This window comes from Janibacter sp. UYMM211, from assembly GCF_040547045.1.
Lineage (GTDB): Bacteria > Actinomycetota > Actinomycetes > Actinomycetales > Dermatophilaceae > Marihabitans > Marihabitans melonis.
In genome coordinates this window covers 611,054-722,725 of record NZ_JBEPOY010000002.1, presented here as the reverse complement: position 1 = coordinate 722,725, position 111,672 = coordinate 611,054, and the positions used below count along the sequence as shown (strand labels likewise).

The 111,672-nt window shown below is 73.4% G+C and carries 106 protein-coding genes, 2 tRNA genes, 1 pseudogene and 1 riboswitch (2 of these 110 only partly in view); of the genes and pseudogenes, 50 read left to right on the top strand and 59 right to left on the bottom strand.

The features are described from left to right. The 5 genes in view from ABIB53_RS08570 to ABIB53_RS08550 are tightly spaced (at most 21 nt apart) and all read left to right on the top strand, a layout consistent with a single transcriptional unit that may run on beyond the window. A protein-coding gene (locus ABIB53_RS08570) for a hypothetical protein (RefSeq protein ID WP_354587859.1) crosses the window boundary here: on the top strand, positions 1-523 show its 3' portion. 218 nt of this gene lie to the left of the window's left edge; the window shows 523 of its 741 coding nt (coding positions 219-741); its start codon lies beyond the left edge, outside the window; it ends in the stop codon at positions 521-523. 21 nt (positions 524-544) lie between these two features. Further along, the gene (locus ABIB53_RS08565; protein WP_068273904.1) at positions 545-1,270 is read left to right on the top strand and encodes an enoyl-CoA hydratase-related protein; all 726 of its coding nucleotides are present in this window, start codon (positions 545-547) and stop codon (positions 1,268-1,270) included. Further along, positions 1,270-1,824 carry a GNAT family N-acetyltransferase gene (locus ABIB53_RS08560; protein ID WP_068273902.1) on the top strand — a complete coding sequence of 185 codons (555 nt, stop codon included), beginning with the start codon at positions 1,270-1,272 and terminating at the stop codon, positions 1,822-1,824. The genes ABIB53_RS08565 and ABIB53_RS08560 overlap by 1 nt, the downstream gene beginning before the upstream one ends. Beyond that, positions 1,821-2,546, top strand: a complete 726-nt coding sequence (locus ABIB53_RS08555) for an AzlC family ABC transporter permease (protein ID WP_354587858.1) — start codon at positions 1,821-1,823, stop codon at positions 2,544-2,546. The genes ABIB53_RS08560 and ABIB53_RS08555 overlap by 4 nt, the downstream gene beginning before the upstream one ends. Continuing rightward, entirely contained in the window at positions 2,543-2,857 is a 315-nt protein-coding gene (locus ABIB53_RS08550; protein WP_123090913.1) for an AzlD domain-containing protein, read from the top strand. The genes ABIB53_RS08555 and ABIB53_RS08550 overlap by 4 nt, the downstream gene beginning before the upstream one ends. On the opposite strand, the gene ABIB53_RS08545 is transcribed toward ABIB53_RS08550, so the two are convergent. The 5 genes from ABIB53_RS08545 to dapB form a co-directional block, all read right to left on the bottom strand. Continuing rightward, positions 2,854-3,471 (bottom strand): signal peptidase I, encoded by a 618-nt coding sequence (locus ABIB53_RS08545; protein ID WP_123090914.1) that lies wholly within the window; start codon positions 3,469-3,471, stop codon positions 2,854-2,856. The genes ABIB53_RS08550 and ABIB53_RS08545 overlap by 4 nt on opposite strands. Continuing rightward, the gene (locus ABIB53_RS08540) at positions 3,468-4,511 is read right to left on the bottom strand and encodes a hypothetical protein (protein ID WP_354587857.1); all 1,044 of its coding nucleotides are present in this window, start codon (positions 4,509-4,511) and stop codon (positions 3,468-3,470) included. The genes ABIB53_RS08545 and ABIB53_RS08540 overlap by 4 nt, the downstream gene beginning before the upstream one ends. A gap of 17 nt (positions 4,512-4,528) precedes the next feature. After that, the gene (locus ABIB53_RS08535) at positions 4,529-5,173 is read right to left on the bottom strand and encodes a hypothetical protein (protein WP_354587856.1); all 645 of its coding nucleotides are present in this window, start codon (positions 5,171-5,173) and stop codon (positions 4,529-4,531) included. Positions 5,174-5,210: 37 nt separating this feature from the next. Beyond that, positions 5,211-5,750: an alternate-type signal peptide domain-containing protein gene (locus tag ABIB53_RS08530; protein ID WP_191563257.1), complete on the bottom strand. Its 540-nt coding sequence runs from the start codon at positions 5,748-5,750 to the stop codon at positions 5,211-5,213. Positions 5,751-6,004: 254 nt separating this feature from the next. Then, positions 6,005-6,754 carry a 4-hydroxy-tetrahydrodipicolinate reductase gene (gene dapB / locus ABIB53_RS08525; protein WP_191563258.1) on the bottom strand — a complete coding sequence of 250 codons (750 nt, stop codon included), beginning with the start codon at positions 6,752-6,754 and terminating at the stop codon, positions 6,005-6,007. 148 nt (positions 6,755-6,902) lie between these two features. On the opposite strand from dapB, the gene ABIB53_RS08520 reads away from it, so the two are divergent. Further along, complete coding sequence (locus ABIB53_RS08520; protein ID WP_163562347.1) at positions 6,903-7,055, top strand: hypothetical protein; 153 nt, start codon at positions 6,903-6,905, stop codon at positions 7,053-7,055. A 98-nt stretch (positions 7,056-7,153) separates the two neighbouring features. On the opposite strand, the gene ABIB53_RS08515 is transcribed toward ABIB53_RS08520, so the two are convergent. Together ABIB53_RS08515 and rpsO are read right to left on the bottom strand one after the other, a co-directional pair. Next, positions 7,154-9,571 (bottom strand): polyribonucleotide nucleotidyltransferase, encoded by a 2,418-nt coding sequence (locus tag ABIB53_RS08515; protein WP_354587855.1) that lies wholly within the window; start codon positions 9,569-9,571, stop codon positions 7,154-7,156. Positions 9,572-9,745: 174 nt separating this feature from the next. Continuing rightward, positions 9,746-10,015 carry a 30S ribosomal protein S15 gene (gene rpsO, locus ABIB53_RS08510; protein WP_068273884.1) on the bottom strand — a complete coding sequence of 90 codons (270 nt, stop codon included), beginning with the start codon at positions 10,013-10,015 and terminating at the stop codon, positions 9,746-9,748. 196 nt (positions 10,016-10,211) lie between these two features. Here rpsO and ABIB53_RS08505 point away from each other — a divergent pair, with 196 nt between their 5' ends. After that, a complete protein-coding gene (locus tag ABIB53_RS08505; RefSeq protein ID WP_354587854.1) occupies positions 10,212-10,571 on the top strand; it encodes a hypothetical protein in 360 nt (119 codons plus the stop codon). Positions 10,572-10,595: 24 nt separating this feature from the next. On the opposite strand, the gene ABIB53_RS08500 is transcribed toward ABIB53_RS08505, so the two are convergent. Continuing rightward, positions 10,596-10,907, bottom strand: a complete 312-nt coding sequence (locus ABIB53_RS08500) for a DUF3072 domain-containing protein (protein ID WP_068273881.1) — start codon at positions 10,905-10,907, stop codon at positions 10,596-10,598. 131 nt (positions 10,908-11,038) lie between these two features. Between ABIB53_RS08500 and ABIB53_RS08495 the strand changes: the two genes are divergently transcribed. Further along, complete coding sequence (locus ABIB53_RS08495) at positions 11,039-11,737, top strand: B3/B4 domain-containing protein (RefSeq protein ID WP_123090921.1); 699 nt, start codon at positions 11,039-11,041, stop codon at positions 11,735-11,737. Here the strand turns inward: ABIB53_RS08495 and ABIB53_RS08490 are convergent. Both ABIB53_RS08490 and lpdA read right to left on the bottom strand, forming a co-directional pair. Continuing rightward, a complete protein-coding gene (locus tag ABIB53_RS08490; protein ID WP_354587853.1) occupies positions 11,734-12,621 on the bottom strand; it encodes a hypothetical protein in 888 nt (295 codons plus the stop codon). The genes ABIB53_RS08495 and ABIB53_RS08490 overlap by 4 nt on opposite strands. Positions 12,622-12,646: 25 nt before the next feature. Continuing rightward, entirely contained in the window at positions 12,647-14,044 is a 1,398-nt protein-coding gene (lpdA, locus tag ABIB53_RS08485) for a dihydrolipoyl dehydrogenase (protein WP_354587852.1), read from the bottom strand. Positions 14,045-14,148: 104 nt separating this feature from the next. Here lpdA and ABIB53_RS08480 point away from each other — a divergent pair, with 104 nt between their 5' ends. Both ABIB53_RS08480 and ABIB53_RS08475 read left to right on the top strand, forming a co-directional pair. Next, positions 14,149-16,422 (top strand): carbon starvation CstA family protein, encoded by a 2,274-nt coding sequence (locus ABIB53_RS08480; protein WP_354587851.1) that lies wholly within the window; start codon positions 14,149-14,151, stop codon positions 16,420-16,422. Next, positions 16,422-16,634, top strand: a complete 213-nt coding sequence (locus ABIB53_RS08475) for a YbdD/YjiX family protein (protein WP_068273871.1) — start codon at positions 16,422-16,424, stop codon at positions 16,632-16,634. The genes ABIB53_RS08480 and ABIB53_RS08475 overlap by 1 nt, the downstream gene beginning before the upstream one ends. A gap of 43 nt (positions 16,635-16,677) precedes the next feature. Here ABIB53_RS08475 and ABIB53_RS08470 read toward each other — a convergent pair whose 3' ends face one another. The 10 genes from ABIB53_RS08470 to ABIB53_RS08425 form a co-directional block, all read right to left on the bottom strand. Next, on the bottom strand, positions 16,678-18,705 hold the full coding sequence (locus ABIB53_RS08470; RefSeq protein WP_354587850.1) for a peptidoglycan D,D-transpeptidase FtsI family protein: 2,028 nt from the start codon (positions 18,703-18,705) through the stop codon (positions 16,678-16,680). A 26-nt stretch (positions 18,706-18,731) separates the two neighbouring features. Continuing rightward, positions 18,732-19,220 (bottom strand): rod shape-determining protein MreD, encoded by a 489-nt coding sequence (locus ABIB53_RS08465; protein WP_354587849.1) that lies wholly within the window; start codon positions 19,218-19,220, stop codon positions 18,732-18,734. After that, positions 19,217-19,981: a rod shape-determining protein MreC gene (gene mreC / locus ABIB53_RS08460; protein WP_354587848.1), complete on the bottom strand. Its 765-nt coding sequence runs from the start codon at positions 19,979-19,981 to the stop codon at positions 19,217-19,219. The genes ABIB53_RS08465 and mreC overlap by 4 nt, the downstream gene beginning before the upstream one ends. 4 nt (positions 19,982-19,985) lie before the next feature. Next, positions 19,986-21,014, bottom strand: coding sequence for a rod shape-determining protein (locus tag ABIB53_RS08455; RefSeq protein ID WP_123090926.1), 1,029 nt, complete (start codon positions 21,012-21,014; stop codon positions 19,986-19,988). A gap of 22 nt (positions 21,015-21,036) precedes the next feature. Next, positions 21,037-21,465: a nucleoside-diphosphate kinase gene (gene ndk, locus ABIB53_RS08450; protein ID WP_123090927.1), complete on the bottom strand. Its 429-nt coding sequence runs from the start codon at positions 21,463-21,465 to the stop codon at positions 21,037-21,039. A gap of 36 nt (positions 21,466-21,501) precedes the next feature. Further along, positions 21,502-21,900, bottom strand: a complete 399-nt coding sequence (locus tag ABIB53_RS08445; RefSeq protein ID WP_083968604.1) for a DUF4233 domain-containing protein — start codon at positions 21,898-21,900, stop codon at positions 21,502-21,504. Positions 21,901-21,925: 25 nt separating this feature from the next. Further along, the gene (locus tag ABIB53_RS08440; protein ID WP_354587847.1) at positions 21,926-23,584 is read right to left on the bottom strand and encodes a DHA2 family efflux MFS transporter permease subunit; all 1,659 of its coding nucleotides are present in this window, start codon (positions 23,582-23,584) and stop codon (positions 21,926-21,928) included. 198 nt (positions 23,585-23,782) lie between these two features. Further along, complete coding sequence (locus ABIB53_RS08435) at positions 23,783-25,279, bottom strand: bifunctional folylpolyglutamate synthase/dihydrofolate synthase (RefSeq protein WP_354587846.1); 1,497 nt, start codon at positions 25,277-25,279, stop codon at positions 23,783-23,785. A 183-nt stretch (positions 25,280-25,462) separates the two neighbouring features. Then, positions 25,463-26,668, bottom strand: coding sequence for a hypothetical protein (locus ABIB53_RS08430; RefSeq protein WP_354587845.1), 1,206 nt, complete (start codon positions 26,666-26,668; stop codon positions 25,463-25,465). A 74-nt stretch (positions 26,669-26,742) separates the two neighbouring features. Beyond that, positions 26,743-27,390: an ABC transporter ATP-binding protein gene (locus ABIB53_RS08425; protein ID WP_354587844.1), complete on the bottom strand. Its 648-nt coding sequence runs from the start codon at positions 27,388-27,390 to the stop codon at positions 26,743-26,745. A gap of 79 nt (positions 27,391-27,469) precedes the next feature. On the opposite strand from ABIB53_RS08425, the gene ABIB53_RS08420 reads away from it, so the two are divergent. Next, positions 27,470-27,802: an ArsR/SmtB family transcription factor gene (locus ABIB53_RS08420; protein ID WP_068273855.1), complete on the top strand. Its 333-nt coding sequence runs from the start codon at positions 27,470-27,472 to the stop codon at positions 27,800-27,802. Continuing rightward, entirely contained in the window at positions 27,799-28,305 is a 507-nt protein-coding gene (locus ABIB53_RS08415) for an SRPBCC domain-containing protein (RefSeq protein WP_068273853.1), read from the top strand. The genes ABIB53_RS08420 and ABIB53_RS08415 overlap by 4 nt, the downstream gene beginning before the upstream one ends. Positions 28,306-28,434: 129 nt before the next feature. Here the strand turns inward: ABIB53_RS08415 and ABIB53_RS08410 are convergent, their stop codons facing one another. The 4 genes from ABIB53_RS08410 to ileS all read right to left on the bottom strand — a co-directional run bounded on the left by ABIB53_RS08410 (position 28,435) and on the right by ileS (position 35,513). Next, a complete protein-coding gene (locus tag ABIB53_RS08410) occupies positions 28,435-29,277 on the bottom strand; it encodes an SMP-30/gluconolactonase/LRE family protein (protein WP_354587843.1) in 843 nt (280 codons plus the stop codon). A gap of 16 nt (positions 29,278-29,293) precedes the next feature. Continuing rightward, positions 29,294-30,517, bottom strand: coding sequence for an SDR family NAD(P)-dependent oxidoreductase (locus tag ABIB53_RS08405; RefSeq protein ID WP_354587842.1), 1,224 nt, complete (start codon positions 30,515-30,517; stop codon positions 29,294-29,296). Continuing rightward, positions 30,514-32,118: a phytoene desaturase family protein gene (locus ABIB53_RS08400; protein WP_354587841.1), complete on the bottom strand. Its 1,605-nt coding sequence runs from the start codon at positions 32,116-32,118 to the stop codon at positions 30,514-30,516. The genes ABIB53_RS08405 and ABIB53_RS08400 overlap by 4 nt, the downstream gene beginning before the upstream one ends. Before the next feature lie 101 nt (positions 32,119-32,219). Next, positions 32,220-35,513 carry an isoleucine--tRNA ligase gene (ileS, locus tag ABIB53_RS08395; RefSeq protein WP_354587840.1) on the bottom strand — a complete coding sequence of 1,098 codons (3,294 nt, stop codon included), beginning with the start codon at positions 35,511-35,513 and terminating at the stop codon, positions 32,220-32,222. 338 nt (positions 35,514-35,851) lie between these two features. After that, a riboswitch (cobalamin riboswitch) is annotated at positions 35,852-35,919 on the top strand. A 105-nt stretch (positions 35,920-36,024) separates the two neighbouring features. Here ileS and ABIB53_RS08390 point away from each other — a divergent pair. From ABIB53_RS08390 to ABIB53_RS08365, 6 genes are read left to right on the top strand one after another with little or no spacing between them, the layout of a single operon-like run. Then, positions 36,025-37,335: a prenyltransferase/squalene oxidase repeat-containing protein gene (locus ABIB53_RS08390; protein WP_354587839.1), complete on the top strand. Its 1,311-nt coding sequence runs from the start codon at positions 36,025-36,027 to the stop codon at positions 37,333-37,335. Positions 37,336-37,349: 14 nt separating this feature from the next. Continuing rightward, positions 37,350-38,360 (top strand): hypothetical protein, encoded by a 1,011-nt coding sequence (locus tag ABIB53_RS08385; protein WP_354587838.1) that lies wholly within the window; start codon positions 37,350-37,352, stop codon positions 38,358-38,360. Beyond that, positions 38,357-39,502 carry a CbiQ family ECF transporter T component gene (locus ABIB53_RS08380; RefSeq protein WP_354587837.1) on the top strand — a complete coding sequence of 382 codons (1,146 nt, stop codon included), beginning with the start codon at positions 38,357-38,359 and terminating at the stop codon, positions 39,500-39,502. The genes ABIB53_RS08385 and ABIB53_RS08380 overlap by 4 nt, the downstream gene beginning before the upstream one ends. Continuing rightward, positions 39,499-41,127 (top strand): ABC transporter ATP-binding protein, encoded by a 1,629-nt coding sequence (locus tag ABIB53_RS08375; protein WP_354587836.1) that lies wholly within the window; start codon positions 39,499-39,501, stop codon positions 41,125-41,127. The genes ABIB53_RS08380 and ABIB53_RS08375 overlap by 4 nt, the downstream gene beginning before the upstream one ends. Beyond that, positions 41,124-41,972, top strand: a complete 849-nt coding sequence (locus ABIB53_RS08370; protein ID WP_354587835.1) for an ECF transporter S component — start codon at positions 41,124-41,126, stop codon at positions 41,970-41,972. Before ABIB53_RS08375 ends, ABIB53_RS08370 begins: the two co-directional genes overlap by 4 nt. A gap of 43 nt (positions 41,973-42,015) precedes the next feature. Further along, positions 42,016-42,552, top strand: a complete 537-nt coding sequence (locus ABIB53_RS08365; protein WP_068273837.1) for an NUDIX hydrolase family protein — start codon at positions 42,016-42,018, stop codon at positions 42,550-42,552. A gap of 211 nt (positions 42,553-42,763) precedes the next feature. Here ABIB53_RS08365 and ABIB53_RS08360 read toward each other — a convergent pair whose 3' ends face one another. Next, positions 42,764-43,537 carry a lysophospholipid acyltransferase family protein gene (locus tag ABIB53_RS08360; RefSeq protein ID WP_354587834.1) on the bottom strand — a complete coding sequence of 258 codons (774 nt, stop codon included), beginning with the start codon at positions 43,535-43,537 and terminating at the stop codon, positions 42,764-42,766. An 80-nt stretch (positions 43,538-43,617) separates the two neighbouring features. Between ABIB53_RS08360 and valS the strand changes: the two genes are divergently transcribed. From valS to ABIB53_RS08345, 3 genes are read left to right on the top strand one after another with little or no spacing between them, the layout of a single operon-like run. Further along, positions 43,618-46,260, top strand: coding sequence for a valine--tRNA ligase (gene valS / locus ABIB53_RS08355; RefSeq protein ID WP_354587833.1), 2,643 nt, complete (start codon positions 43,618-43,620; stop codon positions 46,258-46,260). A gap of 31 nt (positions 46,261-46,291) precedes the next feature. Beyond that, positions 46,292-47,032: a type II CAAX endopeptidase family protein gene (locus tag ABIB53_RS08350; RefSeq protein ID WP_068273829.1), complete on the top strand. Its 741-nt coding sequence runs from the start codon at positions 46,292-46,294 to the stop codon at positions 47,030-47,032. Further along, complete coding sequence (locus tag ABIB53_RS08345) at positions 47,029-48,432, top strand: tryptophan-rich sensory protein (RefSeq protein WP_201466224.1); 1,404 nt, start codon at positions 47,029-47,031, stop codon at positions 48,430-48,432. The genes ABIB53_RS08350 and ABIB53_RS08345 overlap by 4 nt, the downstream gene beginning before the upstream one ends. A gap of 154 nt (positions 48,433-48,586) precedes the next feature. Here the strand turns inward: ABIB53_RS08345 and ABIB53_RS08340 are convergent, their stop codons facing one another. The 15 genes from ABIB53_RS08340 to tig all read right to left on the bottom strand — a co-directional run bounded on the left by ABIB53_RS08340 (position 48,587) and on the right by tig (position 63,224). Further along, entirely contained in the window at positions 48,587-49,324 is a 738-nt protein-coding gene (locus tag ABIB53_RS08340) for a hypothetical protein (RefSeq protein WP_354587832.1), read from the bottom strand. A gap of 78 nt (positions 49,325-49,402) precedes the next feature. Further along, positions 49,403-50,779, bottom strand: a complete 1,377-nt coding sequence (locus ABIB53_RS08335; RefSeq protein WP_123090946.1) for an FAD-binding oxidoreductase — start codon at positions 50,777-50,779, stop codon at positions 49,403-49,405. A 10-nt stretch (positions 50,780-50,789) separates the two neighbouring features. Beyond that, positions 50,790-52,079 (bottom strand): ATP-dependent Clp protease ATP-binding subunit ClpX, encoded by a 1,290-nt coding sequence (gene clpX / locus ABIB53_RS08330; protein ID WP_068273821.1) that lies wholly within the window; start codon positions 52,077-52,079, stop codon positions 50,790-50,792. 128 nt (positions 52,080-52,207) lie between these two features. After that, positions 52,208-52,648 carry a hypothetical protein gene (locus ABIB53_RS08325; RefSeq protein ID WP_354587830.1) on the bottom strand — a complete coding sequence of 147 codons (441 nt, stop codon included), beginning with the start codon at positions 52,646-52,648 and terminating at the stop codon, positions 52,208-52,210. 99 nt (positions 52,649-52,747) lie between these two features. Further along, entirely contained in the window at positions 52,748-53,422 is a 675-nt protein-coding gene (locus tag ABIB53_RS08320) for an ATP-dependent Clp protease proteolytic subunit (protein ID WP_068273819.1), read from the bottom strand. Between the two features lie 27 nt (positions 53,423-53,449). Continuing rightward, complete coding sequence (locus tag ABIB53_RS08315; protein ID WP_068273817.1) at positions 53,450-54,076, bottom strand: ATP-dependent Clp protease proteolytic subunit; 627 nt, start codon at positions 54,074-54,076, stop codon at positions 53,450-53,452. Between the two features lie 129 nt (positions 54,077-54,205). Then, positions 54,206-54,334, bottom strand: coding sequence for a hypothetical protein (locus ABIB53_RS08310; protein ID WP_263596795.1), 129 nt, complete (start codon positions 54,332-54,334; stop codon positions 54,206-54,208). 38 nt (positions 54,335-54,372) lie between these two features. Next, entirely contained in the window at positions 54,373-54,588 is a 216-nt protein-coding gene (locus tag ABIB53_RS08305) for a hypothetical protein (protein ID WP_191563938.1), read from the bottom strand. An 82-nt stretch (positions 54,589-54,670) separates the two neighbouring features. After that, positions 54,671-56,935 (bottom strand): maltose alpha-D-glucosyltransferase, encoded by a 2,265-nt coding sequence (gene treS / locus ABIB53_RS08300; protein ID WP_354587828.1) that lies wholly within the window; start codon positions 56,933-56,935, stop codon positions 54,671-54,673. Between the two features lie 50 nt (positions 56,936-56,985). Then, a complete protein-coding gene (locus tag ABIB53_RS08295; protein ID WP_068273811.1) occupies positions 56,986-57,594 on the bottom strand; it encodes a response regulator transcription factor in 609 nt (202 codons plus the stop codon). Next, a complete protein-coding gene (locus ABIB53_RS08290; protein ID WP_354587826.1) occupies positions 57,591-58,685 on the bottom strand; it encodes a sensor histidine kinase in 1,095 nt (364 codons plus the stop codon). Before ABIB53_RS08290 ends, ABIB53_RS08295 begins: the two co-directional genes overlap by 4 nt. A 33-nt stretch (positions 58,686-58,718) precedes the next feature. Beyond that, positions 58,719-59,489 (bottom strand): ABC transporter permease, encoded by a 771-nt coding sequence (locus ABIB53_RS08285; protein ID WP_318183123.1) that lies wholly within the window; start codon positions 59,487-59,489, stop codon positions 58,719-58,721. Next, positions 59,486-60,469, bottom strand: a complete 984-nt coding sequence (locus ABIB53_RS08280; protein ID WP_191563934.1) for an ABC transporter ATP-binding protein — start codon at positions 60,467-60,469, stop codon at positions 59,486-59,488. The genes ABIB53_RS08285 and ABIB53_RS08280 overlap by 4 nt, the downstream gene beginning before the upstream one ends. A 68-nt stretch (positions 60,470-60,537) precedes the next feature. Further along, positions 60,538-61,749, bottom strand: a complete 1,212-nt coding sequence (locus ABIB53_RS08275) for an MFS transporter (RefSeq protein ID WP_354587824.1) — start codon at positions 61,747-61,749, stop codon at positions 60,538-60,540. A gap of 89 nt (positions 61,750-61,838) precedes the next feature. Further along, the gene (tig, locus tag ABIB53_RS08270; protein ID WP_354587822.1) at positions 61,839-63,224 is read right to left on the bottom strand and encodes a trigger factor; all 1,386 of its coding nucleotides are present in this window, start codon (positions 63,222-63,224) and stop codon (positions 61,839-61,841) included. 179 nt (positions 63,225-63,403) lie between these two features. On the opposite strand from tig, the gene ABIB53_RS08265 reads away from it, so the two are divergent. Further along, the gene (locus ABIB53_RS08265) at positions 63,404-63,919 is read left to right on the top strand and encodes a hypothetical protein (protein WP_354587821.1); all 516 of its coding nucleotides are present in this window, start codon (positions 63,404-63,406) and stop codon (positions 63,917-63,919) included. A gap of 20 nt (positions 63,920-63,939) precedes the next feature. On the opposite strand, the gene ABIB53_RS08260 is transcribed toward ABIB53_RS08265, so the two are convergent. After that, positions 63,940-64,013 (bottom strand) — tRNA-Pro (locus tag ABIB53_RS08260). Between the two features lie 102 nt (positions 64,014-64,115). Here ABIB53_RS08260 and ABIB53_RS08255 point away from each other — a divergent pair. Next, a tRNA-Gly gene (locus ABIB53_RS08255) sits at positions 64,116-64,186 on the top strand. 72 nt (positions 64,187-64,258) lie between these two features. Here ABIB53_RS08255 and ABIB53_RS08250 read toward each other — a convergent pair. From ABIB53_RS08250 to ABIB53_RS08230, 5 genes are all read right to left on the bottom strand, one after another. After that, positions 64,259-64,807: an NYN domain-containing protein gene (locus ABIB53_RS08250; RefSeq protein WP_068273791.1), complete on the bottom strand. Its 549-nt coding sequence runs from the start codon at positions 64,805-64,807 to the stop codon at positions 64,259-64,261. 9 nt (positions 64,808-64,816) lie between these two features. Next, entirely contained in the window at positions 64,817-65,551 is a 735-nt protein-coding gene (trmB, locus tag ABIB53_RS08245) for a tRNA (guanosine(46)-N7)-methyltransferase TrmB (protein WP_354587819.1), read from the bottom strand. A 46-nt stretch (positions 65,552-65,597) separates the two neighbouring features. Beyond that, complete coding sequence (locus ABIB53_RS08240; RefSeq protein ID WP_354587818.1) at positions 65,598-66,695, bottom strand: PP2C family protein-serine/threonine phosphatase; 1,098 nt, start codon at positions 66,693-66,695, stop codon at positions 65,598-65,600. Between the two features lie 182 nt (positions 66,696-66,877). After that, positions 66,878-67,342 (bottom strand): ribose-5-phosphate isomerase, encoded by a 465-nt coding sequence (locus ABIB53_RS08235; RefSeq protein ID WP_123090955.1) that lies wholly within the window; start codon positions 67,340-67,342, stop codon positions 66,878-66,880. A 59-nt stretch (positions 67,343-67,401) separates the two neighbouring features. After that, positions 67,402-68,010 carry a mycothiol-dependent nitroreductase Rv2466c family protein gene (locus ABIB53_RS08230; RefSeq protein ID WP_354587817.1) on the bottom strand — a complete coding sequence of 203 codons (609 nt, stop codon included), beginning with the start codon at positions 68,008-68,010 and terminating at the stop codon, positions 67,402-67,404. A gap of 122 nt (positions 68,011-68,132) precedes the next feature. Here ABIB53_RS08230 and pepN point away from each other — a divergent pair, with 122 nt between their 5' ends. The 3 genes from pepN (at position 68,133) to ABIB53_RS08215 (ending at position 72,113) form a co-directional block, all read left to right on the top strand. Continuing rightward, on the top strand, positions 68,133-70,691 hold the full coding sequence (pepN, locus tag ABIB53_RS08225; RefSeq protein WP_354587815.1) for an aminopeptidase N: 2,559 nt from the start codon (positions 68,133-68,135) through the stop codon (positions 70,689-70,691). A 52-nt stretch (positions 70,692-70,743) separates the two neighbouring features. Next, positions 70,744-71,637, top strand: a complete 894-nt coding sequence (locus ABIB53_RS08220) for a mechanosensitive ion channel family protein (protein WP_068274329.1) — start codon at positions 70,744-70,746, stop codon at positions 71,635-71,637. Between the two features lie 71 nt (positions 71,638-71,708). Beyond that, entirely contained in the window at positions 71,709-72,113 is a 405-nt protein-coding gene (locus ABIB53_RS08215) for a globin (protein WP_068273781.1), read from the top strand. A gap of 76 nt (positions 72,114-72,189) precedes the next feature. On the opposite strand, the gene ABIB53_RS08210 is transcribed toward ABIB53_RS08215, so the two are convergent. Further along, the gene (locus ABIB53_RS08210; protein ID WP_354587939.1) at positions 72,190-73,125 is read right to left on the bottom strand and encodes an NADP-dependent oxidoreductase; all 936 of its coding nucleotides are present in this window, start codon (positions 73,123-73,125) and stop codon (positions 72,190-72,192) included. A 133-nt stretch (positions 73,126-73,258) separates the two neighbouring features. Between ABIB53_RS08210 and ABIB53_RS08205 the strand changes: the two genes are divergently transcribed. Together ABIB53_RS08205 and ABIB53_RS08200 are read left to right on the top strand one after the other, a co-directional pair. Then, positions 73,259-74,962: a glycoside hydrolase family 13 protein gene (locus tag ABIB53_RS08205; protein WP_354587814.1), complete on the top strand. Its 1,704-nt coding sequence runs from the start codon at positions 73,259-73,261 to the stop codon at positions 74,960-74,962. Next, on the top strand, positions 74,962-75,780 hold the full coding sequence (locus ABIB53_RS08200) for a glycerophosphodiester phosphodiesterase family protein (RefSeq protein ID WP_354587813.1): 819 nt from the start codon (positions 74,962-74,964) through the stop codon (positions 75,778-75,780). Before ABIB53_RS08205 ends, ABIB53_RS08200 begins: the two co-directional genes overlap by 1 nt. Positions 75,781-75,905: 125 nt before the next feature. Here ABIB53_RS08200 and ABIB53_RS08195 read toward each other — a convergent pair whose 3' ends face one another. From ABIB53_RS08195 to ABIB53_RS08185, 3 genes are read right to left on the bottom strand one after another with little or no spacing between them, the layout of a single operon-like run. Further along, complete coding sequence (locus ABIB53_RS08195) at positions 75,906-76,679, bottom strand: inositol monophosphatase family protein (RefSeq protein WP_354587938.1); 774 nt, start codon at positions 76,677-76,679, stop codon at positions 75,906-75,908. Positions 76,680-76,716: 37 nt separating this feature from the next. Next, positions 76,717-77,376, bottom strand: a complete 660-nt coding sequence (locus ABIB53_RS08190) for a DUF8185 domain-containing protein (protein ID WP_354587812.1) — start codon at positions 77,374-77,376, stop codon at positions 76,717-76,719. After that, a complete protein-coding gene (locus ABIB53_RS08185) occupies positions 77,373-77,816 on the bottom strand; it encodes an acyl-CoA thioesterase (protein WP_191682242.1) in 444 nt (147 codons plus the stop codon). Before ABIB53_RS08185 ends, ABIB53_RS08190 begins: the two co-directional genes overlap by 4 nt. A gap of 117 nt (positions 77,817-77,933) precedes the next feature. On the opposite strand from ABIB53_RS08185, the gene ABIB53_RS08180 reads away from it, so the two are divergent. Continuing rightward, complete coding sequence (locus tag ABIB53_RS08180; protein ID WP_354587811.1) at positions 77,934-80,096, top strand: RecQ family ATP-dependent DNA helicase; 2,163 nt, start codon at positions 77,934-77,936, stop codon at positions 80,094-80,096. 99 nt (positions 80,097-80,195) lie between these two features. On the opposite strand, the pseudogene yczE reads toward ABIB53_RS08180, so the two are convergent. After that, a pseudogene (gene yczE / locus ABIB53_RS16250) lies at positions 80,196-80,771 on the bottom strand (membrane protein YczE); the annotation flags it as partial. A gap of 95 nt (positions 80,772-80,866) precedes the next feature. Between yczE and yczR the strand changes: the two are divergent. Genes yczR through ABIB53_RS08165 form a run of 3 tightly spaced genes read left to right on the top strand, consistent with a single transcriptional unit; the run spans position 80,867 to position 83,970 of the window. Beyond that, positions 80,867-82,309, top strand: a complete 1,443-nt coding sequence (gene yczR / locus ABIB53_RS08175; protein WP_123090960.1) for a MocR-like transcription factor YczR — start codon at positions 80,867-80,869, stop codon at positions 82,307-82,309. A gap of 34 nt (positions 82,310-82,343) precedes the next feature. After that, a complete protein-coding gene (locus ABIB53_RS08170) occupies positions 82,344-83,297 on the top strand; it encodes an acyl-CoA thioesterase (RefSeq protein WP_354587810.1) in 954 nt (317 codons plus the stop codon). Then, a complete protein-coding gene (locus ABIB53_RS08165) occupies positions 83,290-83,970 on the top strand; it encodes a GNAT family N-acetyltransferase (protein ID WP_354587809.1) in 681 nt (226 codons plus the stop codon). The genes ABIB53_RS08170 and ABIB53_RS08165 overlap by 8 nt, the downstream gene beginning before the upstream one ends. A 92-nt stretch (positions 83,971-84,062) precedes the next feature. Here the strand turns inward: ABIB53_RS08165 and glgX are convergent, their stop codons facing one another. The 3 genes from glgX to ABIB53_RS08150 form a co-directional block, all read right to left on the bottom strand. Further along, positions 84,063-86,207, bottom strand: coding sequence for a glycogen debranching protein GlgX (gene glgX, locus ABIB53_RS08160; protein ID WP_251718484.1), 2,145 nt, complete (start codon positions 86,205-86,207; stop codon positions 84,063-84,065). 133 nt (positions 86,208-86,340) lie between these two features. Beyond that, positions 86,341-87,750 (bottom strand): MFS transporter, encoded by a 1,410-nt coding sequence (locus ABIB53_RS08155; RefSeq protein ID WP_354587807.1) that lies wholly within the window; start codon positions 87,748-87,750, stop codon positions 86,341-86,343. A 34-nt stretch (positions 87,751-87,784) separates the two neighbouring features. Continuing rightward, positions 87,785-89,152: an MFS transporter gene (locus tag ABIB53_RS08150; RefSeq protein WP_354587805.1), complete on the bottom strand. Its 1,368-nt coding sequence runs from the start codon at positions 89,150-89,152 to the stop codon at positions 87,785-87,787. A 244-nt stretch (positions 89,153-89,396) separates the two neighbouring features. Here ABIB53_RS08150 and ABIB53_RS08145 point away from each other — a divergent pair, with 244 nt between their 5' ends. Genes ABIB53_RS08145 through ABIB53_RS08100 form a run of 10 tightly spaced genes read left to right on the top strand, consistent with a single transcriptional unit; the run spans position 89,397 to position 101,183 of the window. Then, entirely contained in the window at positions 89,397-90,176 is a 780-nt protein-coding gene (locus ABIB53_RS08145) for a helix-turn-helix transcriptional regulator (protein ID WP_354587803.1), read from the top strand. Then, positions 90,173-93,916, top strand: a complete 3,744-nt coding sequence (locus ABIB53_RS08140; RefSeq protein ID WP_354587801.1) for a nitrate reductase subunit alpha — start codon at positions 90,173-90,175, stop codon at positions 93,914-93,916. Before ABIB53_RS08145 ends, ABIB53_RS08140 begins: the two co-directional genes overlap by 4 nt. Before the next feature lies 1 nt (position 93,917). Beyond that, positions 93,918-95,588: a nitrate reductase subunit beta gene (gene narH, locus ABIB53_RS08135; RefSeq protein WP_354587799.1), complete on the top strand. Its 1,671-nt coding sequence runs from the start codon at positions 93,918-93,920 to the stop codon at positions 95,586-95,588. After that, complete coding sequence (gene narJ, locus ABIB53_RS08130; RefSeq protein WP_354587798.1) at positions 95,588-96,367, top strand: nitrate reductase molybdenum cofactor assembly chaperone; 780 nt, start codon at positions 95,588-95,590, stop codon at positions 96,365-96,367. The genes narH and narJ overlap by 1 nt, the downstream gene beginning before the upstream one ends. Next, positions 96,364-97,113, top strand: coding sequence for a respiratory nitrate reductase subunit gamma (narI, locus tag ABIB53_RS08125; RefSeq protein WP_252974896.1), 750 nt, complete (start codon positions 96,364-96,366; stop codon positions 97,111-97,113). The genes narJ and narI overlap by 4 nt, the downstream gene beginning before the upstream one ends. Before the next feature lie 50 nt (positions 97,114-97,163). After that, positions 97,164-98,318 carry a ThiF family adenylyltransferase gene (locus ABIB53_RS08120; RefSeq protein WP_354587797.1) on the top strand — a complete coding sequence of 385 codons (1,155 nt, stop codon included), beginning with the start codon at positions 97,164-97,166 and terminating at the stop codon, positions 98,316-98,318. 12 nt (positions 98,319-98,330) lie between these two features. After that, the gene (locus ABIB53_RS08115) at positions 98,331-99,554 is read left to right on the top strand and encodes a molybdopterin molybdotransferase MoeA (protein WP_354587795.1); all 1,224 of its coding nucleotides are present in this window, start codon (positions 98,331-98,333) and stop codon (positions 99,552-99,554) included. Further along, positions 99,551-100,042: a cyclic pyranopterin monophosphate synthase MoaC gene (gene moaC, locus ABIB53_RS08110; protein WP_123090971.1), complete on the top strand. Its 492-nt coding sequence runs from the start codon at positions 99,551-99,553 to the stop codon at positions 100,040-100,042. Before ABIB53_RS08115 ends, moaC begins: the two co-directional genes overlap by 4 nt. Next, positions 100,039-100,944, top strand: coding sequence for an NTP transferase domain-containing protein (locus ABIB53_RS08105; RefSeq protein ID WP_123090972.1), 906 nt, complete (start codon positions 100,039-100,041; stop codon positions 100,942-100,944). Before moaC ends, ABIB53_RS08105 begins: the two co-directional genes overlap by 4 nt. Continuing rightward, positions 100,941-101,183, top strand: coding sequence for a MoaD/ThiS family protein (locus tag ABIB53_RS08100; RefSeq protein ID WP_068273741.1), 243 nt, complete (start codon positions 100,941-100,943; stop codon positions 101,181-101,183). Before ABIB53_RS08105 ends, ABIB53_RS08100 begins: the two co-directional genes overlap by 4 nt. Here the strand turns inward: ABIB53_RS08100 and moaA are convergent, their stop codons facing one another. From moaA to ABIB53_RS08085, 3 genes are read right to left on the bottom strand one after another with little or no spacing between them, the layout of a single operon-like run. After that, entirely contained in the window at positions 101,184-102,173 is a 990-nt protein-coding gene (moaA, locus tag ABIB53_RS08095) for a GTP 3',8-cyclase MoaA (RefSeq protein WP_229300799.1), read from the bottom strand. Next, a complete protein-coding gene (locus ABIB53_RS08090) occupies positions 102,167-102,601 on the bottom strand; it encodes a molybdenum cofactor biosynthesis protein MoaE (RefSeq protein WP_191564369.1) in 435 nt (144 codons plus the stop codon). The genes moaA and ABIB53_RS08090 overlap by 7 nt, the downstream gene beginning before the upstream one ends. After that, on the bottom strand, positions 102,598-103,116 hold the full coding sequence (locus ABIB53_RS08085; protein WP_123090973.1) for a MogA/MoaB family molybdenum cofactor biosynthesis protein: 519 nt from the start codon (positions 103,114-103,116) through the stop codon (positions 102,598-102,600). The genes ABIB53_RS08090 and ABIB53_RS08085 overlap by 4 nt, the downstream gene beginning before the upstream one ends. A 120-nt stretch (positions 103,117-103,236) precedes the next feature. Between ABIB53_RS08085 and ABIB53_RS08080 the strand changes: the two genes are divergently transcribed. The 3 genes from ABIB53_RS08080 to ABIB53_RS08070 all read left to right on the top strand — a co-directional run bounded on the left by ABIB53_RS08080 (position 103,237) and on the right by ABIB53_RS08070 (position 105,129). Then, positions 103,237-103,590 (top strand): ArsR/SmtB family transcription factor, encoded by a 354-nt coding sequence (locus ABIB53_RS08080; RefSeq protein WP_123090974.1) that lies wholly within the window; start codon positions 103,237-103,239, stop codon positions 103,588-103,590. Then, on the top strand, positions 103,587-104,087 hold the full coding sequence (locus tag ABIB53_RS08075; RefSeq protein ID WP_354587794.1) for an SRPBCC family protein: 501 nt from the start codon (positions 103,587-103,589) through the stop codon (positions 104,085-104,087). The genes ABIB53_RS08080 and ABIB53_RS08075 overlap by 4 nt, the downstream gene beginning before the upstream one ends. Positions 104,088-104,238: 151 nt before the next feature. Beyond that, entirely contained in the window at positions 104,239-105,129 is an 891-nt protein-coding gene (locus ABIB53_RS08070) for a homocysteine S-methyltransferase family protein (protein WP_354587793.1), read from the top strand. 164 nt (positions 105,130-105,293) lie between these two features. On the opposite strand, the gene ABIB53_RS08065 is transcribed toward ABIB53_RS08070, so the two are convergent. After that, complete coding sequence (locus ABIB53_RS08065) at positions 105,294-106,448, bottom strand: acyl-CoA dehydrogenase family protein (protein ID WP_123090977.1); 1,155 nt, start codon at positions 106,446-106,448, stop codon at positions 105,294-105,296. Between the two features lie 90 nt (positions 106,449-106,538). Here ABIB53_RS08065 and ABIB53_RS08060 point away from each other — a divergent pair, with 90 nt between their 5' ends. The 3 genes from ABIB53_RS08060 (at position 106,539) to ABIB53_RS08050 (ending at position 109,450) form a co-directional block, all read left to right on the top strand. After that, positions 106,539-107,153 carry a TetR/AcrR family transcriptional regulator gene (locus tag ABIB53_RS08060; protein WP_068273728.1) on the top strand — a complete coding sequence of 205 codons (615 nt, stop codon included), beginning with the start codon at positions 106,539-106,541 and terminating at the stop codon, positions 107,151-107,153. A gap of 46 nt (positions 107,154-107,199) precedes the next feature. After that, the gene (locus ABIB53_RS08055; protein ID WP_354587792.1) at positions 107,200-107,841 is read left to right on the top strand and encodes a hypothetical protein; all 642 of its coding nucleotides are present in this window, start codon (positions 107,200-107,202) and stop codon (positions 107,839-107,841) included. 166 nt (positions 107,842-108,007) lie between these two features. Next, positions 108,008-109,450, top strand: a complete 1,443-nt coding sequence (locus tag ABIB53_RS08050; protein ID WP_354587791.1) for a PepSY-associated TM helix domain-containing protein — start codon at positions 108,008-108,010, stop codon at positions 109,448-109,450. Positions 109,451-109,556: 106 nt separating this feature from the next. On the opposite strand, the gene ABIB53_RS08045 is transcribed toward ABIB53_RS08050, so the two are convergent. Beyond that, a complete protein-coding gene (locus ABIB53_RS08045; protein ID WP_354587790.1) occupies positions 109,557-109,988 on the bottom strand; it encodes a hypothetical protein in 432 nt (143 codons plus the stop codon). Positions 109,989-110,089: 101 nt separating this feature from the next. On the opposite strand from ABIB53_RS08045, the gene imuA' reads away from it, so the two are divergent. Both imuA' and ABIB53_RS08035 read left to right on the top strand, forming a co-directional pair. After that, positions 110,090-110,788 (top strand): DnaE2-dependent mutagenesis accessory factor ImuA', encoded by a 699-nt coding sequence (gene imuA', locus ABIB53_RS08040; protein ID WP_354587789.1) that lies wholly within the window; start codon positions 110,090-110,092, stop codon positions 110,786-110,788. Next, positions 110,788-111,672: the 5' portion of a DNA polymerase Y family protein gene (locus ABIB53_RS08035; protein ID WP_354587787.1), read on the top strand. The gene runs 687 nt beyond the window's last position; the window shows 885 of its 1,572 coding nt (coding positions 1-885); its start codon is at positions 110,788-110,790; the stop codon falls past the right edge of the window. Before imuA' ends, ABIB53_RS08035 begins: the two co-directional genes overlap by 1 nt.

Genomic DNA, 111,672 nt, shown 5'->3' with positions numbered 1-111,672 from the left:
GCGCACCCTGCGCACCGGGCGCGCCTACCTCCTGCCCCTCGCCGTCCTGCTCGTCAGCGGTCTCGTGCCGCTGCTGTGGGCCGGGGCGGCGCCGGAGGTCGGGGACCCCTTCGCCCGCTGGCTCGCCTGGGCCGAGCTGCCGTGGGCCGGCGACCCCGCGCACGCCCTGCTCGTGGCCGGTCTCGTCCTCGTCCAGCTGAGCACGGGCAACCTCGTCGTCCGACTCGTCCTCACGAGCACCGGCGCGATGCGCCCCGGGCACGACCGCGGCCAGGAAGAGCTGCGCGGCGGGCGTCTCCTCGGCCCGCTCGAGCGGCTCTTCGTCCTCGGTCTCGGGCTCGCCGGCGAGGTCACCGCCGCCGGCCTCGTCATCGCGGCGAAGGGCCTCATCCGCTGGCCGGAGCTGCGCTCGCACGCCGACGACGGGGGCCGGCACGACATCGACAAGGTCACCGAGTACTTCCTCGTCGGCTCCTTCGTCAGCTGGCTCGTCGCGCTGGGAGCCCTCGCCCTCGCCTCCTGAGTGGCCGCCTATCCTGGCCCCGTGCCCATCCGCAGCCACGTCCACGGCGACGTCCACGTCGTGACGGTCGAGCGCCCGGAGCGGCGCAACGCGATCGACCACGAGCACCTCGACGCGCTCGACGCGGCCGTCCGGGCCGCCGAGCAGGGCGGTGCCCGCGCCCTCGTCCTCACCGGGGCGCAGGGGCACTTCTGCGCCGGCGCCGATCTCACCGAGCTCGAGGACGTCGCCTTCACCGAGCGCCTCGCCGAGGTGCTCGGGCACCTCGCCTCGCTCCCGGTGACGACCGTGGCCGCGATCTCCGGGTCGTGCATGGGGCTCGGCATGCAGCTCGCCGTCGCGTGCGACGTGCGCGTCGCCACCGACGACGCCCGGTACGCCGTGCCCGTCGCCCGGCTCGGGCTCATGGTCGACCACTGGACCCTCGAGCGGGTGGCTCGCTGCTGGGGCGAGGGAGCGGCGCGCCACATGGTCCTCACCGCCGCCGTCCTCGACGCCGACGACGCCTGGCGCCTCGGCTTCGTCCAGCGTCGCGGTGACCTCGACGACGCCCTCGAGCTCGCGACCTCCGCCGCCCGGCTGGCCCCGCTGACCCAGGCCGGCTCGAAGACCGGGCTCGACGCCCGCACCCCCGACGACCTCGCGCGCTACCGCGACGCCTTCGCCACCGCCTGGGCGAGCGCGGACCTCCAGGAGGGCCGCGCCGCCTTCGCCGACCGACGACCCCCCACCTTCGAAGGACGCTGATGAGCACCCCCACCCCCGACGCCGGCGTCCGCACCGCCGGGCCCAACGACCTGCCCGCCCTCGGCGTCGTGCAGGCCCTCGTGTGGCAGGAGGCCTACGACGGCGTCGTCCCCCCGGAGGTCCACGCGCAGTTCGAGCCGCAGGCCTTCGCCGCCGCGTGGCGCCAGGCCCTCGCGACGCCGCCCGAAGGGGTGCACCGCCTCCTCGTCGCGACGGCCGGCGGCCAGGTCGTCGGCTTCGCCGCCCTCGGCCCGAGCCAGGACCCCGACACCGGTCAGGCGACCGGCGAGCTCACGGCGATCGGCGTGCACCCCCAGGCCCGGCGCACCGGGCACGGCTCGCGCCTGCTCAACGCCGTCGTCGACACGCTCAAGGGCGCGGGCGCGGACACCCTCGCCACGTGGGTGCTCGTCCCCCACGAGCAGACTCGCGCCTTCCTCGTCGGCGCCGGTCTCGCGCCCGACGGCGCCTTCCGCGACCGCGTGGTCTCCCCCGACGGGGCGACCGCCCGCGAGGTGCGCCTCGTCGCCTCGCTCGCCGACCCCGAGCCGTGAGCGCGGCCGTCGAGGACGCCGCCGTCGGGACGGCACGGCGTCAGGCCCTGTCCGTCGGCGTGGCGACGGGTGCGTACGGCGTGAGCTTCGGCGCGCTCGCGGTCGCCGCCGGCTTCGACGTGCTGCAGACCCAGGCCCTCTCGCTCCTGCTCTTCACCGGCGGCTCGCAGTTCGCCGTCGTCTCGGTGATGGGGGCCGGCGGCAGCCCGGCGACCGCCGTCGCGACCTCGACGATGCTCGGCATCCGCAACGGGCTGTACGCGCTGGAGACCTCGCGGGTGCTCGACGTGCGGGGGTGGCGCCGGCTCGCCGCCGCGCACGTGACGATCGACGAGTCGACCGCCGTGGGTCTCGCGCAGCCGACGACGCGCTCTCGTCGGGTCGGCTTCTGGTGGACCGGCCTGGCCGTCCTCGCCTTCTGGAACCTCGCGACGCTGGCCGGCTCGGCGCTCGGGAACGCGCTCGGCGACCCGCGCACGTGGGGGCTGGACGCGGCGGCGGCGGCAGCCTTCGTCGGGCTCATCTGGCCGCGGCTGCGCTCGGCCCCGACCGTCGTCACCGCCGCGGTGGCCGCGCTCGTCGCGCTCGTCTCCTACGCGTCGGTGCCGGCCGGCGTCCCCGTGCTCCTCGCGGCCCTCGCCGCGCTCGTCGTCGGGCTCACCGGTGCAGGACGCACGGAGCCCGAGCCCGGGCACCTCGACGGAGAGGACCCGACGCCGTGAGCGCCTGGGCCACCGTCCTGCTCGCCGCCGTCCTCGGCTACGCGCTCAAGCTCGCGGGGTACCTCGCCCCGCCGTCCCTCGTCGAGGGGCCGCGTCGCTCGCGCGTCATCACGCTCCTGCCGGTAGCCCTGCTCGCGGGCCTGCTCGTCGTCCAGACGGCCGGCGGCGCCGACACCCTGACCCTCGACGCCCGCCTGCCCGCGGTCGTCGTCGCCGTCGCGCTCTTCGCGCTGCGGGTCAACTTCTTGCTCGTCGTCCTCGCCGCGGCCGCGACGGCCGCCGGGCTGCGCGCCCTCGGCTGGGCTGCCTAGGCCGCGTGCCGGCCGCCGCGGTGACGCCCGCGCCAGGCGGCGAGCAGCTGGTAGGCCGCGTACACGAAGAGCGCGCCCGCGCTCCAGCGCACGACGGTGTCCTTGTCGGTCTGGCTCATGCTCGAGGCGACGTAGCCCACCCACGGCACGTGGTAGCGCACGACCCCGCGCAGCTGGGTCGGGGTGACCTCCCAGTCGTCGACGCCGCCGTTGGCGTCCCCCTTCGTCGTCCAGACCGGACGGCCCGAGACGTCCTGCTCCACCGCGACGACGCGGTGGGTGACGAGGGTGGGGTCGTCCGGGCGCGGCATGACCGTGATGATCGAGCCGACGGTGACCTCCTCACGGGCCTGCTCCGCGCTCTCGACAGGGTCGACGAAGACCTGGCTGCCGACCGGCAGGGTCGGCTCCATCGAGCCCGAGAGGATCGTCAGGGGCACGAGGCCGAGCACGCGCGGCACCGCGACGACGAGGACGAGGACCGCGCCTAGCAGCGTGAGCAGGGCGAGGAGCACGAGCCTCAGCGCGCGCGACGCAGGACGCGCAGCGGTCGTGGGCTCGTCCTCGACGACCTCGGCCGGCGCGTCGGCGGGCGGGTGGAGGGTGGCGGTCATGGCAGGTTCACCTGTCCCTGGTCGGGGTTGGGGATGACGCCGGTGCACACGAAGCGGTCGTTGCGGCCGGCGGAGTCGTTGGTGGCCCGCACGAGCCAGTCGGACTCGACGTAGCGGGTGCGGTCGCCGGCGAAGGGGTACCCGCGCAGGACGAGCTCTCGGGTCGCCCCGACCGGTCCGAGCTCGCTGCCCACGAGCGGGCCGGAGAGGCGGGCGGAGGCGTCGAGCGAGCCAAGGCTCCGCCAGCTGCCCGAGACCGGTCGGACGAGGACCTCCCACCCGCCAGCCATCGCGGGGGTGGGGGTGGTCGCGGTCGTCGAGGCGAGGGGCCAGCCGAACGCGAGCCGGCCGACCGAGCCCGACCCCTGCCCGCCGGAGACCTCGCTGCGGCAGGGGCTGGCGCCCGCCGGCGAGGTCGGCGCGGGGGTGCCGATCGAGAAGCGGGTCGTCGTCGTGCGCTGGGTCGAGGTCCACGTGGCCGGCGGCTTGCTCGTCTGCCGCACGACGGTCGTGATGTCGACGGAGCGTCCGGCGTGCGCGAGATAGGCGTCGCGCTCACCTGCGGCCGTCGCGGGGTAGGGCAGGGACAGGGTCGGGCACAGCACCCGGCCAGCGCCCGGTGCGAGGGTCGCGCCGGCCACGGCTCCCTGGGGGCGGGTGTACGTCGTGCCTGCGGTGATCTGGCCGGCCGAGCGGGCCGCCCAGTAGGTGCTCTGGGTCGTGCCGCCGCAGGCGCCCTGGCCGGAGGTGTAGACGAGCGCGGCCCGCGCGAGGAGGTCGTTGGTGTCCCCGGCGTCGACCCGGGTGACCCTCGTGCTGCGCACGTCGAGGTCGGCGCTCTGGCGCCTCGAGAGGTTCGTCAGGTCGACCTGGGGCCCCGACGCGGTCGCGGTCATCTCGAAGACGTCCGAGCTCGGGCCGCTGATCGTGGTCGTCGCGCTCTCGCGCCACTGCGCCTCGGTCTGGCCGCTCGGCGCACTCACGAGGAGCACGCCGGCGAGCGCCACAGCCGCCACGGGCCACAGCCGCGTCGCTCTCATCCGTCGTGCCTCTCGGCTCATGCCCGCGTCTGGGCGAAGGTGTAGGTGAAGGTGCCGCCGAAGAGCGACTGGTCCTGCAGGGCGCTCCCCCAGCCGCCGGCGCTCGCCGTCACGGGCGTGCTGATCGAGATGCGGACCGTCGAGGTCCCCACCCCCGCGCCGGTCGGCACCGAGACGGGGATGCTCACCGAGCTGCCCGACGTCACCGCGCCCCCCGGCGCCGTGATCGTCGTCGTGGTCGTCGCGCTGCCGCTGAAGGCCGAGCGGGCCGCCGACGTGAGCGCGGTGCTCGACACGGCGAGGGTGCCCCGCAGCGTCGTGCCGCTCGCGGCGAGCGTCACCGGCTGAGTGATGACGACCCGGTCACCGGGGACGAGCGCCTCGGAGGCGAGCGTCGCGCTGATGACCCGGCACTCGACGTAGCCGGGGTCGGGGGTGCACGTCGTGCTCGACGCGTACGTCCTCGACCCCGCGGGCTGCTGCGAGTGCAGCTCGGTGCGCAGCGTGCCCGTCGTCAGGCTCACCCCTCCCGAGGTGATGGTGCCGGGCTTCCGGGCGTCGTGCTCGGCCCAGCTCGCACCGGTCCCTCCGGCCCCGGTGAGGACGACGAGACCCAGGCCGAGCGCGAGCAGCGCGCGCCATGGCGCCGCGTCCCCCCTCATGCCTGCCCCCCTCGTCGTCCTCACCGCTCCCCCCAGGTCAGCGCTGCTGCTGGACGAGCGAGATGCGCAGGGTGTTGAGGTCGAGCGTCTTGTCCTCACCAGCGGTGCCGTTGGTCTTCACGTCGTCGAAGGGCATCGTGACGGTGACCCGGGCGTCGTACGCCTTGCCGCTCGCAGTGTCCTGGGAGGTGACCGTCACGCTGTCGGCGCCGTCGACCTTCGTCGCGATGACGACGTGATCCTTGAGGGTGTTGCTCACGCCCGGGAGGTTCGCTGTGAGCTGGGCCTTGAGGGTGTTGCCGACGAGGTTCGGCCGGACCTTCGCCCGGTACTCGACCTCGTCGCCGGGGACCATCTTGAAGGCGGAGGGCGTGATCGACGTGTCGTCGCCCGTGTCCGAGGTCCCCTTGGTGTCGAACCAGCCGCCGCCGTCGACCTGCATGTCCAGGTGACCGGCGGTGATGCTCCCCGGGGCGACGTCCTTCCCCTCGCTCCACTGGGCGAAGCTGCCGCCCGCGGCGGACAGGAGGATGACACCGGCACCGACGGCGACGAGCGAGGTGGTGGTCCGGGACATGGAGATGGGCATGCGAGATCCAATCGGCTCCGCGCGGGGATCAGCCCGCGCTGGGGTGGGTGGGAGCAGACAGGTCGGCGTCGACCCCGGGCAGTCCCCCTGGACGCCCTCTCCCACCACCGACGTTACTGGAGAGTCTTTACCATTTGCTGACTTTCGGCAGAACTAGTTGAAAGTCGCAGCATGACCCGGGTCACACCGCAGGCATGACGGCCCAGCAGGCCGTCCACGACGACCTGTCCGGCGGGAGGGCCTCACATCTGCAGATACTTCTCCAGACCCACGGTCACGCCGGGGTGCGAGGCGACGCCTCGGACCCCTTCGAGCACCCCGGGCATGAAGGAGGTGCGGTCGAAGGAGTCGTGCCGGATCGTCAGGGTCTCGCCCTCGCCGCCGAAGAGGACCTCCTGGTGGGCCACCATTCCGCGCAACCGCACGGAGTGCACCGAGACGCCGTGGACCTGCGCGCCGCGCGCCCCGTCGGGGTCCTGCGTCGTCGCGTCCGGCGAGGCCGGCAGCCCGGCCTCGTCGCGGGCCGCGCCGATGATCTCAGCCGTCCGCGCGGCCGTGCCGCTCGGCGCGTCGACCTTGTCGGGGTGGTGCAGCTCGACGACCTCGACGGACTCGTAGAAGCGAGCGGCCTGGCGCGCGAAGGACATCATGAGGATCGCGCCGATGGCGAAGTTCGGCGCGATGAGCACGCCGACACCGTCATGGAGCGACACCTGCTCCTCGAGGCTCGCCAGGCGCTCCGGCGTCCACCCCGTCGTCCCGACGACGACATGGATCCCCCGCTCGACGCAGTGGACGACGTTCGCCGGGCTCGCCTCGGGCACGGAGAACTCCACGACGACGTCGGCGCCCGCGAGATCGCCGAGGTCGTCGCCGGCGTCGAAGCGGCCGACGAGCTCCATGCCCTCGGCCCCCTCGACGGCGCGGCAGGCCGCCGACCCCATCCGTCCCGACGCCCCGACGACCGACACCCGCACGATGCTCTCGCTCATGCGCAGCACCTTACGACCGAGCAGCGGTGCCGCCCGGGCGCGTCCCGGCGCGGCACCGTACGCATCTGCTGGCCGCGTGTCGTTCACCTGCCGTTCACCTTGGTGCTACAGTCGTAGATGAACACAGAGTGAACAAGGGGTGTACGACATGACCGTGACTCATCTGACGACGACCGCGCCGGCTCCCGCCGAGCGCCGCCTCACCTGCACCTGGGTGCCCGTCCGCGGCGAGGACGGCCGCACGCGCATGGAGATGCGCTGGGTCGAGCCGGCCCCGCGCCGCGCACGCCACGCCGCCTGAACGACCGCCTGGACCATCCGCCGCGGCGGAGGCAGACCAGGACGACGAAGGCCCCGCCCCCCACGAGGGGGACGGGGCCTTCGTCATGGGCGGCTAGATCAGCCGGCGGCGTCCTCGGAGGACGCGGGGGCCTCGGCACCCGTCTCCTCGGAGTCTGCGCCACGGCCGCGACCGCCACGACGGCGGCGGCGGCCACCCTCGCGCGCGTCGTCGTCGCCGGAGCGCTCCTCGCGCTCGGGACGGCCACCACGGTCGCCACGGTCGCCGCCGCGGTCGCCGCGGTCGCCCGCGCCGGACTCGAGCTCGGCCTGCTGCTCGTCCGAGAGGACGGCGGCCAGGCTCAGCTTGCCGCGGGGGTCGATCTCCTTGAGCTCGACCTGGACCTTGGTGCCGACGCCGAGGACGTCCTCGACCGCGTCGATCCGCTTGCCACCGACGAGCTTGCGCACCTCGGAGATGTGCAGCAGACCGTCCTTGCCCGGCAGGAGCGAGATGAACGCGCCGAAGGTCGTCGTCTTCACGACGGTCCCGAGGAAGCGCTCACCGATCTCCGGCATCTGCGGGTTGGCGATCGCGTTGACGGCGTTGCGCGCCGCGTCCGCGGAGGCGCCGTCGGCCGCACCGATGAAGACGGTGCCGTCGTCCTCGATGGAGATGTCGGCGCCGGTGTCGTCCTGGATCTGGTTGATCATCTTGCCCTTGGGCCCGATGACCTCGCCGATCTTGTCGACGGGGACCTGGACGGTGATGATCCGCGGGGCGGTGGGAGCCATCTCGTCCGGGGCGTCGATCGCCTCGTTCATGACGTCGAGGATGTGCAGGCGAGCGTCGCGGGCCTGGGTCAGCGCGCCGCCGAGCACCGAGGCGGGGATGCCGTCGAGCTTGGTGTCGAGCTGGATGGCCGTGACGAACTCACGGGTGCCGGCGACCTTGAAGTCCATGTCGCCGAAGGCGTCCTCGGCGCCGAGGATGTCGGTGAGCGCCGCGTACTGCGTCTGCCCGTCGACCTCGTCGGTGACCAGGCCCATCGCGATGCCGGCGACCGGTGCACGCAGCGGCACACCGGCGTTGAGCAGCGACAGGGTCGAGGCGCACACGGAGCCCATCGACGTCGAGCCGTTGGAGCCGAGGGCCTCGGACACCTGACGGATCGCGTAGGGGAACTCCTCGCGGCTCGGCAGCACCGGCATGAGCGCGCGCTCGGCCAGGGCCCCGTGCCCGATCTCACGACGCTTCGGCGAGCCGACGCGACCGGTCTCACCGGTGGAGAAGGGCGGGAAGTTGTAGTTGTGCATGTAGCGCTTCTTGCTCACCGGGCTCAGCGAGTCGATCTGCTGCTCCATCTTGAGCATGTTGAGCGTCGTGACACCCATGATCTGGGTCTCGCCACGCTCGAAGATCGCCGAGCCGTGCACGCGCGGCAGGACCTCGACCTCGGCCGACAGCGCGCGGATGTCCGCGAGCCCACGACCGTCGATGCGGACCTTGTCGCGCAGGATGCGCTCGCGCACGAGCTGCTTCTGCACGGAGCGGAAGGCAGCGGAGAGCTCCTTCTCACGGCCAGCGAAGGCGGCGGGCGCGTCGGCGGAGCCGGCGAGCTCGGAGGTCATGCTCGCCTTGATCTCGTCGAGGCGGTCCTCGCGCTCCTGCTTGTCGGCGATGGTGAGCGCCTGGGCAGCCTGCTCGGAGACGGCCTGCTGGACCGCGGCGTACGCGTCGTCCTCGTAGTCGAGGAAGACCGGGAACTCCTGGACCGGCTTGGCGGCCTTGGTGGCGATCTCGGCCTGCGCGTCGCACAGGGTGCGGATGAAGCCCTTCGCGGCCTCGAGACCCTCGGCGACGACCTCCTCGGTGGGAGCGGTCTTGCCCTGGTTCTTCACGAGGTCCCACGTGGACTCGGTGGACTCGGCCTCGACCATCATGATCGCGACGTCGTCACCGACGACGCGGCCGGCGACGACCATGTCGAAGGTCGAGCGCTCGATGTCGCTGAAGTTCGGGAAGGCGACCCACTGGCCGTCGATGAGCGAGACGCGCACGCCGCCGATCGGGCCGGAGAAGGGCAGACCCGAGATCTGCGTGGACAGCGAGGCCGCGTTGATCGCGAGCACGTCGTACTGGTGGTCCGGGTGGATCGACAGCACGGTGATGACGACCTGGACCTCGTTGCGCAGGCCCTTGACGAAGGACGGGCGCAGCGGGCGGTCGATGAGACGGCAGGTGAGGATCGCGTCGGTGCCGGGGCGGCCCTCGCGACGGAAGAAGCTGCCGGGGATGCGTCCGGCGGCGTACATCCGCTCCTCGACGTCCACGGTCAGCGGGAAGAAGTCGAACTGGTCCTTGGGCTTCTTGCCGGCCGTCGTGGTCGACAGGAGCATGGTCTCGCCGTCGAGGTAGGCAGCGACTGAGCCGCCGGCCTGCTTGGCCAGTCGGCCGGTCTCGAAGCGGATGGTGCGGGTGCCGAACGAGCCGTTGTCGATGACGGCTTCGGCGGTGGTGATCTCTGGACCCTCCATCGGGCCCTCCTTACTCTCTGCGCTCGCCGAGGGACGTCGTCGTTGCGCCCTGGCGTCTAGCGGTGCACCCGTCACGGGTGCCGGGGCGGTGCCCCGGGGACGCGCCTGGTCAGGCGGCGCCCCCATACGCGAAACAAGCGGCCCCCGTGGCGGGAACCGCTTGTCGCGTAGGTCTTATCGGCGAAGGCCGAGGCGCTTGATCAGCGAGCGGTAGCGCTCGATGTCGGTGCTCTCGAGGTAGCGCAGCAGACGGCGGCGCTGACCGACGAGGAGCAGCAGCCCGCGGCGGCTGTGGTGGTCGTGCTTGTGCTCGCGGGAGTGCTCGGTCAGGTCCTTGATGCGCTGCGTGAGCATCGCGATCTGGACCTCCGGGGAGCCCGTGTCGCCCTCGCCCGTGCCGTACTCGGCGATGATCTGCTTCTTGACGTCAGTGGTCAGCGGCATGCTGGGTCTCACTGCTCCTTCTCTGGGTCGTTGCGCGGCGCGCCCGGGCATGTTCACCGAGGCTCTCTGGATCCGCGGCCGATCTCACGGCAGCACCGAGATTACCAGCGGCGTGCACGGCGGCCCTAATCGCGGCCGGATACGGTGGCGCGATGAACGAGAGCGTCGTCGCGGTGTCCACGGGGGCGTGCGTTTCATGTCGTTGCGCTGGTCGCAGCTCGAGTCGGGCCGGGGAGACGGCGGCGGCGACTCCGAGACGTACAACGTCGTCGCCGTCGCGACCCGCCGCCGCTACCCCCGGCTCAGCGTCGTGCGCGGCAGGCACTACCACGGCGTCCCCGAGGGCCGGTTCGAGACGGGCGACGCCCGCTTCGACCGGCGCTTCGACACCTTCGGCGACGCGGCCTTCGGCGCCGACCTGCTCACCGAGCCCGTGCGCGCGGCCATCGACGAGCTCGAGGCGCTGCTCGCACCGCTACGGCTGGTGCCGCCGCAGGTCTGGTCGACCCACGGCGGCCCGCCGGACTTCCTCACGTCCTTCCGGCACTCCGGCTAGGCCGGGCGCCGTCCCGCGGCGGCGTCAGCCGACGCGCTTGCTGCCCTGCTGAAGGCGGTCGATGTGCTCCGAGGCCTGCGCCTTGGTGAGATCGGCCGGGAGCTCCTCGCCCGCCTCCTTCGCCAGGGTGTCGAGGTAGCTGCGCTGGGCGGCAGTCATCGGCTCGTCACCGGTGACCCACTGCTCGGGGTCGCGCTCGAGGGACCCGTCGCTGCCCGTCGTCGCGTCGGGGGTGGCGCCGATGGTCTCGCCGCCGGCCCCGGCGGTGGAGGTCGTGCTGTCGTCGGTGGGCACGGGGGCCCCGGTCTGCTGGTCGTGCTGGGTGGGCTCGCTCATGTGCCGACCGTAGACGCGGGCACCGACGACGACCGGTGGGACGACCCCCCTTCGTCCAGGGTCGGCGGCACCGCGCCCCGCGACCGTGGTGCACTACGAAGCACCCGCACCCGAGCGAGGAAGAAGAGAGCATGCTCCCCGAGGTCCTGCGCGACGCGGAGGTCGCCGACGACGTCCTCGCCCTGCGCCCCGACTACCGCGCCCTGCTCCTCGTCGTCGAGGACATCTCCCCCGGTCCCGGTGACGACGCGAGCGAGGCCCTGCTGCTCCGGGCGGAGTCGACGGCGATCGCGCTCACGGCGGGCGCGCCCGTCGAGGAGCTCCCCCACGTCGCCGCGTGGCGTGACGCCTACCGCGCCTTCGGCGCCAAGCCGCAGCGCACACGCAGCAGCCTCGAGGCGCTCACCCGGCGGGCCGCCGCGGGCCTGCCACGGGTCAACCGGGCCACGGACGTCTACAACGCGCTGAGCGTCATCCACCAGGTGCCGCTCGGCGGCGAGGACCTCGACCGGTACGCCGGCGCGCCCCGGCTCGTCCGGGCGAGCGGCGACGAGCTCTTCGACACGACCGCCGGTGGTGAGGAGGTCCTCGAGCACCCCTCCCCCGGCGAGGTCGTCTGGCGCGACGACGTCGGCGTCACCTGCCGACGCTGGAGCTGGCGCCAGGGCCGGCGCACCCGGCTGGGTGCCGGCACGACCCGGGCGCTCTTCGTCCTCGACGCCCTGGCCCCGATGAGCGACGACGCGCTCACCGCAGCCGCCGACGAGCTCGTCGCCCACCTCGGACCCCGGGCGCGGTCCCAGCGCCGGCTGCTCGGCGCGGCCGGCTAGGAGACCGAGCGGGCGGCCGAGGTCGCCCAGGTGCTCGCCCGGCCCGACCCGGACCCGGTGACCTTGACGCTCACCTGGCGGCCGCGGTCGGCCGAGGTGAGGCGGTAGGTCGAGGCCGTCGCCCCGCTGATCGCGGTGCCGTCGCGGTACCAGCGGATGGTGCGCGTCGACGGCGTCGGCGACCACGTGCCGACGGTGACCCTCAGGCTCGACCCCACGGCGGAGGTGCCGGAGATGCGCGGCAGCGGCGCCGAGTACGGGCGCCACGCCGTCGTCGCCGCCGGGGCCGGCGCCAGGCGGGGTGCCGGGTCGCTCGTGCGCCCCAGCGAGAAGGACCAGCCCTCCCAGCCGCCGTTGACAACCTGCCGGCCCGCCGCGCCGTACCGGCTCAGCTGCCACGCCCCCTTCGCGCTCGAGGTGTGCCAGTAGCTCCAGTGCGCGCCGGTCGGCGGGGTCGTGCGGCAGGACTCGCGGTAGTCCCTCCCGGCCACGGTGAGGGTCGTGCTCGCCGACGGCTTCCCGGCGAGACGGCACACGACCGCCAGGCCGTAGGTGTCGACGCCGGTGACGTCGAGGCCGGCCGCGCGCAGCGCGTCCAGACCGGTCCCGCGGAAGGCCGTCTGCCCCGGGTCGGGCAGGGCGCACCGACGCAGGGTCGACCCGCCGAGCTCGCGGAAGTCGACGACGACGCTCACCCCCCGGCTCGTCGTGCACGTGCCGGAGTGGCCGCGCGACGACGCGAGCAGCGCCGTGCGCGGTGCCGCGGCCAGGGCCGCGGCACCGTCGGCGCGCGAGGTCGAGATCTCCCCCGCCCGGGCGGCCGGGGCGCCGAGGGCGCCCGCGAGGAGCGCCGCCGCGAGGGCGACGGGCAGGGCACGACGCACGGGGCTCCCCCTTCGCACGGTCAGGTCAGAGGTTGATCATGTGGCCGACGATGCCCTCGACGGACTCCTTGACCGCCTCGGACAGGGTCGGGTGGGCGAAGACGTTGCGGGCGACCTCGTCGGCACGCAGGTCCCACTTCTGGGCGAGCGTGAGCACCGGGAGCAGCTCGGTGACGTCCGGGCCGATCATGTGCGCGCCGAGGATCTCGTTGGTCTTCGCGTCGGCGACGACCTTGACGAAGCCGACCGCGTCGCCCAGGCCCATGGCCTTGCCGTTGGCGCTGAAGGGGAACTTCGCCGACTTCGTCTCGAAGCCCTTCTCCTTGGCCTGCGCCTCGGAGTAGCCGAAGGAGCCGATCTGCGGGTGGCAGTACGTCGCGCGCGGGATGAAGTCGTACTCGACCGGCATCGTCTCGGCACCGGCGATGGTCTCGGCCGCGACGACGCCCTGGGCCTCGGCGACGTGGGCGAGCATGAGCTTGGCGGTGCAGTCGCCGATGGCGTAGACGCCGTCGACGTTGGTGCGCATGTAGGCGTCGATGGCGACGGCGCCCCGGTCGGTGAGCTCGACCCCGATCGCCTCGAGGCCGTAGCCCTCGGTGCGCGGGGCGAAGCCGATGGCCGACATGAGGCGGTCGGCCTCGAGGACCTGCTGGTCGCCCCCCTTCGCCGGGGTGACGGTGACCTTGACGCCGGAGCCGGTGTCCTCGACGGACTCGACCTTCGTGCCGAGCATGACCTTGACGCCGAGCTTCTTGTAGTGCTTGAAGAGCTCCTTGGAGACCTCCTCGTCCTCGGTCGGGACCATGCGGTCGAGGAACTCGACGATCGTCACGTCGACGCCGAAGTTCTTCATGACGTAGGCGAACTCGACGCCGATGGCGCCCGAGCCGGCGATGATGATCGAGCCGGGCAGCTCGGGGTCGAGGATCTGCTCCTCGTAGGTGACGACGTTCTCGCTCACCTCGACGCCGGGCAGCATCCGGGTGACGGCGCCGGCGGCGATGATGAGGTTGTCGAAGGTGATGCTGCGGGTGTCGCCGCCCTCGAGCGCGACGTCCATCGAGGTGGGCGAGGTCAGGGTGCCCCAGCCGTCGATCTCCTCGATCTTGTTCTTCTTCATGAGGAAGTGGACGCCCTTGACGATCCCGTCGCTCACCTGGCGCGAGCGCTTGTGGGTCGGGCCGAAGGACATCGTGGCGTCGCCCTCGATGCCGAACTTCGCCTTGTCGTGGGCGAGGGTGTGCGCCAGCTCGGCGTTCTTGATGAGCGCCTTGGAGGGGATGCACCCGACGTTGAGGCAGACACCGCCCCAGTACTTCTTCTCGACGACGGCGACCTTCTTCCCCAGCTGCGAGGCGCGGATCGCCGCGACGTAACCACCAGGACCAGCACCGAGCACGACCACATCGAAGTCAGACATGATCGAAGACTATCTGGCGCGCCGTGGTGCGGATCACGCCCTCTCGCACTAGCGTGCGTGCGTCATCGGCGACGGGTCGGTGGCACGTCCGCCGGGAGGCACCCATGAGCACGTCGCTCGACCCCGAGGTCCGCGAGCTGCGGACCGACCCAGACCGGCCACCGGTCGCGGTGGAGCAGCGCCACCACGTGACGACCCGCGAGAAGGCGGTCTTCGGCGTCATCGCCGTGCTCGGCGCGATCGGGTGGGTCATGCTCGCGATCGTGCGCGGCGAGCAGGTCAACACCGTGTGGTTCGTCGTCGCGGCCGTCGCGACCTACCTCATCGCCTTCCGCTTCTACGCCCGGCTCATCGAGTACAAGGTGCTCCAGCCGCGCGACACCCGCGCCACCCCGGCCGAGGAGCTCGAGAACGGCAAGGACTTCATGCCGACCGACCGGCGGGTGCTCTACGGGCACCACTTCGCCGCGGTCGCCGGCGCCGGTCCGCTCGTCGGCCCGGTCCTCGCCGCCCAGATGGGCTACCTGCCCGGCACCCTGTGGATCATCATCGGCGTCGTCTTCGCCGGCGCCGTCCAGGACTACATGGTCCTGCACCTGTCGATCCGGCGCCGTGGGCGCAGCCTGGGCCAGATGGCGCGCGACGAGCTCGGCGTCGTCGGCGGCGTCGCCGCGATCCTCGGCGTGCTGTCGATCATGCTCATCCTCATCGCGGTGCTCGGCATCGTCGTCATCGGCGCCCTCGCCGGCAGCCCGTGGGGCGTCTTCTCCATCGCGATGACGATCCCCATCGCCCTCTTCATGGGCGTCTACCTGCGCTACCTGCGCCCCGGCGCGGTCAACGAGGTCTCCGTCATCGGCGTCGTGCTCCTCGTCCTCGCCATCGTCGCCGGCGGCTGGGTCGCCGAGCACCCGACGCTGTCGGACACCTTCACCCTCGAGCCGATCACCCTCGCCTGGCTGCTCATCGCGTACGGCTTCGCCGCCTCGGTCCTCCCGGTCTGGCTGCTCCTCGCCCCGCGCGACTACCTGTCGACCTTCATGAAGATCGGGACGATCGTCCTGCTCGCCGTCGGCATCCTCATCGCCCGGCCGGTCGCGCAGATGCCGGCGGTCACCGAGTTCGCGAGCACGGGCACCGGTCCCGCCTTCGCCGGCTCGCTCTTCCCCTTCCTCTTCATCACCATCGCGTGCGGCGCGCTCTCGGGCTTCCACGCCCTCGTCTCCTCGGGCACGACGCCCAAGCTCATCGAGAAGGAGAGCCAGGCCCGTCTCATCGGCTACGGGGGCATGCTCACCGAGTCCTTCGTCGCGATCATGGCGCTCGTCGCCGCGGTGAGCATCGACCAGCACATCTACTTCGCGATGAACGCCCCGGTCGCCCTCACCGGCGGCGAGCCCGGCTCGGCCGCGGACTACGTCAACGGCCTCGGCCTGCTCAGCCCCGGCGGCACCCCCATCCCGCCGATCGACCCGAGCGTGCTGCAGAGCGCGGCCGAGGGGGTGGGCGAGGAGACGATCATCTCGCGCACCGGCGGTGCGCCGACCCTCGCCTTCGGCATGTCCGAGGTGATGTCGGCCTTCGGAGGCGAGTCGATGAAGTCCTTCTGGTACCACTTCGCGGTGATGTTCGAGGCGCTCTTCATCCTCACGACCGTCGACGCCGGCACCCGCGTCGCGCGCTTCATGTTCTCCGACTCCATCGGCAACGTCCCCGGCATGTCCCGCTTCAAGGACCCGAGCTGGCGCGTCGGGGCGTGGATCTGCTCCCTCATCGTCGTCGCGGGCTGGGGCTCGATCCTCGTCATGGGCATCCTCGACCCGCTCGGCGGGATCTACACGCTCTTCCCGCTCTTCGGCATCGCCAACCAGCTGCTCGCCGCGATCGCGCTCACCGTCGTCACGGCGGTGCTCGTCAAGCAGGGCAAGGTCCGCTGGGCCTGGGTGCCGGGCATCCCGCTCGTGTGGGACCTCGTCGTCACGATGTCGGCGTCGTACCAGAAGATCTTCAGCGACAACCCGAAGATCGGCTACTTCGCCCAGCGCGACGCCTTCGTCACCGCGCGTGACGCGGGCGAGGTCCTCGCCCCGGCCAAGAGCGCGGCCGACATGGACAAGATCATCTTCAACTCCCTCGTCCAGGGCACCCTCTCGGTCGTCTTCGCCGTGCTCGTCATCATCGTCGTCGCCGCCGCGGCCGTCGTCGTCGTCAAGGCCCTGCGGGCCGGCGGGCTGCCGACGACCGAGGACGAGGACGTCCCGTCGCGGATCTTCGCCCCGGCCGGCTTCGTCCCGACGCCGGCGGAGAAGCGGGTCCTCGAGCAGTGGCAGGAGGCCGGGCTCGACCCGTCGCCCGCCGCCAGCCGGGGGCACCACTGATGGCCGCCGCCCCCGCGGAGCAGGGCCGGCTGCGCTCGGTCCTGTCCGGGGTGGGCTGGTTCGTCGGCGGCGTCACCGGCGGCAGCGCCTACGAGCGCTACGTCGAGCACCTGCGACGCACGCACCCCGAGCGCCCCGTGCCGAGCAAGCGCGACTTCTGGCGTGAGAAGTACGACGAGCAAGAGCGCAACCCCTCCACCCGCTGCTGCTGAGCGGGCACCGCTGATTCCCCTTCGTCCCCCGGACAGAGGGGGATCAGCGCGTCGTGCGGGCGAGCGAGGCGTGGATCTCGCGGGCGATGCCCGCGGCCGTGCCGCCGCCGGTGCCGCCCTGGCCGACGACGACGGCGACGGCGTAGCGGGGACGGTCGGCCGGGGCGTAGCTGACGAACCACGCCGTGTCCTCCTCGCCGAAGACCTCCGCGGTGCCGGTCTTGCCCGCCACCGGCCAGGCGTCGAGGTCGAAGCCCCGGAAGGCGCCGGCGCCGGTGCCCTCGGTGACGACCCCCTCGAGCGCGGAGCGCAGGTAGCGCCCCATCGCGGGGTCGAGGTCGACGGTGCGCGCCGGCGCGAGCGGGCGGTCCGTCCGCTCGCCCTGCGCGGTGCGCGTGGCCGAGACGAGCCGCGGGGTGCGCACGCTGCCGCCGGTCGCGATCGCGGCGTAGACCTGAGCCATCTGCAGGGGGGTCACGAGCGTGTCGCCCTGCCCGATGGACAGGTTGACCTCGTCGCCGGGGCGGAACTGGTAGCCGTTCGCGCAGCTCTCGCGGGCGAGCGCCCTGAGGTAGGCCGCGCGGGTGGCGTCGGAGACGTCGGGGTAGCCGTCACGGGCGCGGCGGCAGGACTCGTCCTTCGTCGCCTCCCAGTACTCGCGCTTCCAGGTCCGTCCCGGCAGGCGCCCGGCGCTCTCGACGGGCAGGTCGACCCCGGTGCGCTCGCCGAGCCCGAGGTCGCGGGCCGTCGTGAGGATCGCGTCGTCGGCGTCGCGGCCGGACAGCCCGCCGGCGCGCTCCCAGACCCTCTCGGCGTTCGTGTAGAAGACGGTGTCGCACGAGACGACGAGCGCGCGGTGCCAGCTGATCCGGCCGTACGCCCGCGACTCGAAGTTGCGGAAGGTGCGGTCGCCGATGCGCACGCTCGACGCGCAGTCGACCTGCTCGTCGAGCTCGTCGGGGGCGACGACCGCGGGCATCGTCACGACCTTGAAGGTCGAGGCCGGCGGGTAGGCCCCGCCCGTCACCCGGTCGGTGAGCGGTGTCGACCCGGGCCGACCGGTGAGGCGCTCGTACTCCGCGCTGCTGATGCCCCCGGTCCACACGGACGGGTCGTACGTCGGCACGCTCGCCGAGGCCACCACTCCCCCGTCGCGCACGTCGACGACGACGGCGGCGGCCTCGTCGGCCGGGAGCCCGCGGGCCTGGGCGTCGCGCACGCCCTCGGCGAGCGCCTCCTGCGTCGCGCGCTGGACGCGGGCGTCGATCGTCGTGACGACGTCGTCACCCGGCACGGGGTCGGTGCCGGGCTCGGTGCCCGTGACGATGCCGCGTGCGTCGACGCGCACCTGTGCCGAGCCGGGCTCGCCGCGCAGCACGTCGTCGTACTGCTGCTCCAGACCGGCGCGCCCGACGAGGTCGCCGTCGTGGATGCGCCCCGTCGAGGCCTCGACCGTCGCGGCGTCGGCGGGCGTGAGGTAGCCGAGGACCTGGGGGGCGAGCGGCACCTCCTGGTCGCGCCGCACCGCGGTCGTCACGACCTCGGCCGCGGGGTAGCGGTCGCCGCGCTCGCCCAGGCGCAGGGCGAGGCGGGAGGACACCCCTTCGGCCACCGTGACGGGCACGTAGGCGGACCCGGGCCAGCAGCGCGGCGCGGGCGCGGCCTCGGGGGCGCCGCACAGGGTGAGCCGGTCGCGCAGCGACTCCGGCGTCACCCCGAGATCACGGGCGAGGGCGCGAAGGGAGGAGCGGCCCGCGTCGTCCTCGTCGGCGAGGACGGCGCGGTCGAGGGTGACGTCGAGACGGACCGCGTCGTCGGCCAGCGGCACGCCCCGGCGGTCGAGGATGCGCCCGCGGGGGGCCGGGGTGAGGACGACCTGGGTGCTCGTGCTCGGCCCGCCGTCGCCCGCGGCGACCGGGGCGGGGTCGAGCTGGAGCTGGCCGAGGCGTCCGACGAGGCCGGCGAGGAGCACCGCGATGACGGCGAGCACGGCGACGAGCCGGGCGTGGAGGTTCGGGCGTCTCGACCCGGCCCGTCTCGGCGCGCGTCGGCGCGACGGCCGCCGGCTCACCGGCGGCCGCTTCACCGCGGGTCGCCTCACCGGGGGCGGCGGCCGGCGACCCGGCGGTCGAGGGCGAGCAGGACGGGTGTGAGGAGCACGGCGAGGACGACCGTGCCGACGAGCTGACCGAGCAGCGCGAGCCAGGCGACGGGCGCCCCGGTCGTCAGGGCGCGCACGACCGGGACGGCCGTGACGACCACCCAGCAGGCGGCGGCCACCGCCCCGGGCCACCACAGCGGCCACCCCGACACCCGTCGGGCCGCGCCGGCAACGGCCCCGACGACGGCGTGGGTGGCCGCGGCCAGCCCGAGGATCTCGCCACCGGGCGGCACGAGGTCGCTCATCCAGCCGCCGACGAGACCGGCGAGGATCCCGTCGGCGGGGCCCGAGGCCATGCCGATCGCGACGACGACGAGCAGGACGAGGGTGGGGGGCACGGGCACGCCGCGCGCCGCGAAGACGGCCGAGCCGACGGCCGCGAGGGCGAGGGCGGGCACCCGCCACAGCCACACCGAGCGCGTCATCGCGTCGTCCGCGTGACGACGCCGACGACGTCGAGGGCGGGCAGGTCGGCGACGGGGCGGACCGTCGCGACGGCGGTGAGCCCGGTGGCGTCCTGAGGCGCCGTGACGACCTCGCCGACGGGCAGACCCGGCGGGTAGGGCCGGCCGTCCTGGCTGCCGAGGGTGCGGACCTGCTGACCGGGCTCGAGCCGGCCCTCCTGCACGGCGCGGACGGCGAGATCGCCGGGCCGCTCGTCGAGGGTCGGCTCGCTCCCGGAGAGCTCGGCGAGCACGCCCGGCGCGGTGCCCACCCGGACGCCGACGCTCGTGCCCGAGGCGCCGAGCAGCTCGACGTCGCTCGTCCACCGCGAGACGGAGACGACCCGCCCGACGAGCCCGTCGGGGCTGACGACCGCCCGGTCGGTGCTCACGCCGTCGCGCGAGCCGACGTCGAGGGTGACGCGCACGGCGCCCCGGGCGTCCCGGGCGCCGACGGCGACGACCCGCGCCGGCACGACGTCGACCCGGTGGTCCTCGGCGAGGTCGCGCAGCTCGCTCTCCTGAGCGCTCGCGGAGCGCTCGTCCTCGAGCTCGGCGACGCGCAGGCGCAGGCGAGTCAGCTCGGCGTCGCGGGGGTCGCCCGCGTCGGTGCTCGTCGCCCGCAGCATCGGGCCGAAGACGCTCGCCCCGGCCGAGCGCACCGGACCGGTCGGCCCCCCGGCGACGTCGAGGAGGAGCAGGAGCACGGTGAGCGCGACGAGCACGGCCAGACCCCGGCGCACGACGTCAGAACCTCCGGCCGTCGACGAGGACCGGCTCGAGCGTGGCGAAGTCGTCGACGCACCGGCCTGCGCCGCGCACGACGGCGCGCAGCGGCTCGTCGGCGACACGCGTGGGCACCCCGAGCTCGTGCTCGAGCCGCGCGTCAAGACCGCGCAGCAGGGCGCCGCCGCCGGTGAGCACGACGCCCCGCGAGAGCACGTCGCCGACGAGCTCGGGCGGGCTGGCGTCGAGGAGCGAGCGCACGAGGTCGACGACGGCCCGCACCGGGGCGTCGAGGGCGCGGCGGACCTCCGACGAGCCGATCTCGACCGTGCGGGGCAGCCCGGTGACGAGGTCACGGCCGCGGACCCGGGTGCGCCGCTCCTGGCCGAGGGGGAAGGCGGAGCCCGCCTCGATCTTGATGTGCTCGGCGGAGCGCTCGCCGAGCAGCAGCGAGTAGTGCTGCTCGACGTGCGCGGCGATCGCCTCGTCCATGCTCTCGCCGCCGACGCGCACGGAGCGCGAGGCGACGACGCCCCCCAGGGCGAGGATGGCCGCGTCGGTGGACCCGCCGCCGATGTCGACGACAGTCGAGGCGTCGCTGCCGGTGAGGGGCAGGCCCGCGCCGATGGCCGCGACCACGGGCTCCTCGACGACGTAGACGCGGCGGGCGCCGACCCGCAGCGCGACGTCCTCGACGGCCCGGCGCTCCAGCGGCGAGACGGTGCTCGGCACGCAGACGACGACGCGGGGTCGCAGCACCGAGGAGACGCCGACCGTGTCGGCGAAGACGCGCAGCATGCGCTCGGCGACGTCGGGGTCGTGGATGACCCCGCCGCGCAGCGGTCGCACCGAGCGCATCGAGCCCGGGGTGCGCCCGAGCATCTCCTTGGCCGCGCGGCCGGCCGCGAGGACCTCGTCGGAGTCGGCCGCGAGGGCGACGACGCTCGGCTCGTCGAGCACGACGCCGCGTCCCTGCTGGTGGATCAGGGTGCTGGCGGTGCCGAGGTCGAGGGCGAGGTCACGGCCGGGGAGCCACCGACGGGACGGCACGAGCGCTGCGGACGAGGTCGCGTCAGGACGCGAGCTGGGGGAACCAGATCGCGATCTCGCGCGCCGCCGACTCCGGGGAGTCCGAGCCGTGGACGATGTTCTGCTGGACCTTCAGGCCCCAGTCGCGCCCGAGGTCGCCGCGGATGGTGCCGGGGGCGGCCTCGGTCGGGTTCGTCGCGCCGGCGAGCGAGCGGAAGCCGCGGATGCAGTCCTCGCCCTCGACGACGACCGCGGTGAGCGGGCCGGAGGACATGAAGTCGACGAGCGGCTGGTAGAAGGGCTTGCCCTCGTGCTCGGCGTAGTGCGCGGCCAGCTGCTCTTGGGTCGCGGAGGTGACGTCGAGGGCGACGAGGGTGTACCCCTTCGCCTCGATGCGGCGCAGGACCTCACCGGTGAGGCCGCGGCGGTAGCCGTCGGGCTTGACGAGGATCAGGGAGCGTTCGGTGGTCACGGGCGCCACCCTATCGGCGTGCGCCGTGGGCGGTGCTCAGGCCCCGCCGGCGGCGCGGGCGCGCTCGGCGTCCTCGGCGTCGACGCGGCGCCCCACCCGCAGGCACAGCAGCCACAGCGCGCCAAAGATCAGCCCGACGACGAACATCGAGGTCACGAGGAAGCCGCAGAGCACCGTGGCCAGCTGGACGGCCCAGCCGATGGCGACGCCGCCCGGCCGGCGCACGAGGCCGGCGGCGACGGCGCAGGCGACCGCGAGGACGCACATGACGACGAAGGGGGTGGCCGAGCTGTCGTTGCCGGCGAAGCCCCGCGCGACGAGGGCCCCGAGGAAGATGACCACCGACTGCCCGCCGAGCACGGTGGCGAGCATGCGCCACGTGAAGCGGCCCGACGCGATCGCGCCGGGCCGCCGGGGTCCGTCGATGGTGCTCATGACGGACCAGGGTATGCGAGGTGGGTCAGTGCATCGCCACGTGCACCGGCTCGGCGTCCTCGTCCCCGTCGAGCAGGTGGCTCTCCTCGCGCTTGCGCGGGAGGAAGAGGGCGACGACGAGGGTGAGCGCGCACAGCCCGCCCGAGACCCAGTACGTGCTGGCGAAGGCACCGGCGAGGTCGGAGCGGACCGCCGCCATGAGGACCTCCTGGGCGCGCGCCGGGTCGGCGACCTGGCCGATGACCCGCGCGACCTCGGGGAAGCGCTCGAGGAGCTGCTGGACCTGGTTCGGGTCGGTGGCCCCCTTCGCCGCGTCGCCGTACTTCTGCGCCTGGTCGACGAGCGGACGGGACTCGATGGAGTTCGTCAGCAGCACCGAGATGATCGCGACGCCGAAGGAGCTCGCGACCTGCTGGGTGATGTTGAGCAGCGTCGAGCCGCGGGCGACCTGGTGCGCGGTGAGCGTCTTCAGCGCCGAGGTCATGAGCGGCATCATCGTGCCGCCCATGCCCAGACCCATGACGAACACCACCGGGATGATGTACCCCCAGTAGGACGTCTGATCATCGATCTGGGTGAGCGCGAACATGCCGCCGGTGATGAGGGCGATGCCGAAGGGGACGATCCGCCCGACCGGCATCTTGTCGGCGAGCACGCCGGCGATCGGCATGGCGATCATGGCACCAAGGCCCTGCGGCGCCATGAGCCAGCCCGCGTCGCCCGCTGACTCACCGCGCACCTGCTGGAAGTAGGTGGGAAGCAGGAGCAGCCCGCCGAAGAAGGCTGCAGCGAAGAGGAACATCGTCAGAGTCGCCACGGTGAAGTTGCGGTTGGTGAAGAGCCCGAGGTCGAGCAGCGGGTGCTCCGGCTTGAAGGACCACCAGGCGAAGGCCCCCATGAGGGCGATGCCGACGACCGCCGGCGCGAGGACCTTCGTCGCGAGCACTGTGCCTGTGTCGGGGATCGAGCTCACGCCGTAGAGGAAGAGCGCGAGACCGGGCGACATGAGGAGCAGGCCGACGACGTCGAGCGACTCGCTCGGCACCGCGGTGTCCTTGGGCAGGACGACCCAGGCGTAGACGAGGGCCGCGGCACCGATGGGCAGGTTGATGAGGAAGATCCACGTCCAGCTCGGGCGGCCGAGCCAGTGGGCGTTGTCCAGCAGCCAGCCGCCGAGGATCGGGCCGCCGATCGGGCCGAGGAGCATCGGGATGCCGAGGATGGCCATGAGCCGGCCCATGCGCTGCGGGCCCGCCGCGCGAGTCATGATCGTCATGCCGAGCGGCATGAGCATGCCGCCGCCGAGACCCTGCAGGACCCGGAAGCCGATGAGCATCTCGATGCTCGGGGCGAAGGCGCACAGCGCCGAGCCGAGCACGAAGAGTGCGACGGCGGTGAGGTAGAGACGCTTGGTGCCGAAGCGGTCGGCGGCCCAGCCGGTGAGCGGGATGACCGTCGCCAGGGCGAGCGTGTAGCCGGTGACGGTCCAGGCCACGGTGGAGTACTTCAGCGGGTCCGGCCCGGGGGCCAGGTCGGTCATGAAGTGCGGGAGGGCGACGTTGACGACCGTGACGTCGAGGATCGACATGATGGCGCCGAGCACGACGACGCCGGCGACCTTGAGGACGGCCGCGTCGATCTTCTCCGGGTACGCCTGCGTCCCGGCAGGAGCGGTTGAGGACATGCGGTGATGACTCTCTCGTGGCAGAGGGGCCGGTCCGAGGATGCCCGGACGGCGCGAAAGGGGGCCGACCTCGCGGCTGTGCGGAGGTCAGGGCCGACGAAGGTGCACAGACTGCACCGATACGACCAGGCTACTGCGGGGTCTGGTCGGACGTCCAACCCCTTCGCGCCCCGTCGTATTCGCGCCGGGGCGGGGAGGTCAGTCCTCGTCGCCGTCGCCGAAGACGTCGTCGAGGATGTCTGCGGCGTCGCCGTCGTCCTGCACGGGGGCCGGGGCACCCCGGTCGAGGGTGCGGGCGGGCTCCCCTTCGCCGCCGTGGCCGAGGAGCAGGCGCACCTCGGCAGCGGTGATGACCGAGCCGGTGGCGAGGACGCCGCCGCCCACTCCCCCGTCGTCGGCGAGCTCCGCGGCGCGGTCGAGCGCGTCCGGCAGCTCGGGGACGACGGTCACGCGGTGCTCGCCGAAGACCTCCTCGGCCGCGGCTCCCAGCGCGCGCGGTGACATCGCCCGCGGCGAGGTCGTGCGGGTGACGACGACGTGGTCGAGGACCGGCTCGAGGACCTCGAGGATCTCGGTCGCCTCCTTGTCGGCGAGGATGCCGATGACGCCGACGAGACGGGTGAAGGTGAAGGAGTCGGCGAGCGCGGCCGCGAGCGCCCGGGCCCCGTGCGGGTTGTGCGCGGCGTCGACGATGACGGTGGGGCTGCGGCGCACGATCTCGAGACGACCGGGCGAGGTGACCTGCTCGAGCGCGGGGCGCAGGACGTCCTGGGACAGGCGCTGCTCTCCCCCGCCGACGAAGGCCTCGACGGCGGAGACCGCGAGCACGGTGTTGTGGGCCTGGTGCTCGCCGTGCAGCCCGAGGAGCAGGTCCTCGTGCTCGCCGGCGAGCGAGGTGAAGGAGATCTGCTGGCCGCCGACGGCGACGTCGCGGGCGGTGATGCCGAGCTCGCGGCCGGAGAAGACGATGCGCGCGCCGACCTCCTCGGCCCGCTCGCGCAGGATCTCGGCGACGTCGTCCTGCTGCTCGGCCGAGACGACGATGGCGTCGGCCTTGATGATCCCGGACTTCTCGCCGGCGATGTCGAGGACGGAGTCGCCGAGGAAGTGCTGGTGGTCGAGGTCGACGGGGGTGATGACGGCGACGGGGGCGTCGATGACGTTCGTCGCGTCCCACGCCCCGCCCATGCCGACCTCGACGACCGCGACGTCGACCGGGGCGGCGGCGAAGGCCGCGTACGCGACGGCCACGACGACCTCGAAGTAGGTCATCCGCGGGCCGCCCTCGGCGACCGACTTCGTGTCGACGGCCTCGACGAAGGGCAGGACGTCGGCGTACGCGTCGAGGAAGTCCTCGCGGCTGATCGGCTCGCCGCCGATGCTGATCCGCTCGCGGATGTCGTGCAGGTGGGGGCTGGTGAAGCGCCCGGTCTTCAGGCCCATCTCGCGCATGACCGCCTCGATGATGCGCGCGGTGCTCGTCTTGCCGTTCGTGCCGGTGACGTGGATCGCGGGGAAGGTGCGCTGCGGCTCCCCGAGCAGGTCCATGACCGCCTGGATACGGTCGAGGCTGGGCTGGAGGTCGTGCTCGGGCGTGCGGGCGAGGATCGCCTCCTCGACCAGACGCATCTGCTTGCGGATCTCGAGCTGCTGGGCGGCCGCCTTCTGCGCGGCCTGCGGGTCACCACTGGGCATGCCCGCCATCCTCCCACCGCCGCGACCTCCCTTCGCGCCACCTCCCCCCCTGTGCGCTGAGCACCGCTCGTGGTCCGCGAGACCCGCTCGTCGCGGCCCGGCGAGGAGCGGTGCTCACGGACGAGGAGCGGTGCTCGGCGAAGGGGTGGGCGTGGGCGAAGGGGGTGGGCGAGGGCGAGGGGGTCAGACGGCGAGGTAGGCCGTGAGGGCCGGGACGCCGAGGAGGACACCTGCGGGCAGGAGCCACCACGCGACGACGCGGGGGATCACCGACTGCGGCATGACGGTGACGAGCGGAGGGGCGGCGCGGTGGGTCGTCCACGTGACGACCCACAGGTGCAGCGGCACGAGGACGACGACGAGGGCCGTCGTCACGCCGGGGTCGCCGAGCGCCGTCGCCGCGGCGACGGCGACCAGGCCCCCGACGAGCGCAGCCACCCCCGGCAGGACGAGATGGCCGAGCGTCTCGCGCCGCGGTCCCCACCCGAGCACGGGCACGAGGGGCGCGGACTGCCCGCGCAGCCCCGTCGCCCACGCCACGACGCCCTGGTAGAGCACGAGCGAGACGAGCACCCCGAGGACGGCCGAGCGGGGCGTGAGCAGACCGACCCCCAACCCCCCGAGGGCGAGGAGCAGGGCCGCGCGCACCAGCCCCGGGCCGCGCCGCACGGCGAGGAGGTCTCGGCGCAGGAGCATCGCCCGACCAGGGCGTAACCGGCCGAGGTGGCGCGGCGGTCGCCCGCCGAGCTCGCGCACGAGCGCCGTGCGCTGCCCGGACAGGAAGGACCCGTAGACGCCCTCGCCCCGGTCGCGCTGGCGACCCAGCCCCTGCTCGGTGAGCCGGCGCAGCGCGTCGGCGGGACGAAGGGGGTGCCCCCCGCCGTCGGCGGCGACCTGACCGGCCAGCCAGGCACGCGCGACGACGGCCCCGAGGAGCACCGAGGCGGCGGTGACGCCGAGCGCGCCGAGCGGCCCGACGACGGCGGCCGACCACAGCGCGAGGGCGAGCAGCAGCCCGAGCGCCGCAGCAGCGGCGAGCACCGCACCGCCGAGCAGCAGCCACCAGCGTCGCAGCGAGACCGCCCGGTCGGCCGGACCGGCGACGACGTGGCGCACCCACAGCATCGGGGGCGCGACGGGACCGCGCACCCGGCCCACCCGGTGCGCGACGACGGGGGCGGCGACGACGGCGAGGACGAGAGCCCCCGCCCCTACCGGGTCGGTGAGCACGTCGACGAGCCCGGAGCGGCCGAGCGCGGCGAAGACGACGTGCCCGTAGGGGAAGAGGTAGACGGCGCCGAGGAGGACGACGACGTAGACGACGTAGGCGACCGAGCCGACGCTCGTCAGCTGCGCGCCGCGACGCACGACGGCGAGCGCGTCCGACACGAGACGTCGGGAGTCAACCGCGGGCTCACTCCCGGGCCCGCCATCGGGCGGCGCGGAGGCCGCCACCGGCTCGCTCACGCCTCGGCCGGGCGCAGGACGAGCTCGTCGTCGGCGACGATCTCGGCGAGGAGCGGGTCGTGCGTCGCGAGGAGCATCGTCGTGCCGGCCCGGACCCGCTCGCGGAGCAGCTCGGCGACGACGCGGCGCCGGTCCTCGTCGAGGCGCTGCTCGGGCTCGTCGAGGACGAGCAGGTCGGCGGGGCGGAAGAGCACCAGTGCGATGTCGGCGAGCTGGCGCTGCCCCGAGGACAGCTCGGTGACGAAGCGGTCGGCGAGCCCGCCGATCGTCAGCCCGTCGAGCACCTCGTCGACCCGCTGCTCGACGGTGGCCGGGTCCCCGCCCCACGACGCGTCGACGAGCAGCAGGTGCTCGTAGACGGTGAGGTCCGGGTAGATCGCGCTGGGCCCGAGCAGCCCGCCGAGACGGCGGCGCAGCCCGGACGACCGGGCGTCGACCCGCGTGCCCGCGACGCGCACCTCGCCGGTGCTCGGGGCCTGCGCCCCGGCGACGACCCGCAGCAGGGTCGTCTTGCCGGTGCCGTTGTCGCCCCGCACGGCGAGGCAGCGACCGGGCTCGACCGTCGCGCTCACGGGGGCGAGCAGCGGGCGCGGCCCGATGCTCACGCCGACGTCCTCGATCTCGACCCGCGCCGGAGCATCCATGGGCGGCAGGCTACCCAGGGGGGCGGCTCCCCCCTTCGCCCCGTTGACACGTGACCTTTTGGTCACCTAATCTCGACGCATGGCCGATGACGACCTCGTCTTCCGAGCGCTGGCGGATCCCACCCGCCGGCTGCTCCTCGACGCGCTGCACGAGCGCGGCGGGCAGACGCAGTCCGAGCTGGAGCAGGTCGTGCAGGGCCAGGTGGAGATGACGAGGTTCGGGGTGGCCAAGCACCTGCGGCTGCTCGAGGAGGCGGGTCTCGTCGTCACGCGCAAGGAGGGACGGAGCAAGCACCACTTCCTCAACGCCGTCCCGATCCAGACGATCCACGAGCGCTGGATCGGCAAGTACACGGCGGCGCGGGCCTCCGCGCTGCTCGACCTCAAGAGAGCCCTGGAGGACCAACCATGAGCCAGACCCAGATGTACCGCATCTTCATCGACGCCACCCCGGAGCGGGTGTGGCAGGCGATCACGACCCCCGAGATGAGCCGCATGTACGGCTACACGGGGGACGTCTCCTACGACCTGCGGCCCGGCGGCGACTTCCGCCACCACGCGAGCGAGCAGATGCTCGAGATGGGCATGCCGGAGGTCGTCGTCACCGGCGAGGTCCTCGAGAGCGACCCGCCGCGCCGGCTCGTGCAGACCTGGGCACCGGTGTGGATCCCCGAGGAGCCCGCGGGCACGCTCACCTGGGACATCGAGGTCACCGCCGACGGCGCGACCCGCCTCACCCTCACCCACGACGTCACCGATCGGCCGCAGACCGCCGAGCAGGTGGCCGGCAACCCCGACCCGTCCGGTCTGGGCGGCGGCGGCTGGCCGTGGGTGCTCTCGGGCATCAAGACCGTCCTCGAGCGGGGCGAGCCGATGGAGCGCGGCGTCTGGGAGCGCCAGGCCTCCGCCTCCTGACCCGCTCCCTCTCCCCCTTCGCCTCCTCCCCCTTCGCCGAGGTATGGAGATCGGTCGTGACGTGGCCCACCACCCTGACCGATCGCCATACCTCGGCGAGGGACGAAGGGGGTCGAGGGGCGAGGGGGGTCAGCCGGTGAACTCGCGGACCGGCAGCCCGCGGACCCCGGGCGAGACCCGGAAGAGCGAGCCGGCGAGCGGGTCGTCGCCCTCCTCGAGCCCCTCGCGCGAGGTCGTGACGTACAGCTCGTCGAGCGCGGGTCCGCCGAAGGTGCACGCCGTCACCTGCCGCGCGTCGACCTCGACGACCTCGTCGAGCCGGCCCGCCCGGTCGTAGCGGTGCACGACGCCCTGGTCGAAGATCGCGGTCCACACCCCGCCCTCGGCGTCGACGGTCAGGCCGTCGGGGTGCCCGCCGTCGCCGACCTGCACGAAGGGGCGCCGACCGGTGAGCCCGCTCTCGCGGTCGTAGTCGAAGACGTCGACCCGCCCGGTCTGCGTGTCGTTGTAGTAGGCCAGCGCGCCGTCGGGGCTCCACTCGAGCCCGTTGGAGATCGTCACGCCCGTCAGCTGCACGCTCGTCGACCCGTCGGGGTCGAGGCGGTACAGGCTCGCGGCCCCCTCGCCCTGGTCGTAGGCCATCGAGCCGCACCAGAAGCGGCCGTCGGGGTCGCATCCCCCTTCGTTCATCCGCACCGGTCCGGACCACAGGTCGCGAAGGGGGGTCACCGTCCCGTCCGCGTCCTCGAGGGCGAAGCCGCGCTCGAGCGCCAGGACGGCGCCGCCGCGGGTGCGCGGGCGCAGGGCCGCGACGACGGTGCCGACATGGCGACGGGCGACCGAGCCGTCGGGCGCCAGGCTGAGCACGTCGCCGGCGACCATGTCGACCCAGCGCAGGCCGCCCCACCGGGGCGACCACACCGGGCCCTCTGCGTGATGGGCGACGGGGTCGGTGATCTGCTCGGCCTGCATGCCGGCCATCCTGCCGTCAGGCGGAGCCGAGGTTGCGCTGCGGGGCCTCGGCGATATCGGCGAGCCGGCGCAGCGCCAGCGTGCTGCGCACGACGACCGCGCCCTGCCGGGCCAGGCGCGGCACGACCCGACCCGGCCCGTCGACGACGTCCTGGCGGATCGTCACCGTGCACGACGGCCCGTCGTCCGGCTCGACCTCGACCCTGACGCGGGTCGGCCCGGCGGCTCCCTGCGCGCCGAGGACGAGGTGGCGTCCGTCCTCGGCCTCGTGCACCCGGGCGCCGGGGAGCCACTGCTGGAGACGGGCGGGGTCGGCGAGGACCTCCCACACCCTGTCGGCCGGTGCGGCCACGGTGCGCCGGACCGGCAGCGAGCCAGGCGGGTCCTCCACCTCGGGCGGGACGTCGCGCGGCTCGAGCACGTTGCCCGCCGTCGGCTCGACGCCCCGGCCGGCCTGCTGGGCCACGCGTGAGGCGAGGGGCCCGACGGCCGCGTCGTAGAGCCACGGCAGGAGCCGCGAGCCCAGGACGATGACGTGGTTGGTCCAGGTGAGGTCGACCTCGCGCCTGGGTCGTTCGAGGCAGGCCATCACCGCGTCGGCGGCCTTGTCCGGACCGGCGACCGGCTCGGGCGGGCGGCCGTGGCGGCCCGAGAAGGTGCCCGAGCTGCGGTAGATCGGGGTGTCGACCCCGCCGGGCGAGACGAGCGAGATCTCGACGTCCGGATCGCCCCGGTGCTCGACCTGCAGGGTGCGCACGAGCCCGTGCAGACCCCACTTCGCCGTGACGTAGGACGACATCTCGGGCACGACGACCTTGCCGAGGACGGACCCGACGACGACGAAGCGACCGCCGCCGCTGCTGCGGAAGATCCGCAGCGCCTCGCGGAAGACACGTGAGGTGCCGAGCAGCGTCGTGTCGATCGCGGCCTCGAAGATCTCCGCCGGCACGTCCTCGAAGCGCCCGTAGGTGAGCACCCCGGCGCTGTGCACGACGGCGTCGAGGCGGCCCAGGCTCGCCGCGGTCTCGAAGGCCGACCGCACCGCATCGGCGTCGCGGACGTCGGCGGGCACGACCATGGCGGAGCCGCCGACCCGCTCGCACGCGGCCCGGGCCCGCTCGAGCGCTGGCACGCCGCGGCCGACGAGGACGACGACGTGGCCCTGGGCCGCGAGCCGCTCGGCGACGGACAGGCCGATGCCGCTGCCCGCGCCGGTGACGAGAGCCACCCGGGCGGTCACGACCGGCCCCCCGTCGTGAGCACGCGCGACCAGGCGGTGCGCACCACCGCCCGGTGCACGGCCCCGAGCCGGCCGTGGGCGGACAGCGCAGCACGAGCGGCGTTCGAGCCGCACGTCCCGTGCACCCCGCCGCCGGGGTGGGCCGACGCGCTCGCGAGGTAGAGACCGGGGACCGGGGTCTCCGAGCGACCCAGACCCGGGGTGGGGCGCATGAAGAGCTGCTGGTGCAGCGCCGAGGTGCCGCCGTTGACCGAGCCCCCGACGAGGTTGGGGTCCCAGTGCTCGAGGTCGCTCGGCGACTGGACGTGCTCGCCGACGACGTGACCGGCGAAGCCCGGGGCGACCTGCTCGACCGCCTGGCGCATGCGCTCGACGTGCTCGTCGACGACCGCCGGGTCGTGCGTGCCGACGGGCAGGTGGGTGTAGGCCCAGGCCGACTCGGTCCCCTCGGGCGACCGGGTGGGGTCGGCGGTCGTCATCTGCCCGAAGAGCAGGAAGGGGCGGCGCGGGACCCGGCGCAGGGCGAGGTCCTTCGAGACCTCGAGCAGGCCGTCCTCGTCGACGCCGAGGTGCACCGTGCCGGCGCCGGCGAGCCCCGGGGCGGCCCACGGCACCGGCGCGTCGAGCGCCCAGTTGACCTTGAGCGTGCCGGCGTCGAGCTCGAAGCGCTCGAGGTCGGCGAGCAGGCGGTCGGGCACGACGTCCGGGTCGAGCATCTCGCGGTAGAGGTGGGGCGCCCCGACGTCGGCGAGCACGGCGCGACGCGCCCGCACCATGCTGCCGTCGCGCAGCCGCACGCCGCTCGACCGGCCGTGCTCGACGAGCACGGTCTCGACGGTGCTGCCGGTACGGATCTCGACGCCGCGGGCCGTCGCCCGCCGGGCCATCGACATCGCGAGCTCGCCCGCACCGCCGCGGGGGACCGGGAAGCCGACGTCCTGGCCGAGCATCGCGAGCAGCCACCCGAAGAAGCCGCTGCCCGCGCCGTCCGGCGGCAGGTCGCTGTGCATGGCGTTGCCGGTGAGCAGCACCCGGCTGCCCTCGCCGGTGAAGGACTCCTCGCCGAGCCGGCGCACCGGCACGGTGCCCAGACGGGCCAGCTCGACCAGACCGGCGGCCCGCTGCTGACGCGCGAGACGCAGGCCCGCTCGCACCGGCGGGAAGGGGGTGAAGAGCGCGTCGAGGAGGGGGTCGCGCACGGAGCGCCAGTGCTCGACCATCCGCAACCACGCGGCGCCGTCGCCCGGCGCATCGGCCTCGAGACCGGCGGCAGTCGCCTCGGCGTCGCGCTCGATGACGGCGGCCCGGCCGTCGGGCAGGGCGTGGCCGACGACGGACGGGGCGTCCACCCACTCGAGGCCGTGCTCCTCGAGGTGCAGCCCGGTGACGACCGGGCTCGCCGCGGCGAGCGGGTAGAAGGCGCTGAAGAGGTCCGAGACGAAGCCCGGCGCAGCCACCTCGGCGCTGCGCACCGCTCCCCCGACCTCGTCGGCGCCCTCGAGGAGGACGACGTCCCAGCCGGCGTCGGCGAGGAGGTTGGCGGCGACGAGCCCGTTGGGCCCACCGCCGATGACGACGGCGTCGGCTACGGCTGAGGTCATCGCTGCGCTTCTGTCATGCGGCGACGCTAACAACGCACATGCGCCCCGGGGCCGTGAGCGCCTCCCCCCGAAGGGAGGCAGTCAGGCCCCGGGGGCGGCTGCTACAGCCGGGTCACCTTGATGCGCACCGTCTCTCCCTCGGAGAGGGTCGTCTCGACGACGCCGTCACCGGCGGGCAGCGCCTCGAGCTGGGGCGCGGCGCCGAACTGGGCGGCGAGCGTCTCCTCGACGACGAGGCCCTGGTGGGCCAGGGTCGCCTCCCACAGCCGCTGGCTGCCGGTGACGGTGAGGCTGATCCGGTCCGAGACCTCGAGCCCGGCGCGCTTGCGCGCGTCCTGCACGGCGCGCACGACGTCGCGGGCCAGGCCCTCGGCGGCGAGCTCCTCGGTGACCTCGGTGTCGAGGACGACGAAGCCGCCCCCGGGCAGCATCGCCGTCGCGCGGCTGCTCGAGCCGTCGTCGGCGACGACCGACTCGAGGGTGTACTCCCCCTCGACGAGGGCGAGCCCGCCGGAGGTGACGGTGCCGTCCTCGGCCACCGACCAGTCGCCCGTCTTGCTGCCCTTGATCGCGTGCTGCACCTCGCGGCCCAGGCGAGGCCCGGCGGCGCGCGCGTTGACCGTGAGGCGCTGGGTCACCCCGAAGCCGTCGGCCGCGGGGTCGTCGAGGTCGAGCAGGCTGACCTGGCGCACGTTGACCTCGTCGGCGACGATCGCGCCGAAGGGGGCGAGCGCGGCCGCGCCCGGGACGACGACCGTGAGGTCGCGCAGCGGCAGACGGGTGCGCAGCTTGTTGGACTTGCGCAGCGAGGACGCGGTCGAGCAGACCTGGCGAGCCGTGTCCATGGCGACGACGAGCGCGTGGTCCTCGGGCAGGTCCGCGGCGTCCGGGTAATCGGCGAGGTGCACCGAGCGCCCGCCGGTCAGGCCCCGCCAGATCTCCTCGGTCGTCAGCGGCAGCAGCGGCGCCGCGACCCGGCACAGGACCTCGAGGGTCGTGTGCAACGTGTCGAAGGCGGCCTGCGCGTCGCTCGTCTCCTCGCCCGTCGCCCAGAAGCGCTCGCGCGAGCGCCGGATATACCAGTTCGTCAGCACGTCGGTGAAGCCGCGCACGGCGTCGCACGACCCGGCGATGTCGTAGGCGTCCATCCGCTCGCGGACGTCGACGACGAGCTCGCGCAGCTTCGCCAGCAGGTAGCGGTCGAGCGGGTCGGTCGACGCCGTGGACCAGCGCGCCTCGTACCCGCCGGGCATCGCGTTGGCGTAGAGACTGAAGAAGTACCAGCTGCTCCACAGCGGCAGGAGGACCTGGCGGACCCCTTCGCGGATGCCCTCCTCGGTGACGACGAGGTTGCCGCCGCGCAGGATCGGGCTGCTCATGAGGAACCAGCGCATCGCGTCGGCGCCGTCGCGGTCGAAGACCTCGCGGACGTCGGGGTAGTTCCGGAGACTCTTGCTCATCTTCGCGCCGTCGTTGCCCAGGACGATGCCGTGGCTGATGCAGCTCGAGAAGGCCGGCCGGTCGAAGAGCGCGGTCGCGAGCACGTGCAGGGTGTAGAACCAGCCGCGCGTCTGCCCGATGTACTCGACGATGAAGTCGCCCGGGAAGTGCTCCTCGAACCACTCGCGCTGCTCGAAGGGGTAGTGCACCTGCGCGTAGCTCATCGACCCGGAGTCGAACCACACGTCGAGGACGTCCTCGACGCGGCGCATCGTCGAGCGGCCCGTCGGGTCGTCGGGGTTGGGCCGGGTGAGGTCGTCGACCCACGGGCGGTGCAGGTCGGGCTCGCCGGCCTCGTTGCGCGGCAGCCGGCCGAAGTCGCGCTCGATCTCCTCGAAGGAGCCGTAGACGTCCAGGCGCGGGTAGGTCGGGTCGTCGGACTTCCACACCGGCACCGGGGAGCCCCAGAAGCGGTTGCGGGTGATCGACCAGTCGCGGGCGTTCTCGAGCCACTTGCCGAACTGCCCGTGCTTGACGTGCTCGGGCGTCCAGGTGATCTGCTCGTTGTTGGCGAGCATCCGCTCCTTGATCGCCGTGACCTCGACGAACCACGACTCGACGCCCTTGTAGATGAGCGGCTGACGGCAGCGCCAGCAGTGCGGGTAGGAGTGCTCGTAGGTCTCGCGGCGCAGCAGCACCGTGCCGGGGGTGACCCCGCCGCTCGCCTCGCCGCGCGTCGTCGCGCGCAGCGCGTCGATGATCGGGCCGTTGGCGTCGAAGACCTGCAGGCCCTCGTAGTCGGCGACCGGCGCGGTGAAGCGACCGTCCTTGGCGACCGGCATGACGGCGGCGATGCCCTCGCGGTCGGTGACCTCCTTGTCGACCTCGCCGAAGGCGCCGGCGGTGTGCACCAGGCCCGAGCCGTCGGTCGTCGTCACGGCGTCGTCGGCGGCGACGACGCGGAAGGCCCGCTCGTGCCCGAGGTAGTAGGCGAAGGGGGGCGTGTAGGTCCGCCCGAGCAGCTCGGCCCCGGTGTAGCGGCCGAGCACGGTCGGCTCCTCGCCGAGCTCGCGGGCGTAGTGGCCCAGGCGGGCCTCGGCGAGGACGAACTTGCCGGTCTCGTCGGTCCCGGGCACCGGGGCCTCGACGACGACGTAGTCGATGCCCGACCCGACCATGACCGCGAGGTGGCTCGGCAGGGTCCACGGGGTCGTCGTCCACACGAGCAGCCGGGCGCCGTCGAGCACCGGGTCCTCGCCCGTGGTGCCCATCGTCAGGCCGACGGTGACGGCGGGGTCCTGGCGCTGCTGGTAGACGTCGTCGTCCATCCGCAGCTCGTGGTTCGACAGCGGGGTCTCGTCCTGCCAGCAGTACGGCAGGACGCGGAAGCCCTCGTAGACCAGGCCCTTGTCGTGCAGGCTCTTGAAGGCCCACATGACCGACTCCATGAAGTCGGGGTTCATCGTCTTGTAGTCGTCGTCGAAGTCGACCCAGCGGGCCTGGCGGGTGACGTAGTCGCGCCACTCCCCCGTGTAGCGCATGACCGACTCGCGGCACGCGTCGTTGAAGCGCTCGATGCCGAGCTCGCGGATCTCGTCGGTCGTCTTCAGGCCGAGCTGACGCATCGCCTCGAGCTCGGCGGGCAGCCCGTGGGTGTCCCAGCCGAAGCGCCGCTCGACCCGCTTGCCGAGCATCGTCTGGTAGCGCGGGACGACGTCCTTGACGTAACCGGTGAGCAGGTGGCCGTAGTGCGGCAGGCCGTTGGCGAAGGGGGGCCCGTCGTAGAAGACGAACTCGTCGGCGCGCGTCGTGGAGGCGCGCTGCTCGACGGAGGCGCGGAAGGTGTCGTCGCCCTCCCAGTAGGCGAGCACGCCCTCCTCGATCGCGGGGAAGGAGGGGCTCGCGGGCACGCCGAGGGCGGCGCCGGGGTGGGTGGAGGCCTTGGGGTAGGTCATCGGCTGTGGCTCCAGCGGGTCGTCGCGGTCGTCGTCGACGAGGACGACGTCGCCTCGACCTGTCGGTCTCGGCGGCACCGCGGTACCACCTCGCTTGCCGTCATCACCCCTTCGCGGGCGAAGGGGGTGCTGCCGACCGCTCATGAGGGCTGTGACGGGCCCACCCGTCCGGTTCTAGTGAGGAGCGACACCTCGGGCGAAGGGGTCGCGTCCCGTTCTTCCGGACAGCTCGCCGCTGATGACGGCTCAGACGCTACGAGCAGTGTAGGGGGCACCGCCGCGACCGGCGTACCCTGATGGTGCTCGCCCCGTCGCCGGGGCGGGACGCGCAGCCCCAGGGGAAGCCGGTGAGATCCCGGCACTGTCCCGCAGCCGTGACGGCACGTCGTGCCGAAGTCGGAACGCCTGGCCTGCGCGGGCTCAGCACACCACCCGTCGCGGACCACGGGTCGAGCCCGTCATCTCGGTGCCGGGTGCAGACCAGCTCGCCACCCGACCGAGAGAGACCACCGTGCCCCTCACGTCACGCCGTCCCCCCTTCGCCACCCTGCTCACCGGCTCCGCCCTCGCCGGGGCCGCCACCCTGGCGCTCGCCCCCGCCGCGCAGGCCGCCGAGCAGCCGAGCGCCACGACCTCCGCGGCCTATCTCGCCGCCCAGCTCGAGGCGAACGACGACCGCCTGAGCGTCAGCTACGGCGACCAGTCCTACGACGACCCCGGCGTGACGATCGACGCGATCCTCGCGATGCAGGCCACGGGCACCGCCGGCGAGCAGTCGCAGGCCTCGACCGACTACGTCCTCGGCGCGGCGGGCACCTACACCGGCAGCGCCGGTGACGAGCTCTACGTCGGCGCGACCGGCAAGCTGCTGACGCTCACCGCCTCGCGCGGCCTCGGCGGCACGGTCGGCGGCACCGACTACCTGGGCGCGCTGCAGGCCCGCGAGCAGGCCAGCGGGCAGTTCACCGACGACTCGCAGTACGGCGACTACTCCAACACCCTCGGGCAGTCCTTCTCGATCATCGGGCTCGAGCGCCACGGCGTCGACGTCTCCGACGAGGCCGTGGACTTCCTGCTCACCCGGCAGTGCGCCGACGGCGGCTTCGCCCTCGAGAACGCCGGCGCGTGCACCTCGGACCCGGACGCGACCTCGGTCGCGGTCCAGGCCCTCTCGGGCGCCGGCGGCCAGGACGCGGCGATCACCGAGGCGGTCGACTACCTCCAGGCCCGTCAGGGCGGCGACGGCGGGGTCGGCGGCGGCACCTCGACGAGCGAGGAGAACTCCAACTCCACCGGTCTGGCCGCGGTGGCCTTCCGGCTCGCCGGTCGCACCGACGCGCTGACCTCCGCGCGCGGCTTCCTCGACTCCGTGCGCCTGGGCTGCGAGTCCCCGGACGTCGCCGGCGCCCTGGCCTACACCCCGGCCGACGCCGCGGCCGCCGATGCCTCGACGCAGCCGAGCGACCAGCTCAACCGCTCGACCGCCCAGGCCCTGCTCGGCAGCACCGACGTCTCCTACCTCGACGTGACCTCCGACGGCGCGGCCGCCGCTCCCGTCGCGCTGGACTGCGCCGACGAGCCCACCCCGGGCGACCCGAGCACGACCGACCCGAGCGACGAGCCGTCGACGAGCACGACGACGGTCACCGCGACCGCACGCCCGACGACCCCCGGCCAGGAGCCCACCCGACCCGAGGTCGTCCAGACCGACGACGCCCGTGACGGCGGCCTCGGCGCCGCCGGCTGGGTCGGCGCCGGGCTGCTCGCCCTCGTCGGTGCCGGTGCCCTCATGGGCTCGCGCCGCCGCGGGGCGCACCGCTGAGGCCCGGGACCACGATGTCGACGACCACCCGCCTGCTCGCCCGCGGCGCTGCCGCGACGTTGCTCGTCGCCCCGGCGCTCGCGGTGAGCGCCGCTCCGGGGCAGGCCGCGGCCTGCCAGGGCACCTCCGGCGTCACGGTCGTCGTGCAGTACTCGGGCGGCGTCGACGTGCGCTGCGCCCCGGGCGACCCGACCTCCGGGGCCGACGCCCTGAAGAGGGCGGGCTTCACCATCACCGACGTCCAGACCCAGCCCGGCTTCGTGTGCCGGATCAGCGGGCAGCCGAGCAGCGACCCGTGCGTGCGCACGCCCCCGGGCAGCGCCTCGTGGTCCTTCTGGCGGGCCGAGGCCGGCGGGTCGTGGGCCTACAGCAGCTACGGCGCGTACAGCCCGCAGAGCGACCCGGCGCCCGGCAGCTACCAGGGCTGGCGCTTCGGTGCCGGGTCGGCGCCGGCGTGGTCGGTGCCCGCGGCTGCCCCGGCGCCCACCCCGAGCGCGGCGCCCTCGTCGAGCGGGGGCGTGGGTGGCGGGTCCAGCGGCTCGGGATCGGGCGGTTCGGGCTCGGGCTCGGGCGGCTCGGGCTCCGGCTCGAGCACCCAGGGCTCCGGTGGCTCGGGCTCCGGCTCGGGCGATGAGGGCTCCGGTGGCTCGGGCGGGGCGACCGGCAGCAGCGCGCCCGCGCCGGGCTCGACTCCCTCCGCCCCTGCACCTGGGGCGACCACCGACGGCTCCGGCGCGGCGCCAGGGGCGACCTCGACCCCCTCCGCGTCCTCGAGCGGCCGCGCGAGCGCCACTGCCGGGTCGATCCGATCGGGCTCGACCCGCGCGCGCACCCCGTCGGCGTCCCGCACCAGCTCCTCGGGCTCGGCCGGCGCGACGGCCGGCGCCCCCCAGGACGTGCTGCCGACGAGCACCCCGGTGCGCGAGGAGGACGGCTCCTCCGCGCTGCCGGCGCTCGCCGGTCTCGGGCTCGTCGCCCTCCTCGGCGCGGGCGCGGTCGTCGCCGCCCGTCGTCGCCGCGCGTGACCCCACCCCTCCCCCGGGCGGTGCATCCCGGGGCCTGGTGGCTGTGGGCCATCGCGCTCGCGGTCGGCGTCTCGGCGACGACGAACCCGCTGCTGCTGCTCCTCGCGATCTCGGTCGTCACCTTCGTCGTCGTGTCGCGCCGTCCGAGCACCCCGTGGGCCCGGGCCTTCCGTCTCTACGTCTGGCTCGGGGTCCTCGTCGTCGTCCTGCGCCTCGTCCTGCACGTCCTGCTCGGCCTCAAGTGGGGCGAGACGGTGCTGCTCGAGCTGCCGAGCGCGACCCTGCCCTCGTGGGCCGCCGGCATCGACCTGCTGGGCGCCGTCCGACTGGAGGGGCTGCTCGCCGCGGGCGTGGAGGGCCTGCGCCTGGCGACGATGATCCTGTGCGTCGGCGCGGCCAACGCGCTGGCGAACCCCAAGCGGCTGCTCGCGGCGCTGCCCGGCGCGCTCCACGAGATCGGGGCCGCCGTCGTCGTCGCGATCACCGTCGCCCCCCAGCTCGCCGAGTCCGTCCAGCGGGTGCTGCGGGCCCGGCGGCTGCGCGGTGACGCCGGGCGGGGTCTGCGCGCCTTCCGCCGGGTCGCGATGCCGGTCCTGCAGGACACCCTCGACCGCTCCCTCATGCTCGCCTCCGCGATGGACTCGCGCGGCTACGGCCGGCGCGGCGACGTCCCCCTTCGCCGCCGGCGGCTCGTCAGCGGGGTCACCCTCGCGTCCCTCCTCGCGATCTGCCTCGGGGTCTACGGGCTGCTCGACACCCGCAGCCCGGCGTGGATCGGCACGCCGATGCTCGTCGGCGGGATCGGTCTGGGCGCGCTCGGGCTGCGGCTGGGCAGCGCCGCGGTGCACCGCACCGTCTACCGGCCCGACCCGTGGCGGGGCGCGGAGTGGCTCGTCCTCGCGTGCGGCGTCGCCGGGGCCGCCGGGGTGCTCGCCGCCCAGGAGCTCGACCCCCTCGGCCTGTCGCTGCCCCTGCAGCCCCTCGCGGCGCCCGCGCTGCCGTGGACGGCCGCGCTCGGGCTCCTCGTCGCCGCGCTGCCCGGGGTGCTCACCCCGCCCCCGCCGGTCACCCGGGCGAGCGCCGTCCGCCGCGCCTCCGGCGCCCCTGCCCGAGCCGTCGCGACCCCGCAGGAGAGCGCATGAGCACGGGCAGCCACCACGGGCCGGCCGTCGTCCTCGAGCACGTCGGGGTGACCTACGCCGACGCGACGCAGCCGGTGCTGCGCGACGTGGACGTCGAGATCGAGGAGGGCGAGCTCGTCGTCGTCGTCGGTCGGACCGGCTCGGGCAAGAGCACCCTGCTCGGCACGATCAACGGCACGGTCCCCCACTTCACCGGCGGCACCCTCTCGGGGCGGGTCGTCGTCGCCGGGCGTGACACGCGCATCCACCGGCCGCGCGACCTCGCCGACGTCGTCGGTGTCGTCGGGCAGGACCCCCTCGCCGGCTTCGTCACCGACACCGTCGAGGCCGAGCTCGCCTACGGCATGGAGCAGCTCGCGCTGCCGCCCGCGACGATGCGCAAGCGGGTCGAGGAGACCCTCGACGTCCTCGGCATCGCCGACCTGCGCGACGCGCCGCTGCGCGACCTCTCCGGGGGTCAGCAGCAGCGGGTCGCCATCGGAGCCGTCCTCACCTGCCACCCACGCGTCGTCGTCCTCGACGAGCCGACGTCGGCGCTCGACCCGACGGGCGCCGAGGACGTGCTCGCCGCGATCACCCGGCTCGTCCACGACCTCGCGACGACGGTGATCATCGCCGAGCACCGCATCGAGCGGGTGCTCCACCACGCCGACTCCGTCCTCCACGTCGTCGACGGCCGGGTCGAGCACGGGTCGCCCGCGAGCGTCATGCGCACCGCGACCGTGGCGCCGCCGGTCGTCGAGCTCGGCCGCGTCGCCGGGTGGGACCCGCTGCCGCTGTCGGTGCGCGACGCCCGCCGCGCCGCCGTCTCCCTGCGGCGCGAGCTGGCGCCCCGACCGGCCCCGGTCCTGCCGGTCGCCACGGAGCCGGTGCTCGAGGCGAGCGGGGTGAGCGTGCGCTACGACGACCTCGTCGCGGTCCAGGACGTCGACCTCGACCTGCCGCGTGGCAGCGTCACCGCGCTCATGGGCCGCAACGGCAGCGGCAAGTCGACCCTGCTGTGGGCGCTGCAGGGCTCCGGCCCGCGCACCGCGGGGCGGGTGCGCGTCGACGGGGCCGACACGGCAAACCTCGGCGCGGCGCAGCGTCGCGCCCGGGTGGGTCTCGTGCCGCAGACCGCGAGCGACCTGCTCTACCTCGACACCGTCGACGCCGAGCTCGCGCAGGCCGACCGCGAGAGCGACGCCGCGCCCGGCACGGCTCGCGCGCACCTCGACGCCCTCGCCCCGGGGATCCCCGGCGAGCGCCACCCCCGTGACCTCTCCGAGGGTCAGCGCCTCTCGCTGGTGCTCGCGGTGCAGCTCACCGCCGACCCGCCGGTCCTGCTCCTCGACGAGCCGACGCGCGGGCTCGACTACACCGCGAAGGCTGCCCTGCGCGACGCCGTGCGCCGGCTGGCGCGCAGCGGGCGAGCGGTCCTGTGCTCGACCCACGACGTGGAGTTCGTCGCCGAGAGCGCCGACCGGGTGCTGCTCCTCGCCGCCGGCGAGGTCGTCGCCGACGGCCCGACGGCCGACGTCGTCCTGGCCTCCCCCGCCTTCGCCCCCCAGGTCGCGAAGATCACCGCCCCGGCCGGCTACCTCACCGTCGCCGAGGTCCGCGCGCAGCTCCGGGCACCGCGATGAGCACGACGCTCCCGCCGCGCCCGGTCGCCGACGGTCACCGGGTCCGGGCCGTGCAGCTGCGGCCGTGGTCGACCGCCGCGGTCGTCATGTCGAGCGTCGTGGGCCTGCTCGCCTTCGGCTGGCCGCTGCTGATCTCGCCGGAGATGGCGAGCGAGCACAGCGCCGACGCGCCGCTCGTGCTCGCCCTCCTCCTCCCCTTCGTCCTGGCGGTCGTCCTCGCCGAGGTCGCCGAGGGCGGGCTCGACGTCAAGGCCGTCGCGATGCTCGGGGTCCTCTCGGCGGTGGGCGCGATCCTGCGGCCGATGGGCGCGGGCACCGCGGGGGTCGAGACCGTCTTCTTCCTCCTCGTGCTGGCCGGGAGGGTCTTCGGGCCGGGCTTCGGCTTCGTGCTCGGCACGACGACGCTCTTCTCGTCGGCGCTGCTCACGGCCGGCGTCGGCCCGTGGCTGCCCTTCCAGATGCTCGGTGCCGCGTGGGTCGGGCTCGGCGCCGGGCTGCTGCCGCGGGCGAGGGGGCGCGCCGAGATCGCGCTGCTCGCCGGGTACGGCGCGCTCGCCGCGCTGCTCTACGGCGTCGCGCTGAACTTCGCCTTCTGGCCCTTCACCGTCCAGGGCGAGAGCGCGATCACCTTCGTGCCCGGCGCTCCGGCGCTGGAGAACCTCCAGCGCTTCCTCGTCTACTCCGTGTCGACCTCGCTGGGGTGGGACATCGGGCGGGCGCTGACCACCGTGCTCCTCGTCTGCCTCACCGGTCGGGCCGTCCTCGGGGCGCTGCGGCGGGCCTCGCGCAAGGCGGCCTTCGACGCGCAGGGGCGCTTCGAGGGGCCGCAGGACCAGCCCGGCTGACGCCGTGCGTCGGGGCGCCGCCCGCTCTGGCAGGATCGGGGCCATGTCGACCGAGACCCACCGCCAGGAGGCCTGGCTGCCTCGCGAAGAGCTCGAGTCGGTGCGGGGCCGTGTGCCGATGCTCTACGTCGTCGCCGTGCCCGTGCGCGTCGACCAGAGCGGCGAGATCACCTCCGTCGGGCTGCTCCTGCGGGCCACCGACACCGGTCGGATGGAGCGCGAGCTCGTCGGCGGTCGTGTCCAGTACCACGAGCGGATCCGCGACGCGCTCGTGCGCCACCTCGAGAAGGACCTCGGCCCGATGGCCCTGCCGCAGGTGCCGCCGAGCCCCCAGCCCTTCACCGTGGCGGAGTTCTTCCCCACCCCCGGGGTCACGCCCTTCCACGACCCGCGTCAGCACGCCGTCGCGATGGTCTACGTCGTGCCCGTCGGCGGCGACTGCGCCCCGCAGCAGGACGCGCTCGACCTGTCCTGGCTCACCCCGAGCGAGGCCTCCGAGCCGGGCCTGCTCGCCGACATGGGCGGCGGCCACGGAGTCCTTCTGCGCCAGGCCCTCTCCCACCTCGGCCACCCGGTCTGACCCCTTCGCCCCCTTCGCCTGAGGCCCCCTTCGCCTGGCCGCTCCCGGCGGCTCGCCACACCCGTCACATGTTTATCGGGTCACCCGATAAACACCGGCTCAGCAGGAGTTTCTTACTCGTACTGAGCAAGGGTTTATCGGGTGACCCGAGAATCTTGGGGCTGGTGGGACTCGCACCAAGGCCTCAAGGCGCCGCGGGGGGCGAAGGGGGTCAGCCGGTGAACTCGTCGCGGGTGCGGCTCATGTCGGAGAAGTCCTTCGAGTACGCGGCCTCGTAGGTCGGGGCAGTGCCGCCGAGGCGGGCGGGCTGGAAGCGCAGGTCGTCGCCGGTGAGCTCGGGGTAGCCCGCGATCGTCTCGTCGAGGAGGCGCTTCATGATCTCGCGCAGCTCCTCGGTCTTGGCCGTGACGTCGTCGTCGGGGCCGACGTGCAGCGGCTCGCCGATCGTCACGTGGATCGGGGTCTTCGTGCGCCCGATGCGGCGGGGCGCGTCCTTGGTCCAGATCCGGTGCGAGCCCCAGACGATCGTCGGGAGCACGGGCACGCCGGCCTCCTGGGCCATGCGCACCGCGCCCTTCTTCAGCTCCTTGATCTCGAAGCTGCGCGACATCGTCGCCTCGGGGTAGACGCCGACGACCTCGCCGCTGCGCAGCGCCTCGACAGCCAGGCGGTAGGACTCGGTGCCCGCGCGCCGGTCGACGGGGATGTGCTTGCACCCGCGCATGATCTTCCCGGCCTGGGGGTGCCCGAAGATCGACTTCTTGGCCATGAAGCGCACGAAGCGGTGCTGCTTGCGCGCGGCGACACCGGCGAAGAGGAAGTCGACGTAGGACGTGTGGTTGACCGCCATGACGGCGCCGCCATGACGGGGCACGTTGTGCCGGCCGCGGTAGCGCAGCTGGTAGCCCAGGGCGAGGAAGGTCGGCCGGCCGACGGCGATGATCGTGCGGTACGTCGGCTCTGCCGAGAAGCGCGGGGGCGTCATGCGCCCAGCCTACGACGGCACCCTCGACAGGGCCCGGGTCGATTGGGTCGCGAGGTCGCCGTGATGGGAGGATCGGGCCCATGACGAACGCCCCCACCACCCCTTCGCCGATCCCCGATCGACCGTCCCTGGACGGCCTCGAGGACAAGTGGGCGCAGGTATGGCGCGAGGAGCGCACCTACGCCTTCGGCGGCACCGCCGACCGCTCGAAGGTCTTCTCCATCGACACCCCGCCGCCGACCGCCTCCGGCTCGCTGCACATGGGGCACGTCTTCAGCTACACCCATACCGACTGCATGGCCCGCTACAAGCGGATGGCCGGCTTCGACGTCTTCTACCCCATCGGCTGGGACGACAACGGGCTGCCGACCGAGAAGCGCGTCCAGAACTTCTACGGCGTGCGCGGCGACGCGACCCTGCCCTACGAGCCGGGGTACGTGCCCCCCTTCGCCGGGGACACCAAGAGCATCAAGGCCGCCGACCAGCAGCCGATCAGCCGGCAGAACTTCATCGAGCTGTGCGACGAGCTGACGGTCAAGGACGAGGAGGCCTTCGAGTCCCTCTTCCGCCGGCTCGGCTTCAGCCTCGACTGGGACATCCAGTACCGGACCATCGACGACCGCTCCCGCGCGACCGCGCAGCAGGCCTTCCTGCGCCAGCTCGCCCGCGGCGAGGCCTACACGGCCGAGGCGCCGGGGCTGTGGGACGTCACCTTCCAGACCGCCGTCGCCCAGGCCGAGCTCGAGGCGCGCGACTACCCGGGGGCGTACCACCGCGTCGCCTTCCACCGGGTCGCCGCGGACGGCACGACCGGTGAGCCGGTGCACATCGAGACCACCCGCCCCGAGCTGCTCCCCGCGTGCGTCGCGCTCATCGCGCACCCCGACGACGAGCGCTACCAGGACCTCTTCGGCACGAGCGTGACCTCGCCGATCTTCGGCGTCGAGATCCCCGTCGTCGCCCACCCGGCCGCCGAGATGGACAAGGGCGCGGGCATCGCGATGTGCTGCACCTTCGGTGACCTCACCGACGTCATCTGGTGGCGCGAGCTGCGCCTGCCGACCCGCTCGGTCATCACCCGCGCGGGCCGCGTGCAGGCCGAGGTCCCCGCATGGGTCGCCGACGCGAAGGGGGAACGCGGCACCGAGGTCTTCGAGGAGATGGCCGGCAAGACCGTGCACTCGGCCCGCGAGGTGGTCGTCGAGGCGCTGCGCGCCTCCGGCGACCTCGACGGCGAGCCGCAGAAGACCCAGCGCAAGGCCAACTTCTACGAGCGCGGCGAGAAGCCGCTCGAGATCGTCACGAGCCGGCAGTGGTACATCCGCAACGGCGGGCGCGACGTCGAGCTCAACGAGGCGCTGCAGGCGCGCGGCGACGAGATCGACTTCCACCCCTCCTTCATGCGCTCGCGCTACAAGAACTGGGTGGCCGGGCTCAACGGCGACTGGCTCGTGAGCCGTCAGCGCTTCTTCGGCGTGCCGATCCCCGTCTGGTACCGCCTCGACGCCTCCGGCGAGCCCGACTACGACGCCCCGATCGCCCCGGCCGAGGACACCCTGCCCGTCGACCCCGCCGCGCAGACGCCGCCCGGGTACAGCGAGGACCAGCGCGACCAGCCCGGCGGCTTCACCGGCGACCCCGACGTCATGGACACGTGGGCGACGAGCTCGCTCACCCCGCAGATCGCCGGCGACTGGCGCGGCGCCGAGGCCGGGACGAGCGACCTCTTCGGCAAGGTCTTCCCCATGGACGTGCGGCCGCAGGGGCACGACATCATCCGCACCTGGCTCTTCGCGACCGTCGTGCGCTCGCACTTCGAGCACGGGAGCGTGCCGTGGACCGACGCCGCGATCAGCGGCTGGATCCTCGACCCCGAGCGCAAGAAGATGAGCAAGAGCAAGGGCAACGTCGTCACCCCCGAGGACGTCGTCGTCGAGCACTCCGCCGACGCGGTGCGCTACTGGGCGGCCAGCGGGCGTCTGGGCACCGACGCCGCGTATGACACGGGTCAGATGAAGGTCGGCCGGCGCCTGGCGATCAAGCTGCTCAACGCGAGCAAGTTCGCGCTCGGCTTCGGCGAGCCCGAGCTCGAGCCCCGCCAGGGTCTGGCCTCGGTCATCACCGAGCCGCTCGACCGCTCGATGATCGCCGCGCTCGCCCACGTCGTGCGCGACGCGACCGCCGGCTTCGAGGGTTGGGACTACACCCGCTCCCTCGACGTCACCGAGACCTTCTTCTGGACCTTCTGCGACGACTACATCGAGCTCGTCAAGGACCGTGCCCACGCCGGTGACCCCTCCGCCCGCGCCGCCCTGCGGCTCGCGCTGTCGGTGCTCCTGCGCCTGCTCGCCCCCTTCCTGCCCTACGCGACCGAGGAGGTCTGGTCGTGGTGGCAGCAGGGCTCGGTCCACCGCTCGACGTGGCCGCTCGTCGACGAGCTCGCCCTGGGCCAGCCCGGTGACCCCGAGATCCTCGCGGCCGTCGGCGCGGCCCTGAGCCAGGTCCGCAAGGCCAAGTCCGACGCGAAGGTCGGCATGCGCTCCGAGATCACCTCGGCGACGCTGCAGACCCCCGCCGCCCTCGCCCCGCTCGTGCAGCAGGGCGAGCCGGACCTGCGCACCGCCGGACGTCTCACCGGCACGCTCGACTACGCCGAGGGCGAGACCGTCGCCCTCGTCGACGTCGAGCTCGTCCCCTTCGTCAAGCCCCCCAAGCAGACCTGACCCCCGACCGCCCCCGAGGCAGGAGCGACCCGTGATCAACCCCGTGACCGAGGTCTCGAAGTTCCTCCATGCCGCGCTGCTCACCCCCGTGGAGCGCGACCACGCCGAGTCCGACGCCGCCTTCCGCCGACGCCGCGTCGTCGCCGTCATCACGCTCGCCCTGGGGGCGGTCCTGCTCGCGTCCGCGCTGCGGATCGAGCCCGGCGACCCGCTCTTCTACGGGGCGACGCTCGCGCTCGCCGCGGTGTGGACGATCGGCGCCTTCGCCTCGGGCCGGCTGTGGCTCGGGCGCGGGCACACCCGGGCGGGGACGACGGCCCGCCCGGTGGTCCAGTCCTTCTCGCTCGGGCTGCTGCTGCTCGCGATCTTCCTCGCCGGCGGCTTCGTCGTCGCCGGGATCCCCGCCCTGTCCGAGCCGGTCCGTGGCCTGCTCGCGCACGCGACGGTCGGCTCGCTGCCGGTCGTCGCGGCGATCACCGCCGTCAACGGCATCGCCGAGGAGCTGTACTTCCGCGGAGCCCTCTACTCCGCCGCGGGGCGGCGGCACGCCGTCGCCATCACCGCGGTGATCTACACGCTGGTCTCCTTGGCCAGCGGCATCGCCCTGCTCGCGCTCGCGGGACTGGCCGTCGGCGTCGTCACGGGGCTGCAGCGCCGTGTCACCGGCGGTGTGCTCGGCCCCATCATCACCCACCTCACGTGGTCGCTCGGCATGCTCTTCCTCCTCCCGCCGACCCTCGACCTCTCCTCGTCGATCGGACTCTTCTCATGAGCACCACCACCGCTGCGCCCGGCACCGTCCTCATGACCGGCTCGACCGGCTACGTCGGGTCCAACCTGCTGCCCGAGCTGCTCGACCGCGGGTGGCGCGTGCGGGTCCTCACCCGCTCCGCCGCGCGCCTGCCCAAGGAGTGGGCCGACCGGGTCGACGTCGTCGAGGGTGACGCGACCGACCGCGAGAGCGTCGCGCGTGCGCTCGAGGGCGTCGACGTCGCGTACTACCTGCTGCACTCGATGGACGGCGAGGGCGACTTCATCGAGCGAGACCGCGAGATGGCCCAGCTCTTCAGCGACGAGGCCGCAGCGGCCGGCGTCGGGCGCATCGTCTACCTCGGCGGGCTGCACCCCGACGGCGAGCTCTCGCCCCACCTGCGCTCGCGGGTCGAGGTCGGCGAGATCTTCCTCGACAGCCCCACGCCCAGCGTCGTGCTCCAGGCCGGCATCGTCCTCGGGGACGGGTCCGCGAGCTTCCAGATGCTGCGCCACCTCACCGAGCGGCTGCCGGCGATGATCACCCCGAAGTGGGCGCTCAACACGATCCAGCCCATCGGCATCGTCGACGTCGTCTACTTCCTCGCCTCGGCCGCCGGGCTCGAGGGCGACGTCAACCGCAGCTTCGACCTCGGCGGGCCGGACGTGCTCACCTACGCCGAGATGATGAAGCGCTACGCCGAGGTCGCCGGGCTCGTCCCCCGCGTCATCGTCACCGTCCCCGTCCTCACCCCGTCGCTCGCGAGCCACTGGATCGGGCTCGTCACCCCCGTCAAGGCCGGCATCGCCCGCCCGCTCATCGGCAGCCTCGTCCACGACGCCGTCTGCCACGAGCAGGACCTCCTCGAGCTCGTCGGCCCGCCCCCCGGCGGTCGGACCGGGTACACGGACGCCCTCAAGGCCGCCATGGAGGGCTACGACCCGCTGCGCTGGCGCCGTTCGCTCCAGGTCGCCGGTCTGGCCACCGCTGCGACCGCGGTCGTCGGGAGCCTCGCGACCGACCCCGGCTCGCGGTGGTACCGCCGGCTCGACACCCCGGGCTGGCAGCCGCCGGCCATCGCCTTCCCCGTCGTGTGGACGGCGCTGTACACCGGCATCGCGCTGAGCAGCGCGGCGACGCTCGCCGAGACCGAGGACGACCCCAAGGCGGCGAAGGGGTACGCGGCCACCCTCGCGGCGAACCTCGCCCTCAACGCGGGGTGGAGCGCGCTCTTCTTCAAGGGGCACCGTCCCGGTCTCGCGGCGATCGACTCCGCGGCGCTGGCGGCGACCGCTGCCGAGCTCACCCGTCGGGCCCGCCCCCACGGGCGGCTGCGCACCGCCGCACTCGGCACGTACACGGGCTGGTGCACCTTCGCCACCGCCCTCACCGTCGCGATCTGGCGCCGCAACCGCCGCTGATCCGCCCCTCCCCCTCCGCCGACACCCCTCCCCCTTCGCCCCCGCCTACCGACCCGGCTACCACGCCGTAGGTGTGGTGATCACGACCACTACGGCGTGGTAGCCGGAGGGGTAGCGGGCGTCGGGGTGTGCGCGGCTGTCCGCGCGTCGAGGATCAGCGCACGGGCTGGCTGCGGACCGCGTCGGGGGTCGGCGCCGTCCCGGGCACGAGACGGGGCACGGGGACCCGGCGGGGGTCGAAGGCGGGGCGCGACCCGGCTCGAGCAGGACGCTCCCCCGTCGGGCGCACGAGCAGCCACGCACGGTCCCAGCCACCCAGGCCCAGCCGGGCCTCGACGACCTCGGTGACGGTCACCTGGCGCACGTGCCCCGACGCCGGCTCGTAGACGTCGACGACGTCGTCGAGCTGGCCGGGCAGCACGAGCGTCACGTGGCGCGGCAGCGCGTCCGAGCCGACGTAGAGCAGCGCGGGCTCGCCCTCGTCGACGACCCGGTGCAGACGCTCGAAGGCCGCCCGCAGACCGTCGTCGCCGAGCGGGCGCAGGACGTCGACCTCGTAGCGGGTGCCGACCCGGCTCGCACCGGCCTCGAGCTCGGCCCGCGCGCCCCACGGCGGGGTGCCGAGCGCGCGCGGCCACGGCGGGCGCAGCCCGGCGCGCGAGACCTTGAGCCCGTTGGTGCGTCGGTGCACGGTGCGCTCGTAGCTCGCGAAGCGCTCGACGGGCGTCGAGCCCTCGGCCCCGAGGACCGGCAGACCGCTGCCCGTCGTCACCCACCGGGCGAAGGGGTCGTCGACGAGCATCCGCGCGACCGTGAGGCAGGCCGCGCCGCACGTCACCGGGGACTGCTGGGTCGGGCCGGTGTCACCGGCCCGCAGGAGGTACGCGCTCACGCCTCCATCCAACCGCGAGAGAGGGGCGCACGCCACACCCCTGGGCGGGCGCCTGCACGCCCGGACGAGCGAGGCCGGCTAGAGCAGGACGCCGGGGTTGAGCAGACCGAGCGGGTCGAGGGCGTCCTTGACCCGCCGGCTCGCGGTCATGACCTCCGGGCCGAGCTGCGTCGGCAGGGCGTCGCGCTTGAGCCGGCCGATGCCGTGCTCGCCGGTGATCGTGCCGCCGATCTCGACGGCCGCGGCCATGACGTCGACGAAGGCGGCCTGCGCCTTCGCCTCGCCGTCCGGGTCGTCGGTGTCGACGACGATGATCGGGTGGGTGTTGCCGTCGCCGGCGTGGGCGACGACGGGGATGGCGACCCCGTGCCGGGCGGCGACCGCCTCGATCCGGGCGAGCAGGTCGGGCAGCAGCGGCACCGCCGCGCCGACGTCCTCGAGCAGCACCCGCCCGCGCTGCTCGAGCGCCGGCAGCGCGAGACGGCGGGCCTGGATGAAGAGCTCGCCCTCGTCGACGTCGTCGGTGGAGAAGACCTCGAGGGCCCCCGCCGCCTCGAACGCGCGCTCGACGAGCTGGACCTCGGCGGCCCGGGCGGCGCCCGGTGCGTCGGACTGCGCGAGGAGCAGCGCCCCTGCGTCGCGGTCCAGACCCATCGGGGCGTAGTCCTCGACGGCGTTGATCGCGGCCTGGTCGAGCAGCTCGAGCATCGAGGGCTGCACGTCACGACCGACCCGCACGACGGCGTCGGCGGCCGCCGCGACGGTCGGGAAGGTCGCGACGAGGGTGGCGGCCGGCCGCTGCGCCGGCACGAGGCGCAGGGTGGCCGAGGTGATGATGCCCAGGGTCCCCTCGCTGCCGACGAAGAGCGGCATGAGCGACAGGCCGGCGACGTCCTTGACGTGACGCCCGCCCAGACGCAGCACCGTGCCGTCGGCGAGGACGACCTCGAGCCCGAGGACGTAGTCGGCGGTGACGCCGTACTTGACGCAGCACAGACCCCCGGCGTTCGTCGCGAGGTTGCCCCCGATGGAGCAGATCTGGACCGAGCTGGGGTCGGGCGGGTACCACAGGCCGTGCTCCGCCACGGCGGCCTTGACCTCGGCGTTGAGCAGACCGGGCTGGACGACGACGGTGCGGCTCGCCGGGTCGACCTCGACGGCGCGCATGCGCTCGGTCGACAGGGTGATCGCCCCGGACTGCCCCGACGCGCCACCCGACAGCCCCGTCCCCGCACCTCGCGGGACGACGGCGACGCGGTGCTCGGTGGCCCACCGCATCGTCGTCACGACGTGGTCGGTGGACTCCGCGCGCACGCACGCCAGGGGCAGCTGCGCGGTGGGGTCGTTCGCCCCGTCGTGGCGGTACTTCTCGAGCGTCTCCGCGCGGGTGGCCACGACCCCCTCGGGCAGCGCGGCGACGAGCCGCTCGAGGGCCTCGGGCGAGAGTGCGCTCACGTCGACCTGCTCAGGCCGAGCGCTTCTGCTTCGGCTTGCGTTTGGTCTCCTGCTCGTGGCGCACGATCGTCGGCAGCACGTTGTCGAGGACGACCTCGCGGGTGACGACGACCTGCTTGATGCCCTCGTCGCTCGGGACGTCGAACATCACCGGCAGGAGGACCTCCTCCATGATCGCCCGCAGACCGCGCGCGCCGGTGCCGCGGGCGAGCGCCTGGTCGGCGATGGCCTCGACGGCGTCGTCGGTGAACTCGAGCTCGACGTCGTCGAGCGCGAACATCTTGCGGTACTGCTTGACGAGGGCGTTGCGCGGCTCGGTGAGGATCTTCGTCAGCGCGTCCTGGTCGAGCGGCGAGACCGTCGTGATGACCGGCAGACGACCGATGAACTCGGGGATGAGCCCGAACTTCATGAGGTCCTCGGGCATGACGTCGACGATGGAGTCGGCGAGATCGGTCGGCGTGTGCAGCTCGGAGCCGAAGCCCAGGCCCTTCTTGCCGCTGCGCGACTCGATGAGCTTCTCCAGCCCGGCGAAGGCCCCGCCGACGATGAAGAGCACGTTCGTCGTGTCGATCTGGATGAACTCCTGGTGCGGGTGCTTGCGCCCGCCCTGCGGCGGCACGGAGGCCGTCGTCCCCTCGAGGATCTTCAGCAGGGCCTGCTGCACCCCTTCGCCCGAGACGTCACGGGTGATCGAGGGGTTCTCGCTCTTGCGGGCGATCTTGTCGACCTCGTCGATGTAGATGATCCCCTGCTCGGCCTTCTTGACGTCGTAGTCCGCGGCCTGGATGAGCTTGAGCAGGATGTTCTCGACGTCCTCGCCGACGTAGCCGGCCTCGGTGAGCGCCGTCGCGTCGGCGATGGCGAAGGGGACGTCGAGCATCTTCGCGAGGGTCTGGGCGAGGTAGGTCTTGCCGCAGCCGGTGGGACCGATGAGCAGGATGTTGGACTTGGCGATGTCCACGTGCTCCTCGTCGCGCTTGCCGGCGGTGCTCGCGGCCTCCTGGGCCTGGACCCGCTTGTAGTGGTTGTAGACGGCGACGGCGAGCGACTTCTTCGCGCCCTCCTGGCCGATGATGAACTTCTGCAGGAAGTCGAAGATCTCACGCGGCTTGGGCAGCTCGTCGAAGCCGAGGTTGCTGCCCTCGGACAGCTCTTCCTCGATGATCTCGTTGCACAAGTCGATGCACTCGTCGCAGATGTACACCCCGGGACCCGCGATGAGCTTCTTGACCTGCTTCTGGGACTTGCCGCAGAAGGAGCACTTGAGGAGGTCTCCGCTCTCTCCGACTCGTGCCACGTCCAGATCCTCTCGCTCGCCCGGTGCCGCCGGTCGCCACCGGCCGACGTGCCCGACGGTACCCGTCGGCTCGTCGCTGTCCTGCTATTGGACACCGCGTGTGGGGGGCGCGTCGCGCCTGTCCGCTGTCAGCGCAACGCGGTGAGGGCGACCGATCCGGTGACCGCGAGGACGAGCGAAGGGGTGGCCCGTCGCGTCCCGCTGCACAGCGTCGTCATGAGTGCGCCGCGTGCGTCCTCCTGCGCGTAGAGGAGATATGTCCGGCCCCTCATGAGGCGCACGCCGCACCCGTCCGAGACGGTGTAGGCGCGGACGGTGGTCGTCCGCGAGACGTCGCCGCCGAGGCGCTGGTCCACCTTGAGCCGGTAGTACGCGTAGCCCGCCCCGCCGCCGCCGGGCAGTGCCACGTCGGTGACGGTGACGACGGCGAGGACATCGGCGCGCTCGGCCTGCTGCTGAGGGGTCCCGCGCACGCACGAGCAGGTCTGGGAGCACGGGGCAGCCTGGGCCGTCGGCGCGCCGACGAGGACGCTGAGACCCACGAGGAGCGACGCGAGGAGGAGCCTCATCCCCCTTCGACGTCCCCGGGGTGCCCCCCGGTTCCCTCCCCCGGGCACGACGACGGCCGCCGGCCCGGTGGGGGCGGCGGCCGTCGTCGGCGGTCCGGCTCAGTCCTCGAGCGAGGCCTTGCGCGGGGTGAGCACGAGGTCGATGAGCCCGTAGTCCTTGGCCTCGGCGGCCGAGAGGATCTTGTCGCGCTCGATGTCCTCGCGGACCTGCTCGGGGGTCTTGCCCGAGTGCTTGGCCCAGGTCTCCTCGAGCCACTCGCGCATGCGCAGCACCTCGTTGGCCTGGATCTCCAGGTCGGAGGCCTGACCGCCCGCCCCACCGGCGAGAGCCGGCTGGTGGATGAGGATGCGCGAGTTCGGCAGGGCGAAGCGCTTGCCCGGGGCGCCGGCGGCGAGGAGCACCGCGGCGGCCGAGGCGGCCTGGCCGATGACGAAGGTCTGGATGTCAGGACGGATGTACTGCATCGTGTCGTAGATCGCCGTCATGGCGGTGAAGGAGCCGCCCGGGCTGTTGATGTACATGAGGATGTCGCGCTCGGGCTCCATCGACTCGAGCACGAGCAGCTGGGCGATGATGTCGTCCGCGCTGGCGTCGTCCACCTGCACGCCGAGGAAGATGATGCGGTCCTCGAAGAGCTTGGTGTACGGGTCCATCCGCTTCATGCCGTAGGAGGTGCGCTCCTCGAAGTTCGGCAGGATGTAGCGGCTCGACGGACCGGGGCGCATCGGGGCGTCACCGGGCATGGACGTGCGGGCCTGGGGGTCGAAGTACATGTGTCTCTCTCCTGGTCTCTCGCGCGCTCAGTCGGTGACCGGGTTGTCGCTGCGCGGCCCGGCCTGCGCCGCGCTCTCGAAGACGTGGTCGATGAAGCCGTACTCCTTGGCCTCCTCGGCGGAGAACCACCGGTCGCGGTCGGAGTCCTTCTCGATCCGCTCGAGGTCCTGGCCCGTGTGCTGGGCGATGAGCTCGGCCATCTGCTTCTTGACGAAGAGCATCTGCTCGGCCTGGATCTTGATGTCGGACGCGGTGCCGCCGATGCCGCCCGAGGGCTGGTGCATCATGACCCGCGCGTGGGGGGTCGCGTAGCGCTTGCCCGGGGTGCCGGCCGACAGGAGGAACTGGCCCATCGACGCGGCCAGGCCCATGGCCACGGTCGCGACGTCGTTGGGGATCCACTTCATCGTGTCGAAGATGGCCATACCGGCGGAGATCGAGCCGCCGGGGCTGTTGATGTACAGCCAGATGTCCTTCTCCGGGTCCTCCGCCGCGAGGAGCAGCATCTGGGCCGCGATGGCGTTCGCGTTGTCGTCGCGCACGTCCGACCCGAGGAAGATGATCCGCTCCTTGAGGAGCCGCTGGTAGATGTGGTCGTCGAGTCCGAGGCCGCCCTGGGGGCCTGCCGCGACGATCTCGCTGGGGTTGCTCACGCTCGCTCGCTCTCGTGTCGTGATGGCGTTGTCAGTGACCCTAACGCCGAAGGGTCGGGCGCTACTCCCGACCCATCTGCGTGTTCGCCGTGGGCGCAACCGGGCGCGAAGGGGGAGCCGCGCGCCCGCTCAGAGCACGAGGTTGAGCAGCACCGTGAGCAGGACCGACAGGAGCAGGGAGACGACGATCATCGTCAGGCATCCCGCGGCGCCCCCGAGGGGGCGGACCTGGACGCGTCGGCGAGGGGGCTGGGTCATCACCTCACGCTAACGGCCACGACGGGGGCTCGACCGTGTCAGCTGTCGTCGTCCTCGCCGCCGTCGTCGTCCTCGCCGTCGTCGCCGCCGTCCTGACCGTCGTCACCGTCGTCGCCCTCGTCCTGACCGTCGCCGCCGTCCTCCTCGGTCTGGCTCGACCCGGGCTCGTCCTCTCCCCCGAGCGGCAGCACGCAGGCGGAGAGACCGAGCGGCAGGGCGGCGGCGAGCAGGACGGCGGTGAGGGTGCGGCGCATGCACCCACCCTGGACGACGTGGATGAGACGGCGATGAGAGAGCGGCCCGCCGGGGCGGCCCGCCGGGGCGGTCCGCCCTGCCTCAGGAGCGCACGAGCAGCGCCAGCGCCGCGTGCGCCTCGAGCTCGACGTGGAAGCCGTGCAGCTGGTCGACCTCGCCGAAGGTCGACCCGTCGCCCATGTCCATCAGCCGCGCGCCGGGGACGAGGTGCTCGCTGATGACCGTGCCGGAGATCGGCTCGGCGGCGAAGTTGAGCACCGTCACCTGCATCTGGCCCTCGATGCTCTCGTAGTCGTGGACCATGACGAGCATCGCCGGGTGCGCGACGTCGGGCACGTCGACCTGGCTCGTCGTCGCGATCTGGAAGTACCCGCGCAGGTGGAGGATCTGCTTGAGCCGGTAGACGAAGGACGTCTCGTCCTCGAGCTGCTCGGGCAGGGTGCCGTAGAGCGAGCGAGCCCGGGGCATGCCGGACATCGAGCGCTGGGCGGAGGGGTCGACGCCGAGCAGGTCGTAGGCGCCGCGGTGGATCCAGCGGGTGTCTCCCCCGTCGAGCAGCGGCGCGACGTCCGGGTGGTCGGCGGGCAGCGGCAGCGCGCCGGTGAGGTCCCACCCGGAGAGGGCGAAGACGCCCGGCTGCAGCGCGTTGTAGCTCGCGAGGAGCAGGTGCGCCTGACGGATCCGGGCGACCTCCTCCTCGCCGATCGCCTCGAGGTCGGTGATGCCGAGCGACCCGGCGATGATCGACGCCGTCGTCGAGGCGATGCCGTTGGTCGTGAAGACCTGGTTGTACGGCGCGGCGTCACCGGTGAGCCGCTCCGTGAGCTCGCCGCGGATCGTCTCGGCGAGCACCTCGCCGCTCACCTGCTCGCCGCGGAAGGTGAACTCCTCCTCGCGGTGCTCGCTGGCGAAGTGGACGAGCTCGTAGGTCATCTCGTCGTGGTTCTGCAGCGCGTGGACGAGCCCGACCGCGTGGACGCCCCGAGCCATCGCCTCGCGCATCGTCAGCCGGAGGAACTCCGTGTCGGCCGTCGCGAGCGCGTGCTGGTAGGCGGGCCGGTTGACGAAGTCGTAGGAGAGGTCGGCCCCGGCCTCGGAGGTCGTCGCGATGTCGTCGATCGAGAGGTTGAGCTCCTGGAAGGTGAAGCCGCCGATCTTGCGCACCATCGACCCGATGAGCTGGTTGGCCGCCTCGGACAGGGGGTGCCCCTCGGACCAGGCGGGCGAGCCCTCCGCGGACTTCTCGACCCCGAGGAAGCCGTTGGCGTCGAGCCGCAGACCCCCGGAACCGAGGTCGCCGAGGCTGTGCAGGGCGTCGCCCATGACCATGCGCATGCCGGCGAAGGTGGGGTCGAGCCAGTTGATCGAGGGCTGCCCCTCCTTGAAGTAGTGCAGGTAGACCCAGCGCCGCCGGATCCCGTCGGGACCGGTGACCACCGACGTCGCGCTCCAGTTCGTGTCCTTGACCCCGGGCACGTGGAAGATCACCCGCTGGAGCCGGCCGACGATGTAACCCGCCTCCGACAGTGCGGCCTCGGCCTCCTCGTCGAGGTTGACCGAGTCGCGCCCCTCGGGCACGTCGGGCAGCAGGTGCCAGTCCTCCTCGGGCACGAGGACCATGTGGTAGATCCCGGGGTAGTCGTCGACCCCGAGCTCGGCGAGGCGGAAGTCGGCGCCCTTGCCGGTGTGCCCGGGCACGATGTCGTCGATGACCGTGCCGTCGTGCGCGGCGGCGGTGACGCACATCTCGCGGAACTCGTCCTCGGTCCCGAAGGCGGTGTCGATGTGGGTCGAGATGCGGTCGAAGTGCCCGTCGATGCTCGGCGTGGGGCTCCACCCCGAGATGCCGCCGGCCTGCTTGACCGGGCCCGTGTGCAGGCCGTGGATGCCGATGTCGGCGAAGGTGCGCCACAGCTCGTCGTCGCCGAGCGCGGCGAGGAAGGAGCGCCCGGGCGGGGTGATCATCGAGATCGGGTAGGCGGTGAACCACACCGACGCGGTCTGGACCGCGAGGCGCGGGTCCGGGGTCGCGTAGGGGTTCTGCCACATCGAGCCGACGGCCGAGAACTGCCGGGCGATCGCCTTCGCGTCGGCGAGCATCGACTGGTCACGCAGCCACTCGACGTAGACGGGGTTGTCGCCGAGCGGCTCGCCGGAGCGCAGCTCGGCCGGCGAGGGCGCGCCCTGCGGCCGCAGCCGGCCCCGCGGACGAAGGGCGCGGGGTCGGGCGGGGTAGAAGACCTGGGCGAAGTTCGGCTCGTGGGGGTCCTGCTCGAGCAGGTCGGACTCCGCGGCGGCCTCGAGGAGCTCGTCGTCAGGGGAGACGTCCGGCGAGATGTCGGTCATGACGCACAACCCTAGGGTCCGACCCGCCCGGATCGCACACCGCGCTGCGCCTAGAGCCAGCCGTTGTCCTGGGCGACCCTCGCCGCCTCCATCCGGGTCGTCGTGCCCGTCTTGCCGATGGCCGAGGACAGGTGGTTGCGCACCGTGCCCGGCGAGAGGTAGACCTGCGCGGCGATGCTCGCGACCGGGGCGCCCGTGAGCGCCTCGCGCAGGACCTCCCGCTCGCGCGGGGAGAGGGGGTTCACCCCTTCGTAGAGCGACTCCGCGGCGAGCGTCGGGTCGATGACGCGCAGACCCGAGTGCACCCGGCGCACCGCCTCGGCGAGCTCGCTCGCCGGGGTGTCCTTGACGACGAAGCCCCGCGCACCGGCCTCGAGGGCCCGGCGCACGTAGCCGGCCCGCCCGAAGGTCGTCACGACCAGGGCCCGGCACGACGGCTCCTCGCGGGAGAGCTGCTCGGCGACGTCGATGCCCGACATGCCGGGCATCTCGATGTCGAGCAGGGCGACCTCGGCCCCGGTGCGCCGCACCGCGGCGAGGACCTCGTCGCCGCGGCCGACCTCGCCGACGACGTCGATGTCGCGCTCGAGACCGAGCAGGGCCGCGAGGGCGCCCCGCACGAGGGCCTGGTCGTCGGCCAGCAGCACCTTGATGCTCACAGCGTCACCTCCACACGCGTGCCCGGCTCGGCCGCCTCCACGACGACGCTCCCGCCGGACGGCTCGACCCTCTCGCGCAGACCGCGCAGACCGTTGCCCTCGCGCCCCGAGCGCGGTCCCCGCCCGTCGTCGACGACGACGAGGCGGTCCTCGCCGAGGGTGACGACGCACCCGGTGGCGCCGCTGTGGCGCACGACGTTCGTCGCGAGCTCGCGCAGCGCCCAGGCGAGGGTGATCCGGTGCCGCGGGTCGACCTCGGCCGGGTCGCCGTCGACGACGAGCGCGATGCCCGCGTCGGCCATGGCCCCGCGCGCCGAGTCGATCTCGTCGGCGAGACGGGCGACACGCAGCCCCGCCACGGTGGCCCGGATCTCGGCGAGCGACTGGCGGGCGATGGAGCGCAGCTCGGCGAGCTCGGCCTTGGCCCGCTCGGGGTCGACGTCGACGAGACGCTCGGCGAGCTCGGCCTTGACGGTGACGACGGTCAGCGAGTGGCCGAGGACGTCGTGCACGTCGCGGGCGACCCGCTCGCGCTCCTGGCTGATCGACAGGCGCTGCTCCGAGGCACGCCGCCGCGAGGAGCTGCGGTCGAGGCCGCCGACGAGGATGAGCGTCAGCGTGACCATCGGGTAGACGAGGTAGACGAAGGCGAGCTGCTCGATGCCCACCTGCGACACGACGACCGAGGCGATGCCCAGGGCCAGGCCGAGCGCGACGAGGGCCTGCCAGGGTCGCAGGGCGATGCCGGCGAGGGCGAGGACGAAGGGGACGAGCCCGAGCGAGGCGATGCCGGCGGTGGGGATGGTCGCGAGGGTGAGGGCGACGAGGACCGCGAGGTAGGTCCACACGCTCCAGCTCGTGCCCTCGGGCCGGTCCTCCGCCCGCATCGCGTGGATGTAGACGACGCTGAAGGCGAGGACGACGAGGATCCCCAGCGCGCGCCACGGCCACGGGGCGTCGTCCTGCACGATGGAGACGACCGGGAAGACGATGAAGACGAGCCAGACCGCGCCGAGGAGCCAGCCGAAGCGGGCCCAGGGGTCGCGCTCGACCTCCTCCCCCACCACCACGTCGCCGCGTCGTCGCTCCATGGGCCGCAGGCTAGCGCCGGGCATCGCCGGGGGTCACTGACGGCCGCGGCTGCGGCGCACGAGCAGGGTGGCGACGACGGCGAAGATCGCGCCCCAGACGAGCAGGTTGGTCACCGGCACCCACAGCGGCTCCTGCACCATCGCCGCACCGTCCTGCGTGCTCACGAGCCAGCCCTCGGTGATGGGGTAGCGCGCCAGCGAGATGTAGCCGTAGAGCGGGGTGAAGCGGGCGATGTCGAGCAGCGTGCCCGACAGCGGGGTGAAGACGTTGCCGAGGAAGGCGAAGATGACGAGCGTGCCCGAGGCCGCGCCGACGGCGCTCTCCGAGCGGAAGGCGAGCCCGACGCACAGCCCGTAGAGGGCGAAGACCCCCGCACCGGCCAGGACGACGAGCGCCGAGAGGACCCACGCCTGCACGGTGCCCTCGGCGCCGGTGAGCGCCCCGATGAGGTAGATGAGCCCGATCGGCACGCACGCGACGGTGAGCGCGGTGACCGCCTTGCTGAGGACGAAGGAGGCGTCGCGCATCGGGGTGAGGCCGAGCTGACGGCCCCAGCCCTGCATCTTCTCGACCGCCGCCCCGCCGCCGATGGAGGTCGTGGCGGTCACGGCGCCGTACGCGGCCATCGAGACCATGATGTAGAGACCGACGTTGCCGTTGCCGGCCGACTCGTCCTTGAAGGACTGGGTCGCGCCGAAGATGACGAAGAGGAAGGCCGGCAGCGCGGCGGTGAAGAAGAGCCCGACCGGGTCGCGCACGATCCGTCGCAGCTCCATGCCCGTGTACGTGGGGTTGATGCTCATGCCCGGCTCCCGCTCGTCTCGTGCTCGGTGGTCTCGTCGGTGGTGCGGTGGGGCTCGTCGGCGCGCTGCCCGGTGAGGGCGAGGAAGGCCTCGTCGAGCGAGCCCGTCGTGATCTCGAGGTTGGACCCGCCGAGGTCGAGCAGGATGCGTGCCAGCGCGTCGGAGTCGGCGGCGAGCACCCGCACCCGCGGCCCCTGCCGCTCGAGCGAGTGCACCCCCGCAGCGGCCTCGAGCCGTGCGTCGAGCTCGGGGGCGAGGTCGGCGCTCACGACGCGCCCGGTCGCCCGGGCGCGGATGGCCTCGGTCGTTCCGTCGGCGACGACGACGCCACCGGACATGAGGACGATGCGGTCGGCGAAGGTGTTGGCCTCCTCGAGGTAGTGCGTGGCGAAGATGATCGTGCGGCCCTGCGCGGCCTCGGCGTGCATCGCCGCCCAGAAGTCGCGCCGGGCGCCGACGTCCATGCCCGCCGTGGGCTCGTCGAGGACGAGCAGGTCGGGGTCGGGCAGGAGCGCGAGGGCGAAGCGCAGCCGCTGCTGCTCGCCGCCGGAGCACTTGCTGACGCGGCGACGGGCCAGCGCGGTGATCCCGGCCCGCTCCATGACCTCGGCGACCGGCTGCGGCGAGGCGAAGGTCGAGGCGATGACCTCGACGGTCTCCTCGACCGTGAGGTCGCGGAGCAGGCCGCCGGTCTGGAGCACCGCCGACACCCGCCCGGCGTCGACCGCGGCGCGCGGCACGGTGCCGAAGACCTCGACACCGCCCGACGACGGCTGCGTGAGACCGAGCACCATGTCGAGGGTCGTCGTCTTGCCGGCGCCGTTCGGCCCGAGCATCGCGACGACCTCGCCGTGCCCGACCTCGAGGTCGACGCCGCGCACGGCCTCAACCCGCTGCCGGGCGAGCGTGAAGTGCTTCGTCACCTGCCGCAGCCGCAGCGCCGGGGGCGCCCCCTGCTCAGTTCGCGTGTCCTGGTCCATGCCCCCACCCTGCCGCGGCGGGCGGAGGGGGCGCTGCCCCCTTCGTCATCGGGGCCGCATGACACCTGTCATGCGCTGCGCGCGGGCTGAGCGGCGCGGGCGTCGTCCGGCTCGACGACGGCGGGCAGGGTGACGAGGGCGAGGAGGATCATCACGGCGACGAGCAGCAGCGCGCGCAGGATGCCGACGTGGTCGCCGAGCAGGCCGAGCACCGGAGGGCCGGCGATGAAGGCCGCGTAGCCGATCGTCGCGACGACCGACATCCGCGCGGCGGCGCGACGCGGGTCGTCGGCCGCGGCGCTCATGCCGACGGGGAAGCCCAGGCTCACGCCGAAGCCCCACAGCAGCGTGCCGACGTAGGCCGTCGCGGGCGGGGTGAGCACGACGAGCAGCGAGCCGACCGCGGCGACGACGAGCATCGGCAGGAGCACCCGCCGGCGGCCGTAGACGTCGAGGAGGCGGGTGCCGAGCACCCGTCCGAGGGTCATCGCGCCGAGGAAGCAGGCGAAGGCGACGACGCCGGCCCACGTCGGCACGCCGTGCCCGTCGACGAAGGCGACGGCGATCCAGTCGTTGGCCGTGCCCTCGGTGAAGGCGGCGACGAGGACGAAGACGCCGATGAGGACCGTGCGCGGCTCGCGCCACGCCGAACGGACGACTCCCGTCGTGCCCGGCTCGTCGGGCAGCCGCGGGTCGGCGAGGAAGTAACGCTGGGTGCGCAGCGCGAGCGTGGCCGCGAGCGCGACGACGACGACGAAGTGCACGAGCAACGAGACGCCGAGGGCGACGAGTCCGGCGCCGACGAGGGCGGCGAGCACCGTGCCGCCGCTGAAGAACGCGTGGTAGAGCGGCATCGTCGACCGGCCGAGCGCGCGCTCGACGGTCGTGCCCTGGAGGTTCATCGACACGTCCCACAGGCTCACGCCCGCCGAGGTGACGAAGAGGCCGGCGGAGATGAGCGGCCGGTAGCCGGCGACCTGGGCGCCGAGACCGACGCCGAGGATGCCGACGGAGGCGAGCACCGCGCCGATGAAGACGGCCCGCCCCGTGCCGACGCGCTCGGCGAGACGACCGGCCAGCGGCAGCGCGAGCAGGGAGCCGACGCTGCCCGCGAGCAGGGTGATGCCGAGCTCGCCGCTCGTCAGGCCGAGCATCGACTTGATGTCCGGCAGCCGGCTCGCCCAGGTCGCGAAGACGACCCCGGCGAGGGCGAAGACGAGCAGGAGCGCGCGGTGCGCGCGCTCGTGGGGCACGGCGGACGTGCGGGCGGCGGTGGTCACGCCGGGCTCCTTCTGCGGTGGTGCGGCAGCGACGAAGGGGGGACCCGACCGCGTGGTCGGCTCCCCCCTTCGTCGCGAGGTGCGGTGGATCAGGCCTTGGGGGCGTCCTGCTCCTGCATGGCCTCGGCCTCGGGGGCCTCGGTCTCGGTCGACGCGCTGTCGTCCTCGGGAGCCTCGGTCTCCACCGACTCGTCGCTCTCGCCCTCGGCGTCCGGGACGAGCTCGTCGAGGTCGATCGCGTTGCCGTCGGTGTCGGTGATGCTCGCCTTGTCGAGGACCGCGGCGAGGGCCTTGCGACGGCCGACCTCGCCGACCATCGCCTGCACCTGACCCTGCTGGTCGATGAGCTGGGCGAACTGGTTGGGGTCCATGCCGTACTGCTGGGCCTGCATGACGAGGTACTCGACGAGCTCGGGCTGGCCGACCTCGACCTGCTCGGCCTCGACGATCGCGTCGAGGAGGAACTGCGAGGTGAGCGCCTTGCGGGTCGACTCGTCGACCTCGGCACGGTGCTCGTCGTCCTCGAGGCGACCCTCCTGCTCGAGGTGCTGGTGCACCTCGCCCTCGACGATGCTCTCCGGGAGGTCGATCTGGACCTGCTCGAGGAGGGTCTCGAGGACCTTGTCGCGGGCCTGGATGCCCTGCTCGAACTTCTTGGCCTGCTCGGCCTGCTTCGCGACGTCGGCGCGCAGCTCCTCGGCCGTGTCGAACTCGCTGGCCATCTGGGCGAAGTCGTCGTCGACCTCGGGCAGCTCGCGGACCTTGACGGACTGGACCGTCACGGTGCACGAGGCGTCCTGACCGGCCTGGTCGCCACCGGCGAGCGGCGAGGTGAAGTCGGCGCTCTCGCCCTTGCTCAGACCGACGAGCGCGGCGTCCATGCCCTCGAGCATCGTGCCGGAGCCGACCTCGTAGGAGATGCCCTCGACGGCGTCGATCTCCTGGCCGTCGATCTCGGCGCGCAGGTCGATGGAGACGAAGTCGCCGTCCTCGACGGCGCGGTCGGCACCGGTGAGGGTGCCGAAGCGCTCGCGCAGCTCGGTCATGCGGGCCTCGACGTCCTCGTCGCTCACGGTGACGGGGTCGACGGTGACGGCCAGGCCGTCGTAGTCGGGGAGGGTGACCTCGGGGCGGACGTCGACCTCGACGGTGAACTCGAGCTGCTCGCCGTCCTCGAGGGGCAGCGAGGTGATCTCGACCTCGGGCTGGCCCAGCGGCTTGAGCTCCTCGGCCTCGACGGCCTGGCCGAAGAACTCCGGCAGGGCCTCGTTGACGGCCTCCTGGAGGACGGCGGCCTTGCCGACGCGCTGCTCGATGATGCGGCTCGGGACCTTGCCCGCGCGGAAGCCCGGGACCTGGATCTGGGAGCCGATGGTCTTCAGGGCGGCGTCGACGTGCGGCGCGAGCTCCTCGCTGGTGACCTCGACGGTCATCTTGACCCGGGTCGGGTTGAGCTTCTCGACGGCACTCTTCACTGCAGGCACTCCAAAGGATCTCTGGCGGGTGGTCAACGGTTGACGCCCACGAGCCGTCTCCGACCCCGCAGGGGCCGGTCCCGGCTGCTCCTTGAGGTGGACGCAGACGTAGGTCGTCACACTACCGTCACACCGGCCGCGCGACCCAAACGAGCCCGCCGGGCCCTAGGGTGCCAGCCATGTCGCAGCCATCGGCCACGCCCGCCACCGCCCTGCAGCCCGTGAAGATCGTCGTCGCCGCGATGTGCAGCGGTCTCGTCCTCGTCAGCCTCGTCGGGCTGGTGAGCGCCGGCACCGACGGCGGGGCGGACCCGCTGTGGCTGGCCGTCTTCGCCGTCGTCGCCCTCGCGGGCGTCGGTGCCGCGGCGACCGTCGGCTTCCGGGTCCCGCCGGTCGACCCGGCCGACCGCGACCCCGGTCGCACCGCGGTCGCCGCGCTGCAGTCCTCGACCATCGTGCGCTGCGCCCTCGTGGAGGCGCCCGGGATCGTCGCCGTGATGCTCGCCTTCGTCAGCGGGTGGGGCCTGCTCGCCCTGCTCGGGCTCGTCATGGTCCCCGTCATGCTGTGGCTCGCCTGGCCCACCCGGTCCAACGTCGCCAAGGTGCAGCGGGCGCTCGAGGCGAAGGGGGCCCGCACGGGCCTGACCGAGCGCCTCTTCGGCACCGGCACCGGCGGCCCGATGCTCCCGACCTGAGCGGTCGGACGCACGACGGGTCGGGGTAGCCGGATTCGAACCGGCGGCCTTCCGCTCCCAAAGCGGACGCGCTACCAAGCTGCGCCATACCCCGTCACCCGGAAGCCGATTCGGTCGGCGTCCGAGCGCGCATTAGGCTAACCCGTGCTCCTCGCGCAGCAGCGCCCGCACCTCGCGGGCAGGCCGCGAGAGGTGTGCGGGCGTAGCTCAATGGTAGAGCCCCAGTCTTCCAAACTGGCTACGCGGGTTCGATTCCCGTCGCCCGCTCCCCCGTCCGTCCACGGACGCGGCGAGACCCCCGCACCGACCTGGTGCGGGGGTCTCGTCGTCCCGGCTCGCTCAGATGAAGTCGGCGGGGTCGTACTCGGAGATCGGGATGATCCGCACGCGCGGCAGCGCGGAGGTGAAGGCGCCGATCTCGTACTCGAGGTCGACGACCTCGAGGCCGGGCACCTGCCGCAGCCCGGTGGAGACGAACTCGGTGAAGCCGGCGACGGCGAGGCGGCGGTCCTCGTCGCGCGAGAGCGCGGTCATCTGCGGGGTGAAGTCGCCGTCGTGGCTGACGAGCATGACGTCGGCGGCCCGGTCGAGCAGCGCGTCCGCGGTGCGCTGGATCGCGATGTCGACGACCTTGCCCGGGCCGCTCAGCGGGACCGGGGTGTAGCCCATGGCGAGCAGCGCCTGGACGAAGGACATCGGCAGGTCCTCGTCGACCGCGAGGAAGAAGAGAGCCTTGACCGGCTGCTGCCAGCGCCGCTCGAGGTGGCCGAGCAGCTTGTTCCAGCGCGGCCGCTCCTCGGGGTGGGGACGTCGGCCGAGGACGGAGGTGCCGAGGGTGGCGTCGATGTTCTCGCCGTCGACGAGCAGATAGCTGGTGCGCTGGGACATGTCGCGACCCTATCCGCGCGGCGTGAGGCGCAGCTCGTGGATGACGCGTCCGGCCCGGGTGCCCTTGTCCTCGAAGCCGTCGGTGGGCCGCCAGGACGGCCGCTCCCCCTCGACGACCTCGTACCCGCCGTGCTCGGCGAGCTGCTCGCGCACGTGCTGGGCGTAGAGCTCGTGGTCGGTGGCGACGAGGACGTGGCCGCCGGGCCGCAGCCGTCGCGCGAAGAGGTCGAGGGTGTGCTGCTGGACGAAGCGGCGCTTCGCATGCCGCGCCTTGGGCCACGGGTCGGGGAAGAAGAGGTGGACCGCCTGGAGCGAGCCGTCGGGCACTGCGTCGTGGAGCAGGTCGAGGGCATCACCGCGGTGGACCCGCAGGGTGGTCAGGCCCTCCTCGTCGGCGGCCGCGAGCATCCGGGCGATCCCGGGCACGTGCACCTCGACGGCGAGCACGTCGTGCTCGGGGTGCGCGGCGGCGTAGGCGCGGGCCGCGGCGCCGTGGCCCGACCCGATCTCGAGGACGAAGGGGGCGACCCGCCCGTAGATCCGGGCGCGGGCGGCCTCGTCGAGCCGCTGCGACTCGACGCCGTAGCGGGGCATGAGCGCAGCCATCCGCTCGTCGGTGAGCGGCGAGCTGCGCCAGCGGGGGGTGAAGGTGCGCACCCCCGAGGAGGGCCGGCCGTTCGGGGCGGGCGGGCGGTCGTGCGCGGGGCGGCGCAACGGGTCGTCGTGGGGCTGGTCAGGGGTCATCGGACGCCGATCCTACGGCGCCCCCGCCCCGGTCCGGACGGCCCGGTCAGCTGCGCCGGATGAGGATCGCGGCGCGGTCGTCGGCCTCGCCGGCGCGACCCTGGCGCACGAGCTCGGTCGTCAGCCCGCTCAGGCCGGCGCCGACGGAGGCCTCGGCCCGGCCGAGCATCCAGTCGATGCCGTCGGCGACGTCGGCGGTCGGCGACTCGACGACGCCGTCGGTGTAGACGAGCAGCGCGTCACCGGGCTCGAGCACTCCCTCGACGCGGGGGTACACCGCGTCGGGCAGCAGGCCGAGCGCCGGCCCGAGGGCGGCGGTGACGGTCTGCCACTGGCCGGTCGCCGCGACGAACTGGACGGCGGGCGGGTGCCCGGCGTGGGCGAGGTTGAAGCAGCCGTTCTCGAGGTCGACGTCGAGGTGGACCGCGGTCGCATAGCCCTCGTCCCAGTTCGCCCGGGCGAGGTAGCCGTTGGCCGCGGTGAGCACGCCCGCGGGGTCGACCTGCCCGACGAGGCCGGACAGCGCGCCGGAGAGGGCGAGCGAGCGCGTCGCGACCTTCTGCCCGTGGCCGGCGACGTCGACGAGGATCACCTCGAGCCGGCTGTGGTCCTCCTGGAGCACCGCGACGTCGAAGTCACCGGAGAAGGCCTGGTGGTGGGCCGTGGCGAAGGCGCGCTCCGCGTGCCACCCGGCGGGCAGCGGCGGGATCTCGCCGATCGCGAAGAGGCTGTCACGCAGCTCCATGATCATCCGGTCGCCGGTGAAGGCGCCGACCCCGTGCTGGGAGCGCGAGTACGAGGTGGCGAGCAGGGTCCCCATGGTCGCCGCGCAGGCGAAGGGGGCGATGTAGTACGGGCCTCCGGTGCCGAAGGCGACGACCCAGATGATCATCGTCGTGATGGCGACGTAGGTCGCCGCGAGCGCGCGGACCGGCAGGACGACACCGGCGAGCAGGATCACCGGGACGAAGGCTGAGACGGGCAGGTACTGAGGTGCGTACGGGTTGCCGAGGGTGATCGCGAGGGCCGCCGTGAGGAGCACGACGACGCGCGGGACCGAGCTCGAGTGCGCAAGCGTGCGCACCAACGAGGCTCCCAGCTCGGGCAGCGCGAGCCGCCCGCTCTGGGAGGTGGTGGTCGACATCAGGTATCCCTTGGTCGTCGGGCCGCCGCCCGACGGGGCGGCGACACCTCGACACTAGGTGCCAGCCCCCCGGCAGCACGATTCCTTGACCAAGTCTTGAAGAAGAAGACTGCACTGTCCAGGGTTTGACGTTGTATATAGGCCAATCGCCCACCTTCGGGTGGGCTGGCCCCGGGCCCTGCCTAAAGCTCGGGGAGCTCGCGGGTCTGCTCGTACCGGGTCACCATGTCGATCCGCCGCTGGTGGCGGGGCTCGCCGGTGAAGTCCGTGGAGAGGAAGACGCGCACCATCTCGGTGGCCACCTCGACCGGCTGCATGCGCCCGCCGATGCTGATGACCTGGGCGTCGTTGTGCTCGCGGGCCAGGCGCGCGAGCTCGACGTCGTAGCACAGCGCCGCACGGATGCCGGCCACCTTGTTGGCCGCCATCTGCTCGCCGTTGCCGGACCCCCCGAGGACCACGCCCCGGCTGCCCGGGTCCGCCGCGACCGCCTCGGCGGCGCGCAGCACGAAGACCGGGTAGTCGTCGACGGCGTCGTAGTCGAAGGGGCCGTGGTTGACGACCTCGTGGCCCTCGGACTGGAGGTGGGCGATGAGCTCCTGCTGGAGCTCGTAGGCGGCGTGGTCTCCGCCGATGTGCACGCGCATGGGGTGGTGATACCTCTCGGGTGGGTGCTGCTGGGTGGTGAGGTCCGGAGCGGACCGGGTCAGACGTCGAAGATCGGGTCGCGGGTGCGCGAGCGCTTGAGCTCGAAGAAGCCGTCCGTGCCCGCGACGGCGACGCAGCCGTCCCACAGCCGGCCGGCGGCCTCCCCCTTCGGGGCGGGGCTGACGACCGGGCCGAAGAAGCTCGATCCGGCCACGGTGATCGTCGGGGTGCCGACGTCGTCGCCGACGAGCTCGCTCACGGCCTGCTTCTTGGCACGCAGGACGTCGTCGAGGGACTCGTCCTGGGTTGCCTCGAGCAGCGAGGCCGGAAGGCCGACCTGCTCGAGCGCCTCGGCGGTGATCGCGTCGAAGTCGCTGCGGCCCTGGTGGTGGATCCGCTCGCCGAGGGCGTCGTAGAGGGGCTTGGCGACCTCGTCGCCGTGCGCGTCGAGCGCCTTGGCCAGGACGCGCGACATGCCGTGGATGCGCTCCTGGAACTCGCGGTACCCCTCGGGGATGTCGCGGCCCTCGTTGAGCGCCCACAGGCTCATCTGCCGCCAGTGGACGTCGACGTCGCGGACCTGCTCCACCTCCATCATCCAGCGGGAGGCCATCCATGCCCACGGGCACGCGGGGTCGAAGTAGAAGTCAACGCTCTCGGTCGCCATGGCGGCATCCTGGCAGAAGCCCGGGCCGGTGCGCCCCGCAGGCCCTGTGTCAGCATGAGGAGGATCACCCGACGGCGCCGTGACCCGGCCGCCGTCCTCAGGACGACACCGATGGAGGCCCCGTGCCCGGCACGAACCTGACCCGCGAGGAGGCCGCGACCCGCGCCGGCCTCGTCCGGGTCGAGAGCTATGACGTCACCCTCGACCTCACCGTGTCCGAGGAGACCTTCGCGACGACGTCGACGATCACCTTCTCGGCGACGACCCCGGGCGCCGAGACCTTCGTCGACTTCATCGGCGAGTCGGTCGACTCGGTGACCCTCAACGGCACGACCCTCTCCCCCGGCGAGCTGTACGCCGACTCCCGCCTGCGGGTGCCCGGCCTGGCCGAGCACAACGTCCTGACGATCGAGGCGACCGGGCGCTACATGCACACCGGCGAGGGGCTGCACCGCTTCGTCGACCCCGTCGACGGCGAGGTCTACCTCTACACGCAGTTCGAGGTGCCGGACAGCCGGCGCATGTACCCCGTCTTCGAGCAGCCCGACCTCAAGGCCTCCTTCACCTTCGACGTCACCGCGCCCGCGCACTGGGTGCTCATCTCGAACTCCGCGACGCCGGAGCCGTCGCCCGTGCGCGAAGGGGTCGCCCGCTGGGCCTTCCCCGCGACCGAGCGGATGAGCAGCTACATCACCGCCCTCGTCGCCGGCCCGTACGACGTCGTGCGCGACAGCGTGACCACCCTCGCCGGCGAGGTGCCGCTCGGCATCTTCTGCCGCCGCTCGCTGAGCGCGCACCTCGACGCCGACCACCTCTTCGACCTCACGAAGGCCGGCTTCGCCTTCTTCGAGGAGGAGTTCGACCAGGCCTACCCCTTCCACAAGTACGACCAGGTCTTCACCCCCGAGTACAACGCCGGGGCGATGGAGAACGCCGGGTGCGTGACGCTGCACGAGATGTACGTCTTCCGCTCGAAGGTCCCCGACAGCCTCGTCGAGCGCCGCGCGCTCACCGTGCTCCACGAGCTCGCCCACATGTGGTTCGGCGACCTCGTGACGATGAAGTGGTGGAACGACCTCTGGCTCAACGAGAGCTTCGCCGAGTGGGCGAGCACGACGTGCCAGGCCGAGGCCACCCAGTGGGCCTCGGCGTGGACGACCTTCTCGACGCACGAGAAGTCGTGGGCCTACCGCCAGGACCAGCTGAGCACCACCCACCCGATCGTCGCCCCGATCCGCGACCTCGCCGACGTCGAGGTCAACTTCGACGGCATCACCTACGCCAAGGGCGCCTCGGTGCTCAAGCAGCTCGTCGCCTACGTCGGCCGCGAGGCCTTCCGCGACGGGCTGCGCGCGTACTTCGCCACGCACGCGTGGGGCAACACGACCCTCGGCGACCTCCTCGACGAGCTCGAGGCGACCTCGGGCCGCGACCTGCGCTCCTGGTCGGCGCTGTGGCTCGAGACCGCCGGCGTGGCGACCCTGCGCCCCGTCGTCGAGGTCGACGACCGCGGCGCGATCACCGCGGCGCGCGTCGAGCAGAGCGCGACGGACGAGCACCCGACGCTGCGCCCGCACCGGCTCGCGATCGGCTGCTACGACCTCGTCGACGGCGTCCTCACCCGCACGGATCGCATCGAGCTCGACGTCGACGGGGCGGTGACCGAGGTGCCCGCGCTCGTCGGCCGTCGGCAGCCCGACCTGCTCCTCGTCAACGACGACGACCTCGCCTACGCGAAGATCCGGCTCGACGCCCGCTCGCTGGCGACCTTCCGCAGCAACCCCCGCGCCTTCGCCGACTCGCTGCCCGAGTCGCTGTGCCTCGCGAGCGCGTGGGACATGACCCGCGACGCCGAGCTGCCCGCGCGCGAGTACGTGACGATCGCCCTGGCGGCCCTCGAGGGCCAGGACGACTCCACCCTGCTCAAGACGCTCCTGCAGCAGCTGCGCACGGCGGTCCTGTCCTACTCCGACCCGGCCGTGCGGGCCGGGCTGCGCACCCAGGTGCGCGACCGGCTCGAGGAGCTGGCCCGGACCGCCGAGCCCGGCAGCGACGCCCAGCTCCAGCTCGTCACCGCGGTCGCCGACCTCACCGCTCCCGGTGACGACACGACCTTCGTCGCCGGTCTGCTCGACGGCTCGCAGGACGCGCGCGGCCTGGCCGTCGACACCGACATGCGCTGGACCCTGCTCACCGCCCTCGTCGCCGCCGGCGAGCGCACCGCGCAGGACGTCGACGCCGAGGCCGGTCAGGACAACACCGCGACCGGTCGCGAGCGCGCCGCCCGGGCCCGGGGCGCGGCCCCGACGCCGGAGGCGAAGGAGGCCGCCTGGCACGCCGGTGTCGAGGACGCGACGACGTCGAACTCCGTCGTCGACGCCCACGCCCTCGGCTTCGGCCGGGTCGGCGACCCGGCGCTGCTCTCCCCCTTCGTCGCCCGCTACCACGACGCGCTGACGCGCGTGTGGTCCGAGCGCACGCACGCGGTCGCCGAGAGCATCGTCGTGCTCTTCTACCCGATGGCCCTCGCCGGCCCCGAGCTGCTCGCCGCCTCCGACGCGTGGCTGGCCGAGCACCCGGACGCCCCGGCCGGGCTGCGCCGCACCCTCACCGAGCAGCGCGACGCCGTCGCGCGCGCGGTGGCGGCCCAGCAGCGCGACGCGCAGAGCACGGGGGCCTGATCTGGTGCGGACGAGCTCGACCCTGTCCCCCGTCAGCGAGGGCGCGAGCAGCATGGCGGCGGTGACCGCCCAGGACGCCTGGGGCTGGTTCTCCGGCGTGCCGCTGCAGATCCTCGTCACCGTCGTCGCTGCGGTGGTCGCCCGGGCCGTGCTGCACCGGGCGATCCGCGGCTTCGTCGACACGACCGTCTCGCGTCGCGAGGGCCGCATCGTCGACCGCGGGCGCTCCGCCGTCGGCATGGTGGCGACGAAGGCCGGCATCAACACCGAGCGGCACCGTCAGCGCACGCTGACGCTCGGCTCGTTGCTGCGCTCGGTCGTCACCTTCGTCATCTCGCTCATCACCCTGCTCACGGTGATGGCGCTCCTCGGCATCCCGCTCGCGCCGCTCCTTGCGTCCGCGGGCGTCGGCGGTGTCGCGCTCGGCTTCGGCGCGCAGAGCCTCGTCAAGGACTTCCTCTCCGGGGTCTTCATGATCCTCGAGGACCAGTACGGCGTCGGCGACCTCGTCGACACCGGCGAGGCCATCGGCACCGTCGAGGAGGTCACCCTGCGGATCACCCGGCTGCGCGACGCGCAGGGGGTCGTCTGGTACGTCCGCAACGGCGAGATCATCCGCATCGCGAACCGCTCGCAGGGGTGGTCGACGGCGACGGTGGACCTGCCCTTCTCCTACCGCGAGGACGTCGACCGGGTGGGTCGGATCATCCGCGAGGCGATCTCCGGTCTCGAGGACGAGCCGGAGTGGTCCGGCGCGGTGCTCGACCCGCCGCAGCTGCTCGGCGTCGAGTCGATCACCGGCGGCACGGTGACGATGCGCGTCCTCGCGCGCTGCGCGCCCGACGAGCACTGGGGCGTCCAGCGCGAGATCAGGCGCCGGGTCAAGGACGCCTTCGACCGCGAAGGGGTCAAGGGCCCGCCCTTCCCCCCGGTCGCCACGGTCTGAGCGCGGCGCACCTCGGGCACGGCGCGGGGGCGGGCTCGGCCCGCCCGCGCGCCGCCTGAGAGACTGGACGCATGTTCGTCCAGCCCGGCGAGACCTTCTACTCCCAGGTCGGCGGTCACGAGACCTTCGTCGCCCTCGTCCACGCCTTCTACGAGGGGGTCCGAGAGGACCCCGAGCTGCGCGCCCTCTACCCCGAGGAGGACCTCGGCCCGGCCGAGGTGCGCCTGCGCATGTTCCTCGAGCAGTACTTCGGCGGGCCGTCGACGTACAACGAGCTGCGCGGGCACCCGCGCCTGCGGATGCGGCACGTCGGCTTCGCCGTGACGCTCGACATGCGCGACCGCTGGCTGCGCCACATGTACGCGGCGATGGACCAGGTCGACCTGCCCGAGGCGCACGCAGAGCAGATGCGCGACTACTTCTTCCGGGCCGCGCACATGCTCGTCAACTCCGACGACGAGGGCAACCGGCTCTGAGCACGGCGCCGCCCTGAGCACGACGAAGGGGGACCCCCGACCACGTGGTCGGGGGTCCCCCTTCGTGCGTCGTCGGTCAGGCGACGGCGGGGTCGCTCACCGAGAGGACGATCTTGCCCGCGGCCGATCCGTCCCGGCTGGCGGCGAAGGCGTCGGCGGTCTGCTCGAGCGGGACCACCCGGTCGACCTCGACGTGCAGGCGCCCGGCGGCGACCTCGTCGAGCAGACGGGCCAGCCGGGGGCCGTCGGGGCGCACCCAGACCCAGCGGCCGCCGTGCTCCTCGACCGAGGCGTCCGCGATCGAGGCCAGCCGCCCGCTGTCGCGACGCAGCGCGAGGCTGTCGTCGAGGACCCCGCCGACGAGGTCGGCCACCGCGTCGACGCCCTCGGGCGCGAGCTCGCGGACGCGCTCGACCAGGCCGTCGCCGTACTCGACCGGCTCGACGCCCAGGGCGCGCAGCCGCTCGTGGTTGCGGGCCGAGGCGGTGCCGATGACCCGGGCACCGGCCGCGACGGCGAGCTGCGAGAGCAGGTGACCGACACCGCCGGACGCCGCGTGGACGAGGACGACGTCGCCCGATCCGATCTCGAGGGTCTCGAGGACGCGCTGGGCGGTCAGCCCCGCGAGCGGCAGCGCCGCGGCGTCGTCGTCGCTGACGCCGTCGGGGACGACGGCCACGTCGTCGACGGCGACGGTGACGTACTCGGCGTAGGTGCCGCCGGAGACGACCTGCTTGCGCGCGTACGCGGCGACCCGGTCGCCGACGGCGTGCTCGGGGGTGTCGGGGCCGACGGCGTCGACGACGCCCGCGACGTCCCAGCCGGGCACGACGGGGAAGTGCGCGTCGAGGAGGGGGTCGAGCCCGCCCGACATGACCTTCCAGTCCACGGGGTTGACGCTCGCCCGGGTGACACGGATGCGGACCTCGCTCGGTCCCACCTTCGGCACCGGTCGCTCGGTGAGCTGCAGGACGCTGTCGTCGCCGTACTGGTCATAGGTGATCGCTCGCATGCTCATGCCAACCCGGCGGGAGGCCGAGCCATTCCGCCGGGTCGACGGCCCGAGCGCCCGGGGCGGCTCTGCCGTGGGAGGAGGGTCAGACGCCCTTTTGCACCGACGGGTCCCGCGCTGCGACGATCTGCGCATGACTGCGTCCCCGACGACGACCCTGCAGACCACCCCCCTGCACGCCGGTGCCCCGGCCGACGCCGCGTGGTGGCGCGACGCCGTGATCTACCAGGTCTACCCCCGCAGCTGGGCCGACGGCGACGGCGACGGCGTCGGCGACCTCGCGGGCATCACGGCCCGACTGCCGCACCTGCGCGCCCTCGGGGTCGACGCGGTCTGGTTCTCCCCCTTCTACGTCTCGCCGCAGCGTGACGCCGGGTACGACGTCGCCGACTACCGCGACATCGACCCGCTCTTCGGCGACCTCGACGACGTCGACGCGATGATGGCCCGCGCCGCCGAGCTCGACCTCAAGGTCGTCGTCGACCTCGTGCCCAACCACACGTCGGTCGACCACGCGTGGTTCCAGGCCGCCCTGGCCGCCGCGCCCGGATCCCCCGAGCGGGCCCGCTACATCTTCCGCGAGGGGCGCGGCGACGGCAGCGAGGCGCCGAACGACTGGACCTCCGTCTTCGGCGGGCCGGCGTGGACGCGCGTCACCGAGGCCGACGGCGAGCCCGGCCAGTGGTACCTCCACCTCTTCGACACCGGTCAGCCCGACCTCGACTGGACCAACCCGCAGGTTCGCGCGGAGTTCGAGTCCGTGCTGCGCTTCTGGCTCGACCGGGGCGTCGCGGGCTTCCGCGTCGACGTCGCCCACGGCCTCGTCAAGGCCGAGGGGCTGCCGAACTACGCCCCGCGCGAGCACATGCTCCAGCAGAACAACACCGCCGACAGCCCGTACTGGGACCAGGACGGCGTGCACGAGATCTACCGCGACTGGCGCCGGGTGCTCGACTCCTACACCGAGGGGCCCGAGCGCATCCTGTGCGCCGAGGCGTGGGTGCGTCCGCCGGAGCGTCTCGCCCGGTACGTGCGTCCCGACGAGATGCACCAGGCCTTCAACTTCGACTTCCTCGACACCCGGTGGGACGCCGGCGCGCTGCGCGAGGTCGTCGAGACCTCGCTGCGGGTCTACGACGAGATCGGCGCGCCCTCGACGTGGGTGCTGAGCAACCATGACGTCGTGCGTCACGCGAGCCGCTTCGGGCTGCCGCAGGACGGCCCGCGGCCCAACGGCATCGGCGCCGAGGACCCCCAGCCCGACGCCGAGCTCGGTCTGCGCCGGGCCCGCGCCGCGACGACGCTCATGCTCGCGCTGCCCGGTGGGGCGTACGTCTACCAGGGCGAGGAGCTCGGGCTGCCCGAGCACACGAGCCTGCCCGACGAGTACCGCCAGGACCCGACCTTCCGCCGCACCGGCGGCGAGGAGCTCGGTCGTGACGGCTGCCGTGTGCCGATGCCGTGGGAGGGCGACGCCCCCGGGTACGGCTTCGGCCCGAGCGGGCGCACGTGGCTGCCGCAGCCGCCGTCCTACGGCGAGCTCGCCGTCGACCGCCAGACCGGCGTCGAGGGCTCGACCCTCGAGCTCTACCGCCGGCTGCTGTCGGTGCGCCGCGAGCGCGCCCTCGGCCGCGGCTCGCTGGCCCACGTCGACGGGCTCGGCGAGGACGTCGTCGCCTTCGTCGTCGGCGAGAGCACGCTCGTCCTGGCCAACCTCGGTGACGCGACCGTCGCGCTGCCGGCCGGCGCCGAGGTGCTCGTCGCCTCCGGGCCGCTCGCCGACGGCCAGGTCCCGAGCGACACGGCCGTGTGGGCCGCCCTGGCGAGCGAGGGCTGATGCTCTCGGCCCGGGTGGCCCGACCGGCGTCGGACTACCCGTACTTCCAGGCGCGGACCCCCGTCGGGCTCGCGCACCGAGGTGGGGCCGGCTACGAGCCGAACGTCGGGCGCGAGAACACGGCGGCAGCCTTCGAGGAGGCGGTGGCCATGGGCTACCGCTACCTCGAGACCGACGTGCACGCGACGTCCGACGGGCGGCTCGTCGCCTTCCACGACGCGGTGCTCGACCGGGTGACCGACGGGGTCGGCTCGCTCGCCGAGCTGACGTGGTCGCAGGTGAGCCGGGCGCGCACCCCGGCCGGTGACGCGGTGCCGCTCATGGACGAGCTCCTCGAGCGCTTCCCGACGACCCGCTTCAACATCGACGTCAAGGCGCCGGGAGCGGTCGAGCCGCTCGCCGAGGTCGTGCGCCGCCACGGGGCGATCGACCGGGTGTGCGTCGGGTCCTTCTCCGACGAGCGGCTGCGCGCCGCGCGGCGCCTGCTCGGCCCGCGCCTGGCGACGTCGGCCGGCCCGGCGGGGGTCGCCGGCATGCGGCTGCTGCCCGGGGTGCTCTCGCGCCTGCTCCACTCCCCTGCGCAGGCGCTGCAGATCCCCGTCCAGCACCTCCTCGGGCGCCGCCCGATCACCCTCGTCACCCCGGCGCTGCTGCGCGCGGCCCATGCGACCGGCAAGCACGTCCACGTGTGGACGATCGACGACGCCGACGAGATGCACCGCCTGCTCGACCTCGGCGTCGACGGCATCGTCAGCGACCGGATCGAGGTCCTGCGCGACGTCCTCGCCGAGCGCGGCACCCCCCTCACCGACGACTGACGGACGGGCTCGCCCCCCCCCTTCGCACTTTCCCGCCCAGGGCGGGAAAGCTCGACCTCGGGAAAGAAGTGTTCTTGCCCGAGGTCGAATGTTCCCGCCCTGGGCGGGAAAGCTGTGGCGGCCGGTCAGCGGGTGAGGGCGGAGAGGACCTGCTCCACGGCGGTGGGGCGGCCGGCGACGCTCCACGTCGTGCCGCGGACGTCGACCTGGGCCGTGCGCCCGCCCGCGCCGAGGACGAGGGCCTCACCGGGCAGCCAGTCCCACGCGGGCACGAGGGGCTGCGCCCACACGCCGACGCGGCCCGCGGCGACCGCGGCGAGGTCGCACGAGCCCGACCCGAGCATGCGCACCGTCGCCGCCCCCTCGCACGCGGCGAGCCACGGCTCGCGCAGGGCGGGGTCGGCCAGACGCGTCGGGTGGAGGTAGGTCGCGAGGCAGACCTGATCGAGCGGCAGGTCGGCGAGGGGCTCCAGCGGTGCGCCGTCGAGGCTCGTCGGCAGGTCACGGCCACCGAGCCATCGCTCCCCCGTCACCGGCTGGTGCACCGCGCCGAGCACGACGCCCGTGTCGTCGCGCAGCGCGAGCGCGCTGCACCAGTAGGCCATCCCGGCCAAGAAGTTGTACGTCCCGTCGACGGGGTCGATGACCCAGGTCCGCCCGCTGCGCGAGGGCGCCTCCGCGCCCTCCTCGCCGACGACGCCGTCCTCGGGGCGCAGCCGGGCCAGGACCGAGACGACGAGCTCCTCGGCGGCGTGGTCGGCGGCCGTGACGACGTCGGAGACCGACGTCTTGCGGGCCCCGGTGAGGCCCTCGGCGCGCATCTCCGCGGCGAGCGCGCCGGCGCGGTGGACGAGCTCGGAGGCCAGGGCCGCGTCGTCGAGGTCGGCGGGGACGGTCATGGGGTCGGTGCTCACGGCACCAGCCTACGAAGGGGGGTCAGCGCGCGAGGACGTAGCCGGCCCGGGAGGTGAGCCGCACCCACGGGCCCTGCGCGTGGACCGTCACCGGGTCCTCGCCGAGGAAGCCCAGGACGTGCATCCCGAAGGCTGCGCCCGCCGGGACCGACGCGCCGTCAGACCCGCCGGGGACCTCGACGCGACGACCCCAGACGCGTGAGCGCAGGTCGGCGACGGCGCTCGAGCCCGCGCCCTGCGGGGTGCCCGTCGCGACCTCGACGATGCCGGCGGTGGCGGTGTCGTACAGCCGCGAGGCGGGGAGCGACCCGACCGGCTCCCAGCCCCCGCGGGGCGGGCTCACGGCCGCCCACGAGGCGGCGACGGTCGTCGGCGGCACGGGGAGCTCGGCGGACGCCGTGCCGGTGCGGGCCAGCCGGTCGGTGAGGGCGGCGAGCGCGACGACGGTGTCGAGGGGCTCGGGAGGGGCCCCGAGGGGCAGGGTGCGCAGGCCGAGCACGAGGCCCGCACGGGTCAGACCGGCCCCGGGCAGCACGCACGTCCACACGGCGAGGACGCCGACGTCGCCCGCGGGCAGGGCCTGCAACCGGGCGGCGCCGTCCTCGTCATGACGCTTCGCGCGGCCGACGTAGGTGGCGAGGTCGGCGCCGACCTGCTCGTCGGCGAGCACGAGGGCGCTCATCGCCGGCCCCGCAGCGCGACGGGGGCCTCGAGCTGCGCGCGCAGGGCGTCGCGCTCGGTCTGCGGCAGCCGCCGGGGCCGCTCGGTGGCGAGGTCGAAGGCCGCGAGCGTCGTCTCGGCCCGGGCGTACACCGCGTCGCCGACGTCCTGGGGGTCGCGCACCTCGTAGCCGACCTCGAAGCTCGCGCCCCCGATCTGGCTCACCCGCAGGTCGATGCGCACGGGGGCGAGACGGTAGACGAGCGGGCGCAGGTACTCGATCTCCTGGCGCGCGACGATGACGCCGCCTTGGAGCATCTCCTCCGACCCCGACCCGAACCACTGCGCGAAGGCGGTGATCCGCGCCTCCTCGAGCAGGCGCAGGTACTGGACGTTGTTCACGTGCCCGTACGCGTCCATGTCGCTCCAGCGAAGGGGGACGAGGGTCGTGGTGATCGGCATGGCGCCATCCTCCCAGCCCGGCAGGGAGCCCGGCGGCGCTGCCCAGCGGGCGCCGGGCAGCGGTGCCCGGCGGGCGTCCGGGCGGCGCCGTCGCACCCCTCGCCTACGGTGGAGGACATGAGCTCCTCCCCCGCTCCCACCGACCTCGCGAGCACCGACGGCACGCACGTCGACGTCGACCCCCAGGTCGCGCAGGCCGCCCGTGCCGCCCTGCGCCGTCTCGTCGGGCGCGAGGACGTCGACTTCCGCGACGGGCAGCTCGAGGCGATCGCCGCCCTCGTCCAGCACCGGCGCCGGGCGCTCGTCGTGCAGCGCACCGGGTGGGGCAAGTCGGCGGTCTACTTCGTCGCCGCCTCGCTCATGCGTGCCCGGGGCGCGGGCCCGGCGCTCATCGTCTCGCCCCTCATCGCGCTCATGCGCGACCAGGTGGCCGCCGCCCACCGCGCCGGGGTGCGCGCGGTGTCGATGAGCTCGGCCAACGCCCAGGAGTGGGACGACGTGCGCTCGACGCTGGCCGCCGACGAGGTCGACGTGCTCCTCGTCAGCCCCGAGCGGCTCAACAACCCCCGCTTCCGTGAGGAGCAGCTGCCCGACCTCGTGCGCCGCTGCGGCCTCGTCGTCGTCGACGAGGCGCACTGCATCTCCGACTGGGGCCACGACTTCCGACCGGACTACCGGCGCATCGCCGACCTGCTCGAGCGCCTGCCGCAGGACACCCCGGTGCTCGCGACGACCGCGACCGCCAACGCGCGGGTCGTCGCCGACGTCGCCGAGCAGCTCGGGGCCGGGGGCCACGACGTGACGACGGTGCGCGGGGCGCTGGCCCGCGACTCCCTGCGCCTCGGCGTGCTGCCGGTCGCCGGTCCCGACGAGCACCTCGCCTGGCTGACGACGCACCTGCACGACCTGCCCGGCAGCGGCATCATCTACACCCTCACGGTCTCGGCCGCCGAGGACGTCGCCCGGGCCCTCGGCGACGCCGGCCACACGGTCGCCGCCTACACCGGCCGCACCGACGCCGAGGACCGCGCCCGGCTCGAGGAGGCGCTGCGACGCGACGACGTCAAGGCCCTCGTCGCGACGAGCGCGCTCGGCATGGGCTTCGACAAGCCCGACCTCGGCTTCGTCGTGCACCTCGGAGCACCCTCGTCGCCGGTCGCCTACTACCAGCAGGTCGGTCGTGCCGGCCGCGCCACCGACCGCGCCGACGTCGTGCTCCTGCCCGGCCACGAGGACAGCTCGATCTGGAGCTACTTCGCCTCTGCGTCGATGCCGCGCGAGGACCAGGCCGAGGTCGTCCTGCGCACCCTCGCCGAGGCCGGCCGCCCCCTCTCGACCGCCGCCCTCGAGACCGCCGTCGACATCCGACGCACCCGTCTGGAGCTGCTGCTCAAGGTCCTCGACGTCGACGGTGCGGTGAGCCGCGTCCAGGGCGGGTGGATCAGCACCGGGCAGCCGTGGACCTACGACGGCGAGCGCTACGCCCGGGTCGACCAGGCCCGTCGCGACGAGCAGGACGCGATGCGGCGCTACCTCACCCTGACGACCTGCCGGATGGCCTACCTCCAGGCCTGCCTCGACGACCCGAGCGCGCAGCCGTGCGGGCGGTGCGACGTGTGCGACCCCGGCTGGGTGCCGCAGGGCGTCGCCGCCGATGCCCGCACGAGCGCGAGCCAGGCGCTGCAGCGTCCGGGTGTGCCGCTGGACCCGCGGGTCTCGTGGCCGACCGGGATGCCGCGGCTCGGCGTCGAGGTCAAGGGCCGGATCCCGGCCGAGGAGCAGGTCGAGGAGGGCCGGGCCCTCGCCCGCACGACCGACCTCGGGTGGGGACCCCGGGTGCGCGAGGTGCTCGCCGCGCCCGACGCGCCCGTGCCCGAGCCGATGACCCGCGCGCTCGTCCAGGTGCTCGCCGCGTGGCCGTGGGCGCAGCGCCCGGTCGGCGTCGTCGCGATGCCCTCGCGGCGACACCCCCTGCTCGTCGGGTCGGTGGCCGAGCACCTCGCGCAGGTCGGTCGGCTGACGATGCTCGGCACCCTCGACCTCGTCGAGGACGGACCGGTCGGCGAGCCGGGGGGCAACAGCGCCTTCCGGCTCGCCGGGGTGTGGGACCGCCTCTCGGTCGGGCCCGAGCTCGCCTCCGCCCTAGCGACGGCAGGCGGCCCCGTGCTCCTCGTCGACGACGTCGTCCACTCGCGCTGGAGCCTGACCGTCGCCGGCCGGCTGCTGCGCCGCGCGGGTGCCGAGGCCGTCCTGCCCCTCGCCCTCGGGCTCGAGGGCTGAGGCGACCGGCTCGAGCGGGGCGTCGGCCGGCTGCGCGCCCGCGTGCGCAGGACGGCGCCGTGACGCCGAGAGGTCGACGGTGACGAAGGGGAGGAAGAGCTGGATCGTCGGTCCGATGAGGACGGCGTAGAGGACGGTGCCCAGACCCACGACCCCGCCGAGCAGCCAGCCGAGCGCCAGCACGGTGAGCTCGAGCGAGGTGCGCACGAGGCGGATCGACCCGCCGGTGCGCCGGGCGATGCCGGTCATCAGCCCGTCGCGCGGCCCGGGGCCGTACTGGCTGCCGATGTACAGGGCCCCGGCGAAGCCGTTGACGAGGATGCCGCCGAGGAGCAGGACCCACCGCCACACGAGGCCGTCGGGGGTGTCGAGCAGCGACAGGGTCGCGTCGGTGGCCAGGCCGATGACGACGGCGTTGGCGACCGTGCCCAGCCCCGGCCACTGGCGAAGGGGGATCCACAGCACGAGCACGAGGACCCCGACGCCGATGACGATCGTGCCGAAGCTCAGACCCGTGAGACGGCGCACGCCGTCGTGAAAGACGTCCCAGGGGTCGAGGCCGAGCTCGCTGCGCACGAGCATGCCCATCGCGGCGCCGTAGAGGGCCAGACCGACGAAGAGCTGCGGCAGCCGCCGGGCGGTCTGCCCGGCACGGAGCTGCTCGAGAGGGGTCATCGCCTCGAGGGCGACACGGCGTGGTGCGTTCATGAGACCGATGGTGCCGTGCCGACCCCTGCCGCAGAAGAGCCAATCATGACAAAGTGGCTCGCATGACCCGCACGATCTCTCCCACCCGGCTGGCGACCCTGCTCGGCCGCGCACCGGAGCGGCACCCCGCCTACCGCTCCGTCGCCGAGGCCCTGCGCCTGCTCGTCGACGACGGCCGGGTCCCGGCCGGCACGCGGCTGCCCAGCGAGCGCGCACTCGCGGAGACCGTCGGGGTGAGCCGGGCGACGGTCACGCGGGCCTACGCCCTGCTCACCGAGCAGGGGTACGCGAGCTCCCGGCGCGGGTCCGGCACCGTCACCGACCTGCCCGACGCCGCGAGCCGCGACGGCCGTGGCGCCCTCATGCCGCGCATCGAGGGCGGCGACACCGGCGTCGTCGACCTCACCTGCGCCGTCATGCCGCCCCCGGTGCAGATGCACACGGCCTACGAGCAGGCCCTCACCCGCTGGCCGACCTATCTCCAGGGATCGGGCTACTACCCGCTCGGGGTGCCCGCCCTGCGCGAGGCCGTCGCCGCGCGGTACACCCAGCGCGGTCTGCCGACGAGCGCGGACGAGGTGATGATCACCAGCGGCGCGGTGGGTGCCCACGCCATCGCGTCGCGCGCCTTCCTCCGGCCCGGCGACCGGCTGCTCCTCGACAGCCCGACCTACCCCAACGGCATGGAGGCCCTGCGCGCCGACGGCGCCCGGCTCGTCGCCATGCCCGTCGACGAGACCGGCTGGGACCTCGACGCCTGGGAGGCCGCCCTGCCGCGCACCGGCGCCCGCGCCACCCTGCTCCTGCCCGACTACCAGAACCCCACCGGCCACCTCATGGGCGAGGGCGAGCGCGCACGGCTGGGTCGGGCGCTCACCCGCCACGACGTGCTCGCCGTCGTCGACGAGACCCTCGTCGAGACCCGGGTCGACGGGCCGGGGGTGCCCTCCCCCTTCGCCGCCCACCACCGCCGCACGATCACCCTCGGCGGCGCGAGCAAGAGCCACTGGTCCGGCCTGCGGGTGGGCTGGCTGCGGGCGCCCGCCCGTCTCATGGGGCCGCTCGCCGCGGCGCGCACGACACTCGACCTCGGCTCCCCCGTGCTCGAGCAGCTCGCCCTGCTCGAGCTCATGGCCCACGACGACGAGATCACCGCCTCGCGCGCCGAGGTCGCCCGCTCCCGGCGCGACACGCTCGTCGCCGCCCTGCACGAGCACCTGCCGCAGTGGCGCACCCGCGTCCCGCACGGCGGGCTGTGCCTGTGGGTGACCCTGCCCGAGCCGGTGTCGACTCCCTTCGTCGTCGCCGCCGAGCGGCACGGGGTGATCCTCGCCCCCGGGCCGCGCTTCGCCCCCGAGCCCGGTCTCGAGCGGCACCTGCGCATCCCCTTCACCCTGCCCGAGCCGACCCTGCGCGACGCCGTCCACCGGATGGCCCGCGCCTGGGCCGAGCTCGACCCGGGGGCGCACGCCCGCCACGACCTCGCCACCCCCCTCATCGCCTAGTCTTCGCCCAGCGCCCCCGACCCGAAGGACCCCCGTGACCGACCAGCGTCCCCTCGCCGATCGTCAGGCCGCCACCCTGCGCGAGCTGCTCGACGTGCTCACCCTGCGCCCCCTCGGCAGCGCCCGCATCGAGGTGACCGGCATCGACGGCGAGCGCTCGACGAGCCTGGGCACCGAGGGCGCCGACGTCTTCGAGGGCGCGAGCATCAAGCAGCCGCACAACCGGGTCTTCGGCGGCCAGGTGCTCGCCCAGGCCCTCGTCGCGTCGAGCCTCAGCCTGCGCGAGGAGCACCCGCAGCGCCTCCCCCACTCCCTGCACGCGTACTTCATGCGCGCGGGCGACGACACGATGCCCATCCGCTTCGTCGTCGAGCGGATGCGCGACGGCCGCTCCTTCTCCACCCGCCGCGTCCACGCGATCCAGCACGGCCGCCCCATCCTCTCGCTCACCGCGTCCTTCCAGGACCCGGCCGGCGGGCTGGACCACCAGGACCCGATGCCTCAGGTGCCCGGACCCGACAGCCTGCCGTCGATGAACGCCGTCTACGACCAGTACGACGTCCCGCAGGCCAAGCGCCTGGCCGAGCGCCCCTTCGACCACCGCTACCCCGCCGGCGACCTCGCCGGGCCTGCGCGCGAGCCGGGCGAGGCGGTCCAGCAGGTGTGGGTGCGGATGATCTCCGAGCCCGTCGAGGACCCCTACCTGCGCTCCGCGCTGCTCGCCTTCGTCTCCGACTTCAGCCTCCTCGAACCGGTGCTGCGCCGGCACGGCCTCGCGTGGGGCGACCGCCGGCTGCGCCCGGCGAGCCTCGACCACGCCATGTGGTTCCACCGCGACGTCGACCCGACGCAGTGGATGCTCTACGACCAGACCTCGCCGTCGGCGCAGGGCGGGCGCGGGCTCGGGACCGGCCGCTTCTTCACGCAGGACGGCCGGCTCGTCGCCTCCGTCGCGCAGGAGGGCATGATGCGGGTCAAGAGTGAGTGAGCCCGTCGGCCCGTCGCTGCCGGGCTGGACCCCACGCGAGCCGCTGCGTCCGCAGCACCTCGTCGGGCGCACCGTGACGCTGCGCCCGCTGCGCGTCGACGACGCCCCCTCGCTGTGGTCCGCCCTCGGCGGCCCGGCCGCACCCCCGAGTCTCTTCACCTACCTCAAGAACGACCCGCCCAGCGACGAGGACGAGCTGCGGGCCGTCCTGCAGGACGCGCTCCGTGCGCCCGCGTCCTGGGTCCTCGCGATCTGCCGCGACGACCTCGTCGTCGGCATGGCGAGCTATCTGCGCACCGACACCGCGGCGGGCAGCGTCGAGGTCGGCAACATCCTCTTCGCCCCGCCGCTGCAGCGCACGACCGCCGCGACCGAGGCGATGCACCTCATGGCCGAGCACGCCTTCGCCGCCGGCTACCGCCGCTACGAGTGGAAGTGCGACTCGCTCAACGCGCCCTCGCGCGCCGCCGCCGCCCGGCTCGGCTTCACCCTCGAGGGCACCTTCCGCAACGCGCTCGTCTACAAGGGGCGCAGCCGCGACACGACGTGGTTCTCCATCACCGACGACGAGTGGCCCGCCGTCCGCGACGCCCACCGCCGGTGGCTCGACGAGGCCGTCGCCGGCTCGCCCCGCACCTCGCTCGCCGAGCTCACCGCGGCGCTGCGCCGCTAGCGCTCGGCCTGCCCGGGGCGCACGGCATCGTGCGCCCGGACGACGAAGGGGGGTCCCGACCGGCTGGTCGGGACCCCCCTTCGTGCCCTCGGTCAGCCGAGCGGGTTGGCGCCCGTCGGGGTCACCCCGGCCTCGCGCCGGTTGCGCAGCACGACGACGCTGCGGCCGTCGACCTCGACCTGGGCGCCGGCGTCGTGCTCGCCGCCGTCGACGACGTCGGCCGCCGTGTCGATGACGCAGACCCAGCACTGGCCGTAGGCCTCGCCGGGCAGCGTGAAGGTCACCGGGTCGGGGCTGGAGTTGAAGAGCATGACGAAGTCGTCGTCGACGAGCGGGTTGCCCCGCTCGTCCGGCTCGGGGATCGCCTGGCCGTTGAGGAAGACCATGATCGCCCCGGAGGCCGAGTCGCCCCACTCCTCGTCACCCATGTGCTGGGCGTCAGGACGGAACCACTCGATGTCGCCGATCGCGGACTCGCCGCCGTGGTCGGCCCGGCCGGCGAAGAAGCGCCGGCGACGGAAGACGGGGTGCTCGCGGCGCAGCGAGACGACCGCGCGGGTGAACTCGAGCAGCTCCTGGTCGGGCAGCTCGAGCTCCCAGTCCATCCACGAGGTCTCGTTGTCCTGGCAGTAGACGTTGTTGTTGCCGTCCTGGGTGCGGCCGAGCTCGTCGCCGTGGGCGATCATCGGCACGCCCTGGCTGAGCAGCAGGGTCGTGAGGATGTTGCGCTGCTGGCGGGCGCGCAGCGCGAGCACCTCGGGGTCGTCGGTCGGCCCCTCGACGCCGCAGTTCCACGAGCGGTTGTGGCTCTCGCCGTCGCGCCCGTCCTCGCCGTTGGCGTCGTTGTGCTTGTCGTTGTACGACACGAGGTCGCGCAGGGTGAAGCCGTCGTGGGCGATGACGAAGTTGATCGACGCGAAGGGGCGACGGCCCGAGTGCTCGTAGAGGTCGGAGGACCCGGTCAGCCGCGAGGCGAACTCGCCGAGGGTCGCGCCCTCGCCGCGCCAGTAGTCGCGCACGGTGTCGCGGTACTTGCCGTTCCACTCCGTCCACAGGGGCGGGAAGTTGCCGACCTGGTAGCCGCCGTCACCGATGTCCCAGGGCTCGGCGATGAGCTTGACCTGGCTGATGATCGGGTCCTGCTGGATGAGGTCGAAGAAGGCCGAGAGCTTGTCGACCTCGTGGAACTGCCTGGCCAGCGTCGCCGCGAGGTCGAAGCGGAAGCCGTCGACGTGCATCTCGGTGACCCAGTAGCGCAGGCTGTCCATGATGAGCTGGAGCACGTGCGGGCTGCGCATGAGCAGGCTGTTGCCGGTGCCCGTCGTGTCGTAGTAGTGCTGGGGGGCGTCGTCGACGAGGCGGTAGTAGGACGCGTTGTCCAGACCGCGGAAGGCCAGGGTCGGCCCGAGGTGGTTGCCCTCAGCGGTGTGGTTGTAGACGACGTCGAGGATGACCTCGATGTCCGCCTCGTGCAGCGCCTTGACCATCGTCTTGAACTCGGTGACCTGCTGGCCGCGCCCGCTCGAGGCGTAGCCGTTGTGCGGGGCGAGGAAGCCGATGGTGTTGTAGCCCCAGTAGTTCGATAGGCCCTTGTCCTGCAGACCGGTGTCGTTGACGAACTGGTGCACCGGGAGCAGCTCGATCGCGGTCACCCCGAGGTCGGTGAGGTGGCCGATGATCGCCGGGTGGGCGATGGCCGAGTACGTGCCGCGGATCTCCTCCGGCACGTCGGGGTGGGTCATCGTCAGACCCTTGACGTGGGCCTCGTAGATGACCGACTCGTGGTACTCGTGGCGCGGCGGACGGTCGTGGCCCCAGTCGAAGAAGGGGTTGATGACGACGGAGAGCATCGTCTTGCCGGCGCTGTCCTCCTCGTTGCGCACCGAGGGGTCCTCGAAGTCGTAGGAGAAGAGCGCCGGGTCGGTGACGACCTGGCCCTCGATCGCCTTCGCGTACGGGTCGAGGAGCAGCTTGCTCGGGTCGCAGCGGTGGCCCTGCTCGGGCTCGTAGGGCCCGTGGACGCGGTAGCCGTAGCGCTGGCCGGGCTGCACCTGCGGCAGGTAGCAGTGCCAGACGAAGGCGTCGACCTCGGTGAGCTCGACGCAGGTCTGCTCGCCGTCGTCGTCGATGAGGCAGAGCTGGACGCGCTCGGCCACCTCGGAGAAGACGGCGAAGTTGACTCCTGACCCGTCGTACGTCGCTCCGAGGGGGTAGGGGGCGCCGGGCCAGATCTCCACGCGTGTCTTCTCCTGTGCTGTTGCGGTCGGGGTCGAGGACGCCCTGAGCCTACGGTGCGCAGGCCCCGATCCCGACGACAAGGGCCGCCCGTGCGCTCCCGCACGGACGGCCCCTGCCCCCTGTCCTGCCAGGTCAGCTCTTCTTCGGCGCCCCCGGGCGGGCGTATCGCCACCACGTGATGGCGATGCACATGAGCGCCCAGGCGATGCCGATGCCGTAGAAGGCGAGCGCCCCGAAGGTCGTCACACCGACCCCGAAGAAGAAGGGCCCGAAGGCCGCGATGGCGGCGGTCCAGCCGATGACGCCACCGGCCTGACGGCGCTCGAAGATCATCGGCATCTGCTTGAAGGTCGAGGCGTTGCCGATGCCCGAGAAGAGGAAGATCGCGAGCATCCCCCACAGGAACTTCGTGAAGCCGGCCTCGAGGGTGGCCGCCGAGGTCGTGTCGGGGGTGAGGGCCGTCATCGTGAAGGCGATCGAGGCGACGAGGCCGATGCCCGAGACGAGCGTCCAGACCGCCCCGCCCATCCGGTCGGTGAGCGGCGCGAAGAGCACGCGCGCGCCGGCGCCGACGAGCGGGCCGAGGAAGACGTACTTGACGACGTCGGGCACCTCGTAGCCGGGGACGAGGAGCTGGGCGCTCGCGCCCGCGCCGGTGACGATGGCGTCGTTACCGCTGCCGTAGAGGTTGGCCATGAGCAGGCCGAACTGCGCGGACAGGCCCGAGAAGGTCCCGAAGGTCATGATGTAGAGCAGCGTCATCCACCAGGTGTCCTGGTTGCCGAAGATGTCGAACTGCTGGCGGATGTTGGCCTGCACCGGCACCGAGCGCAGCATCGTCCACGCGAGGACGGCACCGACGAGCATGAGCGGGATCCACACGAAGGCGGCGTTCTGGAACCACACCTGCGTCGGCTCCTTGCCCGGCGCCGAGAGCATCTGGCTGCCACCGAAGATCGCCAGACCGCTGAGGGCGATGAGGTAGGGCGTGAGCAGCTGCACCAGCGAGACGCCGAAGTTGCCCAGCCCGGCCTGCAGCCCCAGGGCGGTGCCCTGCATCCGCTTCGGGAAGAAGTAGCTCGTGCTCGGCATGAAGCCCGAGAAGGCGCCGCCGCCGATGCCGGCGAGGAAGGCGAGCGTCATGAGCTCCCAGTACGGCGCGGTGGGCTGCTGCACGCGCACGCCCCAGCCGAGGGTGGAGAAGACGAGGAGCACGGTCGTCAGGGAGACCATCTTGCGGGTGCCCATGATCGGGGGCAGCACCATCCACACGAGCCGGAAGAGCCCGGCGGCCAGACCCGGCATCGCGGCCATCCAGTACAGCTGCGAGGCGCTGAGGTCGTAGCCGAGCGCGGTGAGCTTGGGGATGATCGCGCTCGGCAGGAACCACGCGACGAAGGCGAGGGTGAGGCAGAAGGTCGTGATCCACAGGGTGCGCCAGGCCAGCGGCTTGTCCCAGCTCTGCTCGTCCTCGGGGTCCCAGGACTGGAGCCACTCGCCTCCGGTGCGATCTCCTCGGGCGGTCGGGGTCGTGCTGCTCATCGGTGGTGTCCTTGTCTGCGCGAAGGGGTGAGGATCAGCGGGTGGCGAGCGCGCCCTGCGGCGCCTCGAAGTGGTCGGCGAGCTCGGGAGACTCGTCGTGGAGCATCCGCACGACCGTGAGGTGCATCCACACGAGGCAGATGGCGGTGAGGACGAAGACGACGAAGAAGGTGCTCGTCGGGAAGCCGCTCCACTGCTTCGTGTAGGCGAAGAGCAGCGGGAGGAAGAAGCCGCCGAGCCCGCCGAGCATCCCCACGAGACCCCCGACCGAGCCGACGTTGTCGGGGAAGTACTCGGGGATGTGCTTGAAGACGGCGGCCTTGCCGATGCCCATCGCGCACCCGAGGAGCACGAGGAGGGCGGTGAAGGGCGCGATGCCCAGGCCGTAGGCGAGGTGCTCGCTCGTCGAGCCGTCGGCGTGGACGACGACGAGGTGGCCGTTCGGCATCATGAGGACCCCGCTCGCGAGGAGCATGACGGCGAAGGTCGCGTACATGACCCGCCGGGCCCCGACCCGGTCCGAGACCCAGCCGCCGAGCGGGCGCAGCAGGGAGGCCGGGAAGATGAAGAGCGCGGTGAGCAGGGCTGCGGTGCGCAGCTCGACCCCGAAGGTGCTCACGTAGTAGTGCGGCATCCAGGCCGACAGCGCGACGTAGGCGCCGAAGACGGCGGCGTAGTAGAGGCTGAAGCGCCACACCCGCAGCTCGCGCAGGGGCGTGAGCATCGCCCGCAGCGGCTTGCCCTGGCCGGCCATCCGGTCCTGCCGGGGCACGACGAGGTAGGTGAGCAGCGCGACGACGACGAGCGCGACCGAGTAGATGGCCGGGACGACGCGCCACCCTCCCTCGACCACGCCGAGGTAGGTCGTGCCGGCGGTCGCCGTGAGCAGGCCGGGGACGAGGACGAGCAGCAGCTTGGTCACCGACGCGCCGACGTTGCCCGCGCCGAAGACGCCGAGCGCGAAGCCCTGGTGCTCCTTGGGCGTCCACGCCGAGTTCCACGCGACGCCGACGCTGAAGAGGTTGCCGGCGAAGCCGACGAGGAAGGCGAGGACGAGCAGGGTGGCGTAGCTGCCCGCCTGGGTGACGAGGAAGCACGGGATCGCGGTGAGCAGGAGCATCGCGATCGTCACGACCCGGCCGCCCACCCGGTCGGCGAGCATGCCGGCGGGCAGGCGCCACATCGAGCCGTTGAGCACCGCGACCGCGGAGATCCACGCCAGCTGGGGCTCGCTGAGACCGAGCTCGGCCTGGATCGGCACGCCGAGGACGCCGAACATCAGCCACACGGCGAACATCAGGGTGAAGGCCGTGCTCGACATGACGAGCACGCGGGTCGCCCCGCGGTAGCCGGCGCCGCCGGTCTGCACGGGTGCCGGACGTGCTGCTGGCGCTGCCGCCATGGGTGCTCCTCGTGAGCCCGGACGCCCCCTCGGACGTCTCCTTTTTAATCGCTTAAAAATGACTCTACACCCGGGGCAGACCCCCTTCGACCACGTCCTCGACGGCCTGGTCAGAGATGGTTGAACGCGTGACAAACCCCGCAACAGCAGGGAATTACGACCCCAAGGCGTTGCCGAATACGGTCGACGTCGACGCGCGGGCCTAGGTGTTCGGCTATTGCTTTTTATCTGCCAGACTGAGCGCGTGAACGTCACCCGCCTCCCGTCTCAGCCCCCGGTCCCGCCGGGGGACGAGGGCGCCGGCCTGCTCCGGTCGGCGGTGCGTCGCGACATCGTCGACGCGCTCGCCAACCTCGAGCCCGCGGTCCGCGAGGACGGGCTCACCGCCAAGGAGCTCGGCGAGCTCGTCGGCCTGCACACGACGACCGTGCGCTTCCACCTCGACCAGCTCGTCGGGGCCGGCATCCTCACGAGCCACTTCGTGCGCTCCTCGGGCGCGGGTCGCCCGAGCAAGCGCTACGCCGTCGCGCCGGGCGAGCTCGAGCCGACGGAGGACGCCGAGGGCTACAAGGTCCTCGCCGGCCTGCTCGCCGAGATGTTCGTGCGCAGCGACGGCGCGCCGATGACGCCCGAGGAGGCCGGCGCCGCGTGGGCGCACACCCATGCGCCGTCGCTGCTGCACCACTCCCCCTCGATCGAGCCTGCTCGCAGCCCCGGGGTGTGGCTGAGCAAGGTCGGCCTGATGATCGACGTCCTGCGCGAGTGGGGCTACACCCCGAACCTGCGCACGGACAGCTCCGGGCGCACCGCCGAGGTCAGCCTCGAGAGCTGCCCCTTCCTCTCGCTCGCCCGCACCAACCCCGAGGTGGTGTGCGGGGTCCACCGAGGACTCATGCGCGGCACTCTCGAGGTCTTCGGCGAGACCGAGACCGAGCTCTCGCTCGAGCCCTTCGTCGAGCCCCACCGCTGCCTGGCCCACGTGACGACCCGGACCCCCTTCTCCCGACCTGGAGGCACCGCATGACCCCTTCGCCCACGCCCTCGGCACCGACGCCCCCGCGCTCGGCCGGTCTCGACGGACCGATCTCCGAGGCTCTCGTCGGCACCCGCCGCTTCTTCACACGGGCCGGCATCTCGGCCGACCAGCGGGCGATGTTCGTCGAGGGCGGGCGCAGCGGCGACTCCTTCTACCGCGACCGCTGGAGCCACGACAAGGTCGTGCGCAGCACCCACGGCGTCAACTGCACCGGGTCGTGCTCGTGGAAGGTCTACGTCAAGGACGGGATCATCACCTGGGAGGCGCAGCAGACCGACTACCCGAGCACCGGGGCCGACCGCCCGGAGTACGAGCCGCGCGGGTGCCCCCGCGGCGCCGCCTTCTCCTGGTACACGTACTCGCCCACCCGGGTGCGCTACCCCTACGTGCGCGGCGTGCTGCTCGAGATGTACCGCGAGGCCCGGGCCCGCTACGGCGACCCCGTCGTCGCGTGGGGCTCGGTCGTGCAGGACGAGCAGGCCGCCCGGCGCTACAAGAACGCGCGCGGCAAGGGCGGTCTCGTGCGGGCCACGTGGGAGGAGGTCACCGACATGGTGGCCGCCGCGTACGTCTACACGATCAAGCGCTGGGGCCCGGACCGGATCGCCGGCTTCTCCCCCATCCCGGCGATGTCACCGGTGAGCTATGCCTCCGGCGCCCGCTTCAACGAGCTCATCGGCGCGCCGATGCTCTCCTTCTACGACTGGTACGCCGACCTGCCCAACGCCTCGCCGCAGATGTTCGGCGACCAGACCGACGTCCCCGAGTCGGGTGACTGGTGGGACGCCGGGTACCTCATCATGTGGGGCTCGAACGTCCCGCTCACCCGCACGCCGGACGCGCACTGGATGGCCGAGGCCCGGTACCGCGGCCAGAAGGTCGTCGCCGTCGCCCCGGACTACGCCGAGAACGTCAAGTTCGCCGACGAGTGGGTGGCCGCCGCGCCCGGTACCGACGGCGCCCTCGCGATGGCGATGGGGCACGTCGTGCTCAAGGAGTACTTCGCCGACCGCCAGGTCGACTTCTTCACCGAGTACAACCAGCAGTACACCGACCTGCCCTACCTCGTCAGCCTCGAGGCGGTCACGACGGACGGCGCGACCTCCTACCGCCCGGGCAAGTTCCTCGTCGCCGGCGACATCGACTGCGCCGAGAGCACGAGCGAGAACGCCATGTGGAAGACGGCGGTCATCGACGAGCGCACCGACGAGGTCGTCATCCCCAACGGCTCCATCGGACACCGATTCGGCGACGAGGGTGCCGGCCGGTGGAACCTCGAGCTCGGCGACATCCGCCCGCGCCTGTCCCTCTACGGGTCACCCGACGCGGTCGAGGTCGAGCTGCCCCGCTTCGACAACGTCGCCGGCGCCGTGCGCGAGGAGCGCCGCGGCGTCCCCGTGCGCCGGGTCGGCGACCACCTCGTGACGACCGTCCTCGACCTCATGCTCGCCCAGTACGGCGTCGCCCGCGACGGCCTGCCCGGCGCCTGGCCGACGGGCTACGACGACCCGGGGGTGCCGGCCACCCCCGCGTGGGGCGCCGAGATCTCCGGCGTGCCGGTCGAGCAGATCGTCCGGCTGGCCCGCGAGTGGGCGCAGAACGCCATCGACACGACCGGTCGCGGGATGATCCTCATGGGCGCCGGCACCAACCACTGGTACCACTCCGACCAGATCTACCGCGCCATGCTCGTCCTCACGACGATCACCGGCTGCCAGGGCCGCAACGGCGGGGGCTGGGCGCACTACGTCGGGCAGGAGAAGGTCCGCCCGATCATGGGCTTCCAGCACATGGCCTTCGCGCTGGACTGGATGCGCCCGCCGCGCCACATGAACCAGACGGCATACTGGTACGTCAACACGAGCCAGTACCGCTACGACACCTTCACCGCCGACGAGGTCAACGGCAGCACCGGCGTCTTCGCCGGCCGATCGACGATGGACCTGCTCGTCCAGTCGGCCCGCCTCGGGTGGACCCCCTCGTACCCGCAGTTCGACCGCAGCTCGCTCGCCGTCTCCGACGAGGCGAAGGAGGCCGGGGTGCCGGTCGGCGAGTACGTCGCCTCCGCGCTCAAGGCCGGCACCCTGCGCCTGGCCGTCGAGGACCCCGAGGCCCCCGACAACCACCCCCGGGTCCTCTCGCTGTGGCGGGCCAACCTCTTCGGCTCCTCGGCGAAGGGCAACGAGTACTTCCTCAAGCACCTCCTCGGCACCGACAACGCCGTGCGGGCCGCCGAGGCGCCCGAGTCGATGCGCCCCGAGGGGGTCGTCTGGCCCGAGCGGGCACCGGAGGGCAAGCTCGACCTGCTCCTCACCCTCGACTTCCGGATGACGAGCTCGACGCTGCTCTCCGACGTCGTCCTCCCGGCCGCGACCTGGTACGAGAAGCACGACATCAACACGACGGACATGCACCCCTTCGTGCACTCCTTCAACCCCGCGATCGCTCCCCCGTGGCAGTCCAAGAGCGACTGGGAGACGTGGAAGACGATCGCCAAGCGCTTCTCCGAGCTCGCCGTCGACCACCTCGGCACCCGCACCGACGTCGTCGCCAAGCCGCTGTGGCACGACACCCCCGAGGCGATGGCGACCGTGCACGGCCGCGTCCAGGACTGGGCGAAGGGGGAGTGCGACCCGGTCCCCGGGAAGACCATGCCGGTCCTCGTCGAGGTCACCCGCGACTACCCCGCGACCTACGAGAAGATGACCTCGATCGGCCCGCTCATGGAGAAGGCCGGGATGCTCACCAAGGGCGTGCGCTACGAGGTGGGGCGCGAGATCGACCTGCTGCGCGGGCGTCACGGAGTCGCCCGCACGGGCGCCGGGGCCGGCCAGCCGCGGATGGAGACCGACATCCAGGTCGCCGACGCGATCCTGCACCTCTCGGGCGTGAGCAACGGCCACCTCGCCACCCAGGGCTTCCGCTTCCTCGAGAAGCGCACCGGGACCCAGCTGCACGACCTCGCGTCGGAGCACGAGGGCAAGCAGATCACCTTCGCCGACACCCAGGCCGCGCCGGTGCCGGTCATCACCTCGCCGGAGTGGTCGGGCAGCGAGTCCGGCGGACGGCGCTACTCCCCCTTCACCATCAACATCGAGCGGCACAAGCCCTTCCACACCCTCACGGGTCGCCAGCAGATGTACGTCGACCACGACTGGATGCTCGGGATGGGCGAGGCGCTGCCGGTCTACCGGCCACCGCTCGACATGACCCGGCTCTTCGGCGAGACCCCGCTCGGCGAGCAGGTCGAGGAGGAGGGCCGCGGCATCGCGCTGTCGGTGCGCTACCTCACCCCGCACAACAAGTGGTCGATCCACTCCGAGTACCAGGACAACCTCTTCATGCTCAGCCTGAGCCGCGGCGGTCAGACGGTGTGGATGTCGGATGTCGACGCGGCGAAGATCGGCGTGCGCGACAACGACTGGATCGAGGCGGTCAACCGCAACGGCGTCGTCGCCGCCCGGGCCGTCGTCAGCCACCGGATGCCCGAGGGCACGGTCTACATGCACCACGCCCAGGACCGGCTCATCGACGTGCCGCTCACGGAGACCGACGGCAAGCGGGGCGGCATCCACAACAGCCTCACGCGGATCCTGCTCAAGCCGAGCCACATCATCGGCGGCTACGCACAGCTGTCCTACTTCTTCAACTACATCGGCCCGACGGGCAACAACCGCGACGAGGTCACGACGATCCGCCGCCGCACCGACCAGGACGTGGAGTACTGACATGCGAGTCATGGCCCAGATGGCGATGGTGATGAACCTCGACAAGTGCATCGGGTGCCACACGTGCTCGGTCACCTGCAAGCAGGCGTGGACCAACCGAGCCGGCACCGAGTACGTGTGGTTCAACAACGTCGAGACCCGGCCCGGTCTGGGCTACCCCCGCGGGTACGAGGACCAGGACGAGTGGAAGGGCGGCTGGGAGCGCGCCGCCAACGGCCGGCTGCGCCTGCGCGCCGGCGGGCGGCTGAACAAGCTGCTCAACATCTTCTCCAACCCCAAGATGCCGAGCATCCAGGACTACTACGAGCCCTGGACCTACGACTACGAGACCCTCCTCGACGCCCCGGCGCAGAAGACCTTCCCCGTCGCCCGCCCCTACTCGCTCATCTCGGGCAAGGCGATGAACGTCTCGTGGTCGGCGAACTGGGACGACGACCTCGGCGGCAGCATGGAGCACGCCGTGAAGGACCCGATGCTCAAGGGCATCGAGGACAAGGTGAAGTTCGAGTTCGACCAGACCTTCATGTTCTACCTGCCGCGGATCTGCGAGCACTGCCTCAACCCCAGCTGCGCGGCGTCCTGCCCCTCAGGCGCGATCTACAAGCGCGAGGAGGACGGCATCGTCCTTGTCGACCAGGACCGCTGCCGCGGCTGGCGGATGTGCGTCACCGGCTGCCCGTACAAGAAGGTCTACTTCAACCACAAGACCGGCAAGGCCGAGAAGTGCACCTTCTGCTACCCCCGGGTCGAGGTCGGCATCCCCACGGTGTGCGCCGAGACCTGCGTCGGGCGGCTGCGCTACATCGGGATCATGCTCTACGACGCCGACCGCGTCCTCGACGCGGCCTCGGTGGAGGACGACCACGACCTCTACGAGGCGCAGCGCTCGGTCTTCCTCGACCCCTTCGACCCCGAGGTGCAGCGCGAGGCCGAGCGGGCCGGCATCCCCGGTGACTGGGTCGAGGCCGCGAAGGCATCGCCCGTGCGGCGGCTCATCATGGACTACAAGGTGGCCCTGCCCCTGCACCCGGAGTACCGCACGATGCCGATGGTCTGGTACATCCCGCCGCTGTCGCCCGTCGTCGACGTCGTCGCCGAGACCGGGCACGACGGCGAGGACGCGGACAACCTCTTCGCCGCCATCGACACCCTGCGCATCCCCGTCGAGTACCTCGCCAACCTCTTCACCGCCGGCGACGTCCGGCCCGTCGACGAGGTCCTCAAGAAGCTCGCGGCGATGCGCTCCTACATGCGCGACATCAACCTCGGGCGCGACCCGCGCGGCGAGATCCCCGCGGCCGTCGGGATGGAGGAGGAGGACATGTACGAGATGTTCCGCCTGCTCGCCCTGGCGAAGTACGACGAGCGCTACGTCATCCCCACCGCCCACGGCGAGCAGGCGCACGGGCTCGAGGAGCTCGCGACGGACTGCGCGGTCTCGGGCTACGACACCGAGCTCGACGACCTCTCCGGCCCCTTCGGCGAGGGCTCCGGGCGCGGCGGCACGACCCCGGTCGCGGTCGAGAACTTCCACATGCTCGCCGAGCGCCAGACCTCCGACCAGCTCGTCGGCGGCGGCAGCAAGTCCGGGCGCGTCAACCTGCTCAACTGGGACGGCAAGGGCACCCCCGAGGGCATGTTCCCGACCCGAGGGTCCGGTGATCGGCCGTGATGCCGTGGCGGCGCCACCGCCGCAGCGCACCCGCCCTCGACGAGCGCGCCCAGGCCGACGCGTGGCAGATCATCTCGCTCCTCCTCGACTACCCCGACGAGCGCCTCCTGACGCTCCTGCCCGTCCTGCGGGAGAGCGCGAAGGGGTTGCCCCCCGGCGTCGGCGACCGCCTCACCGGCGTCGTCGACCACCTCGAGAGCACCCCCCTTCGCGAGCTCCAGGCGCAGTACGTCGACACCTTCGACGTCACCCGCCGGTGCGCCCTGCACCTCACGTACTTCTTGCACGGCGACACCCGCAAGCGCGGCGCCGCGCTCGTGCAGTTCAAGCAGGCCTACCGCCGTGCGGGCGTCGAGCTCGCCGACGAGGGCGCGGAGCTGCCCGACCACCTGTGCGTCGTCCTCGAGCTCGGCGCGACCGTCGACGCGGCCACCGCCTGGCGGCTGCTCAACGACCACCGCGTCGGCGTCGAGCTGCTGCACACGGCGCTCAAGGGCAAGGCCTCGCCGTGGCTGCCCGTCGTCCAGGCGCTGCGGGCCACCCTGCCCGCGCTCGGCGACGACGACGAGCAGGCTCTCGCCCGGCTCATCGCGCAGGGCCCGCCCCAGGAGGACGTCGGCATCGACCAGTCCCCCTACACCCACGACCCGGCGGTCGAGGAGCACCTCGCGCGCACCTCGGGCACCACCTGCGGCAGCGCCGCCGCGGACCCCCTTCGCCCCACCCCGCCGCAGGCGCTCACGCCCGGCCCGACCATCCCCGTAGGAGCACCCCGGTGAGCACCTTCCTCTGGGTCATCGTCCCGTACCTCACCCTCGCGACCTTCGTCGTCGGGCACGTCTGGCGCTACCGCTACGACAAGTTCGGGTGGACCACCCGCTCCTCGCAGCTCTACGAGGACCGGCTGCTGCGGATCGGCAGCCCGCTCTTCCACTTCGGGATGCTCGGGGTCGTCGCCGGCCACGTCATCGGCCTCGTCATCCCGAAGGTCGCGACCGACGCGCTGGGCATCAGCGCGCACACGTACCACGTCGTCGCGCTGGCGGGCGGCATCCCCGCGGGGCTGGCCGCCGTCGCCGGGCTCGTCATCCTCGTCTACCGCCGCCGCACCACCGGGCCGGTCTTCAGCGCGACGACGCTCAACGACAAGGTCATGTACCTCTTCCTCGGGCTCGTCATGGTCCTCGGGATCTGGAACACGATCGCGGGCTCGCTCCTGCGCTTCGGCGGCGAGTACGACTACCGCGAAGGGGTGTCGGTGTGGTGGCGCAGCATCTTCACCTTCGCGCCCGAGCCCGATCTCATGGCCGCCGCACCGCTCGGTTTCCAGCTGCACGCGCTCACCGCGATGATCCTCTTCGCGATGTGGCCCTTCACCCGGCTCGTCCACGTCTTCAGCGCGCCGATCGGCTACCTCACCCGGCCCTACCTCGTCTACCGGTCGCGCGACAGCCGTCCGGGCCGCGGCACGGGCAGCCGGGCACCTCGCCGGGGGTGGGACAAGTCCGAGCTGACCCGCCGCTGATCACCACCCCGAGCACCGCGACACCCGCGACGACGACGTACCGTCGACCCATGCCCTTCCCCGCCCTCGTCGAGCCAGGACCGCCCCTGAGCCCGGAGCAGCTGACCCGATACGCACGGCACCTGCTGCTGCCGAGCATCGGCGAGACGGGCCAGCGCCGGCTGCTCGCGGCGCGGGTCGCGGTCGTCGGTGCGGGCGGCCTGGGCTCCCCCGCCCTGCTCTACCTCGCGGCCGCCGGGGTCGGCGCGATCACCGTCGTCGACGACGACTCCGTCGACGCGACGAACCTCCAGCGCCAGGTCATCCACGACGCCATGTCGGTCGGACTGTCGAAGGTCGAGAGCGCCGTCGACCGCGTGCGCGGGCTCAACCCCGACTGCGACGTCGTCGGACGGCACGTGCGCATCACCGACGAGAACGCCCGCGACGTCCTCGCCGGCCACGACCTCGTCCTCGACGGCAGCGACAACTTCGAGACGCGGTACGCCGTCGACGCCGCCTGCGCCGAGCTCGGCGTGCCGCTCGTGTGGGCCGCCGTGTACCGCACCGCCGCGCACGTGACGACCTTCTGGACCGCTGCGCCCGAGGGGCTGCCCGCGGTCGGCCTGCGCGACCTCTTCCCCGACCCGCCCGAGCCGGGGTCGGTCCCGGCCTGCGGCGACGCCGGGGTGCTCGGTGCGCTCGTCGGGCAGATCGGGTCGATGATGACGAGCGAGGCGATCAAGCTCGTCACCGGGTCCGGGGAGCCGCTGCTGGGCCGCGTCCTGTACGTCGACAGCATGGCGAGCACGCAGCGCTCGATCCCCCTCGCCCCGTCGGGTCGGTACGACGCCGCGGTGCGGCGGCCGGCCGCCCTCGCTCCCCCGGCCGCGCCGGAGACGACGACCGTGAGCGCGACCGCCCTCGCCGCCCTTGTCGAGGCGCCGGGCTCCCCCTTCGTCCTCGACGTGCGCGAGCCGGCCGAGATCGCCTTCGGGATGGTGCCGGGCTCGGCGCACATCCCCCTGGCCACCCTGCGCGACGGCGACCCCGACGCGCTCGGCGTCCCGCGCGACCGCACCGTCGTCCTCGTGTGCAAGGCCGGGCCGCGCGCGACCCTGGCCGCCGCGACCCTGCGAGCCCACGGCTACGAGCAGCTCGAGGTGCTCGACGGCGGCATGCTCGCGTGGGTCGACGAGGTCGACCCCTCTCTCCCCCGCTACTAGGAGCAGGCACCCGTGAGCACCACCCGCGAGCTGTTGACGCTCGAGCAGTACGTCGCCGAGGTCCTGCGCCTCGTGCCCGGCCCGACCCCGGTCGAGGTCGTCGCGCTCGACGACGCCCACGGCCGCGTGCTCGCGGGCGCGGTCACCGCGCGCGGCCAGGTCCCGGCCTTCGCCAACTCGGCGATGGACGGCTACGCCGTGCGCTGGGCGGACGTCGCGAACGCGCCCGTCGAGCTGGCCGTCGTCGGCGAGGTGCCCGCGGGCTCGCCGCACGACCCGGCGATCGGGCCGGGCGAGTGCGTGCGGATCATGACCGGCGCACCCGTGCCGGGCGACGCCGACACGATCGTGCCCGTCGAGCTCACCGACGGCGGCGAGCAGCGGGTCCACGTCACCGCAGCCCCCGAGCGCGGGCAGGGCGCCCACGTCCGCGGGGCCGGCGAGGACCTCCAGGCCGGCGACCTCGTCGCCGAGCCCGGCACCACGCTCACCGCACGGGTCCTCTCGTCCGTCGCCGCCGCCGGGCACGCCGAGGTGCCCGTGCGCCGCCGACCGGTCGTCGCCGTCGCCGCGACCGGCGACGAGCTCGTCGCCCCCGGTGGCGAGCTGGGGCGTGGTCAGGTCTACGAGTCCAACGCGACGCACCTCGCGGCGACCGCCCGCGAGCAGGGCGCCGACGTCGTCGTGCCGCCCACGGTGCGCGACGACGCCGCCCTCGTCGTGCGGGCCCTCGACGAGCTCGCCGCGCAGGCCGACGTCGTCGTCCTCACCGGTGGGGCGAGCGTCGGCGCCTACGACGTGGCCCGCGACGTGCTCACCGAGCACGCGGGCGCGACCTACCGTCACGTGCGCGTCCAGCCGGGCAAGCCCCAGGGCTGGGCGCTCTGGCAGGGCACCCCGGTCGTCGCGCTCCCGGGCAACCCGGTGAGCGCGGCCATCTCCTTTGAGGTCGTCGTGCGGCCGCTCCTCGACGCGCTGCTCGGCCGGGCGCCGCGCCCGACCACCCGCGCCGTCGCCGCGACCGGGTGGCGCTCGCCGCCCGGTCGGCGCCAGCTCGTCCCGGTGCGCATCACCCAGGGCGAGGACCTGCGCCCTCTCGCCACCCCGTCGCACCGCCGGGGGTCGGCGTCGCACATGGTGACCTCGCTCGCCGGTGCCGACGCGCTCGCCGAGGTGCCCGAGGAGACCACCGAGGTCGCCCCGGGCGACCTCCTGACGATCAGGAGCCTGGCATGAGCCACCCCCTCACCCATCTCGACGAGGGCGGGCACGCCCGCATGGTCGACGTCACCGAGAAGTCGCCGACCGTCCGAGCCGCGACCGCCGCCGGGTCGGTGCGGGTCGCGCCGGAGGTCGTCGCCCTGCTGCGCGACGGCGCCGTGCCGAAGGGGGACGTGCTCGCCGTCGCCCGCGTCGCGGGCATCCAGGCCGCGAAGAAGACCCCGGAGCTGCTCCCCCTCGCCCACGTCATCGGCGTGCACGGGTGCACCGTCGACCTGACGATCACCGACACGGGGGTCGACGTCGTCGCGACGGTGCGCACCGCCGACCGCACCGGTGTCGAGATGGAGGCGCTGACGAGCGTGAGCGTCGCAGCGCTCGCCGTCGTCGACATGGTCAAGGGCGTCGACCGCACCGCCCGCATCACCGACATCCGCGTGCTGAGCAAGCAGGGCGGGCGCTCCGGGTCGTGGACCCGCCCCGAGACGCAGGACCACGCATGAGCGCCGTCGAGTACGACGTCGTCGTCGTCGCCGGCGGCGCCGGCTCGCGCCTCGGAGGAGCGGTCAAGGCGGACCTCACCGTCGACGGCGAGCGCCTGCTCGACCGCGTCCTCGCGGCGACCGGGTCGGCGTCGACCCGCGTGCTCGTCGGGCGAGGCATCGACGCCCCCGACGACGTGGTGCGCACGCTCGAGGACCCCCCGTCCGGCGGCCCGGCGGCCGGCACCGACGCCGGGCTGCAGGCCGTGACGAGCCCCGCGCGGTGGACCCTGCTCCTCGCGAGCGACCTCGCCGACCCCGCCGCCGGCATCGCCACCCTGCTCGAGGCGGCGGCCCGCGCGGACGAGGACGGAGAGGACGACGTCGACGGTATCTGCCTGGCCGGTGACGCCGAGCACCCGCAGTGGCTCTTCGGCATCCACCGCACGGCGGCGCTGCGCGGCGCGGTCGAGTCTCTCGACACCGTGCGCAACCGCTCGATGAAGGCCCTGCTGTCCTCGCTGCGCCTCACCACCGTCGCCGTCGACCCGGCCGCGGTCGCCGACATCGACACCCCGACGGACGCCCGGACCTGGCAGGCGCAGCGCCCGGCCGACGCCCCCCGCGAGCCGCGGCTGCGCGGCGACGCCGCGACCGTGCAGCGCTGGCGGCAGTGGGTCGAGATGGCCTGCGAGGCGGTCGCGGTCGACCCCGATCTCGTCGACGTCGCCGGCATCCACGTCCTCACCAAGCAGGTCGCCCACGGCTACGACCGGCCGCTCGCGCCGGTGTCGTCCTACGTCCTCGGCCTGGCCGTCGGTGCGGCGCAGGCGCGCGGCGAGGAGGTCGACCAGGTCGCCCTGCGGCGGGCCATCGTCGCGACGATCGAGCAGGCACCCCCGGTGCCGGAGGAGCAGTCATGAGCGTGCAGGTCAGGTGGTTCGGCGGGGCGGCGGAAGCCGCCGGCGTCGAGGAGGAGCAGGTGCCCGAGGGCCTGCTGTCCGCGGTGCTCGCCGCGACGGTCGAGCGTCACGGCGACGCCGTGGCGCGCGTGCTGCCGCGGTGCGCGGTGCTCGTCGACGGGCGCAACGCCCAGGGCGAGGACCCGCAGGTGCCGACCGGCTCGGTCGTCGACGTGCTGCCCCCCTTCGCCGGGGGCTGATCAGCCGCCGATCGCGCTCATCGGGCGCGGTGGCTGGAGGAATCCGGGCTCGTCGATGCCGTGACCGGGGCGCTTGCCCGCGAGGCACGAGTGGAGCAGCGCGGTGACCTCCTCCTCGGAGGACCCGTCGCGAAGGGGGGTCCTCAGGTCGGTCTCGCCCCGGGCGAAGAGGCACGAGCGCAGCTGGCCGTCGGCGGTGAGGCGCAGCCGGTCGCACGCCCCGCAGAAGGGCATCGTCACCGACGCGATGATCCCGACCGTGCCGGGGCCGCCGTCGACGACGAAGCGCTCGGCCGGGGCCGCCCCGCGACCGGGCATCTCGACGAGGTCGAAGTCCTCGCGCAGCCACCCGAGGATCTCGGCAGCGGTGATCATCTCCGAGCGCTGCCACGTGTGACCGCCGTCGAGCGGCATCTGCTCGATGAAGCGCAGCTCGTAGCCGTGGTCGAGGGCCCACCGCAGCAGGTCGCCGGCCTCGTCGTCGTTGACGCCGCGCATGAGCACGGTGTTGATCTTGATGGGGGCGAGGCCGGCCGCGTCGGCCGCGGCGATGCCGGCCATCGTGTCCTCGAAGCGGTCGCGCCGCGTCATCGAGGCGAAGCGGTCCGCCCGCAGGGTGTCGAGGCTGATGTTGACCCGGGCGAGGCCGGCGTCGGCGAGGGGCTGGGCGAGCTTGGGCAGGCGCAGGGCGTTGGAGGTCAGCGAGACCTCGACCGGGCCGTGCTCGCCGCTCATGGCGGCCACACCGCGGACGACGTCGACGACGTCGGGGCGCAGCAGCGGCTCGCCCCCGGTGAGCCGGACCTCGGTGATGCCGGCCGCGACCGCGACCTCGATGACGCGCAGGAGCTCGTCGGTCGTCAGCAGGTCGGGGGTGGGCAGCCAGGGCATGCCCTCGGCGGGCATGCAGTAGGTGCAGCGCAGGTTGCACCGGTCGGTGAGCGAGACCCGCAGGTCCCGGTGGACGCGTCCGTGGCCGTCGGTCAGCACGAGAGCCCGCTCCACTGGTGGCTGCCGTCGACCTCGTGCTGCTTCTTCCAGATCGGCACGCCGTGCTTGACCGCCTCGACGACGTCGCGGCACAGGGTGATCGCGAGGTCGCGGTGCGCGCTCGCGACGAGCACGACGAGGGCGAGGTCGCCGACCTCGAGGTGGCCGACGCGGTGCACGGCGACGACCTGGGCCTGGCCGTCGGGATCACCGGCGGCGACCGCGGCGGAGACGACGTCGCCGATGACACGGCCCGCGTCGGGGTGCGCGGAGTAGTCGAGCGAGACGACCTCGCCGGATGCCTCCGGGTCGTGGTCGCGGACCTGCCCGACGAAGGTGGAGACAGCCCCGTGCGAGGGACCGCCCACCTCGGCCATGAGGGCCGTCAGGTCGATCGGGTCGGTCGCGATCTGGGCGCGCCAGGTCATCGGTGATCGCCTCCGTGGAGCTGGTCGAGCAGGTGGGCCAGCAGCGGGACGACGACCTCGAGGCCCTCGCGCACCGCCTTCGGGCTGCCGGGCAGGTTGACGACGACGGCACCGGGGTGGTCTGCCGTCGCGTGGACGACGCCGGCGAGACCACGGGTGAGGACGGCGTGCGGGGTCTTCGTCGCGCCGTGGGCGCGGATCGCCTCGGCGACGCCGGGCAGCTCGGCGTCGAGGACCTCGCGCGTGCCCTCGGGCGTGCGGTCGCGCGGGCCGACACCGGTGCCCCCGGTCGAGACCACGACGCGCACCCCCTCGGCGAGCACCCGCCGCAGCTCGTCGCGCACGCTGTCGGCGCCGTCCGGCACGACCGAGGTCGTCACGACGAAGCCAGCGCCCTCGAGGGCCTCGCGACCGGCCGGACCGGACAGGTCCTCGCGCTCACCACGGGCCGAGCGGTCCGACACGGTGAGGACATGGGCGCCCACGGGCGCGGTGGTCGGGGCTGGCTGCGTCATCACCCCCATCCTCTCACCACGCCCTGCGGCCCCGACGCCCCCTGGGGGGTGCGGGGACGGGAGCCGGCGGGACCGGACCAGTCGTTGACCACCTGGTTAATCAACCGATAGGTTAAGCACATGGCAGACGAGCTGAGCACCACCTTCGCCGCCCTGGCCGACCCGACCCGGCGCGCGATCCTCACGCGCCTGGGCGACGGCGAGGCCACGGTGAGCGAGCTGGCGCAGCCTTTCGCCATGTCCCTGCCCGCCATCTCCAAGCACCTCTCGGTGCTCGAGCGGGCCGGGCTGATCTCGAAGACCCCCGACGCGCAGCGACGCCGCTGCCGCCTGGAGGCCACCCCGCTGCAGGACGCGACGACGTGGCTCGAGCTCTACCGGGAGCACTGGGAGCGACGGCTGGACGACCTCGGCGACTACCTCGCCACCATGAGCACGCCCTCGACGCAGGGCACCACCCAGGAGAAGCCATGAGCACTGCACCCCGAGGCGCCCGCGAGCGCGCCACCGTCACCACCGACGGCCCGGAGCTGGTCGTCACCCGCACCTTCGACGCCCCTGCCGACCTCGTCTTCGAGGTCATGACGACCCCCGAGCACGTGCGGCGGTGGTGGGGCGCCGGGCACGGCGAGGTCACCGTCTGCGAGATCGACCTGCGCGAGGGCGGGGCGTGGCACTTCGCCCAGCGCGCCGGCTCCTCGGGCGAGGAGGTGTCTTTCTCCGGTCACTACCGCACGATCGAGCGACCGGGCCACCTCGTGCACACCGAGCGCTTCGACAACCTCGAGTCGCCCTACTCGCTCGTCGACACGACGTACACCGAGAGCGAGGGACGCACCCACCTGCGCGCGGTCATCACCTACGACTCCCCCGAGACCGTGCAGATGGTCGTCGAGTCGGGCATGGAGGGCGGCCTGCAGAGCTCCTACGACGCCGTCGACGACGTCCTCGCCGAGCTGTCCTCCCGCTAGCCCCTTCGTTGGTCGAGGTGCGAAGGCCCTCCAGGGCCTGAGCCTCGAGACCACCGCCGCGAAGGGGGACCGCTCCCGTCATGGGGGTGGCCCCCTTCGCCCGGCGGGCACGACACTGCCTGGTCGGGGGGCCGACAGGGAGGGGATCGCCATGCAGCACGTCAGCGACGGGGGTCTGGAGACCGACCTCATCTACCACCACGGGGTGGACCTGCCGCACTTCGCGGCCTACGTGCTGCTTCGCGACAGGCACGGCCGCGACCTGCTCCGGCAGTACTACGAGGGCTACGCGCGGGTCGCGGAGCGGCACGGCGTCGGGCTGCAGCTCGAGACGCCGACCTGGCGGGCGAGCAGCGACTGGGGAGACCTCCTCGGCGACGACGCGTCGGCCCTCGCCGCCGCCAACGCCGACGCGGTCGCCCTGCTGCGCGAGATCGGCGAGCAGTGGTCCGACCGCGTCCCGGCCGTGCGGGTGGTGGGGCAGATCGGCCCGAGGGGCGACGGCTACCGGCCGGGGGCAGGGGTCGACCCGGACGAGGCGGCGGAGTACCACCGCCCGCAGGTCGCGGCTCTCGCGGGGGCGGGCGCCGACCACGTCGAGGTGCTGACCCTCACCGACGTCGGCGAGGCCGTCGGCGTCGTGCGCGCGGCGCGCGACGTCGGGGTGCCCGTGTGGGTGGGCTGGACCGTCGAGGTCGACGGGCGCCTGCCCGGTGGGACGAGCCTGCAGGAGGCGGTCGAGGCCACCGACACCCAGGCCGCTCCGGACGCGTACATGGTCAACTGCGCCCACCCGCGGCACGTCGCCGCCGGGCTGAGCGGGCCGTGGGACTGCGTGCGTGGGCTCAAGGTCAACGCCTCCGAGCGCAGCCACGAGGAGCTCGACGCGATGACGAGCCTCGACCCCGGCGACCCGGCCGAGCTCGCCGCGGCCCACGTCGAGCTCGAGCGCTCGCTGCCGGCGCTCGAGGTCGTCGGGGGGTGCTGCGGCACCGACGCGACCCACGTCGGCGCGATCTGGGCCGCCCGGACCAGGGGCTGACCCCCCTTCGCCGGTGATTCGAAGAAGGACCGTCACCTCGAGGTGACGGTCCTTCTTCGAACGAGGAGAGCGCCCTCCTCAGAGCCCGAGTCGTTGCGGGCTCTTCGTCGACTCCGGCTCGGCCGCGGGCTCGTTCCTCGCCCACGACCTCCCCTGCGCCCTCCTCAGAGCCCGAGGTCGCGGCCGATGAGCTCCTTCATGATCTCGTTCGTGCCGGCCCAGATCTTGTGGACGCGGGCGTCGCGCCAGGCGCGGGCCACGCGGTACTCGGTCATGAAGCCGTACCCGCCGTGCAGCTGGACGCACTCGTCGAGCACGCCGCACTGGACCTCGGCGGCCCACCACTTGGCCTTCGCGGCGTCGACGGCGGTGAGACGGCCCTGCGCGTGCGCGGTGACGCAGTCGTCGACGTAGGCCTGCGTGACCTCGACCTTCGTCACGAGCTCGGCGATCTTGAACTTGTTGTGCTGGAAGGTGCCGATCGGCTGACCGAAGGCCTTGCGCTCCTTCGTGTACGCGATCGTCTCGCGCAGGATCTGGTCGGCGCCGGCGATGTTGGCGATGGCGTTGCCGAGGCGCTCCTGTGGCAGCTTCTGCATCATCGCGACGAAGCCCATGCCCTCGGGGCCGAGGAGGCGGTCGGCGGGCACGCGCACGTCGTCGAAGAAGAGCTCGGAGGTGTCGGACTCGGGCTGACCGATCTTGTCCAGCGGGTTGCCCTTGGTGAAGCCCGCGTCGCCGGCCTCGAGGACGAAGAGCGAGATGCCCTTGGCCCCCTTCGTCGGGTCGGTGCGCGCGGCGACGACCGCGAGGTCGCACTGGTGGCCGTTGGTGATGAAGGTCTTGCTGCCGTTGATGACCCAGTCGCCCGAGCCGTCGTCGGCGCGCACGGCCGTCGTCTTCAGCGCGGCGAGGTCGGAGCCGCCGGAGGGCTCGGTCATGCCGATCGACAGGATCGTCTCGCCGGTGACGACCGTCGGCAGCCAGCGCTGCTTCTGCTCCTCGGTGCCGAGCGCGACGACGTACGGCGCGGTGATGTCGGAGTGGATGCCGAAGCACGACGCGGTCGCGGCGTTGAAGGCGGCGAGCTCCTCGGCGAGGACGGCGTTGAAGCGGTAGTCGTCGATGCCCGCGCCGCCGAACTCCTCGGGGATCGTCAGGCCGAAGAAGCCCTGCTTGCCCGCCTCGAGCCACACCTCGCGCGGGATCCGGTGCTCGCGGATCATCTCCTCCGCACGGGGGACGAGCGTGCGCTCGACGAACTCCTTGACGGAGGCGCGGAAGGACTCGTGGTCCTCGTCGTAGATGTTGCGGGGCATGCCTGATGGCCTCTCGCTCGCGGTGGTCGGGACGCGCCCAGCATGGCTAAGCGCTTGCTTAGCGTAGGCGTCGCCGGGCATGCTGGGCAAGTGACGAGCACCTCATCCGCGACGCCGTCGAGCGAGTCGCCCACCGTGTCCCGCCTCTACGAGGCGGCGGCAGATGCCTTCGGCGCGAAGGGGTTCCACGCGACGACGACCCGAGACATCGCCTCTCGGGCCGGGCTGTCCCCCGCGGGCGTGTACGTCCACTTCGCCTCGAAGGAGGACCTGCTCTACCAGCTCTCCCGCGAGGGGCACACCGTCGCCCGCGACGCGCTGGCCCGCGCCGCCGCGCGCTCGAGCGCCCCGGCCGAGACGCTGCGCTCGATGATCGGCGCCTTCGCCCGTTGGCACGCCGAGCAGCACCAGGTGGCTCGGATCGTCCAGTACGAGTTCCGCCACCTCTCCCCCGAGCACCAGCACGAGGTGCTCACCCTGCGTCGTGAGATCGACGCGGTCGTGCGCGGGGTGGTGGACGAAGGGGTGGCCTCGGGCGACTTCGAGGTCGAGGACACCCACGCGGCCGCGCTCGCGCTGCTCTCGCTCGTCGTCGACGTCGCCCGCTGGTACCACCCGGGCGTGCAGCAGACCCCGGAGCAGATCGAGCAGACCTACGGCGCGCTCGCCCTCCGGCTCGTCGGCGCCTCGCCCCACCCGGGCTGATCGCGCCCGACCGGCGCGCCCGGCCCACCTCTGCCATCATCACCGCATGACCAGCCGGGGCGGCGCGATCGCGCGCGGGAGCGCGGCCGCCGCGCTCGCCACCGCGGTCGCCCTGTGCTCGCACGTCCTGGCCGGCGGCGCCGTGCCGCACGTGCTCGGGGTCGTCGTCCCGCTCGCCCTCGCCGTGCCCGCGTGCACCCTGCTCGCCCGGTGGCGCCCGGCCCTGCCGCGCCTGGGCTCCTCGGTGGCCGCGAGCCAGCTGCTCTTCCACACCCTCTTCTCGCTCGGCGCGGCCCCGGGCGGTGCCGGTCACCTCGAGCACGTGCGTCAGACCGGGCACCTCGGCCAGCTCGGGCTCACCGCCCAGGGCGAGGCCCTGCTGACGACGACCACGACCGGCGCGCACACGATGCCCTCGAGCTCGATGTGGCTCGCGCACCTCGTCGCAGCCGTCGTGACGATCGCGGCGCTGCACCGCGGCGAGGAGGTCTCGCGCCGGCTGCACGTGCTCGCCCTGGCGGTCGCGGCCTTCCTCGCCCCTCCCGCCCCGGTGCACCTCGCCCGACCTGGCACCGACGTGCGACCGGCCCCCGCGCCCCGCGCGCTGCCGACCGCCCGGCTCGTCGAGCTCGCGCAGGAGATCAGCCGCAGGGGCCCGCCGTCGGGCCTCGCCGACTCCTTCGCCTGACCCCCGCCTCCGGCGAGGGGTCCTCGGCGACACCTGCCGTGCCCTGCATGGACGGCCGGTCTCGCCACCCGCGCACCGCGACGGCCTCTCGTCGCGCGAGCGCTCCCCCTTCGTCATCGCGCCGACCCGGAAGCCCGGGCGGCGACGCACCAGGAAGCGACCCCCCATGTCGACGACCACGTCGAGCACGACCTCCCCCACCCCTCCCCCGCCGCCGGGCCGAGACCGGACCACCCGCGGATGGCCGCCGCAGCTGCTCCTGCGGCTGCACTTCTACGCCGGGCTGCTCGTCGGCCCCTTCGTCCTCGTCGCCGCGCTCACCGGCGCGGTCTACGCGCTGACGCCGAGCATCGAGCGGGTCGTCTACGCCGAGCAGCTGAGCACCGTCGGCACCGGCGTGCACCGACCCCTGTCCGAGCAGGTGGCGACGGCCCAGGCGTACACGGGCGGCGAGCGCGTCGCCGCCGCGCGCCCCGCCCCCGACGCCGGGTCGACGACGCGGGTGATGTTCGACGCCCCCGGTCTCGGCGAGAGCGAGAGCCGGGCGATCTTCGTCGACCCGTACACGAACGCCGTGCGCGGCGACCTCACCGTCTACGGCACGAGCGGCGCGCTGCCCGTGCGCACCTGGGTCGACCAGCTGCACCGCGGGCTCCACCTCGGCGAGCGCGGGCGGCTCTACAGCGAGCTCGCCGCCTCGTGGCTGTGGGTCGTCGCCCTCGCCGGTCTCGGGCTGTGGCTGCGCCGGCTGCGGCGCACCCGGCGGCTGCGCGAGATGCTCCTGCCCCCGCGCGGGCGCGCCGGCTACCGGCGCACCCGTGACCGGCACGCCGCGGTCGGCGCGTGGGTGCTCGTCGGGGCGCTCGGGCTCTCCGCGACCGGCATCACGTGGTCGCAGCTCGCCGGCGAGCGGGTCACCGACCTCCGGGCGCAGCTGGGCTGGTCAGCACCGGCCCTCGACACCGAGCTGTCGGGCGGGACGGCCGCAGCGGGTGCGCACCACGCGGGCCACCACGGCGGCGGGTCCGGCGAGGCCCCGCGCGTCGCACCGGTGAGCTTCGACGCGGTCCTCGGGGCGGCCCGGCAGGCGGGCATCGACGCCGGCCAGGTCGAGGTCTCCGCCCCGGCGGCGGAGGGCAGCGCATGGGTGGTCCGCGAGATCCGGGCCGCCTACGCCACCGAGGTCGACACCGTCGCCGTCGACGGCGACACCCTCGAGGTGACCGACCGGGTGACCTTCGCCGAGCACCCCTTCGTCGCCAAGCTCGCGCGCTGGGGCATCGACCTGCACATCGGTGCGCTCTTCGGCGTCGCCAACCAGGTGGTCCTCTTCGTCCTCGCGTGCGGCATCGCGGCGAGCGTCGTGTGGGGCTACGCGATGTGGTGGCGACGGGGGACCATCCGGCCCGGACGGGTCGGCGGACGCGCCCCGGCGCGCGGCGCTCTCGCCCGGGCCCCGTGGTGGGGGCTCGTGGGCGTCGCGGCGGTGGCCGTCGTCATCGGCCTGGCCCTGCCGCTCGTCGGGATCTCGCTGCTCGTCTTCGTGCTCGTCGACGCCGGGCGGGGCCTGCTCGCCCGGCGACGAGAGGTCGGCGCGGCCGCAGGCTGAGTCCCTCCCCCTTCGCACGGCTCGGTCCGGTGAGCGCGGATCGCCGCTACGTCATCGGCGTGACGGCGATTCGTGCTCACTCGATGGAGGCCAGATGTGCCGACGCTCAGTCGAGGAGGAGGACCGCGCCGGCCACGGCGACGAGCGCACCGGCGGTGCGCACGTGGTCGGCGCGGGCCAGCCGGCGCAGCAGACGCGCACGCTCCTGCTCGTCGGGCCCCCGGCCCAGACGACCGTGGGTCGGGGCCGCGACGAGCGCCGTCGTGACGACCGCGACGAGCGTCCCGGCAGCCGCGAGCCAGCCCGCCGCGACGGCCGGGTGGGCGACGAGCTGCCACGCGACGACGAGGACGAGCGGCGGGTAGATCACGGCGACGACCGGGGTGATCCGGCGCGAGTGGGCGGCGTGAGCACCGGCCCACCGCTCGTGCCCGACCTCGGCGAGCGCCGGGTAGACGACGCGGTCGACCGTCAGCTGGAAGCCGAGGTGCGCACCGGCGAGCAGCACGAGCCACGGGGTCGGCTCGAGCAGGCTCATCGGGGCGTCCGCAGGGGCATGGCTGGAGGCTATCCGGCCGCTCGGCGCACGGGGTGGACGCGAGGTTGACCACGCCAGTCGAACAGGTGTTCGATGACGTCATGCCCGAGATCGACATCGCCGCCCTGAGAGACCGGGTGCGTGCGATGGAGCGTACGACGAGCACCCGAGAGCCGCTCTCGCGCTCCGCGGTCGTCGACGCGCTCGTCCCCGGCGGGCTCGTCGCGGGCTGCACCTACGCGGTGCACGGCTCGCACACCCTGCTCCTCAGCCTCCTCGCCGGCGGCTCGGCGCAGGGCCGCTGGTGCGGGCTCGTCGGGCTGCCCGACCTCGGCGTCGAGTCGGCCCGCGGGCTGGGTCTCGACCTCGAGCGCACCCTCGCCGTGCCCTCCCCCGGCGAGACCTGGGTCGAGACGACCGCGACCCTCGTCGAGGCCCTCCCCCTCGTCGCCGTCCGCCCGCCGCACACCCCGTCGCGCGCTGACGTCACCCGGCTCTCCGCCCGGCTGCGTGCCCGCTCCGCCGCCCTCGTCGTCCTGCTCGACGACGCCCCCGGCGAGCAGACCCGCTGGCCCGGGGTCGAGGCGAGCGTGCGCGTGCTCTCGCAGTCGTGGACCGGTCTGGCCGACGGCCGCGGCCGGCTGCTCGGCCGCGAGCTCGTCGCCGAGGTCCGCCCGCGCAGCGCCCCCGTCCGCCAGGTGGCGCTCGTCCAGCGGCCCGACGGCCTCGTCGGCCTGCCGGGCGCGAGCGACGACGCCGACCGGCGCGACCGGCGCGGGCTGCTCGAGGCGGCCAGCTGATGGCCCGCGCCGCCGTCCGCACCGGCACGACCGCGCTCGCCGCCGGCGGCCGACGGCTCGTCCTGTGGTGCCCCGACTGGCCGGTCCGCGCGGCCGTCTGGGACGCGGGCGAGGGCTCCCCCCTTCGCCTGAGCGAGCCGATCGGCCTCGTGGCGAAGGGGGAGATCCACGCCTGCTCCGCCGCGGCCCGCGGGCTCGGCGTGCGGCGCGGGCTGCGCGTGCGCGAGGCCCAGTCGCGCTGCCCCGAGCTGCTCACCCTCACCCACGACCCGGGCGCCGACGAGCGGCTCTTCGCCAGCCTGCTGCCCGACCTCGAGGAGGTCGTCGCCGGGGTCGAGGTCGTCCGTCCGGGCACGGCAACCCTCGTCGTCGACGGCCCGGCCCGCTTCCACGGCGGCGAGGTGCCGGTCGGGGCGCTGCTGTGCGAGCGCCTCGTCGGGCGCGGCGTCGAGGACGTGCGGGCCGGTGTCGCCGACACCGTCTTCGCCGCCGAGCAGGTCGCCCGCGTCACCGACGCCCAGGACTGCGCGGCGCTGCCCGGCGAGCAGACCGCCGACTTCCTCGCGCCGCTGCCCGTCACCGCCCTCGGCGAGCCCGATCTCGCCGACCTGTGGCGCCGTCTCGGGCTGCGCACCCTCGGCGACCTCGCCCTGCTCGACGAGGCCGACGTGCGGGCCCGCTTCGGCGAGCGCGGGGTGCGCTGCCACCGCACGGCGCGGGGTCTCGAGGACGCGACCTTCCTGCCCCGACGGCCACCGGCGACCCACGAGGAGAGCGCGCACTTCGAGCACGCGCTGCGGCGCGCCGAGCAGGTCGTCACCGGTGCCGGCGCGGCCGCGCAGCGGCTCGTCGACTCCCTCGAGCGCGAGCACCTCGTGTGCACC

Bases quoted from the DNA above. Each gene is read 5' to 3' on its own strand.
- ABIB53_RS08535 (WP_354587856.1), bottom strand. From the start codon at position 5,173: ATGAGGGGGGACGCGGCGCCATGGCGCGCGCTGCTCGCGCTCGGCCTG.
- ABIB53_RS08400 (WP_354587841.1), bottom strand. From the start codon at position 32,118: ATGACCTCAGCCGTAGCCGACGCCGTCGTCATCGGCGGTGGGCCCAAC.
- ABIB53_RS08065 (WP_123090977.1), bottom strand. From the start codon at position 106,448: ATGCCCCGCAACATCTACGACGAGGACCACGAGTCCTTCCGCGCCTCC.
- yczR (WP_123090960.1), top strand. From the start codon at position 80,867: ATGACCCGCACGATCTCTCCCACCCGGCTGGCGACCCTGCTCGGCCGC.
- ABIB53_RS08445 (WP_083968604.1), bottom strand. From the start codon at position 21,900: ATGAGCACCATCGACGGACCCCGGCGGCCCGGCGCGATCGCGTCGGGC.
- lpdA (WP_354587852.1), bottom strand. From the start codon at position 14,044: ATGTCTGACTTCGATGTGGTCGTGCTCGGTGCTGGTCCTGGTGGTTAC.
- ABIB53_RS08220 (WP_068274329.1), top strand. From the start codon at position 70,744: ATGGCGGCGGTGACCGCCCAGGACGCCTGGGGCTGGTTCTCCGGCGTG.
- ABIB53_RS08240 (WP_354587818.1), bottom strand. From the start codon at position 66,695: ATGTCGACCACCACCTCCCAGAGCGGGCGGCTCGCGCTGCCCGAGCTG.
- valS (WP_354587833.1), top strand. From the start codon at position 43,618: ATGACGAACGCCCCCACCACCCCTTCGCCGATCCCCGATCGACCGTCC.
- trmB (WP_354587819.1), bottom strand. From the start codon at position 65,551: ATGACCCCTGACCAGCCCCACGACGACCCGTTGCGCCGCCCCGCGCAC.
- ileS (WP_354587840.1), bottom strand. From the start codon at position 35,513: ATGACCTACCCCAAGGCCTCCACCCACCCCGGCGCCGCCCTCGGCGTG.
- ABIB53_RS08540 (WP_354587857.1), bottom strand. From the start codon at position 4,511: ATGAGAGCGACGCGGCTGTGGCCCGTGGCGGCTGTGGCGCTCGCCGGC.
- ABIB53_RS08045 (WP_354587790.1), bottom strand. From the start codon at position 109,988: ATGAGCCTGCTCGAGCCGACCCCGTGGCTCGTGCTGCTCGCCGGTGCG.
- ABIB53_RS08090 (WP_191564369.1), bottom strand. From the start codon at position 102,601: ATGACCTGGCGCGCCCAGATCGCGACCGACCCGATCGACCTGACGGCC.
- ABIB53_RS08075 (WP_354587794.1), top strand. From the start codon at position 103,587: ATGAGCACTGCACCCCGAGGCGCCCGCGAGCGCGCCACCGTCACCACC.
- rpsO (WP_068273884.1), bottom strand. From the start codon at position 10,015: ATGCCGCTGACCACTGACGTCAAGAAGCAGATCATCGCCGAGTACGGC.
- ABIB53_RS08415 (WP_068273853.1), top strand. From the start codon at position 27,799: ATGAGCCAGACCCAGATGTACCGCATCTTCATCGACGCCACCCCGGAG.
- ABIB53_RS08140 (WP_354587801.1), top strand. From the start codon at position 90,173: ATGACCCCTTCGCCCACGCCCTCGGCACCGACGCCCCCGCGCTCGGCC.
- ABIB53_RS08545 (WP_123090914.1), bottom strand. From the start codon at position 3,471: ATGACCGCCACCCTCCACCCGCCCGCCGACGCGCCGGCCGAGGTCGTC.
- ABIB53_RS08365 (WP_068273837.1), top strand. From the start codon at position 42,016: ATGTCGACCGAGACCCACCGCCAGGAGGCCTGGCTGCCTCGCGAAGAG.
- ABIB53_RS08235 (WP_123090955.1), bottom strand. From the start codon at position 67,342: ATGCGCGTGCACATCGGCGGAGACCACGCCGCCTACGAGCTCCAGCAG.
- ABIB53_RS08070 (WP_354587793.1), top strand. From the start codon at position 104,239: ATGCAGCACGTCAGCGACGGGGGTCTGGAGACCGACCTCATCTACCAC.
- ABIB53_RS08265 (WP_354587821.1), top strand. From the start codon at position 63,404: ATGTCGCAGCCATCGGCCACGCCCGCCACCGCCCTGCAGCCCGTGAAG.
- ABIB53_RS08200 (WP_354587813.1), top strand. From the start codon at position 74,962: ATGCTCTCGGCCCGGGTGGCCCGACCGGCGTCGGACTACCCGTACTTC.
- ABIB53_RS08050 (WP_354587791.1), top strand. From the start codon at position 108,008: ATGTCGACGACCACGTCGAGCACGACCTCCCCCACCCCTCCCCCGCCG.
- ABIB53_RS08205 (WP_354587814.1), top strand. From the start codon at position 73,259: ATGACTGCGTCCCCGACGACGACCCTGCAGACCACCCCCCTGCACGCC.
- ABIB53_RS08440 (WP_354587847.1), bottom strand. From the start codon at position 23,584: ATGTCCTCAACCGCTCCTGCCGGGACGCAGGCGTACCCGGAGAAGATC.
- ABIB53_RS08500 (WP_068273881.1), bottom strand. From the start codon at position 10,907: ATGAGCGAGCCCACCCAGCACGACCAGCAGACCGGGGCCCCCGTGCCC.
- ABIB53_RS08325 (WP_354587830.1), bottom strand. From the start codon at position 52,648: ATGAGGCTCCTCCTCGCGTCGCTCCTCGTGGGTCTCAGCGTCCTCGTC.
- ABIB53_RS08305 (WP_191563938.1), bottom strand. From the start codon at position 54,588: ATGCGCCGCACCCTCACCGCCGTCCTGCTCGCCGCCGCCCTGCCGCTC.
- ABIB53_RS08425 (WP_354587844.1), bottom strand. From the start codon at position 27,390: ATGGATGCTCCGGCGCGGGTCGAGATCGAGGACGTCGGCGTGAGCATC.
- ABIB53_RS08285 (WP_318183123.1), bottom strand. From the start codon at position 59,489: ATGAGCATCAACCCCACGTACACGGGCATGGAGCTGCGACGGATCGTG.
- ABIB53_RS08080 (WP_123090974.1), top strand. From the start codon at position 103,237: ATGGCAGACGAGCTGAGCACCACCTTCGCCGCCCTGGCCGACCCGACC.
- ABIB53_RS08150 (WP_354587805.1), bottom strand. From the start codon at position 89,152: ATGGCGGCAGCGCCAGCAGCACGTCCGGCACCCGTGCAGACCGGCGGC.
- treS (WP_354587828.1), bottom strand. From the start codon at position 56,935: ATGACCGACATCTCGCCGGACGTCTCCCCTGACGACGAGCTCCTCGAG.
- ABIB53_RS08195 (WP_354587938.1), bottom strand. From the start codon at position 76,679: ATGACCGTCCCCGCCGACCTCGACGACGCGGCCCTGGCCTCCGAGCTC.
- ABIB53_RS08375 (WP_354587836.1), top strand. From the start codon at position 39,499: ATGAGCACGGGCAGCCACCACGGGCCGGCCGTCGTCCTCGAGCACGTC.
- ABIB53_RS08495 (WP_123090921.1), top strand. From the start codon at position 11,039: ATGCTCCCCGAGGTCCTGCGCGACGCGGAGGTCGCCGACGACGTCCTC.
- ABIB53_RS08180 (WP_354587811.1), top strand. From the start codon at position 77,934: ATGAGCTCCTCCCCCGCTCCCACCGACCTCGCGAGCACCGACGGCACG.
- narH (WP_354587799.1), top strand. From the start codon at position 93,918: ATGCGAGTCATGGCCCAGATGGCGATGGTGATGAACCTCGACAAGTGC.
- ABIB53_RS08105 (WP_123090972.1), top strand. From the start codon at position 100,039: ATGAGCGCCGTCGAGTACGACGTCGTCGTCGTCGCCGGCGGCGCCGGC.
- ABIB53_RS08410 (WP_354587843.1), bottom strand. From the start codon at position 29,277: ATGCAGGCCGAGCAGATCACCGACCCCGTCGCCCATCACGCAGAGGGC.
- imuA' (WP_354587789.1), top strand. From the start codon at position 110,090: ATGCCCGAGATCGACATCGCCGCCCTGAGAGACCGGGTGCGTGCGATG.
- ABIB53_RS08530 (WP_191563257.1), bottom strand. From the start codon at position 5,750: ATGTCCCGGACCACCACCTCGCTCGTCGCCGTCGGTGCCGGTGTCATC.
- ABIB53_RS08480 (WP_354587851.1), top strand. From the start codon at position 14,149: ATGAGCACGTCGCTCGACCCCGAGGTCCGCGAGCTGCGGACCGACCCA.
- ABIB53_RS08505 (WP_354587854.1), top strand. From the start codon at position 10,212: ATGTCGTTGCGCTGGTCGCAGCTCGAGTCGGGCCGGGGAGACGGCGGC.
- ABIB53_RS08250 (WP_068273791.1), bottom strand. From the start codon at position 64,807: ATGTCCCAGCGCACCAGCTATCTGCTCGTCGACGGCGAGAACATCGAC.
- ABIB53_RS08560 (WP_068273902.1), top strand. From the start codon at position 1,270: ATGAGCACCCCCACCCCCGACGCCGGCGTCCGCACCGCCGGGCCCAAC.
- ABIB53_RS08475 (WP_068273871.1), top strand. From the start codon at position 16,422: ATGGCCGCCGCCCCCGCGGAGCAGGGCCGGCTGCGCTCGGTCCTGTCC.
- ABIB53_RS08435 (WP_354587846.1), bottom strand. From the start codon at position 25,279: ATGCCCAGTGGTGACCCGCAGGCCGCGCAGAAGGCGGCCGCCCAGCAG.
- ABIB53_RS08120 (WP_354587797.1), top strand. From the start codon at position 97,164: ATGCCCTTCCCCGCCCTCGTCGAGCCAGGACCGCCCCTGAGCCCGGAG.
- dapB (WP_191563258.1), bottom strand. From the start codon at position 6,754: ATGAGCGAGAGCATCGTGCGGGTGTCGGTCGTCGGGGCGTCGGGACGG.
- ABIB53_RS08155 (WP_354587807.1), bottom strand. From the start codon at position 87,750: ATGAGCAGCACGACCCCGACCGCCCGAGGAGATCGCACCGGAGGCGAG.
- ABIB53_RS08320 (WP_068273819.1), bottom strand. From the start codon at position 53,422: ATGTACTTCGACCCCCAGGCCCGCACGTCCATGCCCGGTGACGCCCCG.
- ABIB53_RS08465 (WP_354587849.1), bottom strand. From the start codon at position 19,220: ATGACGCGCTCGGTGTGGCTGTGGCGGGTGCCCGCCCTCGCCCTCGCG.
- ABIB53_RS08230 (WP_354587817.1), bottom strand. From the start codon at position 68,010: ATGGCGACCGAGAGCGTTGACTTCTACTTCGACCCCGCGTGCCCGTGG.
- ABIB53_RS08085 (WP_123090973.1), bottom strand. From the start codon at position 103,116: ATGACGCAGCCAGCCCCGACCACCGCGCCCGTGGGCGCCCATGTCCTC.
- ABIB53_RS08345 (WP_201466224.1), top strand. From the start codon at position 47,029: ATGAGCACCACCACCGCTGCGCCCGGCACCGTCCTCATGACCGGCTCG.
- ABIB53_RS08515 (WP_354587855.1), bottom strand. From the start codon at position 9,571: ATGGAGGGTCCAGAGATCACCACCGCCGAAGCCGTCATCGACAACGGC.
- ABIB53_RS08185 (WP_191682242.1), bottom strand. From the start codon at position 77,816: ATGCCGATCACCACGACCCTCGTCCCCCTTCGCTGGAGCGACATGGAC.
- ABIB53_RS08370 (WP_354587835.1), top strand. From the start codon at position 41,124: ATGAGCACGACGCTCCCGCCGCGCCCGGTCGCCGACGGTCACCGGGTC.
- ABIB53_RS08055 (WP_354587792.1), top strand. From the start codon at position 107,200: ATGACCAGCCGGGGCGGCGCGATCGCGCGCGGGAGCGCGGCCGCCGCG.
- ABIB53_RS08360 (WP_354587834.1), bottom strand. From the start codon at position 43,537: ATGACGCCCCCGCGCTTCTCGGCAGAGCCGACGTACCGCACGATCATC.
- ABIB53_RS08280 (WP_191563934.1), bottom strand. From the start codon at position 60,469: ATGGACCAGGACACGCGAACTGAGCAGGGGGCGCCCCCGGCGCTGCGG.
- ABIB53_RS08190 (WP_354587812.1), bottom strand. From the start codon at position 77,376: ATGAGCGCCCTCGTGCTCGCCGACGAGCAGGTCGGCGCCGACCTCGCC.
- ABIB53_RS08290 (WP_354587826.1), bottom strand. From the start codon at position 58,685: ATGGAGCGACGACGCGGCGACGTGGTGGTGGGGGAGGAGGTCGAGCGC.
- ABIB53_RS08385 (WP_354587838.1), top strand. From the start codon at position 37,350: ATGTCGACGACCACCCGCCTGCTCGCCCGCGGCGCTGCCGCGACGTTG.
- ABIB53_RS08420 (WP_068273855.1), top strand. From the start codon at position 27,470: ATGGCCGATGACGACCTCGTCTTCCGAGCGCTGGCGGATCCCACCCGC.
- ABIB53_RS08100 (WP_068273741.1), top strand. From the start codon at position 100,941: ATGAGCGTGCAGGTCAGGTGGTTCGGCGGGGCGGCGGAAGCCGCCGGC.
- ABIB53_RS08215 (WP_068273781.1), top strand. From the start codon at position 71,709: ATGTTCGTCCAGCCCGGCGAGACCTTCTACTCCCAGGTCGGCGGTCAC.
- ABIB53_RS08210 (WP_354587939.1), bottom strand. From the start codon at position 73,125: ATGCGAGCGATCACCTATGACCAGTACGGCGACGACAGCGTCCTGCAG.
- ABIB53_RS08520 (WP_163562347.1), top strand. From the start codon at position 6,903: ATGACCGTGACTCATCTGACGACGACCGCGCCGGCTCCCGCCGAGCGC.
- ABIB53_RS08310 (WP_263596795.1), bottom strand. From the start codon at position 54,334: ATGACCCAGCCCCCTCGCCGACGCGTCCAGGTCCGCCCCCTCGGGGGC.
- narJ (WP_354587798.1), top strand. From the start codon at position 95,588: ATGCCGTGGCGGCGCCACCGCCGCAGCGCACCCGCCCTCGACGAGCGC.
- moaC (WP_123090971.1), top strand. From the start codon at position 99,551: ATGAGCCACCCCCTCACCCATCTCGACGAGGGCGGGCACGCCCGCATG.